This window comes from Shewanella sp. 125m-7, from assembly GCF_052977045.1.
In genome coordinates, this window is the sequence record NZ_JBRILQ010000011.1 from 1 (window position 1) to 115,343 (window position 115,343).

General features: G+C 44.0%; 107 protein-coding genes and 2 pseudogenes. 54 read left to right on the forward strand and 55 right to left on the reverse strand.

All coding sequences use genetic code 11. The annotated features are described in order from the left end of the window. Positions 1-378 (forward strand): annotated as a pseudogene (locus ACVBIL_RS07135) (IS4 family transposase); the annotation flags it as partial. Positions 379-463: 85 nt separating this feature from the next. Here the strand turns inward: ACVBIL_RS07135 and rpiA are convergent. After that, complete coding sequence (gene rpiA / locus ACVBIL_RS07140) at positions 464-1,123, reverse strand: ribose-5-phosphate isomerase RpiA (protein ID WP_447166290.1); 660 nt, start codon at positions 1,121-1,123, stop codon at positions 464-466. 282 nt (positions 1,124-1,405) lie between these two features. Here rpiA and ACVBIL_RS07145 point away from each other — a divergent pair, with 282 nt between their 5' ends. After that, complete coding sequence (locus tag ACVBIL_RS07145; protein ID WP_447166291.1) at positions 1,406-2,350, forward strand: DUF808 domain-containing protein; 945 nt, start codon at positions 1,406-1,408, stop codon at positions 2,348-2,350. Between the two features lie 68 nt (positions 2,351-2,418). Beyond that, a complete protein-coding gene (locus ACVBIL_RS07150; protein ID WP_447166292.1) occupies positions 2,419-3,540 on the forward strand; it encodes an endonuclease/exonuclease/phosphatase family protein in 1,122 nt (373 codons plus the stop codon). A gap of 306 nt (positions 3,541-3,846) precedes the next feature. Here ACVBIL_RS07150 and ACVBIL_RS07155 read toward each other — a convergent pair whose 3' ends face one another. Both ACVBIL_RS07155 and ACVBIL_RS07160 read right to left on the reverse strand, forming a co-directional pair. After that, positions 3,847-4,206: a toxin-antitoxin system YwqK family antitoxin gene (locus ACVBIL_RS07155; protein ID WP_447166385.1), complete on the reverse strand. Its 360-nt coding sequence runs from the start codon at positions 4,204-4,206 to the stop codon at positions 3,847-3,849. Then, a complete protein-coding gene (locus ACVBIL_RS07160; protein ID WP_447166293.1) occupies positions 4,200-4,346 on the reverse strand; it encodes a hypothetical protein in 147 nt (48 codons plus the stop codon). The genes ACVBIL_RS07155 and ACVBIL_RS07160 overlap by 7 nt, the downstream gene beginning before the upstream one ends. A gap of 208 nt (positions 4,347-4,554) precedes the next feature. On the opposite strand from ACVBIL_RS07160, the gene ACVBIL_RS07165 reads away from it, so the two are divergent. Beyond that, positions 4,555-6,321, forward strand: coding sequence for an alkaline phosphatase D family protein (locus ACVBIL_RS07165; RefSeq protein ID WP_447166294.1), 1,767 nt, complete (start codon positions 4,555-4,557; stop codon positions 6,319-6,321). A gap of 489 nt (positions 6,322-6,810) precedes the next feature. After that, the gene (locus ACVBIL_RS07170) at positions 6,811-7,371 is read left to right on the forward strand and encodes a phosphoribosyltransferase (protein WP_447166295.1); all 561 of its coding nucleotides are present in this window, start codon (positions 6,811-6,813) and stop codon (positions 7,369-7,371) included. A gap of 535 nt (positions 7,372-7,906) precedes the next feature. Here ACVBIL_RS07170 and ACVBIL_RS07175 read toward each other — a convergent pair. The 5 genes from ACVBIL_RS07175 to ACVBIL_RS07195 form a co-directional block, all read right to left on the reverse strand. Then, complete coding sequence (locus ACVBIL_RS07175; protein ID WP_447166296.1) at positions 7,907-8,119, reverse strand: hypothetical protein; 213 nt, start codon at positions 8,117-8,119, stop codon at positions 7,907-7,909. Between the two features lie 167 nt (positions 8,120-8,286). Continuing rightward, complete coding sequence (gene pepN / locus ACVBIL_RS07180; RefSeq protein WP_447166297.1) at positions 8,287-10,929, reverse strand: aminopeptidase N; 2,643 nt, start codon at positions 10,927-10,929, stop codon at positions 8,287-8,289. Between the two features lie 212 nt (positions 10,930-11,141). After that, complete coding sequence (lpoB, locus tag ACVBIL_RS07185; protein WP_174208590.1) at positions 11,142-11,735, reverse strand: penicillin-binding protein activator LpoB; 594 nt, start codon at positions 11,733-11,735, stop codon at positions 11,142-11,144. Between the two features lie 23 nt (positions 11,736-11,758). Continuing rightward, positions 11,759-13,126, reverse strand: coding sequence for a COG3014 family protein (locus tag ACVBIL_RS07190; protein WP_447166298.1), 1,368 nt, complete (start codon positions 13,124-13,126; stop codon positions 11,759-11,761). Between the two features lie 294 nt (positions 13,127-13,420). Further along, a complete protein-coding gene (locus ACVBIL_RS07195) occupies positions 13,421-13,633 on the reverse strand; it encodes a SlyX family protein (protein WP_447166299.1) in 213 nt (70 codons plus the stop codon). Between the two features lie 465 nt (positions 13,634-14,098). Here ACVBIL_RS07195 and fkpA point away from each other — a divergent pair, with 465 nt between their 5' ends. Together fkpA and ACVBIL_RS07205 are read left to right on the forward strand one after the other, a co-directional pair. Beyond that, positions 14,099-14,866 (forward strand): FKBP-type peptidyl-prolyl cis-trans isomerase, encoded by a 768-nt coding sequence (gene fkpA, locus ACVBIL_RS07200; RefSeq protein WP_447166300.1) that lies wholly within the window; start codon positions 14,099-14,101, stop codon positions 14,864-14,866. A gap of 241 nt (positions 14,867-15,107) precedes the next feature. Further along, a complete protein-coding gene (locus tag ACVBIL_RS07205; RefSeq protein WP_447166301.1) occupies positions 15,108-15,479 on the forward strand; it encodes a YacL family protein in 372 nt (123 codons plus the stop codon). 86 nt (positions 15,480-15,565) lie between these two features. On the opposite strand, the gene ACVBIL_RS07210 is transcribed toward ACVBIL_RS07205, so the two are convergent. Together ACVBIL_RS07210 and narQ are read right to left on the reverse strand one after the other, a co-directional pair. Beyond that, positions 15,566-16,195 carry a response regulator gene (locus ACVBIL_RS07210; protein WP_447166302.1) on the reverse strand — a complete coding sequence of 210 codons (630 nt, stop codon included), beginning with the start codon at positions 16,193-16,195 and terminating at the stop codon, positions 15,566-15,568. Positions 16,196-16,291: 96 nt separating this feature from the next. After that, a complete protein-coding gene (gene narQ / locus ACVBIL_RS07215; RefSeq protein WP_447166303.1) occupies positions 16,292-18,004 on the reverse strand; it encodes a nitrate/nitrite two-component system sensor histidine kinase NarQ in 1,713 nt (570 codons plus the stop codon). Between the two features lie 240 nt (positions 18,005-18,244). On the opposite strand from narQ, the gene nrfA reads away from it, so the two are divergent. Further along, complete coding sequence (gene nrfA, locus ACVBIL_RS07220; RefSeq protein ID WP_447166304.1) at positions 18,245-19,648, forward strand: ammonia-forming nitrite reductase cytochrome c552 subunit; 1,404 nt, start codon at positions 18,245-18,247, stop codon at positions 19,646-19,648. 133 nt (positions 19,649-19,781) lie between these two features. On the opposite strand, the gene ACVBIL_RS07225 is transcribed toward nrfA, so the two are convergent. Further along, positions 19,782-20,324, reverse strand: coding sequence for an isochorismatase family protein (locus tag ACVBIL_RS07225; RefSeq protein ID WP_447166305.1), 543 nt, complete (start codon positions 20,322-20,324; stop codon positions 19,782-19,784). Between the two features lie 264 nt (positions 20,325-20,588). Between ACVBIL_RS07225 and ACVBIL_RS07230 the strand changes: the two genes are divergently transcribed. From ACVBIL_RS07230 to aroG, 5 genes are all read left to right on the forward strand, one after another. Continuing rightward, positions 20,589-20,927, forward strand: coding sequence for a P-II family nitrogen regulator (locus ACVBIL_RS07230; protein WP_447166306.1), 339 nt, complete (start codon positions 20,589-20,591; stop codon positions 20,925-20,927). 12 nt (positions 20,928-20,939) lie between these two features. Beyond that, positions 20,940-22,190: an ammonium transporter gene (locus ACVBIL_RS07235; RefSeq protein ID WP_447166307.1), complete on the forward strand. Its 1,251-nt coding sequence runs from the start codon at positions 20,940-20,942 to the stop codon at positions 22,188-22,190. A gap of 243 nt (positions 22,191-22,433) precedes the next feature. After that, entirely contained in the window at positions 22,434-22,748 is a 315-nt protein-coding gene (locus tag ACVBIL_RS07240; RefSeq protein WP_447166308.1) for a hypothetical protein, read from the forward strand. A gap of 183 nt (positions 22,749-22,931) precedes the next feature. Then, a complete protein-coding gene (locus tag ACVBIL_RS07245) occupies positions 22,932-23,279 on the forward strand; it encodes a hypothetical protein (RefSeq protein WP_447166309.1) in 348 nt (115 codons plus the stop codon). A gap of 763 nt (positions 23,280-24,042) precedes the next feature. Continuing rightward, positions 24,043-25,098: a 3-deoxy-7-phosphoheptulonate synthase AroG gene (gene aroG / locus ACVBIL_RS07250; protein ID WP_447166310.1), complete on the forward strand. Its 1,056-nt coding sequence runs from the start codon at positions 24,043-24,045 to the stop codon at positions 25,096-25,098. 83 nt (positions 25,099-25,181) lie between these two features. On the opposite strand, the gene ACVBIL_RS07255 is transcribed toward aroG, so the two are convergent. Beyond that, the gene (locus ACVBIL_RS07255; RefSeq protein WP_447166390.1) at positions 25,182-25,472 is read right to left on the reverse strand and encodes a hypothetical protein; all 291 of its coding nucleotides are present in this window, start codon (positions 25,470-25,472) and stop codon (positions 25,182-25,184) included. Positions 25,473-25,684: 212 nt separating this feature from the next. Here ACVBIL_RS07255 and ACVBIL_RS07260 point away from each other — a divergent pair, with 212 nt between their 5' ends. Beyond that, entirely contained in the window at positions 25,685-27,475 is a 1,791-nt protein-coding gene (locus tag ACVBIL_RS07260) for an ABCB family ABC transporter ATP-binding protein/permease (protein WP_447166311.1), read from the forward strand. A 128-nt stretch (positions 27,476-27,603) separates the two neighbouring features. Then, on the forward strand, positions 27,604-27,867 hold the full coding sequence (locus ACVBIL_RS07265; protein WP_447166312.1) for a hypothetical protein: 264 nt from the start codon (positions 27,604-27,606) through the stop codon (positions 27,865-27,867). Positions 27,868-28,457: 590 nt separating this feature from the next. Here the strand turns inward: ACVBIL_RS07265 and ACVBIL_RS07270 are convergent. Next, the gene (locus ACVBIL_RS07270) at positions 28,458-29,033 is read right to left on the reverse strand and encodes a histidine phosphatase family protein (RefSeq protein WP_447166313.1); all 576 of its coding nucleotides are present in this window, start codon (positions 29,031-29,033) and stop codon (positions 28,458-28,460) included. A gap of 160 nt (positions 29,034-29,193) precedes the next feature. Between ACVBIL_RS07270 and ACVBIL_RS07275 the strand changes: the two genes are divergently transcribed. From ACVBIL_RS07275 to ACVBIL_RS07300, 6 genes are all read left to right on the forward strand, one after another. After that, positions 29,194-29,943, forward strand: coding sequence for a ferredoxin--NADP reductase (locus ACVBIL_RS07275; RefSeq protein ID WP_447166314.1), 750 nt, complete (start codon positions 29,194-29,196; stop codon positions 29,941-29,943). A 17-nt stretch (positions 29,944-29,960) separates the two neighbouring features. Next, a complete protein-coding gene (locus tag ACVBIL_RS07280; protein ID WP_447166315.1) occupies positions 29,961-30,560 on the forward strand; it encodes a glutathione S-transferase N-terminal domain-containing protein in 600 nt (199 codons plus the stop codon). A 193-nt stretch (positions 30,561-30,753) separates the two neighbouring features. Continuing rightward, positions 30,754-31,761: a Fe(3+) ABC transporter substrate-binding protein gene (locus ACVBIL_RS07285; RefSeq protein WP_447166316.1), complete on the forward strand. Its 1,008-nt coding sequence runs from the start codon at positions 30,754-30,756 to the stop codon at positions 31,759-31,761. Positions 31,762-31,949: 188 nt separating this feature from the next. Next, positions 31,950-33,581, forward strand: coding sequence for an ABC transporter permease (locus tag ACVBIL_RS07290; protein ID WP_447166317.1), 1,632 nt, complete (start codon positions 31,950-31,952; stop codon positions 33,579-33,581). A gap of 1 nt (position 33,582) precedes the next feature. Further along, positions 33,583-34,611, forward strand: a complete 1,029-nt coding sequence (locus ACVBIL_RS07295; RefSeq protein WP_447166318.1) for an ABC transporter ATP-binding protein — start codon at positions 33,583-33,585, stop codon at positions 34,609-34,611. 215 nt (positions 34,612-34,826) lie between these two features. Further along, complete coding sequence (locus ACVBIL_RS07300; RefSeq protein WP_447166319.1) at positions 34,827-35,759, forward strand: Dyp-type peroxidase; 933 nt, start codon at positions 34,827-34,829, stop codon at positions 35,757-35,759. Positions 35,760-35,829: 70 nt separating this feature from the next. Here ACVBIL_RS07300 and ACVBIL_RS07305 read toward each other — a convergent pair whose 3' ends face one another. Both ACVBIL_RS07305 and argR read right to left on the reverse strand, forming a co-directional pair. Further along, positions 35,830-36,300, reverse strand: coding sequence for a cupin domain-containing protein (locus ACVBIL_RS07305; protein ID WP_447166320.1), 471 nt, complete (start codon positions 36,298-36,300; stop codon positions 35,830-35,832). 258 nt (positions 36,301-36,558) lie between these two features. Next, the gene (gene argR, locus ACVBIL_RS07310; protein WP_447166321.1) at positions 36,559-37,029 is read right to left on the reverse strand and encodes a transcriptional regulator ArgR; all 471 of its coding nucleotides are present in this window, start codon (positions 37,027-37,029) and stop codon (positions 36,559-36,561) included. Between the two features lie 350 nt (positions 37,030-37,379). On the opposite strand from argR, the gene mdh reads away from it, so the two are divergent. Then, positions 37,380-38,315 carry a malate dehydrogenase gene (gene mdh / locus ACVBIL_RS07315; protein WP_447166322.1) on the forward strand — a complete coding sequence of 312 codons (936 nt, stop codon included), beginning with the start codon at positions 37,380-37,382 and terminating at the stop codon, positions 38,313-38,315. Positions 38,316-38,410: 95 nt separating this feature from the next. Here mdh and ispB read toward each other — a convergent pair whose 3' ends face one another. Then, entirely contained in the window at positions 38,411-39,382 is a 972-nt protein-coding gene (ispB, locus tag ACVBIL_RS07320) for an octaprenyl diphosphate synthase (RefSeq protein ID WP_447166323.1), read from the reverse strand. A gap of 283 nt (positions 39,383-39,665) precedes the next feature. Here ispB and rplU point away from each other — a divergent pair, with 283 nt between their 5' ends. The 7 genes from rplU to ACVBIL_RS07355 all read left to right on the forward strand — a co-directional run bounded on the left by rplU (position 39,666) and on the right by ACVBIL_RS07355 (position 43,874). Then, on the forward strand, positions 39,666-39,977 hold the full coding sequence (gene rplU / locus ACVBIL_RS07325; protein WP_012154113.1) for a 50S ribosomal protein L21: 312 nt from the start codon (positions 39,666-39,668) through the stop codon (positions 39,975-39,977). Between the two features lie 15 nt (positions 39,978-39,992). Beyond that, positions 39,993-40,247, forward strand: a complete 255-nt coding sequence (gene rpmA / locus ACVBIL_RS07330; protein ID WP_012154114.1) for a 50S ribosomal protein L27 — start codon at positions 39,993-39,995, stop codon at positions 40,245-40,247. Positions 40,248-40,384: 137 nt separating this feature from the next. Beyond that, positions 40,385-41,554: an Obg family GTPase CgtA gene (cgtA, locus tag ACVBIL_RS07335; RefSeq protein ID WP_447166324.1), complete on the forward strand. Its 1,170-nt coding sequence runs from the start codon at positions 40,385-40,387 to the stop codon at positions 41,552-41,554. A gap of 29 nt (positions 41,555-41,583) precedes the next feature. Further along, positions 41,584-42,345: a threonine/serine exporter family protein gene (locus ACVBIL_RS07340; RefSeq protein WP_447166325.1), complete on the forward strand. Its 762-nt coding sequence runs from the start codon at positions 41,584-41,586 to the stop codon at positions 42,343-42,345. Beyond that, complete coding sequence (locus tag ACVBIL_RS07345) at positions 42,342-42,815, forward strand: threonine/serine exporter family protein (RefSeq protein ID WP_447166326.1); 474 nt, start codon at positions 42,342-42,344, stop codon at positions 42,813-42,815. Before ACVBIL_RS07340 ends, ACVBIL_RS07345 begins: the two co-directional genes overlap by 4 nt. A 78-nt stretch (positions 42,816-42,893) precedes the next feature. Next, positions 42,894-43,376: a type 3 dihydrofolate reductase gene (gene folA / locus ACVBIL_RS07350; protein ID WP_447166327.1), complete on the forward strand. Its 483-nt coding sequence runs from the start codon at positions 42,894-42,896 to the stop codon at positions 43,374-43,376. Between the two features lie 102 nt (positions 43,377-43,478). Further along, positions 43,479-43,874, forward strand: coding sequence for a DUF3718 domain-containing protein (locus ACVBIL_RS07355; RefSeq protein WP_447166328.1), 396 nt, complete (start codon positions 43,479-43,481; stop codon positions 43,872-43,874). A gap of 173 nt (positions 43,875-44,047) precedes the next feature. Here ACVBIL_RS07355 and ACVBIL_RS07360 read toward each other — a convergent pair whose 3' ends face one another. From ACVBIL_RS07360 to lptD, 7 genes are all read right to left on the reverse strand, one after another. Beyond that, positions 44,048-46,069, reverse strand: coding sequence for a methyl-accepting chemotaxis protein (locus ACVBIL_RS07360; protein ID WP_447166329.1), 2,022 nt, complete (start codon positions 46,067-46,069; stop codon positions 44,048-44,050). A 100-nt stretch (positions 46,070-46,169) separates the two neighbouring features. Then, positions 46,170-47,003 (reverse strand): symmetrical bis(5'-nucleosyl)-tetraphosphatase, encoded by an 834-nt coding sequence (locus ACVBIL_RS07365; protein WP_447166330.1) that lies wholly within the window; start codon positions 47,001-47,003, stop codon positions 46,170-46,172. Positions 47,004-47,045: 42 nt separating this feature from the next. Further along, entirely contained in the window at positions 47,046-47,426 is a 381-nt protein-coding gene (apaG, locus tag ACVBIL_RS07370) for a Co2+/Mg2+ efflux protein ApaG (RefSeq protein ID WP_447166331.1), read from the reverse strand. Positions 47,427-47,587: 161 nt separating this feature from the next. Then, positions 47,588-48,391, reverse strand: coding sequence for a 16S rRNA (adenine(1518)-N(6)/adenine(1519)-N(6))-dimethyltransferase RsmA (gene rsmA / locus ACVBIL_RS07375; RefSeq protein WP_447166332.1), 804 nt, complete (start codon positions 48,389-48,391; stop codon positions 47,588-47,590). A gap of 16 nt (positions 48,392-48,407) precedes the next feature. Beyond that, entirely contained in the window at positions 48,408-49,391 is a 984-nt protein-coding gene (gene pdxA, locus ACVBIL_RS07380; protein ID WP_447166333.1) for a 4-hydroxythreonine-4-phosphate dehydrogenase PdxA, read from the reverse strand. A gap of 4 nt (positions 49,392-49,395) precedes the next feature. Then, positions 49,396-50,700: a peptidylprolyl isomerase SurA gene (gene surA, locus ACVBIL_RS07385; protein ID WP_447166334.1), complete on the reverse strand. Its 1,305-nt coding sequence runs from the start codon at positions 50,698-50,700 to the stop codon at positions 49,396-49,398. Positions 50,701-50,825: 125 nt separating this feature from the next. Beyond that, the gene (gene lptD / locus ACVBIL_RS07390; protein ID WP_447166386.1) at positions 50,826-53,144 is read right to left on the reverse strand and encodes an LPS assembly protein LptD; all 2,319 of its coding nucleotides are present in this window, start codon (positions 53,142-53,144) and stop codon (positions 50,826-50,828) included. Positions 53,145-53,297: 153 nt separating this feature from the next. Here lptD and ACVBIL_RS07395 point away from each other — a divergent pair, with 153 nt between their 5' ends. From ACVBIL_RS07395 to ACVBIL_RS07415, 5 genes are all read left to right on the forward strand, one after another. Continuing rightward, complete coding sequence (locus ACVBIL_RS07395) at positions 53,298-54,299, forward strand: aminoglycoside phosphotransferase family protein (protein WP_447166335.1); 1,002 nt, start codon at positions 53,298-53,300, stop codon at positions 54,297-54,299. A 25-nt stretch (positions 54,300-54,324) separates the two neighbouring features. Continuing rightward, entirely contained in the window at positions 54,325-54,993 is a 669-nt protein-coding gene (gene murU / locus ACVBIL_RS07400) for an N-acetylmuramate alpha-1-phosphate uridylyltransferase MurU (RefSeq protein WP_447166336.1), read from the forward strand. After that, entirely contained in the window at positions 54,993-55,772 is a 780-nt protein-coding gene (gene djlA / locus ACVBIL_RS07405; protein ID WP_447166337.1) for a co-chaperone DjlA, read from the forward strand. Before murU ends, djlA begins: the two co-directional genes overlap by 1 nt. Before the next feature lie 33 nt (positions 55,773-55,805). Next, a complete protein-coding gene (locus ACVBIL_RS07410; protein WP_447166338.1) occupies positions 55,806-56,417 on the forward strand; it encodes an outer membrane protein in 612 nt (203 codons plus the stop codon). Between the two features lie 109 nt (positions 56,418-56,526). After that, entirely contained in the window at positions 56,527-57,480 is a 954-nt protein-coding gene (locus tag ACVBIL_RS07415) for a D-2-hydroxyacid dehydrogenase (RefSeq protein ID WP_447166339.1), read from the forward strand. 147 nt (positions 57,481-57,627) lie between these two features. Here ACVBIL_RS07415 and ACVBIL_RS07420 read toward each other — a convergent pair whose 3' ends face one another. Together ACVBIL_RS07420 and ACVBIL_RS07425 are read right to left on the reverse strand one after the other, a co-directional pair. Beyond that, a complete protein-coding gene (locus ACVBIL_RS07420; protein WP_447166340.1) occupies positions 57,628-57,840 on the reverse strand; it encodes a hypothetical protein in 213 nt (70 codons plus the stop codon). Further along, positions 57,800-57,919, reverse strand: a pseudogene (locus tag ACVBIL_RS07425) (phosphoribosylglycinamide formyltransferase 2); the annotation flags it as partial. The gene ACVBIL_RS07420 and the pseudogene ACVBIL_RS07425, both read right to left, overlap by 41 nt. Positions 57,920-58,229: 310 nt before the next feature. Between ACVBIL_RS07425 and ACVBIL_RS07430 the strand changes: the two are divergent. From ACVBIL_RS07430 to ACVBIL_RS07440, 3 genes are all read left to right on the forward strand, one after another. Continuing rightward, positions 58,230-58,664, forward strand: a complete 435-nt coding sequence (locus tag ACVBIL_RS07430) for a DUF3302 domain-containing protein (protein WP_447166341.1) — start codon at positions 58,230-58,232, stop codon at positions 58,662-58,664. Position 58,665: 1 nt separating this feature from the next. Further along, a complete protein-coding gene (locus ACVBIL_RS07435) occupies positions 58,666-59,802 on the forward strand; it encodes an HlyD family secretion protein (protein ID WP_447166342.1) in 1,137 nt (378 codons plus the stop codon). Positions 59,803-59,955: 153 nt separating this feature from the next. Then, positions 59,956-61,425, forward strand: coding sequence for an AAA family ATPase (locus ACVBIL_RS07440; protein ID WP_447166343.1), 1,470 nt, complete (start codon positions 59,956-59,958; stop codon positions 61,423-61,425). A 50-nt stretch (positions 61,426-61,475) separates the two neighbouring features. On the opposite strand, the gene ACVBIL_RS07445 is transcribed toward ACVBIL_RS07440, so the two are convergent. After that, a complete protein-coding gene (locus ACVBIL_RS07445) occupies positions 61,476-62,030 on the reverse strand; it encodes a DUF4136 domain-containing protein (RefSeq protein ID WP_447166344.1) in 555 nt (184 codons plus the stop codon). Positions 62,031-62,205: 175 nt separating this feature from the next. On the opposite strand from ACVBIL_RS07445, the gene ACVBIL_RS07450 reads away from it, so the two are divergent. Further along, positions 62,206-62,496, forward strand: coding sequence for a DUF1289 domain-containing protein (locus tag ACVBIL_RS07450; protein WP_447166345.1), 291 nt, complete (start codon positions 62,206-62,208; stop codon positions 62,494-62,496). A gap of 10 nt (positions 62,497-62,506) precedes the next feature. Here ACVBIL_RS07450 and ACVBIL_RS07455 read toward each other — a convergent pair whose 3' ends face one another. Genes ACVBIL_RS07455 through ACVBIL_RS07470 form a run of 4 tightly spaced genes read right to left on the reverse strand, consistent with a single transcriptional unit; the run spans position 62,507 to position 65,810 of the window. Further along, the gene (locus ACVBIL_RS07455) at positions 62,507-63,778 is read right to left on the reverse strand and encodes an ATP-binding protein (protein WP_447166346.1); all 1,272 of its coding nucleotides are present in this window, start codon (positions 63,776-63,778) and stop codon (positions 62,507-62,509) included. Positions 63,779-63,796: 18 nt separating this feature from the next. Beyond that, entirely contained in the window at positions 63,797-64,510 is a 714-nt protein-coding gene (locus ACVBIL_RS07460) for a response regulator (RefSeq protein WP_447166347.1), read from the reverse strand. After that, complete coding sequence (locus ACVBIL_RS07465) at positions 64,510-64,875, reverse strand: DUF3019 domain-containing protein (RefSeq protein WP_447166348.1); 366 nt, start codon at positions 64,873-64,875, stop codon at positions 64,510-64,512. The genes ACVBIL_RS07460 and ACVBIL_RS07465 overlap by 1 nt, the downstream gene beginning before the upstream one ends. A 56-nt stretch (positions 64,876-64,931) precedes the next feature. After that, complete coding sequence (locus ACVBIL_RS07470; protein ID WP_447166349.1) at positions 64,932-65,810, reverse strand: MipA/OmpV family protein; 879 nt, start codon at positions 65,808-65,810, stop codon at positions 64,932-64,934. 249 nt (positions 65,811-66,059) lie between these two features. Here ACVBIL_RS07470 and ACVBIL_RS07475 point away from each other — a divergent pair, with 249 nt between their 5' ends. Continuing rightward, positions 66,060-66,596: a GNAT family N-acetyltransferase gene (locus ACVBIL_RS07475; RefSeq protein WP_447166350.1), complete on the forward strand. Its 537-nt coding sequence runs from the start codon at positions 66,060-66,062 to the stop codon at positions 66,594-66,596. A gap of 22 nt (positions 66,597-66,618) precedes the next feature. Here the strand turns inward: ACVBIL_RS07475 and ACVBIL_RS07480 are convergent, their stop codons facing one another. Further along, complete coding sequence (locus ACVBIL_RS07480; protein ID WP_447166351.1) at positions 66,619-67,116, reverse strand: YcxB family protein; 498 nt, start codon at positions 67,114-67,116, stop codon at positions 66,619-66,621. Between the two features lie 136 nt (positions 67,117-67,252). Between ACVBIL_RS07480 and ACVBIL_RS07485 the strand changes: the two genes are divergently transcribed. Continuing rightward, complete coding sequence (locus ACVBIL_RS07485; RefSeq protein WP_447166352.1) at positions 67,253-67,588, forward strand: DUF1971 domain-containing protein; 336 nt, start codon at positions 67,253-67,255, stop codon at positions 67,586-67,588. A 13-nt stretch (positions 67,589-67,601) separates the two neighbouring features. Here the strand turns inward: ACVBIL_RS07485 and ACVBIL_RS07490 are convergent, their stop codons facing one another. Next, complete coding sequence (locus ACVBIL_RS07490) at positions 67,602-68,486, reverse strand: universal stress protein (RefSeq protein WP_447166353.1); 885 nt, start codon at positions 68,484-68,486, stop codon at positions 67,602-67,604. Between the two features lie 634 nt (positions 68,487-69,120). Here ACVBIL_RS07490 and ACVBIL_RS07495 point away from each other — a divergent pair. Together ACVBIL_RS07495 and ACVBIL_RS07500 are read left to right on the forward strand one after the other, a co-directional pair. After that, complete coding sequence (locus ACVBIL_RS07495; RefSeq protein ID WP_447166354.1) at positions 69,121-69,366, forward strand: hypothetical protein; 246 nt, start codon at positions 69,121-69,123, stop codon at positions 69,364-69,366. 120 nt (positions 69,367-69,486) lie between these two features. After that, positions 69,487-70,239: an SDR family oxidoreductase gene (locus ACVBIL_RS07500; protein WP_447166387.1), complete on the forward strand. Its 753-nt coding sequence runs from the start codon at positions 69,487-69,489 to the stop codon at positions 70,237-70,239. A gap of 89 nt (positions 70,240-70,328) precedes the next feature. Here ACVBIL_RS07500 and ACVBIL_RS07505 read toward each other — a convergent pair whose 3' ends face one another. Beyond that, a complete protein-coding gene (locus ACVBIL_RS07505; protein ID WP_447166355.1) occupies positions 70,329-70,748 on the reverse strand; it encodes a VOC family protein in 420 nt (139 codons plus the stop codon). Positions 70,749-70,787: 39 nt separating this feature from the next. After that, on the reverse strand, positions 70,788-71,396 hold the full coding sequence (locus ACVBIL_RS07510; protein WP_447166356.1) for an NADPH-dependent FMN reductase: 609 nt from the start codon (positions 71,394-71,396) through the stop codon (positions 70,788-70,790). A 160-nt stretch (positions 71,397-71,556) separates the two neighbouring features. Between ACVBIL_RS07510 and ACVBIL_RS07515 the strand changes: the two genes are divergently transcribed. The 3 genes from ACVBIL_RS07515 to ACVBIL_RS07525 all read left to right on the forward strand — a co-directional run bounded on the left by ACVBIL_RS07515 (position 71,557) and on the right by ACVBIL_RS07525 (position 74,075). Continuing rightward, positions 71,557-72,186, forward strand: a complete 630-nt coding sequence (locus ACVBIL_RS07515) for a helix-turn-helix transcriptional regulator (RefSeq protein ID WP_447166357.1) — start codon at positions 71,557-71,559, stop codon at positions 72,184-72,186. A gap of 6 nt (positions 72,187-72,192) precedes the next feature. Then, positions 72,193-72,897 (forward strand): pseudouridine synthase, encoded by a 705-nt coding sequence (locus ACVBIL_RS07520; protein ID WP_447166358.1) that lies wholly within the window; start codon positions 72,193-72,195, stop codon positions 72,895-72,897. A 575-nt stretch (positions 72,898-73,472) separates the two neighbouring features. Continuing rightward, positions 73,473-74,075 (forward strand): acetate uptake transporter, encoded by a 603-nt coding sequence (locus tag ACVBIL_RS07525; protein ID WP_447160285.1) that lies wholly within the window; start codon positions 73,473-73,475, stop codon positions 74,073-74,075. A 115-nt stretch (positions 74,076-74,190) separates the two neighbouring features. Here the strand turns inward: ACVBIL_RS07525 and ACVBIL_RS07530 are convergent, their stop codons facing one another. From ACVBIL_RS07530 to ACVBIL_RS07540, 3 genes are all read right to left on the reverse strand, one after another. Further along, positions 74,191-75,723 (reverse strand): MFS transporter, encoded by a 1,533-nt coding sequence (locus ACVBIL_RS07530; protein ID WP_447160286.1) that lies wholly within the window; start codon positions 75,721-75,723, stop codon positions 74,191-74,193. A gap of 507 nt (positions 75,724-76,230) precedes the next feature. Then, entirely contained in the window at positions 76,231-76,920 is a 690-nt protein-coding gene (locus tag ACVBIL_RS07535; RefSeq protein ID WP_447166359.1) for an LrgB family protein, read from the reverse strand. After that, positions 76,917-77,414, reverse strand: coding sequence for a CidA/LrgA family protein (locus ACVBIL_RS07540; protein ID WP_447166360.1), 498 nt, complete (start codon positions 77,412-77,414; stop codon positions 76,917-76,919). Before ACVBIL_RS07540 ends, ACVBIL_RS07535 begins: the two co-directional genes overlap by 4 nt. A 107-nt stretch (positions 77,415-77,521) precedes the next feature. On the opposite strand from ACVBIL_RS07540, the gene ACVBIL_RS07545 reads away from it, so the two are divergent. Next, complete coding sequence (locus ACVBIL_RS07545; protein WP_447166361.1) at positions 77,522-78,424, forward strand: LysR substrate-binding domain-containing protein; 903 nt, start codon at positions 77,522-77,524, stop codon at positions 78,422-78,424. Between the two features lie 216 nt (positions 78,425-78,640). Here the strand turns inward: ACVBIL_RS07545 and ACVBIL_RS07550 are convergent, their stop codons facing one another. The 4 genes from ACVBIL_RS07550 to amrB all read right to left on the reverse strand — a co-directional run bounded on the left by ACVBIL_RS07550 (position 78,641) and on the right by amrB (position 80,768). After that, the gene (locus ACVBIL_RS07550) at positions 78,641-78,808 is read right to left on the reverse strand and encodes a YqaE/Pmp3 family membrane protein (protein WP_447160290.1); all 168 of its coding nucleotides are present in this window, start codon (positions 78,806-78,808) and stop codon (positions 78,641-78,643) included. Positions 78,809-79,068: 260 nt separating this feature from the next. Further along, entirely contained in the window at positions 79,069-79,215 is a 147-nt protein-coding gene (locus ACVBIL_RS07555) for a hypothetical protein (protein WP_447166388.1), read from the reverse strand. 151 nt (positions 79,216-79,366) lie between these two features. Further along, on the reverse strand, positions 79,367-79,954 hold the full coding sequence (gene amrA, locus ACVBIL_RS07560) for an AmmeMemoRadiSam system protein A (protein ID WP_447166362.1): 588 nt from the start codon (positions 79,952-79,954) through the stop codon (positions 79,367-79,369). Beyond that, positions 79,932-80,768, reverse strand: a complete 837-nt coding sequence (gene amrB, locus ACVBIL_RS07565) for an AmmeMemoRadiSam system protein B (protein WP_447166363.1) — start codon at positions 80,766-80,768, stop codon at positions 79,932-79,934. The genes amrA and amrB overlap by 23 nt, the downstream gene beginning before the upstream one ends. 73 nt (positions 80,769-80,841) lie before the next feature. On the opposite strand from amrB, the gene amrS reads away from it, so the two are divergent. After that, on the forward strand, positions 80,842-81,951 hold the full coding sequence (gene amrS / locus ACVBIL_RS07570) for an AmmeMemoRadiSam system radical SAM enzyme (protein WP_447166364.1): 1,110 nt from the start codon (positions 80,842-80,844) through the stop codon (positions 81,949-81,951). Positions 81,952-82,170: 219 nt separating this feature from the next. Here amrS and ACVBIL_RS07575 read toward each other — a convergent pair whose 3' ends face one another. Further along, positions 82,171-85,131: an ImpA family metalloprotease gene (locus ACVBIL_RS07575; protein WP_447166365.1), complete on the reverse strand. Its 2,961-nt coding sequence runs from the start codon at positions 85,129-85,131 to the stop codon at positions 82,171-82,173. A 373-nt stretch (positions 85,132-85,504) separates the two neighbouring features. On the opposite strand from ACVBIL_RS07575, the gene ACVBIL_RS07580 reads away from it, so the two are divergent. Continuing rightward, positions 85,505-87,226, forward strand: coding sequence for a methyl-accepting chemotaxis protein (locus tag ACVBIL_RS07580; protein WP_447166366.1), 1,722 nt, complete (start codon positions 85,505-85,507; stop codon positions 87,224-87,226). Positions 87,227-87,314: 88 nt separating this feature from the next. Here ACVBIL_RS07580 and ACVBIL_RS07585 read toward each other — a convergent pair whose 3' ends face one another. Continuing rightward, positions 87,315-90,230 (reverse strand): valine--tRNA ligase, encoded by a 2,916-nt coding sequence (locus tag ACVBIL_RS07585; RefSeq protein WP_447166367.1) that lies wholly within the window; start codon positions 90,228-90,230, stop codon positions 87,315-87,317. A gap of 19 nt (positions 90,231-90,249) precedes the next feature. Next, positions 90,250-90,741 carry a DNA polymerase III subunit chi gene (locus ACVBIL_RS07590; RefSeq protein WP_447166368.1) on the reverse strand — a complete coding sequence of 164 codons (492 nt, stop codon included), beginning with the start codon at positions 90,739-90,741 and terminating at the stop codon, positions 90,250-90,252. Positions 90,742-90,994: 253 nt separating this feature from the next. Here ACVBIL_RS07590 and ACVBIL_RS07595 point away from each other — a divergent pair, with 253 nt between their 5' ends. After that, positions 90,995-92,239 (forward strand): DEAD/DEAH box helicase, encoded by a 1,245-nt coding sequence (locus tag ACVBIL_RS07595; protein WP_447166369.1) that lies wholly within the window; start codon positions 90,995-90,997, stop codon positions 92,237-92,239. 83 nt (positions 92,240-92,322) lie between these two features. On the opposite strand, the gene ACVBIL_RS07600 is transcribed toward ACVBIL_RS07595, so the two are convergent. Further along, a complete protein-coding gene (locus ACVBIL_RS07600) occupies positions 92,323-92,574 on the reverse strand; it encodes a hypothetical protein (RefSeq protein WP_447160295.1) in 252 nt (83 codons plus the stop codon). A gap of 388 nt (positions 92,575-92,962) precedes the next feature. Here ACVBIL_RS07600 and ACVBIL_RS07605 point away from each other — a divergent pair, with 388 nt between their 5' ends. Next, complete coding sequence (locus ACVBIL_RS07605; RefSeq protein ID WP_447166370.1) at positions 92,963-94,282, forward strand: hemolysin family protein; 1,320 nt, start codon at positions 92,963-92,965, stop codon at positions 94,280-94,282. A gap of 214 nt (positions 94,283-94,496) precedes the next feature. Here the strand turns inward: ACVBIL_RS07605 and ACVBIL_RS07610 are convergent, their stop codons facing one another. From ACVBIL_RS07610 to pepA, 3 genes are all read right to left on the reverse strand, one after another. Next, complete coding sequence (locus tag ACVBIL_RS07610) at positions 94,497-95,708, reverse strand: EAL domain-containing response regulator (RefSeq protein ID WP_447166371.1); 1,212 nt, start codon at positions 95,706-95,708, stop codon at positions 94,497-94,499. Next, positions 95,705-99,682: an ATP-binding protein gene (locus ACVBIL_RS07615; RefSeq protein WP_447166372.1), complete on the reverse strand. Its 3,978-nt coding sequence runs from the start codon at positions 99,680-99,682 to the stop codon at positions 95,705-95,707. Before ACVBIL_RS07615 ends, ACVBIL_RS07610 begins: the two co-directional genes overlap by 4 nt. A 386-nt stretch (positions 99,683-100,068) precedes the next feature. Further along, the gene (gene pepA / locus ACVBIL_RS07620) at positions 100,069-101,577 is read right to left on the reverse strand and encodes a leucyl aminopeptidase (RefSeq protein ID WP_447166373.1); all 1,509 of its coding nucleotides are present in this window, start codon (positions 101,575-101,577) and stop codon (positions 100,069-100,071) included. A gap of 224 nt (positions 101,578-101,801) precedes the next feature. Here pepA and lptF point away from each other — a divergent pair, with 224 nt between their 5' ends. Continuing rightward, the gene (gene lptF, locus ACVBIL_RS07625) at positions 101,802-102,917 is read left to right on the forward strand and encodes an LPS export ABC transporter permease LptF (RefSeq protein ID WP_447166374.1); all 1,116 of its coding nucleotides are present in this window, start codon (positions 101,802-101,804) and stop codon (positions 102,915-102,917) included. Beyond that, entirely contained in the window at positions 102,914-103,972 is a 1,059-nt protein-coding gene (gene lptG, locus ACVBIL_RS07630; RefSeq protein WP_447166375.1) for an LPS export ABC transporter permease LptG, read from the forward strand. The genes lptF and lptG overlap by 4 nt, the downstream gene beginning before the upstream one ends. Before the next feature lie 264 nt (positions 103,973-104,236). Here lptG and ACVBIL_RS07635 read toward each other — a convergent pair whose 3' ends face one another. The 4 genes from ACVBIL_RS07635 to ACVBIL_RS07650 form a co-directional block, all read right to left on the reverse strand. After that, entirely contained in the window at positions 104,237-104,746 is a 510-nt protein-coding gene (locus ACVBIL_RS07635) for an RDD family protein (protein ID WP_447166389.1), read from the reverse strand. A gap of 68 nt (positions 104,747-104,814) precedes the next feature. Beyond that, positions 104,815-105,069 carry a DUF2960 domain-containing protein gene (locus ACVBIL_RS07640; protein WP_447166376.1) on the reverse strand — a complete coding sequence of 85 codons (255 nt, stop codon included), beginning with the start codon at positions 105,067-105,069 and terminating at the stop codon, positions 104,815-104,817. Between the two features lie 45 nt (positions 105,070-105,114). Continuing rightward, complete coding sequence (locus ACVBIL_RS07645; RefSeq protein WP_447166377.1) at positions 105,115-105,594, reverse strand: GNAT family N-acetyltransferase; 480 nt, start codon at positions 105,592-105,594, stop codon at positions 105,115-105,117. 94 nt (positions 105,595-105,688) lie between these two features. Further along, entirely contained in the window at positions 105,689-107,173 is a 1,485-nt protein-coding gene (locus ACVBIL_RS07650; protein WP_447166378.1) for a carboxypeptidase M32, read from the reverse strand. A 598-nt stretch (positions 107,174-107,771) separates the two neighbouring features. On the opposite strand from ACVBIL_RS07650, the gene ACVBIL_RS07655 reads away from it, so the two are divergent. Then, positions 107,772-109,598 (forward strand): S8 family serine peptidase, encoded by a 1,827-nt coding sequence (locus ACVBIL_RS07655; RefSeq protein ID WP_447166379.1) that lies wholly within the window; start codon positions 107,772-107,774, stop codon positions 109,596-109,598. A gap of 68 nt (positions 109,599-109,666) precedes the next feature. On the opposite strand, the gene ACVBIL_RS07660 is transcribed toward ACVBIL_RS07655, so the two are convergent. The 3 genes from ACVBIL_RS07660 to ACVBIL_RS07670 all read right to left on the reverse strand — a co-directional run bounded on the left by ACVBIL_RS07660 (position 109,667) and on the right by ACVBIL_RS07670 (position 113,754). Beyond that, entirely contained in the window at positions 109,667-110,305 is a 639-nt protein-coding gene (locus ACVBIL_RS07660) for a DUF2913 family protein (RefSeq protein ID WP_447166380.1), read from the reverse strand. A 166-nt stretch (positions 110,306-110,471) separates the two neighbouring features. Further along, complete coding sequence (locus ACVBIL_RS07665; protein WP_447166381.1) at positions 110,472-111,770, reverse strand: DEAD/DEAH box helicase; 1,299 nt, start codon at positions 111,768-111,770, stop codon at positions 110,472-110,474. A 196-nt stretch (positions 111,771-111,966) separates the two neighbouring features. Further along, positions 111,967-113,754 (reverse strand): aminopeptidase P family protein, encoded by a 1,788-nt coding sequence (locus tag ACVBIL_RS07670; RefSeq protein WP_447166382.1) that lies wholly within the window; start codon positions 113,752-113,754, stop codon positions 111,967-111,969. Between the two features lie 267 nt (positions 113,755-114,021). On the opposite strand from ACVBIL_RS07670, the gene ACVBIL_RS07675 reads away from it, so the two are divergent. Next, positions 114,022-115,209 carry an MFS transporter gene (locus ACVBIL_RS07675; protein WP_447166383.1) on the forward strand — a complete coding sequence of 396 codons (1,188 nt, stop codon included), beginning with the start codon at positions 114,022-114,024 and terminating at the stop codon, positions 115,207-115,209. Positions 115,210-115,343 lie beyond the last annotated feature (134 nt).

Sequence of the window (115,343 nt, forward strand, 5' to 3'; positions counted from 1 at the left end):
ATAGAAGAGGGATACGGCGAACTTAAGCAAACTCAATTGCAAAGTAAGGTGACGTTACGAAGCAGGTTTGCAGAAGGGGTTAAGCAAGAACTGTGGGGCGTGCTTATCGCTTATAATCTAATTCGTTTAGAAATGGTGGCTATAGCAAAAGAAGCAAAAGTTGCGCCCACCCGTATTAGCTTTACCGCAGCGATAAGCTTGATAGACACTCAATTGAGGTGGTTGGCTTTATCACCAGATGGAAAGTTACCCGCTAAGCTGAAGCAAATGCGAGCCGATATAAAACACTTTATCCTTCCAGATAAAAGAAAGCACCGAACGTATCCACGTTCAGTGCTCTATATACCCAGCCGCTACCCACTTAAATATAAACAGTAGTGCTTATCCGAATAGCATTAACTCAATGAGTGGCTTTTAGCTATTTTGGCTAAGTTGTTATCGCCGTACTAATGCTCCAAAGGCATTAAAAAGTAACGGTTTTAACGCCTTCAGGAGTACCAACAAGTAATACGTCTGCAGCGCGCTTAGCGAATAGACCATTGGTGACAACACCAACAATCCCGTCAATCTGCTGTTCTAGCTCTTCAGGCTTCATAATCTTCATGTTGTACACGTCTAAGATGATGTTGCCGTTATCGGTAACGCAACCTTCACGGTAAACTGGGTCGCCGCCTAGTTTGACAATTTGGCGAGCCACGTATGAACGTGCCATTGGGATCACTTCGATTGGCAGTGGAAACTCACCTAAGATGTCTACTTGCTTAGTGTTATCAACGATACAGATAAACTTCTCAGCTACTGCAGCAACAATTTTTTCGCGAGTCAGTGCAGCGCCACCGCCTTTGATCATGTGCATTTGGCTGTTGATCTCGTCGGCACCATCAACGTATACAGATAACTCATTAACGCTATTAAGATCAAAAACCTCAATACCTAAGGCTTTCATTTTCTCTGTTGATGCTTCAGAGCTTGATACCGCGCCTTGGATATCGTACTTCATTGTGGCAAGGGCATCGATAAAGTGGTTAACCGTTGAGCCAGTACCTACACCAACAATGCTGTTTTCTTCTACGTACTGCAGAGCAGCCCATCCGGCAGCTTTTTTCATTTCATCTTGAGTCATCATGAAATCCTTTATTGAAGATAATGTTAAAGACAAGGTTAAATATATTGGCGACAGTATACGCGCTTAAAGTGGCTAGTGCGGCTGAAATTTGCTTTAAAAGTGACACATATTGATTATCAGATTTATCGTGCGCTAGATAAAGCCGCAGTTTTGGATGTAGCTAACAGTTTATTGTCATTAGCTTATTCACAATAGCCGCTATAGTATGAGTGTGGTTCAGATTGAGATAAGACGGAATTTCCGCGTGGCAACGCGCAGCTAAGCGATGAAGGAGTCGATATGGCAGGGGCAAGCTTATTAACCTTGTTAGATGATATCGCGACGATTTTAGATGATGTCGCCGCAATGAGTAAAATAGCCGCCCGTAAAACGGCTGGGGTGCTTGGAGATGACCTCGCCCTCAATGCACAGCAGGTGACGGGCGTGAGCGCCGACAGAGAGTTACCGGTTGTTTGGGCCGTAGCGGTTGGCTCATTTAAAAACAAGTGTATCTTAGTGCCAGCGGCGATGCTGATCAGTGCTTTTATTCCGTGGGCGGTAACGCCGTTGCTAATGTTTGGTGGCCTGTACCTTTGCTATGAAGGCTTCGAGAAGATTTATCACAGCTACCATGCTAAAAAGCACCATCAAATAGATGAGTCTCAGGCAACCGAAGCGGAGATTGTCGACCTCAAGGAATATGAGGCCAATAAGGTTAAGGGCGCGATACGCACTGACTTTGTGTTATCAGCCGAAATTATTGCGATTACCCTAGGTATTGTGGCTGACAAGAGTCTAACTACGCAGTTTTTCACTTTAAGTTTTATCGCTATTGTAATGACCATTGGTGTGTACGGTTTAGTGGCGGGCATTGTTAAACTTGATGACGCGGGGCTTTATTTGAGTCAGCGTCCAGGCGAGGGATTGTGGGTGCGCTTTAAGCGTCGCTTTGGTTTGATGTTATTAAATTCAGCCCCTTACTTAATGAAAACTTTGTCGGTTGTTGGCACCATTGCCATGTTTATGGTGGGCGGCGGGATCTTAACCCATGGCTGGCACTGGGTTGGCGATAAAATTACCATCGCGGCGCAGTGGATTGGCGCGTTTGAATTTGTTGGCCCGGTAGTCTCCTTTATCACGCCAAGTATTTTAAACGCGATTTTTGGTGTCATCGCTGGCGCGTTAGCGGTATTGCTGATGCAACTGTTTATGAAGCTAAAAGGCGATAAAAAAAACGTTAAATAGAGGATATCATAGATAAATAACGTAATTTTTAGGTACAAAACCCAATGTCAAAGAGTAGGTCAAGTAATATGAGTAACAGGCTCAAACTCGCCAGCTTTAACCTGTTTAATTATATTGAGCCACCTCTGGCTTATTACGATTTTGAGAATATCTATAGCAAAGAACAATGGCATAAAAAGCAGGGCTGGTTAGCTGAGTTTTTAGCGCAGCATCAGCCCGATATTATTGGCTTGCAAGAGGTGTTTTCGGCTCAAGCCTTGGCTGAGCAGATGCGAACTGCGGGTTATGCGCATTTTGCCACTGTGGGCGAACCAACCGTGATTGACGATTATATTTGCCGCGATCCGGTTGTCGCTCTTGCCTCAAAGTTTCCTTTCACTGAAGTGACCGCGATTGAAGCTGAGCCTGAGTATATTCATGCGTTGGGGCTAAACCCTAACTTTGCATTTAGCCGTAAACCCCTTCGCGCGACAGTGCAGTTGCCGCAAATTGGTCTTTGCGATATTTACGTGGTGCACTTTAAATCTAAGCGCCCGCACCTGGATGAATTGCCCCAGCCTAAGTTTTCAGAACCAAAGCTTTCACTGCAGAAGGCTGGCTCTAGCGCACCTTTGGTTAACTTTGGTGAGTTATTAGGGCGTAACAGTCTAGGTCAGTGGGCATCGAGCATTCAGCGCGGCAGTGAAGCGGCGTTACTGTTGCATGCCATGCTACAAAGACGGATTGAGACCAATCAGCCAATGGTGTTAATGGGCGATTTTAATGAAGAGCTCACAAGCTCGGTATTATCGCCATTAACTAACCGCGAGCTACGTTTTGAAAAAGTGGGGCTGGGCGAGCTAGCGAATTTCCCGCTGACGGATGCTTACAAACTGTTTCAACAAGGTTTGCAGGATCTATTTGGCGTGGAGACGGCAGATAAAAACCTTGATGATGTCGCTGTAGAGGAAGAGTTCATGCTGGCTAAAGCGCGGGCATCGAGAGCGCCGACTCATTACTACGGTGCCAGCGGTAATGTGCTGGATTACATATTATTGTCGGCAGACTTTGACCCAAGCTTTGATAATAGTGTTGCCGAGGTTTGTGACTATCACACCGAAGACAGGCACTTAGTGAACCCAAGCTTTGAGCGTGATAGCCAAAGTAGCGACCACGCGCCGGTTATTTGCACCTTACGCATTAGGCGCTAACGTTAAAGCTGGCTTTGTAGAGATGTTATACCAATCAGTATAAGAAGTTGATCTACTCAGAGCGGTTTTTGGCAAACTAATTCAAGGCGAATAGCTGTAAGAATGGCTATTCCCTTGTAAAGCTGTTCAACGCTGAAGTAGGCAGCCAAAAACGCTCCAGAATGGCGAGTTTTAGCGGCTCAGCTGCAGCGACTCTTAATGAACAAGAGGGAGCTAAACCCTAGTTCAACTATGCTCTTCACTCGTTGCCTTGCATCAGAACCGCTAAATTCTCGCTGAGCGACCAAATCTTTATACTGATTGGTATTATTCTATCCACTGACCGTCTTTATAGACTCGTGTTTCTTTGATCGTTCCATCTTCATTAAAATATGTCCACTGTCCAGTAGGTCGGTCATTTTTGTGAAAAGATTCACGAGCTAAGGCGCCACTTTCATAATAAAGCAGCCATTTCCCGACAGCTTCGCCCGCCTCAAATTGGCCTTGCTCTTCTACTGTGCCATCTTCATAAAACTTGGTTAGGATCCCATGGGGTTTGCCATCTTTAAAGTGTTCGGTTCTTGTTACTCTGGCATAGATGTCATAGCTTATGACTTCTCCCTGGAGTAGACCGTCGATAAGGTAACCTTTAGCGCTAACTCTTTGCTGGCTGTCCTTATCTAAAATATTCCAGTATAGAGAGCGTCTTGATAGTAGATAACACCACCTCTTTGTTCTAACTCGTCAAAGATCACGCCTTGCTCTGTGCTGCTACAGCCGCTAAGTAAGGTAATTAAAACTGCCAATACTGAAATAGCCCTACACATTATCCTTTGTTCCTTTTAGGTGAAATACCACTAGATTTTTTTGATGTTTTGCTGACAGCAATAACCTGTCGATTAAACTAATTGATATTTAACAATCGGTTTACATCTTTGTCTTCTTCGTGTCATGGTGGTGCTTTAGCATTCCATCTGATTAGACCTCGTACCACATAAGTAAAACTAGAACGCCAATATTAAAGGAATAATAACAATGAAACGACCTGTTACTCGTAGAGATTTTTTAGCCATGTCTGCTAAAGGTGTGGGCGCTGCAGTTGTATCTTATGGCCTGATGGGCTGTAGCAGCGATGATGATGACAATGGCATTTCTGCTGAATTCTTACATGGCTTAGCAAGTGGCGACCCTAGCCATGACGCGGTGATACTTTGGACCCGCGTAACACCAAAAAGTGATGGCGACATTAAGGTGTCGTGGGAGGTGGCGACCGATGCCGCCTTTAGCCAGTTAGTGAGTAATGGCGAAACCATCACTAACAGCGATAGAGACTATACGGTTAAGGTTGACGCCATGGGGCTCGAGGCTGGTACCCCGTACTTTTACCGCTTTAAGGCAGGCAATAAAACCTCGCAGCCGGCAATGACTAAAACCTTGCCACAGGGCGCTATCGATAGTGCTAAGTTTGCCGTGGTGTCCTGCGCTAATTTCCCTGCTGGTTATTTTAATGTCTATGAGATGGCATCAAGAATGGATGATCTTGATGCGGTGATTCATTTGGGTGATTACATCTACGAGTATGCCCGCGGCGAATACGCCAGTGAGCGTGCAGCTGAATTAGGACGTGAGGTGTTACCGGAAGGCGAGCTCATGAGTCTGTCTGACTATCGCACTCGTTATGGGCAATACCGTAGTGATATTAGCTTGCAGAAACTCCATGGTAAAACGGCGTTTATTACGGTATGGGATGACCATGAAGTGGCGAATGACAGCTGGCGCGATGGTGCTGAAAATCACAATGATGGCGAAGGGGATTTCGATGCGCGCAAAGAGGCGGCATTGCAAGCCTATTTCGAGTGGCTACCTATTCGTCCGTGGCGAGAAGGCAATCATGAAGAGATCTACCGCTCATTCCAGTTTGGCGACTTAGTCGATTTACATATGCTAGATACGCGCCTGATAGGTCGTGATAAACCGCTCGATTACGTTGAATATATGAATGGTGCTGGTGGCTTAGATAGCGCACGCTTTATGGCAGATATCACAGATACAAATCGAACTATGCTAGGCCAAGAACAGCAGGCTTGGTTGCAAACGGCGCTACTGACGTCGACGGCCACTTGGCAGGTCCTGGGGCAACAGGTATTGATGGGGCAGATGATGCTACCTGCAGCCATTGCGACTCAGCAGTTATCTATTCCTGAGTTTGGTCAGTTAGCGGCATTAGCGCAGTTTGCCGCACGAAAAGCGGCGGGCGATCCAACGTTGAGTGCAGATGAGCTGAAGTACTTAGCGTTTTATGGGCATAAGTTAACACCTGAAGCGATGGCATTGCTGCAGTTGCCATCAATCCCTTACAACCTTGATTCATGGGACGGTTATGCCTATGAGCGTGAAGTTATTTTGGCGACCGCGAAGTCACAGGCTAAGAACTTAGTGGTGATTGCTGGCGATACCCATAACGCATGGGCTAATGAGCTTAAAGATGCCGCTGGTGACTCGGTGGGGGTCGAGTTTGCCACTAGCTCAGTATCTTCACCAGGACTTGAGTATTACCTTGGTATTGACGCTAAAGATATTCCAGCGACTGAAGCGGCGATTATCGATTTAGTTGATAACCTTGCTTATGCGAATCTAATGAATCGAGGCTTAATGACCCTGACCTTTACTCATGAAGAGGTGCGTAGCGATTGGCGTTATGTGGATACGATTTATACTCGCGACTTTACAGAAGACTCCGAGCGTAACTTCTCTATGGTAACGAAAGCCGGTAGCCATACACTTGAAATGGCCAAAGCTTAAAACAGCTATGCTTAAGCGTTATCTTTAGTTTTCATTTACAGATGGTTTCGATTTAACTGTATTTGATGAACAAAGCTGATGAACAAAATAAAGCCGCCTTTTAAGGTGGCTTTATTTTTTAGTGATAACGACATAAGTTTTTCGGCTTTTTTGCAGCAATACTTGTTAATTTAGTATAAAATTCGCCTCCAAAATCCGGTGGGTGCTTAGACTTTGAGCGGTTAATTCGTTTTGACGATTAACAGGCCCCATTCCAGATCTTGGAATAGACGTCATCACCTGCCTTTTTATACTAATCAGTTAAACTATTTTTGATCTATTCTTATTGGATAAAAGTGGGTTAGATAAATGCTCTGTATTAGCTAACTTATTGTTTTTATATTCCAATTGGTCATACTTCTCGTCAGAGTATTACCACAAATAGAGCAATCGATGTTGTGATTGGATAAGACCTAATTTAGATATTAATAACAAGATGGGGACGGTCAGATGTCAGAGAAATGCTTTATTACCGCACAAGAGTTGCTAGAAGATTCTTTTCGTTTAGCCGCGCAAGTTTACGAGAGTGGTTTCCGTCCACAGTTTATCGTGGGTATTTGGCGTGGTGGTGCTCCAATTGGTATCGCGGTGCAAGAGTTTTTCGATTTCAAGGAAGTTGAAACTGACCATATTGCTGTACGTACTTCGTCTTATTATGGCATTAATAAGCAAAGCAAACAGATCAAGGTTCATGGCCTACATTACATTGTAGAAAACGCTAATGCCGGTGATGGTCTATTGATTGTTGATGACGTGTTTGACTCGGGGCGTAGTATCCATGCATTAATGGAAAACTTGAGTGACCTTATGCGCCTGAATATGCCAAAAGATGTGCGTATTGCTTGCCCATATTACAAGCCACAAAACACAGCGGTACCGCTAAAGCCTGACTACTTTATCCATGAATCGGATGAGTGGTTGGTATTCCCGCATGAAGTTTCTGGCCTATCGCCAGAAGAGATTGCTGAAGGCAAGGGCGACTTGAAGAACATTAAACACCTATTCGTTTAAGCTTATTTCAGTGCAAGTTCACTAGAGCTTGAGCAGGACTGAACAGCATTAGCTTGAATAAGTATTTAAAAGCCACCGACAGGTGGCTTTGTTATTTTAAAAGAAGGGCCTAGATCCTAGGGCGCTTCGCTGCGAGGACGGGCTTCGCCCTGCTAGGTACAGCAAAAGCCAAGCTGTTATCTTTTGCTTTGCCGTTTTTCCCATTTTTTCCTTTCCTAGCACCTAGCACCTAGCACCTAGCACGCTTCGCGTTGAGAGTGGACTTCGTCCTGCGATAAAATCAAAAGAGGCTATTGTGTTTTTTAATGTAGGTTGGGCTTTAGCCCATCAAAGATGACGGCATAAATGCCGAGCTACATTATAAAAAAGGCCCTAGGAAAGCAGGTTCTAGGAGTAAAGAAGGGCAAAAGTGTTACTCGCTGAGCTGGATAGATGTTTTTTTGTTTTTCCTGCTTATCCCGTCTTTGTCTTTCGGCCTTTGCCGTCTTAGCATTTTCCTAGTACCTAGTACCTGATTCTCCTGCTTTTCCTAAACCTAAAGCTTATCTATCTCATCTTTAAGTTGATAAGACTTATCAGTGACAATTTGCTCTAGGGTGGCGACTCGCTCTCTGAGTTTTTCTAGCTCGTCCTTAACACTCACCAATTCGTCGAGTTCGACTCGCACTTTATTTTTGTTGTATTCCTTAAATGCGGCGAAAGAAAAAACACCTATAATAGCTAGCGCGGCAACCGTGAAGGGCCCCATATATCGCTCCTTGATGAGAAATAGTACTACTCAATTATAGTGCTAAAAGAGGACTTAGGAAGATTAGGGCCTAGAGAAAAGCAGGGCCTAGGTAGAGCAGCCATCAGTGTTACATCTTAGGCTTAGATTTCGTTCCGGCTTTTATTGTCTTAGCTTTTCCTAGAACGTTATTTCCCGTCCTGCAGCATCTTAGTTTTGATCTTTAAACAGATTTGCTCTTGCGAAATAGCTTCTTTTAATGCTCGCACCGTGAGCGCTGATAGTGAGGGTGTCGACTCGATAAGCTGCTTTAATTCGACAACGTTGCCGTAACTACATTGTTGTGGGATCAGTGCATGACTATAGCTGCGCATAAACACGGGGCCTTTGCTGCTATCTAATTGGGCAAGCGTGGCAAATCGTTGCTTTGCGGTGGTCTCGCTGAGATATTGTTGTTCACTCGGATAAAGGTTATTCATTACCGTACGCACCTTGGTAAACGCTAGATTAGTCGGTTGCTGGATACGGTTTAACCACAGGTGCTTTTTCGTGGCTGAAGGTTGAATCACCTCGGCGGCGAGCGCCGACTTTTGGCCGTGGTCTGATTTGTCGCTAATACGCTCTTTATTAAGCCAAAAGTGAGCATTGCGATGATCATAACGCTTGAGGTGAATAATCATTTTCCAGCGCAAGTCTTGGTCTATTTGTAAACCGTCGATGCTGGCCGTTTTATTTAGCAAGGTATCGATATGATTTAAGGCGTCTTTACTGCGGGAAAACTCAATATAGCTATCAAACCAGCGGCGTTGAATGTCGCGATTGCCTTTATTAACCATCACCTTTCTCAGGCTCATTTGCTCAATCGCTCTGGTTACCGTCTTGGCGTAGTGTAGGTTGCTTGGCGCCATTTTATCTAGGTATACCCGAGTATCAGACAGGCTCGCTAACACCTGATTTAAGATAATCAGATCACGCTCGCCGGGTAAATTGATTAACACAGTGCCAATATAAGAGTTGAGCGGTAAAGTGCCATTTTCAACGCCGTCCCATAGGCTTTGCCACAACATAGAACGCAGTAGTGGGTCACTCACTCGCGCTAAGTTAGTTTGTGTGGTTTTAAATGACAGCGGATCAAGATTAACTTTGACGAAGCCCCAGTCTTGATAATTGGGGTAAACCAAATCTGGGCAATGTAGACCGACAAGCTGCTTGACCCGTGTTGTCTTTCCGCTATAGCTGACAGGTATACTAATGTTGTGGTGTAGCTGATTGCGACCTTGAGTAAACAGGCCCACGAGTACCTTCTGCTCCCTTAAGGTAGAATGTTCGCTAGACGCACTTTGCTTGAGGGTAAACGCGCTGATTCGTCCATTACTGCAGCTAAATTCGGCTTCGATTGTGTTAACGCCCGCGCGGTAGAGCCAGTCTTGACTCCACTGTTTTAAATCTCGCCTTGAGGCTTGTTCAAGGCTTTTGATAAAGTCCTTTAGTTCGGCATTTTGATAGCTGTATTGAGTTAAGTAGTTTTGCACCCCTTTTTGAAAGATCTTTTCCCCTAACAGGTAGTTAAGCTGCTTAAGAGTCGATGCTCCCTTGGAGTAGGTGATAGCGTCGATATTATCGAAGGCGTTTTGACTCGATGCCACTGGCACTTCAATGGGATGAGTGCTGGCCGAGCTATCAAGGTGGTAAGCACTTTGTTTATTATTGGCATAAAAGCTTCGCCAAGCTGCAAACTCGGTGGTTTTGCTGGTGGCCAAGGTACCCATAAATGACGCGAAGCTTTCATTTAGCCATAAGCCGTTCCACCACTTCATGGTGACTAGGTTACCAAACCACTGATGTGCCATTTCGTGCATGATAACGCTGGCTAAACGCTGTCTCTGAGCGCTGGTCATATCAGCATGAGTCAGAAAGCGGCTTTCACTAAAGGTGATAGCTGCGGCGTTTTCCATCGCTCCATAGATAAAGTCTGGTACTAAAACTTGGTCGTACTTTTTAAATGGATACGGGATGCCAAAATAGTCATCAAAGAAGCTGAGTCCTTGCTGGGTATAGGTAAACCAGTCTTTTTCATCAACTTGTTTTGCTACAGACTGTCGCGCAAATAAGCGCAGCGGGTACTTGCCTGAGTTGTCCTGCCACTCATGATAAGGGCCAGCATGCATAGAGAAGTTATAAGGGCTAAGCTTAGGAGACTTAGGGAATATCCAGCGACGCTGCTCTCCTAGCTCGCTTATTGAGGTTTCTCTCATGGCGCTAATCACCGTCCACTCTTTAGGGGCGGTTACCGTTAAGCTGAAGCTGGCTTTGAGATCTGGCTGGTCGAACACGGCAAACATCTGCTGGGCTGCCGCGGGTTCAAAATGCGAATAGAGGTAGACCTTGCCATCGATAGGGTCGACAAAGCGGTGCAGGCCTTCGCCATTGTTGCTGTAGTCTCGAGTGAATGCGACTTCAATGGTATTGCTACCGCTGTTGAGTAAACGCGGATTTAGGCTGATGTAGCTGTTGTTATAATTAGGATAGACCTTAGTACCATTAATAATGAAGCTGCGAATATTTGCTTGGTTGAGATCTAAACTCAGCGGTTGTTTGGTGTTGTCGAGCTCAAAGCTGACCTTACTAATGGCGCTAAAGCTTTGCTGATCGGTTAAGCTAAAATCGAGATCATAATGCACATCAGATATGTTAGCTGAGCGCTGCGCAGCAACCTCTTGGCTTATATAGGGCGTATTATCTCGTTGGCGACTCGCCTCTTTAGTGCTGGCATTTCCGGCTATCACAAAACAACTTAAAGCAGCAGTAAAACCTATATGCAGCAACTTCAAAACAGCATCCTTAATATCAAACGAATGAGCCTTAGCTCTTATTTTTTCTCTAAAGTGGCGACTCTACTAGCGAGGCCCTTGCTTCTCCCAGCATCAGGGCGATAAGTTACCTTATTTCTCGTTAGCGAAGAAGTATTAACGGCCGCTAATTTTAGGAAACAAAAAAGCCAGCGCTAGGCTGGCTTCGTTACTAGGATAAATTCGTTATAGAATTATAGGCCCAAGAAAGACTTAGACTTAACCTTACGAATTTCTTTTTCGTCAGACCATTCGATTAGACCGGTTTCTAAGTCCATTAAACGCATTGTCATTTTGTAGTAAACATCTTTAGTGCTGCCATCTTGCTTAACGATGCTAGATAGGTTGCCATAAAGCATGTACTGAGCACCAATTTGACGACCGAAGTTAATCGCAGTTGATGGGTCAACCATACCTGAATTGTTTTGGTAGTCTAACTGCTTACGTACTGAGTCCACTTTTGTCATGTCGATAAAGCGGAATTTACCAGAGCGCAGTAGCTTATTGCTGATTGAATCGGTAACCGACTCGGTATCGATATGCTCAGAGGTTTTGTTCTTGATTTTATCAACGAAGATGATTGGACGGTCGTTGGCTGTCATCGCAACAACAGGCGGGAAGGTCAGCATGCTATCGACCATTTTAGCGGCAATAGCCTGAAGGTCTGTTGAGCCGAAGTTCTCGTTAACGGTTTCCACTTCCGTGGCATCACCGTATTCAACTTTTGATTGGCAAGCAGATAATCCTATTACTGCTGCAAGAATAAAAACGACTTTTAAATGTTTCATATTAAGTTCCATACAAGTGATTACTAAATGATTATTGAATAAAAACGGGTGTAATTACCAGTGTCAATTATCCACACTAAGGTTGTACGTCCGCTTTTAACTTCAATGGGGTCGGCTGGATCGTTGTCGAGCATTAATGAATAACGGCCAGGTTTTACGTATGCTCGCGCAATTTGCGCCTGTTCAGGCAAGGTTAGCCAGCTGCGTCTATCAGCTTGTTCGCTGACTACGTTAAAAATTTGCATGGCGATAGAGGCGTAATCAATATCATTGTTGCGCTTTTTAGATTGGCTCTCAACACTTTGTGCCATCTCTGATTTGGCATAAATTCTTGCAGCTTGTCTGACGAGAGCGGCTGGTAGTTGCTCTTTTAGCGCGGTTATCGCTAAGGCATCGATATTGGCGATGGGTGCGGTTTTGAGTACTGTGCCTAAGCCTTGAATTTGCCCTTGCCTGACTGGTTGCCTATTGGGGTAGTAGGTTGCTAACGATGCCGTTTGCCAATTACCGTGAATAGTAAAAGGTACGGTGAAGCTTTGTTTTTCAGGGACAAAGCCACGCTCGAGCATGATGATGACTTGGCCTTCACCCTTTTTAGGCTCTACGGCATCACCCCAACGTTTTTTAAATTCATCGTATTGCGGCATCGACAGCTGCTTAGCCAGTCTGACTAAGTCTTTTTGTAAATATGGGTTATTGGGCGAGATCTGCGCCGCTTTACGGTAATCAATGTAAGCATCATTCGGCTCACCTAAAATTTCATGCAACATACCCGTGGTGTAATAACTATACGCATTAAGGAATGAACTGGTTGTTGTGCCTGCCGCCTTACTGAGTGTGTTCATTTCGGCGTCTATGGTGCCATTTGCCATAGCTTGCACGGATTTATTCGACTTTTGATAGCGCTGTTGCTCTGAGCTTTGCAGCTCATTACTGCGGCGAACTTCTACTAATGCGCCTTGGGGATCGCCAGCAAATAGGTAATTGAGGGCTTGATATTGGTGCAGCATGATGCGCTCGTAGCCTGGGCCACGATAGGGGATGACGTTATCATTTACAAATAAGCTACTTGCCGTGGCACCAGCATCACTAAGGCTTAGCTTGGCTTTATCATCGAAGGCTTGATAAGCTGCGACGGCTTGTTGGTAGTATTTTTTGCTGGCATCAAAGTTACCCGCTATTTGCGCGCTACGTCCAGCCTCTTGGGCATACAGCAGGCCATCGGCACCATCAATTTTAGGCTTGACGATTTGCGCTGCGTTTTGTGGTGTTGGTGAGTTGAGCTGAGCCTTTACTGGGGCGATTTGAGAAGGGTAATTAATAAAGATGCTGTTAAACGCGCAGCCACTCAGGCTGAACACAATCGTTGCCAGCAGAAGTAAACTTCTCATTTGCAGAACTCTTTAATTTGCGTTAGTTGCATCGCCTTCCTTGATTACTAACAGAGTTAGATTAACGGGCTAAAAGCTATTTTGAGTCTCTTGAGTATATGCAATTAATTATAAATGATAAAAGCTCAGCCAAGAGTACATCTATCAAAACTTACCGTGTTTCATGGTGATATCAAAGACTTTTATAGCGTTAAGCTGAACATAAGATGAATGCCTTAAGTCAGTGCTTGAATAGTACCCAATAGCGTGCACTATCTTTACTCGACTTAAGTTAGTCATCTTATGGTGAGGTCATTAATAGTGAGGCGGTGGTGTCTCGTCCGCTGGACTTGCCATGTTACTTGGCTCAACGGCCTGTAATTTGCCGATTAAGATCCGTAGTTGTTCTTGTTGTGAGGCAAGTGCTAGGTTTAGTTTGATAACCTGCTGATCGAGCTCTTCAATAGTGCCATCTTGAAACGCAATCTTCATTTCTAACTCTTCGACACGACTTTCTAAATTATCCAAATTAACCTCTGATGGATAGGGCGTCTCATAGTTTGAGTACACCATTTACTGGAAACTTCAGGATCGGTTTGGGATCCTATTTATGGTGTGAGTATACAACGCCTGCCTATGTTTATGGAAACTCGCTATTGAAAACAGCTTGATTCCGCTTTCTAACACCTTAGCCGAATGCTGAAAAAATAGATAAAAGCGCCTTGCGTCTCAGTTGTGAATGAACTTGGGGCCATTTCTGCTGTCTGTTAGATGACTAAAGAGGTAATCATTGCTAAGTTAGTAGGTCAAAACCATATCGGCGGTTCTCTGACAATACATAATTGATTAATATGTATTGAAAAATGAGTAGATAACAGTCAATACGCTTTTCGCTATTCTGATTGGAATAACCTATTTAACTAGTATAGAGTGGTTCGCCTAAATAAAAGTATTAGGTTAGTGTAACCACGTGTAAATGCTGAGGAAGCTTTAATGAAATCGATTTATAAATATTCACTAGTGGCTTTGGCCGTAGTTGGTCTAACAGCTTGTAATCAAGAGCAAACAGCTGTAGCGGCTCCTGTAGAATTGAAAACTGAAGCGCAAAAAGAAGCCTACAGCGTTGGCGCGTCTATTGGTACTTACATGGCTGGCCATATTAAAGAGCAAGAAGAACTTGGTCTAAGTGTTGATAGAAACCTAATTGTGACAGGTTTTAGCGAAGGTCTAAACGACGAGCTGAAACTGACTCAAGAAGAGATGCAAACTATTTTGCAAACTCTTGATGAAAAGCTAAATGAAAAGCGTGAAGCACAAGCATTAGTATTGGCTGAGAAGAGCCTAGCCGACAGCCAAGCTTTTTTAGATACGAACAAGGCTAAAGAAGGCGTTGTGACAACAGATTCTGGTCTACAGTACGAAGTGATCACTGAAGGCACGGGTGATAAGCCAGTGGCTGAAGATACAGTTAAAGTACACTATGTTGGCACATTAACTGATGGTACTGAGTTTGATAGCTCTGTTGCCCGTGGCGAGCCAGCGACTTTCCCACTTAATCGCGTTATCCCTGGTTGGACTGAAGGCGTTCAGTTGATGTCTGTGGGTTCTAAGTACAAGTTTGTTATCCCTGCAGATCTAGCTTATGGCGATCGTGATACCGGTACTATCCCTGCAAATTCAACACTGGTATTTGAAGTTGAATTGCTAGATATCGAAAAGGCGGCTCCAGCTGCTGAAGCAAGTGCTGAGCACGCACACTAATCTGCTGAATTATTGCAGTAATAGAAAAGGACGCATATCGCGTCCTTTTTTGTTTTCAGTACTAAGCTTCATGATCGTATTTTGGCCAATATAAACGTCCCTTTGGTATAAATTTAAACGAGTAGCAGATTTGTAACACAGCTTCAGCTAGATAGAACTTTATCTTCTGTTAATCGGCGCAAGCTTGCCGTTATTGCGTTAAAATGAAATTTGAGAGTGATTTTTAATTTTGAGCCTGGTTATGGAATACGATTTTTTACGCAACACGATTACCGATACTGTATTTGCGCGTTTTAGCATGGATCATGAAGCCGTGGGCTTCTGGTTGTCCGAAGAGCTTGCCGATAATAGCGAACTGTATGTTGAGATTTGTCAGCAAATAGAGCGTTTACAAAGTGGTCAGGGCACTGAATGGCGCTTACTCGGTAAGGCGCTGTCTCTTGAGCTTGATACTGAACAGGCAAGAATATTTGCTAACGATATCGAAGATAACGAAGATCAAGAGCTTGATGAGTCGATGTCTTTTTATGACGGTGAGTCGGAAGCGTTTTGTGGCTTAGAAGATTTTTATGACGTCATCGTGAATTGGCGTCGTTTTTTAGACGAAAATTGATTGCCGATCTTCAGATTTATTAGTGAGCAAAAAAGGCAGCGTTTCGCTGCCTTTTTGATCTAAATAGCTTATCTACTCGCTCAGTATTACTGATTTAGGTAACGTACCGCCATTTCAGTACGTGACTTAGCATTGGCTTTGCGCAGTAAATTTTTCACATGCACTTTTACCGTACCTTCACTAATGTGTAGTTGCTCTGCGACGATACGGTTGCTTTGTCCTTCAGCTAAATGCTGCAAGATCTCCAGCTCTCTAGGCGTTAAATTGTCTATCCATTCCTGTTCATTGACCGAAGTATTTAACTCCGACAGATAGTCTTGAACATTATCGCTGATAACGCGGTGACCCAACATGGCATTTTTGAGCATCTCAAGTAAGAGATCTGGCTCAGTATCTTTTAACAAATAACCATCTGCCCCAGCACGTACTAAGCGAATAACGTCTTGTTTGGCGTCGGATACGGTTAAAATAACGATACGTGAAGTGACGCCCTCTTGCCTTAAAGCATTCAGCGTATCTAAGCCTGTCATGCCCTTCATATTAAGATCGAGCAATATGATATCGGGCTCATTATCACTCACGGCCGACAGTGCATCTAGGCCACTTCCCGCTTCACCAAATAAAGTAAAGTCTGAGTCAGAGGTGACAAGCTGACAGATCCCACGTCGTAGTAGTGGGTGATCATCAATGACTAAAACTGAATAGGGCTTTCCCATTTTAAGGCCTCCTGCTGAGGTAGATACATCTATAGTAAGTATGCTAAAAAATTCATTGTGTTGTCCCTTCTGGGATGCGGAGTCGATGGTATATTTCTATTCCGCTGGCTCCTGTTGGGGAGAAAAGGTTAGGGTGACTGTTGCCCCACCTTTTTTATTTTGGTCAAATTCTACCACACCAGATAGCTTACTGGCGCGCTCATGCATAATTCCTAAGCCAAAATGTTGGTCTCTTTCTTTTAACTCTTCAATACCAATACCGTCGTCACTAATACTAATAACCACTTTCTGCTCTGATATTTTTTGGCAACTAATGTGAATATGCTTCGCGTTAGCATGTTTTATGGCATTTAACGTCGCTTCACGAGTGAGCTGTAAAATATGAATATGCTGATGCGCACCGAGTAGCTGTGCAGGTAATTTATAATCCAAGGTAATGGTCGCGTTAGACTGACCACGTAACTGCTCTATCATGGCTTCTATTGCATGGCCTAAGTTAGGATCTTTAATGGTTAAACGGAACGTCGATAATAGCTCTCGCAGTTGCACGTAAGCCGTATTGACACCTTCATTTATCTCTTGTAGCTGTTCTGCAGCTTTAGGGCTCTTAGAGGTTTTATCTAACTCTTTTGAGAGTAAGTTAACTTGAATTTTTAAGAAAGATAGCAATTGGCCTAAAGAGTCATGTAGCTCTCTGGCAATCACACCACGCTCTTCCATCAATGCAAGTTGTTGGCGCTGTTCACCCGCGTTGTAGATCACCATTGAGCGAGCAAGCATGATGGCAAAGTTATTAAACAGGGGAAAAGAGAAGGCGTTAGCAGAAACGACTTCAAGGTAACCTAGGTTGTTGTTTTCAAATTTAACCGGAAACTGTCTGCTGTTCTCGCTATGCAGTGGCCAATCAGATGTGCTTTGTGCAGTAATAATATCCATAACTTCAGCGTCTTGAACTAAAACTAAGCGTAAGCGTATGTCTTTTTCATGAGCCTGAAGTTGATTGAGTGCTTGGGTCAAGGTGTGGCTGTCTAGTTTACTCGAATGCAGCATCACTAACGTGTCATAAAGTAATGTCAGTTCATTGTTTGCACGGGTGAGAGCAATGGTTTTCTCTTGGACTTGCTCTTCGAGTCCTTGGTATACGCAGGCTAATTTTTTTACGGTTGAATCTAGTGCGTTACTCAATGCACTTAGTTCTAGGTACTCTGTTTTAGGCATTTCTACATTAAAATCGCCTTGAGAAATGGTATTGGCTGCCTGCATTAATTGTTGCAGTGGTTTAACAACTTTGCGCTTGGCAATTCTAACGGTAAAAAAGGCAATCAGTAACATTAAGCCTAATCCACCTATCTGGCTGATGGCCAAAATTTTGAGTTTTAACGCTGCGTATTGCTCAGTTTCGAGCACAAATAAATCGATCGTATCGACAAAGTCTTTAAGCGATGCAGCATATAAACGTGAATTCTCAGATTCTATGTAGTAGCGCATCACTTGCCACTTATCGATAACGGCGAGATATTTGTTTTTTAGGTCTTGGGGAGTATACCAAGTTAGAGAACGTTTAAGTGCTTGAGAGTTTAGCGTGTTTTCAAACTCAACAATTTTTTCACTAGCGGCTTCGCTACCCGAGTTGGCATAGAACATTAAACGGTAACTCTGCATTCGTAGTGAGCCTGAAGCATTAATTGCCCTAGCGTCCCCTAAGCTATACGAGAGATTGATAATCGCAAAAATTGCCAGCCCACTCGACAGCAAAATTAGCGTTAACATAAAGCCCCAAATCGCCGACGTGAGTCTGCCTTTTTTCATTTATAAAATCTCATCATTACCGTTTTTGAGTTGCTTATTGGTAGCGTTTTACATTAGTGGTTACTTGAACACATTAACAAAAATACAAAAGTGTGAGCAACAACACGTTCACAAGTTGATCTAACGCAAGTTTCAAACTGGATACCTCATTAGGGGTATGTTTTTGTTAATTGTAAGTGATAAATTCAACCTTGAATTAGGTGGGACTATAAAAAATTATAAAAGTAACATGGAGATGAGATGGTGAAAACATTAACTAAAAAGACTTTTGCGCTGAGTGCAATCGTAGCAGCAAGCTTAATGGCTGGTAGCGCATTCGCAAGTGATAAAACAGAACCTCGTAACGAAGTTTATAAAGATAAATTTTCAAAGCAGTATAACAGCTGGCACGACACATCTGAAAGTGTAGAAATCATTGATGCACTTGAGCAAGATCCAAACCTAGTTATTTTATGGGCAGGTTATGGTTTTGCTAAAGATTATAACAAGGCTCGTGGTCACATCTATGCAGTGACAGATTTACGTAACACACTACGTTCAGGCGCACCTAAGACTGCTGAAGACGGTCCAATGCCAATGGCATGTTGGTCTTGTAAGAGCCCTGATGTACCTCGCATGATCGAAGAGCAAGGTGAAGACGGTTACTTTACAGGTAAGTGGTCTAAAGGCGGTCCTGAAATCGTTAACTCTATCGGCTGTTCTGACTGTCACGAAAAAGGTAAGTCTAAGTTACGTATCTCTCGTCCATTCGCAGAGCGCGGCATGGAAGCGATTGGCACACCATTCGATGAAGCTTCTCGTAAAGATAAGCAATCTATGGTTTGTGGTCAGTGTCACGTAGAGTACTACTTCGAAAAGACTGCTGATAAGAAAGGCTTTGTTAAGTTCCCATGGGACAAGGGCACAACTGTTGAAGATATGGAAGCATACTATGATGGTATCGACTTCTCAGATTGGACACACGCTATTTCTAAGACGCCAATGCTAAAAGCACAGCACCCAGGTTATGAAACTTGGCAGCTAGGTATGCACGGTAAGAACAACGTAAGTTGTACTGACTGTCACATGCCTAAAGTTAAGAATGCTGAAGGCCGTAAGTTTACCGATCACAAAGTGGGTAACCCATTCGATCGTTTCGAAGAAACATGCGGTACTTGTCATGACCAAAGCAAAGAGTTCATGGTTAACCTAGATAACGAGCGTAAAGCTAAGGTTAAGCAGATCCAACTTCAAGCTGAAGACCAGCTAGTTAAAGCTCACTTCGAAGCTGGTGCAGCTTGGGAAGCTGGCGCAACAGAAGCTGAAATGGCTCCAATCTTATTGGATATCCGTCATGGTCAATGGCGTTGGGATTATGCAATCGCTTCTCACGGTGTTGCATCACACGCTCCTGATGAAGCGCTACGTGTACTAGGTACAGCGCTAAACAAGGCTGCTGATGCTCGCGTTAAGCTAGCTCAACTGCTTGCTAAGAAAGGCGTACCACAGCCTATCGCTCTTCCAGATATCTCTACTAAAGCTAAGGCGCAAGCGGCTCTAGGTATGGATATGGATAAGATGAATGCTGATAAAGCTGAATTCAAGAAGACTGTTCTACCTAAGTGGGATGCAGAAGCTGAAAAGCGCGAAGCAACTTACAAGTAAGCTAATCACACTACATAGTGTTTAGCACTAAAGCCCTCTTCGGAGGGCTTTTTGTTGCCTGTGTGAAGGCCTTTCCACTGTAAATAGATTTTTATGGACAGACTTATTATGGACAGACTGATGAAGTACCCGGTTATTTGATCAGTTTTAATAGGGCTTTAAACCTCTCGCCTGTTGCTTGCTGTTGTAACTCAAACAGCAGCGATTCCACATTAGTGGGTATTGCGCCATGAGCTAGCATCATCTCTATTCCGCTAATTTTGTTAATCTCTTCTCTTGAGCTCATGGCGTCAGTGACTAAGTGAGTTTGATAGCCGTTATCTAACAAGTCTCGGCAAGTCTGGTAAACACACACGTGAGTTTCTATGCCAGCCAAGATAATCTGCTTCTGCTCCATCGTACTCAGTCTTTCTCTGAATGTGTCCGCTTGCCAGCCACTAAAATGATGCTTGGCAATAGGTTCTGTCGTTTTTGCTAGCTCTAACGCTAAGCTCTTAGTGGTAGAACCTAGTTTTTCTGGTATTTGTTCGAGCCATAAGATTGGAATATCAAATGCTTGTGCCCCCTTAATTAATACCTCTAGTTTGTGATGTAGCCGCTCAGTTTGATGCATAACCTGTGCGAGTTGCCCTTGAACATCCACCACAACCAGTACACATTCTTCCGTTTTTAGCATCTTAGTCTTCTCTATTTACAGGGGAGGAGAGCTGTCAGTAGAGCCTATCTGCTTACCTAAGCCAATTAGTAATAGGTCTAAGGTGCAGCATTGTCTGTGCTTTAAATGTGTGCAGACAGTGAATAACTGCACTTTGCTGGTGCATTTATATGCAAGATCGAAAATTAAAGTGAGTTTATCTTATTGAATATTAATGGTTAATAACTTTGGCCTAATGCTTGAATTGTATTTAAGCAAATAGGGAATGTAATTGGGGAGATAACCATGAAATTGGTAAGCGCGATAATTAAGCCATTTAAATTAGACGATGTGCGAGAAGCGATAGCTGACGTTGGCATTGAGGGGATGACAGTGACAGAAGTAAAAGGTTTTGGTCGTCAAAAAGGCCATACCGAACTTTATCGTGGCGCAGAGTACCAAGTGGACTTTCTACCAAAGGTGAAACTGGAGATTGCAATCAAGGCTGACAGGGTAGAACTGTTACTCGAGGCTATTACCGGCGCGGCCAGAACGGGAAAAATAGGCGATGGCAAAATTTTCGTCACGGATCTTGAGCAGGCTATCCGTATTAGAACCGGCGAACTCGATAACGAAGCACTTTAAGGGGATAGGCTAATGGATGATTTAACCAAGTTGGGACTGACGGTAACAGAGTTACGCTTTGCCCTAGATACGTTTTACTTTTTGATTTCAGGTGCGCTAGTCATGTGGATGGCTGCGGGTTTTGCCATGTTAGAAGCTGGGCTGGTTCGATCTAAAAATACCACCGAAATTTTGACTAAAAATGTGTGTTTATATTCTATCGCTTGTGTGATGTACCTGATTGTGGGTTACAACATCATGTATGTTGATAATGCCGAAGGGGGTTGGTTACCTTCTTTTGGCTCGCTGATCGGTTCTCAAGGTGAAGGGGCTGATCATGCGTTAGAATCAGACTTCTTTTTCCAAGTCGTGTTTGTGGCTACAGCTATGTCTATAGTATCTGGCGCGGTTGCTGAGCGCATGAAATTATGGGCTTTTTTATGTTTCTCTGTGTTTATGACTGCGGTGATTTATCCTGTTGAAGGCTATTGGACATGGGGTGGAGGTTTCTTATCGGCCGCGGGTTTTGTTGATTTTGCCGGTAGTGGCATTGTACATATGGCGGGGGCGGCAGCCGCGCTTTCTGGTGTACTGCTACTCGGTGCACGTAAAGGGAAATACGGTGCGAATGGCCAAGTGAACCCGATTCCTGGCTCAAACTTACCTATGGCGACACTGGGGATGTTTATTTTGTGGATGGGCTGGTTTGGCTTTAATGGTGGCTCGCAGCTTTTGATATCGGATGCTGAAAATGCCAGCGCGGTGGCTAAAATTTTTGTTAACACCAATTCGGCTGCGGCATTTGGCGCCATTGCTGCGCTAATTGTATGTCGACTGATTTGGGGTAAGGCTGATTTGACCATGATCTTAAATGGTGCGTTAGCAGGGCTAGTTGCGGTTACCGCGGATCCATTGTCTCCATCACTGATTATGGCGGGCGTTATCGGTATTGTTGCAGGTGGCTTAGTGGTATTTTCAATTGTCGCTTTCGATAGAATTAAAATTGATGATCCTGTTGGCGCTATTTCAGTGCACGGCGTGGCGGGATTACTTGGACTCGTACTTGTTCCCGTATCAAATGCCGATGCGTCACTCATGACTCAGTTATACGGCGCGGCAGTGATTTTTGGCTGGGTATTCTTAGTCTCGACTTTGGTTTGGCTAATGCTGAAGGTGACCATGGGGATCCGTGTCACTGAGGAAGAGGAATACAAGGGGATGGATGCATCAGATTGCGGTATTGATGCTTATCCTGAGTTTGTATCAGTTAAGAGTGGCAGCTAGGGGCCAATGGTGTAGGCGTCAATAGCTTGGTTTCCAATAGCTTGGTTTCCAATAGCTTGGATTTCAATCGCTAGGCATGCACGAGTTAGTCGCTCGATAGCTAGTTTTAATCAATGATATAAATATAGGGCCTATACCGATTGGAATCGGCCCTTTTATTTCATGTGTGCTTATGTGACTTGTGTTTAATGGCCGAGAAATCTAGGCTAAAGTAGCTATACCGTAACCCTTAATGGACCCTTTATGAAGGTATTGAAACGACTAAGTTCTATATTACTTATTATGCTGGCAACAAATGCGAGTGCGGGTCAAGTTGTGGTGCGAAAATCCAGTGAGCCGTTTGATGCGTTCGCTGTAAGAGATGAGGTGCAAAGGCTACATGAGTGGCGTGAAGTGCTGCGCTATCAGCAGCAGATCCAAATATTGCAAAGTTTGCCTTTTGCTTGTGTGCCTTTTACAGTGCCTTATCGATACTTTTCCTGCCAAGGTTTATTTTACAGGCCTTATAGCTATCAAAATCAGCCGCTTTTTATTCAAATCGATCCCCCCAAACAATGAAACGAGAAAAGTCACTATTGACTAACTTTTGATTAGAACCTTGGCTCGCCCTTGAATTGAGCCTAAGTTAGCTCTCTAAACCGTGAGTGGCTTAGTGTCTATCGATTGAGTTATCGATCATGTCTTATGCTTAATGCTTAATGCTTAATGCTTAATGCAGATAGCCCTTGCGTTGAGCATGTGATGAAACTACCTATTCAGCTTTTAGTTATTGCGCTAACAAACATGCTGAGTGCTTGTGCAAATCAAGCTACCGCTCCTTCTGCCAAGCTGAATGCTTATTTTCACGATGAGTATTTTACTCCTGCAACAGAACGTCTTGGTGCCGAGGAATTATTTGATTTACCCGATGAGGCCGTCATTACCCTTAAGCGGTTACTTAAATTGGCATTAGATGAACAGAGCCATTTTCTCTCCACGTTGAATACGCTCGCCGTACTTTATCGCTACAAAGGACTAGATCAAGAGGCTGAGGCGCTTTATCAATATACATCAAGCATCAAGCATCAAGCATCAAGCATCAACCCATGAAGACATGAAGACATGAACGCGTTAAATAATTACGCCATCATGCTATCGGCGCAAGAGAGGTTTGATGAATGGAGGGGCGTGCATAGAGCATTAAAGCTAACACGTATACACAATCCTTATTATTACGATGACATGGCACAGCAAGCCTATTTTGAAAAATATTTTCAAAATGCTTTAATTTGGTATTAGCGGGCAATAGCTAAAGCTGATTATCGCCATGAGTTTTATTTCGGATTATCTCGCACTTACTGGGTCTCTGGAGATAAAAAACGAGCTCAGCAAAGCCAGTAAAAAGCCTTGTCATTGACCCAAGATAACCATAACAAGCGTCGATATCAGGCAAAGCTAGATGCAATGAGAAGTCACGGGGGCTCGTTAGATAAATTGATACAATATATTGGCTTAATCAATATCGAATATCGCTTCATCATGGCAAGGTTGCAGTCTTGCAAGCCTCCCTTTGCTGCAGAGGGTCTGTGCAATCAATCTTAAATAAAGCGTGTTTAATGTGACACAGTAAACTTTGGTCGCTTATTGGTTATATCTGAATTAAAAATAAATGTTTTATTGTTGAAATTGGTAATTTATAGCAGGTGTTTTGCAGACGTTTTAAAAAATTAATTGTATTTTAAACATATGGTTAAAAATATTTATATGAATTTATCATAACTTGATTGCAATCGCGCTTTATACTGGATAGATTGAATGCAGTATCGCAATTGAGAGATCTGTATTCATAGGCTAGACGGAGCTAAGTATTACCATGTATTACCAAAATGATGATGTTCGAATTAATAAGATTAAAGAGTTATTACCTCCAATTGCCATTTTGGAGCGATTTCCTGCAACAGAGAACGCATCAGCGACCGTATTTAATGCCCGTGAAAGCATTCACAATATTTTAGCTAAGACAGATGACCGCTTATTAGTCGTGATAGGTCCATGTTCTATTCATGATCCTGTCGCAGCGCTTGAGTACGGTAAACGTTTAGCCGAGCTCAGAGAGTGCTATAAAGGCCAATTAGAAATAGTGATGCGAGTTTATTTTGAAAAACCGCGCACGACAGTTGGTTGGAAGGGGCTTATCAATGATCCCTATATGGATAATAGCTTCAAGTTAAACGATGGTTTGCGAACCGCTAGAAAGTTACTGTTAGATCTAAACGATATAGGCCTGCCTACAGCGGGTGAGTTCTTAGATATGATTACCCCTCAGTATGTTGCAGACTTAATGTGTTGGGGCGCAATTGGTGCTCGTACTACAGAGTCTCAAGTGCATCGCGAATTGGCATCGGGTTTATCAAGTCCAGTTGGTTTTAAAAACGGTACCGATGGCACGATTAAAGTGGCCATTGATGCAATTGGCGCAGCGAGTGCCCCCCATCACTTCTTATCGGTGACGAAGTTTGGTCATTCGGCGATTGTTGAAACTAAGGGTAATCCGGATTGTCATATCATCCTTCGTGGTGGTAAAGAGCCTAACTATAGCGCCGAACATGTTGCAGCGATTAACCTACAACTAGATAAGGCAGGGCTTGATCGAAACATCATGATTGATTTTAGCCATGCAAATAGTAGTAAACAGTTCGAGCGTCAGATGTTGGTTTGTGATGATGTTGGCGTGCAGATGGCGAATGGTGATACGTCAATCTTTGGTGTAATGGTCGAAAGTAATTTGATTGAAGGCCGACAAGATCATATTGAAGGGCAGTCTTTATGTTATGGCCAAAGTGTGACCGATGCATGTATCGGCTGGCAAGATACAGAGAAGCTACTAGAAACACTAAATGATAGTGTTGTTAAACGCAGAAACGTTTAATTTATAAATACAAAAAGGAGGCATAAGCCTCCTTTTTTGATCAAGCTTTCATAAGCTATCGAATTATTTAACCTGGGCTCTGGTTATTTATCTTGCTCAAGTAAATACTCGTTGGCCTTAGCTAAGCTGCCAAATGAAGCAATTAAGTTGCTTTGTCCCTTTTCCTGAATTTCAGGATTTCCAGATTGGGTCATCATCCATATCCATGTTTGGATGAGTGGTAAGGGGGGGGATTTCGGCTTGGATGAGTCAAGCATATTTGTACCTTTTGTCGTTACTTGAAAAGGGCCGCTGAGGCTCTCTAACTTGTTCACTTTTAATCTTGTCGAGCAGAGAATAGCAAATTCTTTTCTTTTGGTTAACAGAATCTGCATTGTTTAGTACTAAATTGTCAAAAAACGGACAAACTAACTCGATTCGGCAAGTTTTTAGCGTCAGCATTCGGTCTAAAGTAGTACGATAACACAGAGTTGACACTTGTTTATTAACTTTTTGGTTACATCGCGGTTGGGCATCTTCATCAATCGACTTTTATGCTTAATGTCAAAATGACCTCGTCGTTAAATTAAATTATTTTGGAATCAAAATGCGCCCCTCTTTATATTTCGATGGACCAGTAGGTAAGTTAAATTGGCATGTGCTGCGGATGCTATGGCCTTATTTGCTCGAGTTTAAACAAAGAGTTGGGCTTGCATTACTTTGCTTAGTGGTTGCTAAAATTGCCAGCGTTGGCCTGCCCTTTATCCTCAAAGCCTTAGTTGATGGGCTGTCGGGCGCATCAACTGCCGAGCTGATTTCAGTTCCTATCTCTCTGGTTATTGCTTACGGTTGTATTCGATTACTCAACACTATTATCTCAGAAGTAAGAGATACCTTGTTTGGGCGAGTGACTGAACGAGCTATTAGGCGACTCGGTATGGCGGTATTTGAGCATTTGCACCGCTTAGATATGGCCTTCCACTTAGAACGCAGAACCGGTGGCTTATCACGCGATATTGAGCGTGGTACTAGCGGTATGAGCTTTTTGATGCGTTTTATGGTGTTCAATATCGTGCCGACAATTCTTGAAATTATACTGGTTGTAGGCATTTTATTTTATAACTACGGTTATGCCTTTGCTGGGGTAACCCTGTTAGCTGTTATTGCTTATGGTGCTTATTCTATAGTCGCTACTGAGTGGCGCACTGAGTATGTGCGAGATGCTGCTAAAGCTGACTCAGTTTCTAGTACAAGGGCTATAGATAGCTTGCTCAATTATGAAACTGTTAAGTATTTCAATAATGAACAGTATGAAGCCAAGCAATATGATGTGGCTTTGGCGCAATGGGAAGAAGCTAAGCGCAAAAACCGCCTATCACTGTTTGTCTTAAATGCCGGGCAAGCTTGCATTATCTCGATAGCAATGACGCTAATGCTTGGCATGGCGGCTTTCGATGTTGCCAAAGGGGTGATGACAATCGGTGACTTTGTGTTGATCAATGCCTTTATGATGCAACTGTTTATCCCGTTAAACTTTTTAGGCTTTGTGTATCGTGAGATCCGTGGTGCCTTTGCCAATATTGAGCGAATGTTTGACCTGCTCGATAAAGCCCCTTTAATAAATGATGCTAATAATGCCTACAACGAAGCATTAACTCAGGGGCGGGTTGCATTTGAGCATGTTGGCTTTAGTTATGACTCTCGCGTTATTTTGGATGATATTAGCTTTACGATTGAGGCGGGGCAAAAGGTGGCCATCGTCGGTGATAGTGGGGCTGGAAAATCGACTCTAGTTAAGTTGCTCTTTCGCTTTTATGATGTGGTAAATGGGCGGATAACGATTGACGGCCGTGATATTCGTAGTGTTACTCAAGATGCCTTAAGGCAAGCGATTGCCATTGTTCCCCAGGATACGGTGTTATTTAACGATACCTTAATAGAAAATATCCGTTATGGCCGCCCTGAAGCGACTGATGATGAAATACAAACAGCAATTAGAATGGCCCACTTGAGCCAGTTTATTGCAAGCTTACCTGAAGGTGGCGACACCAAAGTCGGCGAACGTGGTTTAAAGCTATCTGGTGGGGAGAAGCAGCGAGTTGCTATTGCTCGGGCTATCTTGAAAAAGTCGCCAATTTTAGTGTTTGATGAGGCAACGTCTTCGTTAGATAGTCACTCCGAACAAGCGATTCTAACGGCATTAAAAGAGGTCGCAAAAGGACATACTAGTCTGGTTATTGCTCATCGCCTTTCTACCGTTATTGATGCAGATAGAATCATTGTACTTAGCCAAGGCAAAGTCGTTGAAACTGGCAGCCATAGTGACTTACTCGTTGCTAATGCTTTTTATGCAAAACTTTGGCGAGTGCAACAAGAATCACGAGATATAACGGATTAATTGTACAAGGTATTGATATGAATTCGTGCAAGATTAAGGAAAGCCTGTCTAAGGTTCAGCATTGGTTCAGTTTCGTGTGTCTATAATTGACCATAATTTAACGGGAAGCTAATGTAGAGAAGGTCACAATGAAAAATATACCTATACTCGTCCACATTGAAGGGCAAGGCAGCAAAGTCAGTACTGACTGGCTGGCAATTATGGCGACGCTAAAAAAACGTGGTCTAGAAAATGATGAACTTGAAGTGGTGTATTTTGAATTATGCGCCGGTATGCGCGTAACAACACGCGGCTTGAGTCTCGCTAAGGCAACTCCCGTAGCTCCGTTACCGGGATTATTGCATGAGCCAAAGTTCTCGGCTCGAGATTATGCCGGTATGTTGAGCGCCTAAAAGATTAGCTTACCAATTTTCCAACCATCACAAACAAGTTTAGGTTTTGGAGAGGGGGCTGTGATCCGGGTTAAACCTGTGATTTTACCCTCTCTAAAGCAGATATATTCCCCTTCAATTACTGTCATACGTCCACAACTGTTACAGCTAGATGAAAACGCTGTACTGTTTGGCAGTGTATTTAAATTGCCCATCATGTGTCTCCAGTAAGCCGCAGGCTCTCAAGGGCTTTAGCTCATATGGTATTAAGCTAAAGTAGTATTTTGTCATTCTTGCTAGTCGAAAATATTGATTGAAACAGATGGTTAAGTTTGGCCTTGTCTATCTTTTGGGTCGTACTTTTAGCGCTTACTTTTCCAGATTGTCACTAGGTTTATGCATAAACGTTTTACATAAGACATTGTTTTTTGTGACTGATGCTGTATTTTTGCGTGCTTTTGTGACGAGCGTATTAAATCATTTAAATGCAAATAGTCCAAGCCTAATTTGCTGGATTTTATTTTCTCTTTATTTTGTCTTTATTATGTCTTCATTTCATCTTTATCCTGTCTTTATTTGTACCGTTTTTTAACTATTGGTAAGTTAATCCCTTAATCGATAGAAGGTCGGCCAAAATGGGTTTTTATTAGACTCACCTTCCCGGTTTTGGAGATGCTTAATCGGTATAGCTCATCATAGCTATCTTCATTTATCAGCTCTAAGCGGCCACCTAACGCGTTAATGATTAGCGGAACTGTATTGGAATGACCGGCTATAAGGCTATTACCTGGCTCTTGATTAACTAAAGCCACTATGGCGGCAATATGTGGCTTTATTCCTGATTTGGTCTGTACGATTTCGATATCTAAGCCTCTTTGTAACGCTATAGGAGCTAAGGTGAGTTGGGTTCTTTGGTAATTTGAGGCGATGAGTTGTGTCAAGTCTAACTCCGCTAATGCCTCTGTTAGCACCTTAGCTCGGACACTCCCTTGTTGACTTAGTGCTGGATCGCGAGAGCCATCATTACGTTTTTCTGCATGCCTAACCAATATGATGGTTTTTACCTGATTGCCTTCTTTAGATTCAAGTTTCTTGGCAGCACTTGCTAAGCCATAGCTACCGAGACTTGTTGCGACTATCGTTAATGTGACTAAGGTTATAGCAAGAATTTTGTGTACTGATGTCATCTGTTTCCTACTGAATTGAAAAGCCTGAGAGGCTCTGAACTGTTCACACCTTTAAGTGCGATGGGTATTGGTTGTATGAAATAACAACAGCATTTAGATTAATCTTTCTGCAGCCGGAATAAAAGTTTATGCTAAATTAAACGAAACGAGGGAGTGTCTTATGTGGATTGAAGGGCAAGTCATTGAGAGACGAGACTGGAGCGATAAGTTATTTTCTCTCAGAATTAAAGTGGATATTGGCGACTTTATTGCGGGGCAGTTTATAAAACTGAGCCGAGTGGTTGATGATAAACGCATTGGTAGAGCTTACTCCTTGGTTAACCCTCCCGGTAGTGATTATATCGAAGTGTTAGCTGTTGCCGTCGATGAGGGCTTGTTGTCTCCTAACTTACAGGCGCTGAAAGTGGGAGACGTGATTGATGTTGCCACTAAAGCCGCCGGTTTTATGACTTTAGATGAATTACCTAAGAATGAGCATAAGGGCAAACATTTATGGCTTTTAGCGACAGGCACTGCTGTTGGACCATTTATTTCGATGATGGATATGAGCCAGCCTTGGCAAGAGTATGACCGGCTAGTGCTGGTATATGGCGTGCGAGAGAGCCAAGATTTAGCATATATTGATCACCTAAGGCAATATGAACAACAGTATCCTGAGCAGTTTAAACTGGTACTTTCTGTTACTCGTGAGCCGCTTACTGGTGCGTTAACAATGCGGATCCCTGATGCGATAATTTCTGGTGAACTTGAAGCAAAAGTAGGCTTAGGCTTGAATGCCGTAGACTCTCAGGTGATGATTTGTGGTAACCCTGGCATGATCACCGAGGCTCAAGAAGCACTTAAGGCTAAGGGGTTAGTGAAAAACTTACGCCGTGCTCCAGGACAAATAACCGTTGAAAAATACTGGTAATAACACAGCGAATTATAATGAAACTCTTCTACTCTGATGCTTCTCCTTATGCTCGCTGTGTTCGCGTCTGTATTCAATATTATCAGATCACCGAGATTGAAGAGGTGATAGTTAATCCATTTGAAAACCATGATGAATTACTGAAATGTAATCCGCTCGCTAAAGTCCCTTGTTTAGCCCTTAACGATGGCTCATCTCTGTATGACAGCGAAATCATCATGAAGTATATAGACGCAGAATGTGGCACAAACGCACTCTTTGGCGGCCAGCATGATAACTGGGCAGAGCAATGTCACTTTTCATTGTTGAAAGGGATATTAGATAGTGCTGTATCGCTTAGGGTTGAGCAGCTGCGCGAAGCTGAGGGGCTGCGTTCTAACTTTTGGACCGGGAGATATGAACAGGCGCTGCTTCGAGGCTTAAAGCAAGTTGTGGTGCTGGGCATCACTCATTATGAAAAGTTAACTGCGCAGCAGGTTATGTTGGTCTGTATTTTAGATTACCTAGATTTTCGTCATCCGCAGCTATCTTGGCGTGACCTTGCTCCAACGCTTGGGCAGTGGCTAGCAAGTGCAGGGGACGCTCCAGCATTTTTGGCGTCTCGGCCACATGGATAGTTTATTAAGCATTTACCACTTTAAATGTATGTAACTTAAGCGTTTGATGATGTTTGTCGATTTGAATTTTGTTTGTTCAAATCGCTCTCAATGACTTGCTGTTTTCCATTAATTTGATTACCCTTAACGCAATTGAGAATTGTTATCACTATCGGTTAGTGGTGGCGGGGTTGCACTTTAAGGGAGATAAGTAATGAAAATGGTAAAGAGTCTAGCTGTGATGGGACTTGCTTGTTTTGCATCAATAGCCAATGCGGCAGACAACTTAACTGTATATTCTTATCGACAAGCTTTTCTTATTGAACCTATTTTGGCTGACTTTACTAAAGAGACTGGCGTTAAGGTCGATGTTGTTTTTTCCAAGAAGGGTATTGCCGAGCGTATGGTGCGTGAAGGACGCTTATCTAAAGCTGATATCGTACTGACTTCTGACTTTTACCGTTTGATGGAATTGGTTGAAAAAGATCTTGTTGTTCCGGCTAAAAGTGACATCTTAAAACAGAACATTCCAGCAAAGTATCGTTCCCCAGATGATGAATGGTACGCGCTAACAATGCGCGTGCGTAATATTTATTCCTCAAAAGATAGACTGGGTAAACTGGATATTAATTACCAAGATTTAGCGGATCCTAAATATAAAGGTAAAATTTGCACTCGTAGTGGCAAGCATCCGTATAACGTGTCTTTGGTGGCTGCTATGATTGCCCATCACGGTGAGCAAGAAACCAAAACGTGGCTGCAAGGGTGGAAAGCAAACCTAGCGAGAAAGCCACAGGGAAATGATCGCGCACAAGTTAAAGCGGTAAGTGAAGGGCTTTGTGAGCTTGCTATCGGTAACAGTTATTACTTAGGCAAAATGTTGCAAGATCCAAAACAAAAGCCGTGGGCTGAAGCGATAGAGATTAACTTCCCCGACCAAGATAATTATGGCTCCCATATAAACGTATCGGGTATGGCGCTAGCTAAACATTCTAAAAATAAAGCAACCGCACTTAAATTGATGGAGTTTTTATCTGGCGATAAGGCGCAACATACTTATGCTGAAGTGAATTTTGAATACCCAGTTAAAGCAGATGTCGCTCCCTCTAAGTTAGTCGCTTCTTGGGGAACCTTTAAAGCCGATGACTTGCCTATTTATAAGCTCGCTGAGTATCATGGTGCTGCAATTAAGTTACTCGATGAAGTGAAGTTTGATCTGTAAGTTGTTACAGAGTCTATTTAAGGTTGGACTAACATATTCGGCGTAAACTAAGCCATACAGGCTTTGAGCTTGCAACTTGTTCGCGCCAATGAAACGTCAATGAACCTATCTTATGCTGATTGCGATAAGATAGGTTTTGTTATTTTTAGCTAACAACCGTCACGATTTTTATTTAGGTAGTTAAGATTATGGTTTTAGGCTTAGCTAAGGGCTGGTCTGTCGCAAGTTATACTTTGGCATTCTTTATCATCATGCCGCTTATTGCACTGATTGGTCAGTCTTTAATGCCCGATGAGTCAATATTTTCCCATCTATTTAATACGGTTTTACCCACATATATCAGTAACAGTTTATGGTTAATGCTATGGGTGGTTGTGGGCTCTCTCATCATCGCTATTCCAGCGGCTTGGCTGGTGGCAAAATGTCATTTTCCTGGAAGGCGTATATTTCAGTGGGCACTATTGTTACCCCTCGCCATGCCAGCTTATGTAGTGGCTTATGTCTATACGGACCTATTTGATTACGCTGGCCCTGTACAGAGGGGGCTACGTGCTTTTTTCGGTTGGCAAACGCCTCAAGATTATTATTTTCCCGAAGTCCGTTCACTAGGCGGGGCTGCGATAATGTTGGCGCTAGTGTTGTTTCCGTATATTTACTTATTAGCGCGCACCGCTTTTATGGAGCAATCAGCGAGTTTGAGCCAAGCAACAAGAGTGATGGGCTGCGGTCCTTGGAAGAGTTTTTGGCGATTGAGCTTACCTATGGCGCGGCCTGCACTGGCTGTCGGTGCCGCCTTGGTCGCCATGGAAACCGCGGCAGACTTTGCAACGGTTAGTTACTTTGCCGTACCGACATTAACGACGGCTGTTTATGATACTTGGTTTGAATATGGCAGTTTGGCGGCTGCGGCAAAGCTGTCAACTATCATGTTATTGGTGATTTTTGCCATGGTGGGATTTGAGCGTTTTGCTCGGCGAAAACAAAAGTTGTTTCAGAAGCAATCGACACCAGGCGAGCTCGATATATATCCACTCACGGGCGTGAAGGCCCTTGCTGCAATGAGTTATTGCGGTGCCTTACTCACTTTTGCTTTTTTACTGCCCTTTATCATATTGGTGCAATATGCCTATGGTTATTTTGCCGAAAGCTGGAATCAAGACTTCTTCGAATACAGCTTTAATAGCTTATGGATCTCAGTGGTTGTGAGCTGCATCTGTGTCGCGATTGGTATTGTATTGATGTTTATTCGTCGTATTAGCCCAAGGCGCGCGGATATCCTTCCATCAAGATTAGCATCAACGGGTTATGCTCTACCCGGTACCGTGCTCGCTATCGGTATCTTAGTTCCTTTTACTAAGCTCGACTTTGCGCTCAATGATATGGCCGAGTACTTTGGCTTTGAGGGCCCAGGCCTTATCTTAACCGGTAGCAGTTTCATTATCGTGTGTGCGTTTTGCATACGCTTTGCCGCAATTGCTATCGGTAGCATAGAGAATAGTTATAAACGGATCTCTCCATCACTGGATATGGCGGGAATTACTATGGGTCTAAAGCCTTTTGGGCTTTTACGCTTAGTGCATATTCCGCTACTGAGAAAAGGTATTTTTGCTGGGTTATTGCTAGTGTTCATCGAATGTATGAAGGAGCTTCCTGCCGCTTTGTTGTTAAGGCCAATAGGATTTGAAAATTTGGCAACCTATGTTTTTCAGTTCGTATCAGATGAGCAGTTAGAGCACGGCGCGTTGGCCGCTATTGTTATTGTACTCGTTGGACTTATCCCACTTATCTACCTAAACCGTTCCTTGGAGCACGATAATTAATATGGCGACACTACAAGTACAACAAGTCGTTAGCGACTACCAAGGTCAAGTCGTTTTAAAGGGCTTAGATTTAACCGTTGAAAAAGGTGAGATAGTTGCACTATTGGGCCCGAGTGGCTGCGGTAAAACGACACTGTTACGTGCGATTGCCGGGCTTCAGGCGATAAGTCGCGGCAAGATAACCATTAATAACAAGGTTGTTGCTTCGGATGAATCATTTACCCCGAGTGAGCAACGCGGCGTAGGCATGATTTTTCAAGACTATGCCTTATTCCCACATCTAACGGTGGCTGAAAATATTCTTTTCGGCGTACGAACTCGTAATAAAAAGACTCGCCAAACACGCCTAGAAGAGATGTTAACTTTAGTTAAACTTGAAGGGCTAGCTAAGCGTTATCCCCATGAGCTATCGGGCGGTCAGCAGCAAAGAGTCTCAATAGCAAGGGCGCTTGCCTATGAGCCTGAGGTCCTGTTATTAGATGAGCCTTTTTCCAACATCGATGCCAAGGTGCGCCGCGAGATGATGTTAGAAATAAGACAGATCCTTAAAAAACATCATGTCAGCGCGGTATTCGTCACCCACAGTAAAGATGAAGCGTTTGTGTTTGCTGACACATTGGCACTGTTTAATGAGGGGCGCATCGTGCAATATGGCGATGCAGAGAAGTTGTATTGTGCACCTTCTGATAAGTATGTCGCAGACTTTTTAGGGGCTGGTAACTACTTAAAGGCTGTAGTGGTTGATAGTCACCGTATCGTCACCTCAATTGGTGAAATCTGTAGTGAAAACGTCCTTGAACTACTCCCTGGAGTGGAGAAGCAAGTACTGCTAAGACCGCAGCATTTACTATTAAGCGTGGATCCTGCGGGAGTGGGGGAAGTGACTGAACGTCGCTTTTTAGGGAATACCTGTCAATATCAAGTTCAAGTAGCAGACAATATTTTAGATATTCATAGTTCACAAGCTGATTTACGTGTTGGGCAGCGTGTGGCGATAACATGTCAGGCGCATAGGCTAGTACTTTTTTAGTCTTGCAAAGGTCACGAACGAGCGTTGTTGTGTGTTACAGGTATTTTTTTGATTCTATATAGTGACCAATGTTTGATTTTTATTTTGCTAAAATATCTGTCAACCCTAGGAATTTACTAATAAATTTGGTTATTGTGCGTCAGTTAATGATATTAATAACTAAAGTTGTACATAATGTTGCCGAAAATTAATTAAGCTAAGGGTTACTTATTATAATGGATAGTCAGGTTATGCCTCGTGAACAGCTGGGAGTATGTGCAGAAGGGAACTTGCACAGTGCCTACTTAATGTTTAATGCTAATGAAAATGTCGAGTCAGATATGCGCCCTTGTTTGGCGAATGTGGCTCAGTATATTTATGAATTAGCAGATCAATATTCTGATAGTGCATTTAATGGTTTTGTTGCTATTGGCGCTAATTATTGGGACACGCTATACCCGTATGCTCGACCAGAACAGCTAAAACCTTTCCCTGCAATGAATCGAGATAATCGAGATGCGCCAGCAATCGAATATGATCTATTTGTACATGTCCGTTGTGACCGTTTTGATATTTTGCACTTGGTGGCTAACGAAGTTAACCAAATGTTTGAAGGCTTAGTTGAGCTTGTTGATGAGGAGCGTGGCTTTAGATTTTTAGATGCGCGAGATTTAACCGGTTTTGTCGACGGCACTGAAAACCCGAAAGGGCGTAGCAGACAAGCAGTCGCACTCATCGGCGAGGAAGATAGTCGATTTATAGGCGGTAGTTATATTCATGTGCAAAAGTTTGCGCATAACTTAAGTAAGTGGAACCGCCTACCCGTTAAGAAGCAAGAAGATGTTGTCGGTCGCACTAAAGCGGACAATATTGAGTATGCATCGGCTGACAAACCGCTCACCAGCCACATTAAGCGTGTTAATTTGAAAGACAGTGAAGGTAAGTCTATGGAGATCCTAAGACAAAGCATGCCTTACGGTTCTGTTAAAGAACAAGGTTTGATGTTTATCTCTACTTGCCGTAACTCGGTTAATTTTGAAAAGATGCTCGAGAGTATGGTGCATGGTGATAGCGAGGGGAACCACGACCATTTACTGCATTTTACTCAAGCATTAACGGGTTCATCATTCTTTGCGCCATCATTAGACTTTATGATCGCTGCTGACTAACCGGCACATTATGCTCAGTATTAAAAAACGCACTGTGAAGTGCGTTTTTTATTGGGTGTGAAAAAGTGATTTACTGGCTATTAACTTCGTCTTTATCCCAATAATTGGTGGGGCGTCTGGCATAAACTTCGTTGACAGACTTTACCAGTACCTTGTTGTTTTCTGGGTACACAACTACGTCATGTATGTCGCGGTTACCGACGACAAGAAAAACAAACTCTTGCTCACTATGATTGACGAGTTTATGAGAAATACCCGTGTCAGCGTTAAAGCAGATATATTCTCCCTGAGTAAAGGGGTGAGGCTCACCATCAATGTACAGCGTCGCTTCGCCATGCATAGCGTAGATATGCTCTTCTTCTTTTGTATGGTAATGGGCCACAGCTGAAGACTTACCTGGCGCTAAGCGTTCCATGGTGACGCCAATTTTTTCCCCTCCGGCAGTATCACCTATGTGCTTTTGCTCGCTGGCATACTGATCTTTATGCTGCCAAGATTCCCAGCATATATCGTTGATATTTATTATTTTACTTTTGTTCATCACTTACCCTCGACTCAGAATACTGTCAATTGGGATTATAACGATTATTACTCAAGAGAGAAGGTACTATTGAATATATTGTATAAAACATCTTGTTTCATTCTACGAACAAGGTAAAAAACGGGTATAAAAGTGAATGCGTATTGGCGTGTGTTTTAGAGGGAATTGACTTCAGTAATACCTGTCGTGTAACGGAAATGAAAATGCCGCAGTCCATGGGGTGCGGCATTCTTGCGCTATGCCCAAGCGGGCACATGATTAATCAGCGTAATTAAACAGTGACTTAACTGTCTCTAGCGTGTCTTCAATGCTATGGATACTCGATGGACAAATAAAAATTGTATCATCACCTGCAATTGTCCCTAAAATACCTTCAGGTTTGCCTATTGAGTCGAGTAGGCGAGCAATTAGCTGCGCTGCACCAGGGCTTGTTCTGACGACAATCATAGCTTGGTTATGATCGACATCCAGCACTAAGTTTTTAAGTGGACTTCCTGCTGTTGGAACACCGAGTTCTGCGGGCAAGCAATAAACCATCTCTTGCTTCGCGTTACGGGTTCTTACCGCGCCAAACTTACTTAGCATACGAGATACTTTAGATTGATTGATATTGCTAAAGCCCTCTGCCTGCAAGGCGATAACGATTTCACTTTGAGAGCCGAATCGTTCCTCTTTCAAAATAGATTTGAAGGTCTTAACTAAATCATCTTGGTTTCTACTAGCTTGCATATATTATTATTCTTTATTCAATAAGATCTGCTTTATGATGCTGATTTTCGCTTTTTTTGTCAATTAATATTCGTTTTTTTGAATAAAAATTCATTGAAAAGACTGGCAATTTATTGATCGCTAGTTAAGTTAGAATGATTATTCTAATTTTTATTATGCTAATCTATCGCACTAAATTGCCTGAAAGCGTGATTCTCACTCTCTTTGCTCGTTGATAGCTTTATATTAGTGTTCTAGATTATATTGAACGCGACTAAGGGATAATTGAATTTTATTTGTGAATCCAGTACTGTTGCCGCATTAGGAAAACGGATCTAAATCACAAAATCCGAGAATTAACGGAGATAATTATGAAAGTTGCTGTACTTGGTGCTGCTGGCGGTATTGGCCAGGCTCTCGCTTTACTATTAAAAACTCAATTGCCTGCGGGTTCAAAGTTATCGCTTTATGATATCGCTCCAGTAACACCTGGCGTTGCGGTTGACTTAAGCCACATCCCAACCGCTGTTGAAGTGAAAGGTTTTGCCGGTGAAGATCCAACTGCAGCGCTAGAAGGTGCTGACGTTGTCCTTATCTCTGCGGGCGTTGCTCGTAAGCCGGGTATGGATCGTTCTGATCTATTCAACATCAATGCCGGTATCGTACGTAATCTAGTTGAAAAATGTGCCGCGACTTGCCCTACGGCATTAATCGGTATTATTACAAATCCTGTGAATACAACCGTTGCGATTGCCGCTGAAGTATTGAAGAAAGCCGGTGTTTATGACAAGAACCGTTTATTCGGTGTCACAACATTAGATGTTATTCGTTCTGAAACGTTTGTTGCTGAAGCAAAAGGCTTAAACGTAGCAGACGTTAAGGTCAATGTTATTGGTGGTCACAGTGGTGTGACTATTTTACCGCTACTATCACAAATCGAAGGCGTAAGCTTTACTGATGAAGAGGTTGCAGCATTAACGACACGTATCCAGAATGCGGGTACGGAAGTGGTTGAAGCTAAAGCGGGTGGCGGTAGTGCAACGCTTTCTATGGGGCAAGCTGCATGTCGTTTTGGCTTATCACTTGTTCGCGGATTACAAGGTGAAGCAAACGTTATTGAGTGTGCCTATGTTGATGGTGGTAGTGAGCACACTGAATTCTTCGCGCAACCTGTTGTGCTAGGTAAAAACGGCGTAGAGCAAGTTCTTGCTTATGGCGATGTAAGTGCATTTGAAGCTAATGCTCGCGATGCAATGCTAGATACTTTGAAGGCTGATATTCAGCTTGGTATCGAATTCGTTAAGTAATCGATACAGGCCTTTTGTGGGTCACAACAAAAAAGGAGCCTTAGGCTCCTTTTTTATTTTTCAGTCTAAGCGACTACATTAAGTACTCAGTAGTATTAGTGACTACGTTGAGCCGCAATCTTTGCCAGTGAGATTAGCGCCGTTTTATAATCGGAATCCGGAATAATCGCCAATGCCGCGATGGCTTTTTCAGACTCTTCAATAGCGCGCGCTTCTGTGTACTCTAGTGCTCCACAGTTTTTGAGCGCGGCAAGAATAACCTCGATATGCTCAGTGCCGTCACCTTTCTCGATAGCCTCACGAATAAGAGCTTTCTCTGTGTCGTTACCGTTTGCCATAGCAAAAATAAGTGGCAGTGTTGGCTTGCCCTCAGCTAAGTCGTCACCGATGTTCTTACCTAGCTCTTCGGTTTCCGCAGTGTAATCGAGAAGATCGTCAGTTAACTGGAATGCCGTTCCTAAATATTTACCGTATTCCGCCAGAGCCGTTTGCACTTCGATAGGGCTATCAGCCAACAAGCCTGCAAGACGTGTAGCCGCTTCAAATAGCTTGGCTGTCTTACAATAGATAACACGCATATAGCTGTCTTCAGTGGTCTTAGGGTCGTTACAATTCATTAATTGTAGGACTTCACCCTCGGCGAGCACATTAGTTGCGTCAGCAAGGATCTCTAACACCTCTAAACACTTAAGTTCAGTCATCATCTGGAATGAACGGGTATATAAGAAGTCACCCACTAATACACTGGCACTATTGCCAAATAGTGCATTTGCGGTTTTCCTGCCTCGGCGCAACATTGATTCATCAACGACATCATCATGTAAAAGTGACGCGGTATGAATGAATTCGATAATTGCTGCTAATTTAAGGTGAGATTCACCTTTATAGTCAATGGCGCGAGCTGCTAGAATAGATAGCAGAGGTCGCAAGCGTTTACCGCCACCGTTAATAATGTAGAACCCAAGTTGATTAATTAGGGCAACATCTGACTCTAGTTGTTTATAGATCAGTTGATTGACAGCTTGCATATCGCTATCAGTCAATTGACGAATGGCGTTCAAATCCATAAGTAGGCTCTAGTTCTTGTTGGCTGCTGATTAACATTGCAGCTCATATAAAGGCTTAAATGTTATAATAATCGGATTCTACCTAAATTTACGGTACAAGACAGTAGTTGTAGATAAATGTGAGAGTTATTTGGGTCTTTTTTTATTCTAAGTGAATTAAGACTTGTCAGCTACGAGTTCTTAGCGTAAACTCCGCGACCATTGTCATTAAAGCTTTTATAGCACCTCTGCACCAAACATATATGTTTTGGGCGGCGTGTTAGAATATCGGAGTAAAATAGCTATGTACGCTGTTTTTCAAAGTGGCGGCAAGCAACATCGCGTTGAAGCCGGCCATACAGTTCGTTTAGAGAAATTAGAAGTCGCTACAGGCGAAACTATCGAATTTGACCAAGTTCTTTTGGTTGCAGATGGTGAAACTGTACACGTAGGTGCACCTTTAGTTGAAGGTGGCAAGGTTGTTGCTGAAGTTATCAGCCACGGCCGTGCAGACAAGGTAACTATTGTTAAGTTCCGTCGTCGTAAGCACCACGATAAGAAGATGGGCCATCGTCAATGGTTCACCGAAGTTAAAATTACAGCTATCAACGCTTAATTAGGAGAATTACTCATGGCACATAAAAAAGCTGGCGGTTCTACTCGTAACGGCCGCGATTCAGAAAGTAAACGTCTTGGTGTAAAGCGCTTCGGCGGTGAATCAGTTCTAGCTGGTAACATCATCGTTCGTCAACGTGGTACTAAATTCCACGCTGGTGTTAATGTTGGTATCGGTCGTGACCACACTTTATTCGCTCTTACCGATGGTAAAGTGAAGTTTGAAGTTAAAGGTCCACAGAACCGTAAGTTCATCAGCATCGAAGATTAATTTTTAGCTAAGCTAATAATTAATAAGAAGCCCCGCCATTGGTGGGGCTTTGTTTTTTCAAAATTAAGTAAATTGTGTTTTGGCGACTAGAATCGTTAAGAGTATAATTCTTTCATTCTGTGGTGCCAGGAGTTGGTATGAAGTTTGTCGATGAAGCTATTATCCGTGTTGAAGCCGGTAATGGTGGCAGTGGTTGCGTTAGCTTTAGACGCGAAAAATATGTTCCTGATGGTGGTCCTGACGGTGGTGACGGTGGTGACGGCGGTAGTGTTTATCTGCAAGCTGATGAAAACCTCAATACACTGATCACTTTTCAGTTCGAACGCTTCCATATCGCCGAGCGCGGTAAGAATGGTCGCGGACGTGATTGTACTGGTCACGGCGGTGCTGACCTGATCCTTAAAGTGCCTGTTGGTACTCGCGCTATCGATAACGATACCGAAGAGTCACTTGGTGACTTAACTACTCACGGGCAGAAATTGCTTGTGGCTAAAGGTGGTTTCCATGGCATGGGTAATACTCGTTTTAAGACCAGTACTAACCGCGCGCCAAGACAAAAAACCTTAGGTACAGATGGTGAAGTTCGTAGCTTAAAGCTTGAGCTATTGTTGCTTGCTGATGTTGGCCTACTGGGTATGCCTAACGCGGGTAAGTCTACTTTCATCCGTTCTGTCTCTAAAGCTAAGCCAAAGGTTGCAGACTATCCGTTTACAACATTGGTACCTAACTTGGGTGTTGTAAACCCAAGACCAGGTCAAAGCTTTGTGATTGCCGATATTCCAGGTCTAATTGAAGGCGCTGCTGACGGTGCGGGTCTGGGTGTTCAATTCTTAAAGCACTTAGAGCGTTGCCGCGTTTTGCTACACATTTTAGATGTGGAACCAATTGATGGTAGCGATCCAGTCGAGTCTGCACGTGCAATCGTTGCTGAGCTTGAGAAGCATTCTCCTAAGCTTGCGGGTAAGCCACGCTGGTTAGTGATTAATAAATCTGACTTGATGCTGCCTGAAGAGCTACAAGAGCGTATAGAACGCATTGTCAAAGAGTTAGAGTGGGAAGGTGATGTTTACACTGTTTCTGCTTATAACCGTGAAGGTACTGCGGAGTTGGCCCTCAAATTACTAGACTTTATTGACGCACTTCCTCCAGAAGAAGAAGTAGACGCTGATGCTGAAGTCGAGTTTAAGTGGGATAACTACCATCAAGACGTTAATGAATCAGTTAATGAAAACTTTGATGATAAAGACGATTTTGATGATGACTTTGACGAAGATGACTACGATGTAGAAATTATCTACCAAAGATAATTATTTGCATAAAAGGAAGTTGAGAAAAGGTGTACGCTACAACGCAAAATGACATTACTCGTCAAGTCGTTAGGGTTGCTCAACTTCTTTTAGCTTATGGCGCTGAATCTGAACTCATTGAAGAGATCACTCAGCGCTTAGGCCACGCCTTAGGATTAGAGAGTGTCGAAATCTCGATCTCTTCCAACTCATTAGTGTTAACCAGCCTTTCAGTCGGTCGTTGTATTACTACCACCCGGCGCATCCGTGAACATGGTATTAATATGACTGTGGTTTGCGAACTTCAACGCATCTGTTTACTGGCCGAAAAAGGCATCTACGGCCTAACTGAAGTGCGTAAACGTGTGGCGCGTATTCAGCCAAAAACCTACCCAGCCAAATATGTTGTGCCAATGATCGGCCTATCGTGTGCGAGTTTTTGTCATCTGTTTGGTGGTGACTTAATGGCGTGTTTGATTACTTTTTTAGCGTCTGCAGTAGGCATGTTTGTCAGGTTATCTATTGCGAAACGTCATTATAATTTACTGCTTAATTTTAGTGTTACCGCATTTGTAACGACCCTAATTGCGCAAACGGGTTATCAATTTGAGTTAACTGATACGCCTAAATTGCCGATGGCAGCCAGTGTGCTGATGTTAGTGCCGGGCTTCCCTATGATTAATGCAATATCAGATATGGTCAAAGGCCATCTAAGTGTGGGGATATCGCGTTGGGGCCAGGCGACCTTGCTTACGGTCGCATCAGTTATTGGCATCACTATCGCCATGCAGATAGGAGGCTTATTTTTATGATGTCACTTATCTTAACGATGCTTAACGATGCCATTTTCTCTGCCATTCCTGCGATTGGTTTTGCGATGGTGTTTAACGTACCGCGTCGCTTCTTACCCTATTGTGCCATAGCGGCGGCAATGGGGCATGGTAGTCGCACTATGTGGTTGAGCTTTGGTTTGCCAATCGAATGGGCCACATTCTTGGCCGCAGCCCTAGTGGGAATCGTGACTATCGCGTTTGCTAGAAAGCATTTGGCACCACCATTAATGTATGCGGTAGCGGCCATTATTCCAATGATCCCTGGTACTTATGCATTTAACACCGTGATAGGTCTTGTACAGTTAACCGCAGAAGCTGAAATGAGCCCCGAGCTTATTTATCAAGTTGTTAGTAATGGCTTAAAAACCGTATTTATTTTAGGCGCGCTCTCTGTGGGACTTGCGATGCCGAGTCTACTGTATTTCCGCTCTCGTCCAGTCATTAAATAACACTCGATTACCAATTCTCAGTTTAGGGAAACCTAAATGCCTACTATTCTTACATTGTAAAAAATAAAGGGAAGTCCGATGAAAATAGCTATGATAGCGGCGATGGCAAATAACCGAGTTATCGGTAAAGATAACCAAATGCCATGGCATCTTCCTGAAGATTTACGCCATTTTAAAGCCATGACATTGGGCAAACCTGTTGTTATGGGCCGTAAGACTTATGAGTCAATAGGGCGTCCACTACCGGGACGTCATAACATCGTGATTAGCCGTCAAGCAGATCTTTTTATCGAAGGGGTTACAACTGTCACCAGCTTCGAGGAGGCTAAACTTGCCGCTGCAGAGTGTGACGAGTTGGTTGTGATGGGGGGAGGGCAACTCTATGAAATGTTACTACCACAAGCCGATATTTTGTATCTCACACAAATCGCATTAACAGTTGATGGTGATACCTACTTCCCTGAATGGGATGATGGTAGCTGGCTAGAAGTTTCTCGAGATGTAGCAAAAAATGATAAACAGGTTGAATATACCTTTATCAGGTTGGTAAAAAAATGTTAAATTCAAAGGGTTGTTTAGTACCCTGTATAACGATAAAGAAAGCCTACTAGATAGTGCTACTTTTCTAATAATAAATAAAAACTAAAAAATAAGGAGTGACAGATGCGCTTGTTGCCTTTGAGCATCGCTGCAGTAATTGTGGCATCTTCAATTTCTGTTTCATCAACTGCATTTGCTAACCAAGATCAATTGGCGGCAAATATCTGTAATTACGTTCAGGCTGATGATAAGAACCGCTTACGTAAAAAACTTAAAGAGAGCCGTGTAAAGCTGCGTAATATTTACAGTGGTGTTTCTTGTGGCGGTGACAGCTTGTTGAGGACGGCGTTAAAAAGCGGTTCTAATAAAGTAGGTACTTTTGTGGCTAAACGTCTTCCAGCATCAGATTTAGGTTCTACTGAAGCAGATGGAAATACCATTGTCGCTTGGGCCGAAAGTAATGGTCATGGTGGCAGCGAAATAACGGTAGCAATCAAAGATCGTATTGCTGGCGGTTAGACTAATAGCGATAAGGTTATGTTAAAAAATACTGGGGAAACCCCAGTGTTTTTTTATCTATTAACATCGTAAATAAAAAAGAGGCGCTAAATCTAGCGCCTCTTTTATCTCTAAAATTTGAATACTACTGATTAAATTTAAATACTACTGATGGTTGTTATTGGTATAAATTATCAGACTCTAAACTCTTTAACCGATGCTTGTAGCTCTTCTGCTAACTGAGCCACCTGATGACTAGACTGGGCCGTTTGGTCTGCCCCTGTAGATGTTTCTTCCGAAATAGCGGCAATATGTTCGAGTTTCTCTGAGACTTGCTGACTCACTAAGTTTTGCTCTTGTGCTGCATGAGCAATATGTGTTCCTGAGTCGTGAGCGCGATGTACTGCATCGCTAATGCTTTCAAGTGCATTATTAGCCTGCTCAGTTTTATCAACGCAAGAGTTAGCCTGAGAGCGTCCCAAGTCCATTACAGCAACAGCTTCTTGTGTTCCTTGCTGCAGTACTTCAATCATCTGCTGGATCTCTTGTGTCGAGTCTTGTGTTCTAGATGCTAGGCTACGTACCTCGTCAGCGACGACCGCAAAGCCACGACCTTGCTCACCAGCGCGGGCAGCCTCAATGGCAGCGTTAAGTGCAAGTAAGTTTGTTTGCTCTGCAATGCCCCGAATGACATCGAGTATTGAGCCAATCGATGCGCTATCGGCATGCACTTTATTGATGACGACACTGGCTTTAGACACTTCATCTGCAAGGGCTAAAATGGTGCGTTTGTTTTCTTCAGCGATGAGACGCATGTGTTGGCTTTCATCATCGGCGGCTTTGATTTGAACCAACGCCTCATCGGCACTGGCAGTAACTTGCTGAGCGCTTGAACTTAGTTGAGTTGTAGCCGTTGCAACTTGATCGACTTGGCTCTTCTGTTCTTGGATGCCGACAGTTGTCTGCGCGGTAATTGCTGAGGTTTCCTCGGCCGCGGCAGCAAGCTGTTCTGAGCGCTCTAAGATGCCTTGGATAAGGTCTCTTAGGCTATCGATGAGTCTATTGCAGTTGGCTGATAATATAGCGAATTCATCATGACCTGAATCATCTAATTTGTGGGTCAAATCACCCGATGCGAGTACGTTGAAGGCATGATTTACTTTTTCTAGTGAGCGCGTTAATGGGCGAACAACTGCAATGCTGACAACGACTGCAACGATAATGGCTACTAACATCAATAAAACGGTACGCATACTCGCGCTATCGATATTAGCAATGGCATCGTGACTGATCTTGGAAGAGATAGTTTCGATGTTAGTCGTTAACATTTTCATCTGCTTATTGACGCTAGCTGCCGCTTGTTCAACATCGGCTAGTAAACTACCTGCAAGGCGGTTAAGCTCAAGTTCTTGTTGCTTTAGGGCTGCGAGAGAGTTATTGCCTTTAACCATACTGAATACCTTGCTGGCTTCAGTATTAAGCTCATCAATGAGGCTTGCGTCAACAACACCGTCCCAGTGGTTCGTGACATAATCCACCTTGCTCTTGGTGTCACTAACAATATAATCGAGTTCTTTTGAAATGGTGTCGAACTTTGCTTTTTCAGTGCTAGCCATCAAGTCAAAACTTGTGCTGGCGATGCTGCTAAAGCTCAGTTCTAGTGTACTAGCAGTGGCTGCGATCTCTTGGTCAACAACATCTTCACTCATCTCTAGATCAATTAAATCGAGTAATAAAGAGGCACTATCATCCACCGCTATCTCAATATTATCGTATTTACTGCTAATGTGCTTTGTAGTGGTTAAAGCGGTTTCATGAGTCGTGATCATTTCTTGACTGATGTTATTGAATTTAGCGTAGTGATTATCAAGATTTCGAATGACTGAATTCAATTCAGAGTTGTTGCTGACTAGAGCCGTTAGGTTTTTTAGCTCACGTTCAAAGGTCTGGCTAGCCGTTTTAAATTGAGCGTTAATTGTAGGGATAGTTGCCGCACTTTGGCTGTGGTAGGCCATCAAAACTTGTTTTTCTTGTTGCGAAAGAGTTTGAGAAAGTTGATTGCTCGTTTTTAATGCTGGAAGGCTTAGTTCCTGTAAGACTTGAGTACTGGTCTTTAGTTGATTATTGGTGAACCAAGAAGCTGCGCCAAGTACGATTAGCAGTAGTGTCACTACCGTAAATCCACCTATCACCCTGGTGGCTACATTTAACTTCATATGAGCTCCATTATTATTATTTTTATTTAAGTCACAGCATCTGGCTGATAGCTATTTCGTATATTATATCGGCCAAATGTTGCGATAGTTTAACTCTTTTTTAACTTCTTTTAACGTCTTTTAATTTTTGTTGAGTGATTTTTTGGTTTGACTCCATATGCCAAAGTGTCATGTACTCCCCCCAACAGCAACCCGTGTCTAGCGCAAGCCTATTTTCTCGGTGCGTTTGTCCCATAATGGCAGCCCAATGACCAAACACGACTTTGTAATTATTGGGTAATTGGCTCGGTTGGTTGAACCAAGGGACCAATAAATCATGATTGCAATCTTGTAACGGTGACTTACAGTCAAAATCTAAGCGGCCACCAGCTTTTAAGTAGCGCATACGGGTAAGGGCATTAATGCAATAGATCTGCTTTTCAAGTGATGTTAAATTTGAATTAAACTCATCGACTGAATTGGTATACATTTCACTGATCAAGTCGTTCAAATAGTTAGGTGATTGCAATGCTAGGCTAACCAGATCTGCTTGGGTGCGTAAAGTATGCAGATCCCAATTAGGTGGTACACCCGCATGAGTCATAATAAGGTTCTTTTCTGGCCAGTCTTGATAAAGAGGCTGCAGCCTCAGCCAATCGATAATATTGTTTATGTCATCGGCAGCGAGTAGAGCGGTTAAATGATCTTTTGGATTAGCGCGTTTTAATTTTCCGTTGATAGCTAATAGATGCAGATCATGATTACCTAGCACTATTTTAGTAGAACCAGACAAGGACTTAAAAAAACGCAGTGTCTCAAGGGAGCCTGGCCCTCTTGCGACAAGATCACCAACGGTCCATAAACAGTCCTTTGATGGGTTAAAGGCAACTTTATCGAGTAATAGAATTAACTCATCAAAGCAGCCTTGGATATCACCTACAAAATAGTTGGCCATGTTACCTAATTTCTACCTATGTATTGTTATTTACGTTTGTTATTAATGAAGTAAACCTGGGACCGATAAACGAAAGGCTAAGATGGGGGCTTTGAATTCATCTCCATGGCTGTCGACCATGGTGTAGCTTCCTTCCATGACCCCAAGTGGGGTTTCTAATACAGTACCGCTGGTATATTCATATGAGCTATTGGGTTTGATTGTTGGGGTCTGGCCTACCACACCTGCGCCGTGAACTTCGCTTTTTCGCCCATTTGAGTCAGTAATACACCAATGCCGACTTTTAAGTGTGACCTCATCAGAGCTGAGGTTGTGGATAGTAATGGTGTAGCTAAAAAGATACTTATCTTCATCAGGCGAGGACTGGATTTCAATATATTCTGTAGTTACATCGACTCTAACAGATGGGGGCAATTGACTCATATGGGCCTCTAAAGATGAAGTTTATCTGATATTTTACGCTAAATGTACACTTGCATATTAATTGGTCTCTTATAGAATTAGTAGCCAATTATGTTCAACAGCATATAAAAAAAGGGCAGTTAATGCCCTTTAGTTAGTTTATTGATTATTTAAGAAAAACGTTATTTCTTGTCAAAAACATGGTTCGCCATAGCGACGTATTGCTCAACGCGGATCTGCTCAGGTCTTAACGTAGGGTCAATACCTAATTCGGCAAAATCATCGTCAGATAATAGCTGCTTAAGGTTATTTCTTAACGTCTTACGGCGCATATTAAATGCCGTTGTGGTTAAGTTTCTAAGCAAGTCTACATCTTTACATGGCCAAGGTTTATGTTTGTATGGCACTAATCGCACCACGGCTGAATCAACCTTTGGTGCAGGTGTAAAGCTTTCTGGCGGTACTTCAAGTACTGGCATGACTTGGCAGTGGTACTGTGCCATGACCGTTAGACGGCCGTAAGCCTTAGTACCTGGTGATGCAGAAAGTCTTAATACCACTTCTTTTTGCAACATAAAGTGCATGTTCTCAATATGCTGAGCGAACTCAAACAGATGGAACATAAGTGGCGTTGAGATGTTGTATGGTAAGTTACCAAACACCTTCATCTGCTTGTCTTCACGCACTAGCTGGTTAAAATCAAACTTAAGTGCATCACCTTGATGAATTTCAAGTTTGTCTTTTAACACAGGGTGCGTTTTTAGACGTTCTACCAAGTCTTTATCGAGTTCGACAACGATAAGTTTGTCGATGCCACTTGCAACGGGTTCCGTTAATGCGGCTAGACCGGGACCAATTTCAACCATCACATGATCGTTATCAGGTGAAATCGCACCAACAATGCGGTTAATCACATTCTCGTCAGTTAAGAAGTTTTGTCCAAAACGTTTTCTGGCCGTGTGGCCTAAATGTACTTTATTGCTCATGAGGTAACTTATATCACTAATTCTTTGCAGCCAAATCAATGGCTTTATTTAATGCGCAGACGAAACTGCCAATATCAGCAGTGCCCGTGCCGGCAAGCTCTAGGGCCGTACCATGGTCGACCGACGTTCTTATATAGGGTAATCCTAGAGTGATGTTGACCGAACTGCCAAATCCTCTAGATTTTAGTACTGGAAGCCCCTGATCGTGGTACATAGCGAGTACGACGTCAGCATCTTCTAGGTATTTAGGTTGAAATAGGGTATCAGCTGGCAATGGGCCAACGATATCCATGTTGAGCTCTCTTAACTCATTTAGTGCAGGGATGATGGTATCGATCTCTTCTCTGCCTAAGTGACCGTCTTCGCCTGCATGAGGGTTTAGACCACAGACGTAGATCCGTGGTGACTCAATAGCAAATTTTTCGACTAAGTCAGTGTGTAATATTTTAACAATTTGATGCAAGCGATCACGGGTAATGGCTTTAGACACATAAGCTAATGGAATATGGGTCGTAACGAGCGCGACTTGTAAACCTGGGGCTGCCAGCATCATCACTACATCTTGGCAGTTAGCCTGATTTGCAAAAAATTCAGTATGGCCACTAAACGGAATACCCGAGTCGTTAATAATACCTTTATGAACCGGTCCCGTCACTACAGCGTCGAACTCGCCAATCATATTTTTCTCGCCAGCGAATCGAAGTGTCTCTACCACGTAGGCGCTATTGAGTTCATTTAACTTGCCGCAAACCGCTTCGGTTTCAAGTTTAAAAGGTACTATGGTCAGAGTGCCAGCCTCTTGCGGCTTGGGCGCTTGATTGGGTTGGTAAGGACGTAGCTGAATTGGAAGTCCCAGTTTTTTAGCGCGAGACTGTAGTAAGTCGGGATCAGCACAAACAACTAGCTCAGCAGGCCAAGCCTGCTGAGCTAGTTGTATCACTAAATCGGGACCAATACCCGCCGGTTCACCCGGCGTGATGGCTATTCGTTTAGTCGACAATAGATTAACCTCGGTTCGTTTCTGGCTCAAAAATATCGATAAATGCCTCAGCACGCATTTCATCTAGCCAGTTTTGTAACTCTTCATTAAATTTACGACGATAGATCAGCTGATGAGCTCGATTCGTATTAAATTTATCGGTCGCGTCTGTTGTACGTTTCTCTTCAAGTTGAACAATATGCCAGCCGTGAGTCGAGCGGAATGGCTCACTGTACTCGCCAATTTCGAGACTGTTAAGTTCCTGAGAAAATGCAGGTACGTAGATATTCGGATCTGCCCAGCCTAATTCGCCGCCTTTTGCTGCAGAGCCTGGATCTTCAGAATATTGACGTGCTAAGTCTTCAAACTTAGCTTCACCCGATTTAACTTGAGCTAGGAATCTGTCCATCATGCTTTTAGCTCGCTCGTCTGAAAGAATTGGAGAGGGCTTAAGTAGAATGTGACGAGATTTAACTTCTTTAACTTCTTTAGTTTGTAGACCGCGAGCATCCATCACCTTGATGATATGGAAGCCTGATGCACTCTTAATTGGGCCTATGATATCACCAGTCTTGGCATCAGTAACGACTTCAGCAAATAAGGTTGGCATCTCGTTGATATTCATGTAATCCCAAATACCACCTTCTAGTGCTTTAGGACCAGAAGAAGCGGCAATAGCGATACTTCTAAAGTCATCACCATCTTTTAACCGCTTCATTACGACTGCGGCGCGCTTACTTGCAGCTTCTAGCTGCTGGCTGTTGGCATCGCTTGGTACATCAATAAGGATGTGACCAATTTGGAACTCAACTTCTTTAAGACCTTGCTCATTGATAAGCTTTACAAGGTTATTGATCTCTTGGGTCGAGACTTGAATACGACGCTGTACTTGAATACGTTGAATTTCACCTAAGGTTACCTCTTCACGGAGTTGCTCACGGTATTGAGCAAACGTTGTGCCTTCGCTCTCAATTTGCGCTTTCATTTGCGCAACGGTCATCTTCTGCTCTTTAGCGATATTCTCGATAGTTTGGTCTAATTGTAAGTCACCAATGTGTAGACCAATTCTATCTGCCATCTGTAACTGAAGACGCGTTAGGATTAAACGTTCGATAACCTGAGTACGCAGTGCTGTGTCTGAGGGGAGTGTTTGACTCGCATTGGCAGCATTTGCCTTGATAGTCTTTACCATGCCGGTCACTTCACTTTCTAAAATGATCCCTTCATTTATTTGCACTGTTACGCGATCAAGTGGCGTTGGCGCAGCGTGAATTGTCTGGCTCATTGCCAATGTTATAAGAGCAAAAATCAATTGGTTACAGCGTTTCATCCACTAAAATCCTTGGCATTTATTGAGTGTCATTTACAGTGATTACTCACCGTAAATGATTCTTTAGTCCTGCTTTGACTGCATGTCATCAGCTAGGTTCAGCATTTATTTACGTTATTTAGTTGCTAATTTTTCAAATAGAGCGGTTTACGATAGTTAAATAGGCCGTCATCTAACATATCTGACACCCCTAATGGGCCAGAGCCACCGAGTCCTTTAATGACAAAGTTTAGGTAGATCCCGCTTTCAAATAGCTCTCGAGTATCCTGTACCGGATTATCTTCGTCAATATAATTGGTCTTGATACGGTAATGATAACTCAAACGTACAGCCCAGCAACATGATTCATATTGAAAACCTGTGTAGGTCTCTACCGCTCGGCTTTCGTTCAGATCGTAATACCAGTTACCCACTAAATATAAGTTGTCATTAATCGGCCAAGCCCCGCGGAAACCCATTTGCTTAATATCAACCGATTCATTGGTATTGCTGTTAAGCAGATCGGGTACGTAGCGATAGCTAGCTTGCAGTAGTTTATTGGTGCCAGGGCGGTAGTCAACGGTGACTTCACTCTTCTTATTTTCGCTCTCTTTGGCATCATATTGAATCGAGCCACTAAGGAACCAATCGGCATACAGCTGAGTACTTAATTCTGCTGCAATAGCTGAGTTAGAAGTGTTCTCTTGTACAAAGGTATCGTTGCTGCCTGTGACTTCATTAATACCAACACGACTATCTTCGAGGTAAAAAATTTGCCCCAAGCTGAACTTAAAAACTTCGCGATTTTGTTCATCAAAAAGCTTAGTGCTTAAACCCAGTGTAAACTGGTTAGCATCGGCTATTCGGTCTAAACCCGAGAAACGACGATCCCTAAAGAGTCCGTTGTAATCCTCTTGTAACGGGGCTGTATCGTAAATACCAATATCTGATTGGTCTTGATAGCCCACATAAAGATATTGGAACTGTGGCTCAAGAGTTTGACGATAGTTAGTGTCAAAGTAATCAGTAAATCGTTCAAAGTTAACCTGACCATGAATACGCACTTGTGGCAACGTGCGGTTAACGCGGTCGCGAAGTGCAGGGTCAGCTAAGTCATCTCTGTCATCTTGCCAGTAGTTAGTCTGTAGCAGCTTGACTTCGCTGGTTAGCGAGCCAGCAGGACCATGGATTGGATAAGAGATACTGGGTTCAAGATGTACCCGAGTCGCTGCCGAATATTCGCTATCTTGATGTTCAAAATTGGTCGCTTCACTATAGAGGTTAAAATCTAAGCCGTGCCAATAGCTTGGAGCGCGATAGTTAAAAGTAAACTGTGGCATGACTTGGTAGGGCTTCACCTCCTCACCAAGTACTTTAATATCTTGTACTCGCGCAGTTAAATCCCAGTTTTGTTCGAAATAGGCTATTTCACCAATTCGGTTTAATTGATTATCTGTCGCGCGCTGAACATCTGAGCTTAGGTCATTAAAATAGTTGTTATCAGACACATCTGTATAGTTAGCATGCACGCGCCAGTTTTCATTAAATGCACCACTGTGCTCCCAGTGATACAGGTATCTATCTGGGCTGTTCACCAGTTTGTCATCGTCGGCTAAGTATTCGAAATTCAACTGGCCTTGCTGCTTCTCGCCAGCTAAATATCTAAATTCTGTTTTGGTAAATAGTCCACGAGCAGACATGTAGTTTGGGGTAAAGGTTAAGTCGTATTCTGGTGCTATATTCCAGTAATAAGGCGTGGCCACTTCAACACCATTAGTCGTACTGGTGCTAAATGTTGGGAATAAGAAGCCTGATTTTCGCTTATCTGATACTGGGATGGTCATGTAAGGCACATACATGACGGGCACGCCGGCAATCTTAATTTTTGCGTCCCAAATTTCGCCCCACTCTTCGGTGCTATCAATTTTGATGCGCTTAGCTTCAAGTAACCAGGCAGGATCTTTATCTGGACAAGTCGTGAAGGTCGTGCCAGACAGTAGCAGGTTGTTGTCTTTGGTGATTTCAAGCTGATTAGCATCACCATGGATCTGTTGACCATGCAGCCAATATTGTGCGCCATTTAAAATTGCACTATTGCTCTGCATCTTAGCCACGAGAGAATCGGCAGTAACTGTAAACATAGAATCTTGAAAAACTAAGTTGCCATTCGCTTGAAGCTCTTCAGTTTGTTGGTTCAATATCGCTTCGTCGGCAGAGATGTTTCGTCCACCTTGGCTGAAGTTGACATCGCCTGTGAAAGTCGCTTGTTTACCCATCTGTGCTGATGAACGGTCAGAACTAATATAAATTCTGGCTAAATCAGCGGGGCTATTGGTCTCGTAAAGCTGAACATAAGGCTTTACTGGAGGCACTACTACACATTGTGACGCCGGTGTGGTCACAGTTTCGTCTGCTAAGACTAATTGGGGAAGCAGGCTCAAGGCCAGAAAATAACGGATCTGCATCTTGGTCAATTAATTATGATTTCTTAGTCTGGACGGTGAAAGAGGTGAAAAGTTGCCCCTTCTTGGGCAACGCAGCCAAATATTTTTTTTCAATTGCTTAGCTGTTTCCATTTTGTCGTTATAATAAAGCAATTTCTTCTTAAGAGCCATGAGGTGCCCTTGTCAGATCCTAGATTTCTTCAGTTAAATGCATGGCTAAACCAGTATTTTAATGGAAAAGTTTCGCCAACGTTGATATCTGGCGATGCAAGCTTTAGGCGTTACTTCAGAGTTATCGTCGATAACCTGTCTTATATTGTAGTCGATTCCCCACCTAACCTTATCCAGATTGCGCCCTTTATTCAATTGGCTAACAGTTACTCGCATCAAGGTATTGCCGTACCTAAGGTGATTGCCTGTGATAACGAACAGGGCATCATGTTGCTCAGTGATCTCGGTGATGTGCAATTATTGTCGGTGCTTGATAGTGATACCTTGCAGCAATATTATTCTCAAGCATTAGCGCTACTTAACGATATCGCAAAAGTCATCAGTACCGAGTCTGGGCCTTTACCGCAATATGATGCTGGATTTGTTATACGCGAACTGGAGATTTTTATTGAGTGGCTAGCGCTGCACCATTTGGGGTTAGATATTGATGAGGTGACAACCCACACTCAGGATGCCTTTAAGCTTTTAGTCGATAATGCACTGGCCCAACCGCAAGTTGGCATGCACCGAGACTATCATAGCCGTAATCTCATGTTGCAAGATGGCGAGTTAAAAGTTATTGATTTCCAAGATGCCGTCATCGGGCCTGTGACCTATGATGCGGTTTCGCTATTACGAGACTGCTACATTCGTTGGCCAGATATCGAGGTTGAATCATTAATGCAGCAGCATTATCAGCAGTGTGTCAGCACTGGACTCATTGATGCTGAAGTATCGTTTGAGCAATATCGACGCTGGTTTGATTTGATGGGAATTCAAAGACACGTTAAGGCCGCCGGCATTTTTGCGAGGCTTAATTATCGTGACGACAAACCCGCTTATATGGCTGACATCCCACTCACTCTTGAGTATATTCGTGACATTGCGGGGCGTTATGTTGAGCTGCAACCATTTGCTCAATGGATTAGTGAAGTCATCATCCCAACATTCAATGCTCATAAATAATGATTCCTATAAAAAAGGCTGATCAATGAAAGCAATGATCCTCGCGGCGGGGCGTGGAGAACGACTGCGTCCATTAACCGATTCCGTACCTAAGCCTCTTGTTGAGGTGGCGGGCAAGCCGCTAATTGTGTATCACATCGAAAAACTCGCTGCGGCAGGGGTTTCTGAAATCGTGATTAATCATGCTTGGCTTGGCTATAAGCTAGTCGAGGCGTTAGGCGATGGCAGCCAGTGGCAAGTGAAGATTCATTATAGCGAAGAAACCTCGGCTCTGGAGACAGGTGGAGGCATCAAACAAGCGTTAGGGCTGTTAGGTGACGAGCCATTTTTCGTGATAAACGGTGATATTTTTATTGATGAATTACCGGATATCAATGCGCTCGATGTTGGCGTGTTAGCGCATTTGTGGTTAGTCGATAACCCTGAACAACACCCTCAAGGTGATTTTGCTTTGCAAGAGGGCAAGGTGAGTAATGCTGGCGCCGATAAACTAACCTTCTCTGGCATGGGGATTTACCATCCGGACTTATTTACTAATACACCTGAAGGCGCATTTGCACTGGCCCCATTACTGCGTGAAACTATGGGGAATAATCAGGTGAGTGGTTACCATTTTAACAAGTATTGGTGTGATGTTGGCACGATTGAGCGACTCGCACAGATAGAAAAACGTGAAATAAAAAAGGTTAGATAATGCGTATTTGGGGTAAGGTTTTCGGTTTCATTATTGGTTATATGGCGGGTCGCCTGGGTGGCGCTATTTTTGGCCTTTGGCTAGGGCATATGTACGATCGCAGGCAAAGCCAAAAAGCCGGTCTAGGTGGTACAGGCAAACGTCAGGCGCTGTTTTTTAATACTACCTTTTCGGTGATGGGGCATGTGGCCAAAGCATCGGGGCAAGTGACTGAAAACGATATTCGCATGGCGAATTCGTTAATGGATCAGCTTAACTTAAGTGGCCAAGCGAGAGTCGATGCTCAGGCGGCATTTAGAGAAGGTAAAGAGGCTGATTTTGACCTCAATGCTTGTCTAAAAACCTTTAGGCTTATCTCTATGGGCCGTAAAGAAGTATTGCAGATGTTTTTGGAAATCCAAATTCAGACGGCACTTATCGATGCCCAGCTCGATCAAAAAGAGTTATTAATTTTATCCGTAGTCGCCAAAGAGCTCGGCTTTAGCCAAAAACAACTCGATGACTTATTAGCGCGTTGGCAGGCTGAATTTAATTTTCACCGCAGTGGCGGGGCAGGACATCAAGCATCGGTTGAGGATGCTTATAGTATCCTAGGTGTTACAGAGTCTATGTCTGATCAAGAGATCAAAAGAGCCTATAGAAAGTTAATGAATGAACATCACCCCGATAAATTAGTCGCTAAAGGCTTGCCAGCAGAGATGATGGAGCTTGCCAAAACAAAAGCCCAAGATATTCAAGCTGCTTATGATAGAGTCAAGGGTGATAGAGGCATGCGCTAAAAACTAATAACTATAAAATAATAGGGATATATGATGAAAAGAAGTTTAGCAATATTACTCGGTTCTTTGTGTGCGTTTCCTGCCGTCTCTGAAGTTTATGTCGCCCCTTTTGGCGGCTATAGTTTCGGTGCTAGCGAATTTGATATTGCCAGCACAGAATCGGATGAAGCGGGTAAGGTAAAAATAGCCGAAGCGCAAAACTATGGTGTGATGCTGGGCTTCACCACCAAAGATCCTGGTAATGTCTATCTTCTTTACAGCCATCAATCTACCGATTTAAAAACCAGCGATAACTTTAGTCCTAATGTGATTACCTCTATGGATGTCGATTACTTCCATGTGGGTGGCAGTCTTTATTTCCCAATGAAAAGCGTTAAGCCCTATGTCACTACCAGTCTTGGTTTAACTCATATGCGGCCTGGCGGTGCTTTCTCAAATGAGACTCGCTTTTCTATGGCGCTAGGTGGCGGTATTGAATATCAGGCCACTGAAGCTTTTTCATTATTTGCTGAAGTTAAAGGTTACGCGACCTTTATCAATGCCGATAATGCTTTGTTTTGTGGCAATGATGGCTGTATTTGGAATATCCAGTCAGACATCATGTGGCAAGGGCAGGCTAATATTGGTGCCAGTTTTAAGTTCTAATTTGTCGTTCGAAGAAGGGCTTTTATAGAAGAGGCGATATAGAAAGAATTTTATAGAAGGATTTTTATAAAAGCCACTTGATGTTGATTTATAGCAAGGACTGTTTTAGATGAAAGTTGTTGTACTGGACGGATATACGCTAAATCCAGGTGATCTCAGTTGGCAAGCTTTAGCGCAGCTTGGCGAGCTAAGTTGTTATGATCGCAGTGCGCCGAGCGACGTAATAGCACGAAGTCAGGACGCAGAAATCATCCTGACTAATAAAACCGTGCTCGATGAAGCGACACTAAAGCAGCTACCAAAGCTTAAATATATCGGTATTCTCGCAACCGGCACTAATGTTGTTGATCTTGCTGCTGCCAAGGCGCTTGGCGTTGTGGTCACTAATGTGCCGGGTTACGGTCCTGATGCGGTAGCACAAATGGTGTTCGCCCATATTCTTCATGCAACCCAGCAAGTTAGTCTGCACTCCGATGCGGTTAAGCGCGGTATGTGGACAGAGTCTCAAGATTTCTGTTTTACCCTTATGCCACTGCAATCTCTTAAAGGCAAGTCGCTTGGCTTAGTGGGGTTTGGTGATATAGGTAAAGCCGTTGCTCAGATTGCGTTGGCTTTTGGCATGAAGGTGCTGGTGAATACTCGTAACCCACAAATATCCCTGCCTGACAATTGTGTATGGGTCGAGCAAGCGCGTTTATTTAGGCAAGCGGATATTGTGTCATTGCACTGTCCACTAACACTAGCAACAGACAAAATGATTAACGTCGAGCTTCTCAGTACAATGAAATCTAACGGTATATTGATTAATACTGCGCGCGGCGGTTTAGTCGATGAATCTGCGTTAGCGGTAGCACTCAATCAAGGGCTAATCGCTTATGCAGGCGTTGATGTGTTGTCTACAGAGCCGCCAAAGGCCGACAACCCATTGCTTAGCGCTAAGAATATTAGTATCTCGCCACATAATGCTTGGGCAACATTAGAAGCCCGGCAGAATCTGCTTAATATCGCGATTGAAAACCTAGCAAGCTTTAGCGCAGGTAAAGCCCGTAATAAAGTTAACTAGTTCATTCAATCTAGCGCATTAAAAATAAAATTAATGAACAAGCCTCAACCTTATTATCAAGGTTGAGGCTTGTTTGTCATTTGAAACGTGTCTATCTGTAATGACAGAGGTGGTGTTACAGAACAAGCTTAATCTTGCCCGCGGCTGTTAAGGCTTTTCAACCGTTTTACTGGTCTCAGTATCTTTAGCCAATCCCCCGCCTAAATGTCTCTTGCCGTCAATTTCAGGTTTAGTAAATAAACGCATTTGAGTATCAGGCTCGGTTAATGCGTCAGCTACACCAGCAAACTGAATGTTGTTTGCGGTACCTTCAGCAAGGATCAACGTCAATGACTTCAATACCGTAACGCAATAACGCAATGACGACTTCTTTACCGAGTTCACCACAGCCGAGCAACATGGCGGGCTTAGCATTCGCGGATAAAGCTATACCTATCATTTGGGTTGCCTTTGAGATTGTAGGGCGTCGTTATTGGTTGCAGAGCTGATAATGCAATCAAGTTAGTAACGCATTTAGCGGCATCGAGTAGCGCATTTTTTATTTGTGATTAGTGTAGCGTGGAGCAAATTTGTCTAGGGTAGATTTAGTGGTAAATGTGCGGAAGAAGACTTCGACAGCCAAAATTCGGGTTCGATAAAGTGCAGATTTTAGTCGAAAAAAAACGATTGTAGGGGTAGTATTGCTAAAATGTTACTGTGATGTTTTCTGTGTCTATCGTTGTAACCAAAAGTTTCACAAGGAGAGCGATGTGTTTTTAGATTATTTTGCGTTAGGAATTATTTTTTTCGTTGCGATTTTTATTTTCTATGGGGTCATTGCCATTCATGATATCCCCTATGAGATAGCCAAGAAGCGCAATCATCCACAGCAAGATGCCCTGCATATTGCGGGGTGGGTGAGCCTATTTACCTTACATGCTATTTGGCCATTCTTATGGATTTGGGCAACCCTTTATCGTGAAGACCGTGGTTGGGGATTTAAAGAGGTCGTCGAGAAAGAACAACTGCTAGAGAGTGAAGTGCAAGGCTTGACTGAAACAGTGAGAAAATTAGAACAAAGAATCACTGAGATGGAATCATCAAAACAGCAGCCTAAACAAGTAAGAGGCTCTGGTAATCATCAGCCTAGCACTAAAGTTGATCCTCAAGTCGACGATAGTTCAACAGACAGAGCAGAGGTGTAATATGGATTTACTACTTGTACTGACTTACACCGCAATCTGTATTGCCATTTTTAAAATATTTAAGATCCCATTAACTAAGTGGACCGTTCCAACGGCGATATTAGGCGGCATATTTATCGTTGGTGCCTTGATCTTATTGATGAACTATAACCATCCGTACACACCTTATGCTAAAGAGTATTTTGTAACAACGCCCATCAACCCTGCGGTTAGGGGGATGGTTGTGTCTGTCGAGGTGGAGCCCAATACGCCGATTAAGAAAGGTGATGTATTATTTAAAATCGATCCCACTCCTTTTCAGGCTATTGTAAAGCAAAAACGTGCTGCATTAGTGGCCGCAGAGCTCGAAGTACCACAATTAGAAGCGGCATGGGAAGCGACAAAAGCTGCAGTGACGCGGGCAACAGCTGATAGAGATAGAACTAAGTCTGCGTTCGACCGTTATGAGAAAGGCCGTAAGCGTGGCGGGGTTAACTCCCCCTTTACAGAGCTCGAACTTGATAATAGGCGTCAGCTTTATTTTGCATCAGAAGCGCTATTAACCGCTGCTAATGCTGAGGAGTTAAGAGTACGTTTAGCCTATGAGTCAAACGTTGATGGAGTGAATACCAAGGTAGCAGGGATCCAGGGCGAACTTGAAAAGGCGCAGTTCGATCTTGACCAAACCGTAGTAAAAGCGCCTGCCGATGGCATGGTGACTCAGATGGCACTACGCCCAGGTATTATTGCAGTCCCTATGCCGTTAAGGCCTTTAATTAGCTTTATTCCAAATGAAGACCGTATGTTTGTCGGCGCCTTTTGGCAAAACTCATTGCTCAGATTAAAAGAGGGTGATGAAGCAGAAATCATTCTAGATGCTGCACCGGGCCAAGTATTTAAAGGTAAAGTGGCTAAAGTCTTACCTGCCATGGCTGAAGGTGAAGTCCAGTCTTCGGGGTCATTGATATCATCTCAGCGAGTGCTGAGTCGCGGCCGTGCATTAGTACTGATTAAGCTTGAAGATCATGAGGCGAAAACCGAGTTCCCAGCGGGAGTCTCTGGTCATGCTGCTATTTATACCGAGCATTTTGCTCATGTATCGATTATGCGAAAGGTGTTATTGAGAATGCAAGGTTGGCTTAACTATGTATTCCATTAGTGTTTAGTTAACCATTAGCTTGGCTAAATAAACGCCTGCAATTAGGTTTAATTGCAGGCTCTATAAATATTAATCACCTTACAATAGATATTAAGGGACCTTAGCGTCCCTTTTCTTTTTGGGATCCTCAGTCGTATTTGTTCAAGGATTAACATGCAAGATATTCAAGATCTCACCGCAGTACTGCGTTCTAATACCCCTATTGTTGTGATTGAAACCTATGAAGAGCAACGGGTGATAGAGTTACTCAGGAAAGTGTCTAACGTCCTGTATCAACCGTTATTTAGCTGGAGTATTACTCAGGGGTTGATGCGTGTTGATAGTGGACTTGGGCGGCAGAAGTTTAATTGTGAACCTGAGGACATTCTTGGGCAGATAAAATCAACGACACAGCAGGGCATTTACATTCTCTGTGACTTTCATCCATTTGTGGAAGATGCGCCGAAGAATGTGCGTCTACTGAAAGAGATTGCACTAGAATATGATGCGCTAAAGCATACGGTTGTTTTGGTTAGTCACGCGTTCACTATTCCTTCTGAAATCAAACATTATTGTGCTCACTTTAGGTTGTCGCTGCCCAATAGCACCCAGTTATTGAACCTTATTTATGAGCAAGTCGATAAGGTGCGCAGTGAGGGGGTTGTGCTAGATGTTGACGATAGTGCCGTCGCCAAGCTTGCAGAAAACCTACGTGGCGTGACCTTTGATGATGCAAGGCGCCTTGCTCATAAGGCTATCATCGATGATGGTGCTATTAGCCACTCAGATGTGGACAGCATTAACCGAGGTAAGTTTGAGCTGCTCGATATGCAGGGCGTATTGCAATTTGAATATGATACCAGTGACTTCTCTCAAGTTGCAGGGCTGCATAACCTTAAGCAATGGCTTAGTCATCGTATGCCGTCATCACAGACGCAGATGCTTGAGGATAAGCCTAAAGGCATATTGTTACTTGGAGTACAAGGAAGCGGTAAGAGCTTAGCGGCTAAAGCCGTTGCTGGCATGTGGCAAAGGCCGTTACTAAAGATGGATATGGCTGCGCTGTATAACAAATATATCGGCGAGTCAGAGAAGAATCTGCGTAAAGCGTTAGAGCTTGCAGACTTGATGTCTCCTTGTGTCTTGTGGATTGATGAAATAGAGAAGGGCTTAAGCAGTGGTAGTAGTGACGATGGTACTTCGAAGCGAATTCTGGGCACTATTTTAACTTGGATGGCCGAGCGAAAATCAGATGTGTTCTTAGTGGCGACTGCCAACGATATTAGTGCACTGCCACCCGAGTTAATGCGAAAGGGGCGTATGGATGAAATCTTTTTTGTCGACTTACCGGACGATACGATTCGCCAAGCTATTTTCCTTATTCACCTTCAACGCCGCCAGCTAGCGCCAACTCAATTTAATTTAAGTCAACTTGCTAAGGTGAGCCAGGGATTCTCAGGAGCTGAAATTGAACAAGCGGTGATATCGGCAATCTATACCGCAAACGCATCACAGGTGGATGTGGGTCAAGACGTGCTGATTAGAGAGTTGATGAAGACGCGTCCATTATCGGTGGTCATGCGGGAAAAATTACAATCCTTACGGCAATGGGCTGAAGGGCGTACGGTTAACGCCCACCAATAACGTTTAAGGGTAATGAACCAACCCCGAAAAAGAGTGGTTCATTACTGGTTTTATTGCGCTTTTTTAGGCGGAAACTGCGCTAGAATTTTAGCAACGGTAGCATTGGTTTCTTGTGCTTTTGCTTCGCCGCCCTCATCGAAAGTAAACTTATCTGTGCCGCGCCAAATCAACTGGTTGGTGTTGGGGTCGATAATATCAATCTGTATCGTTTGAATTTTGGCTGTATCACTGCCCACAGGTACATCAACACTGGTGCCGATACTTGCTCCACCAGAGCTGCCCCAAGTGCCCGTTCCTAGGCCGATAGAAAAGCCTGAATCCTTAGGTTTATCATCAATTCTAAAGCCATAACCCACATAAAAGTCAGCTGCTTGGGCGTCGGGAACAAAGCCCTGACTCGTAAGCGAGTTGCTTATGGCTTGTTTAATTCGATTAGCACTCAGTGGGTCGCTATTTTCTGGTGCCGGGAGCTGAGAAAAGCGCTTTAAGCTAGCAAAATTATAATTGAGGTCATAGTCATTCTTAGGTGTAGAGCTGCATGCCGCAAGCATTAGTAGTGGCATAGTAAGTAGTGCGACAAGTAGGTTTCGTTGCTGTTTTTTCATATTATTATCACCTTTATATCCATAAGCGAGCGGCGTTACTTAACCCGAGTTCAGGTTGCTTACTGGTTACTTAATAGTGCCGATGCGACAGTAATAATCAAGTCGCTAGTCGAACCAAAACTAAGCGCTGTATTTATTTTAGCCTTTCACTGTCCAGATAGTATATGTTTAAGGTATGGAGCAGTTAGAGTTTTTTGAAATCCCAAGCCCCTGTATTGGTGTGTGTCAGAGTGATGCTAAAGGCTATTGCATGGGATGTTTACGTAATAGAAATGAGCGCTTTAATTGGCTTGAGTTTTCTGATGCGCAAAAATATGATGTGATCCGTTTATGTAAGCAGCGTAAACGTAGGCGTCAGCTTGCATTATTAAAAGCGAGGAAAGCGCAAATACTCGATGAAAGGGCGAAAATGAATACTCGTCTAGACTTTGGCTTCGATGGCACTCAAGATGAGCCTAATGATTAAGTAGACGTTATTATTGAGTTGGTGTGTTTGAAGGCCAAGTTAGGGTAAAACGAGTGCAACCTGGTTGACTTTCTAAGCTGACTTCTCCGTGATGCCTCTCCATTATTCTCTTGATAATCGCTAAGCCTAACCCATGGCCTTTATTACCATTTTTACTGCACGCGCTACGATAGAAAGGTTCAAAAATTTTAGCTTGATCTTCCGCTAAGATCCCTTCGCCATCGTCAGTCACAGATAAGCTTATCCCCAGGCTATTTTGAGATATTGAAACCTGGATACCTTTGATAGAGAATCGCTGAGCATTGGTAATGAGATTTTGCAATGCGCGCTCAACTAATGATGGTTCAGCCACTAAATAAACGGTTTCTTCAGGGGCATCAAGCGTAATAGATGCAGGATGATGGGTCTTTAAGCGTCTAATTGTTTGCGCAACTAAGCTATTTAAATCACAGCGTTCAAAGTTGAGTGATTCTCGCTGCGTTTCTAAACTTGCATAAGTGAGTAGTTCTTGTAGCAGGTTTTCCATCTCTTTGATATCAAGCTGCATTTCATCAAGAAAGTGTTGGCGTTTGGCTGGATCTGATTCAGGCCTGCAGTATTGTGGCAACAGCGCTAGAGCGAACTTAAGCCGAGCAAGTGGGGTTCTTATTTCGTGAGAAACGGCATTAGATAGGTGCTTTTGGTTTTCAATCAGCGCGCTGATATGGGCGGCCATATCGTTAAACGTATTGGCTAACGGCATTACCTGTGAGCTTTTAGTTAGTTTAATCCGTGTATTCCATTTAGCTTGTCCAAACTCCTTCGTTGCCTTACGTAAGGTTTTTAAGTCTTTTGATAGCGGCCACACCCAAATGAGAGCAACAAAAGCTAATAGGAAATAGAAGACTATATTATAGAGGTTTCTTAGTCTGGCAGCGGGATCTATCTCAATGGGGCCGGCCATTAACACTTGTTGACCTACTGCGACAAATTGTAGCTCATGGTTAAGGTCGTAAGGAGTAGCAATGATTTTGTCTGGTTGGACTAATTGATCACTAGAAAAAGCGACTTGATCGGCATCGAGCAGTGTGAGCGGGAGGCTAGGATCAACTTTGATGCTATCAAGCATAGCTTGACGTTCTACTTGAGGTAGCTTAGCTAATATTTGTGCCAAAGCGACTAAAGGCGCATCGAGTGCACCTTGTTCGTCAACATTGTTTTGCCATAAATTATCCAGTGCCCAGCCTATGCCTAAAAAGCCGATGCTGAGCAACAGATAAAGACTAATAAAAAGACGCTTCATCTTAATAAATTAGCAGACTTAGTTATTCCATGCTTCAGGCGCAAATAAGTAACCTTGGCCCCACACCGTTTTAATTCTAAATGGTGTCTCAATATTATCGCCAAGCTTCTTTCTTAGGCGTGATATACGCACATCAATTTTTCTGTCTTTACCGTCAAAATCAATATTAAGTAGGTATTGATAGATATATTGACGGCTCATCACTTGACCAGCTTGTGAAGCTAGCAACCACAACAACTCAAATTCATGGCTGGTTAGATCAACTTCAGTTTCGCCGAGGCGGATTGCTTGAGTATGTGGGTCGATGCTTAATTTGCCAAAACTTAGGCAGTGAGATTCAACTTGCGGTGGTTTAGCTTGGCGACGCAGTAAATTATTAATGCGTGCAACCAGTAGCGCAGGATCGACTGGCTTTACAACATAATCATCAGCGCCGAGTTCTAGCCCCTTAATTTGATCTTCATTTGAGCCTAAGGCGCTCATCAGTAAGATCGGACCGGCAAAGTAGTCTGGCAGCTTTTCACATAAGGTGAGGCCATCCATGCCTGGTAGCATGATATCCAGTAAAATGATGTCTGGTTTATAGTTAATTAGGCGGGTAAGTACGGTATCGCCTCTGCGCTCTACTTCGACATGCATGCCATGTGACTTTAGGAAATCGACAATCAAGTTGGCTAAACGAATATCATCTTCGACTAATAATACTCTATGCGTAGATTGAGAGCTGGTCATTAGAATAAACTCCATGGGTTTCGATATCGTCGCCTAACTTGAGGCGAAGAAGCGGGTGTAACTTTCAATTTTACACCTGCAAGTGTTTCGTGGGTATCTTTGTCTATCATCACGAACTGAATATCACGGTCAGCACTGATATTGATGCTCAAAGAGTGAATGGCAGGTGAAGGGTTGCACCATTTCTTTAGTTCTTTGTAGTCTGAAATGATGCAAACTGTTCTGTTTTTTAACATCTTCCATTCTAGCGTGACCTCAATATTGCAGGTTTCTTCATTGGCTGAAGTGATACAAAGCTCTGGCGATAGGCTGAGATTCGTCATTGGCTCTTGGGCGCTATTTTTTGCGACGGCAACAGAGCTCATTAGCGAGCTTATAAACACACAAAAATATATTAGTTTCAATTTTGAAAGCACGTTAATTAAAACCTGTACGCCGCGCCAACAAAATAGGTGGTGGAGTAATCTTTAACTAAAAGGGGGCTATCGACAATCTCATCAGCGATATCGGTATAGCGCGCAACTAAGAGTAAATTCCAATTTTCAGTTAATACATATTGCCCTGTAAATTCGATACTCTTATTCAATGCAGACTCCGCTTGATACTCTTGGTTCCAGTAGAGGCTTTCACTCGGTCTAACGCCGTAGTAATAATCAACCACCTCTTTACTTTTCCAGTCTAATACAGCAGCAAATTCAACATTCCACCTGTCTAAGGGAATATTGTAAAACCACCTTAATTTAGACTCTAGGCCACCATGGACATCTAGTATGTCATGAGCGACGGTGGCATGCACTATACCAAATCGGGTGTAAATAAAAGCCTCTGCTCCGCCAAGATATGTAAAGTTTCGCTTTTCTAGATCGCCAATTACCGGTTCTGGTGTCTGCCGCGTATTTAAAGCTGAAACCATTGATGAGGCTGAACCTTGACTAGCACTTCCACTTGAGAGTAAGAAAATATTAGAAGGATCCCAACGGTGGAAATAAGCACTGTCGTTACTAAAAGTGGTGATCAAATTGACGGTGTAGTTTTCACCTTCAGTTACGGTATAGCCAATATTACCATTGTCGAAGAACCAGCTATCACCATAGTAGGCAATCGTAGGAACGACATAGAGTGGAATGTCTTTATAGTCTTTAAGTGGATTAGATTTATTACCATAGCCTAAGGCAAAACCCAGATCCCAGCGACCGACTTCGATGCAGTCGGTATTGTTATCGCAGCTTGTTGGAGCTGATGCGAAAGTGGCTCCCGAATACAAGCTTAAAGTAAGCAGAAGTGCTAATAAGTATGGCATCTAAAATATTGACTCTTGATTACAAAATTAACAAATGAAGCTATAGGGTATCATCTATTCCAAGATGCAGCATGGAGGATAAGATATTTGTTGCAAACTGATACAGGTTTAAAATTAAGCAGTTGTTATGGGGTGTGGTGGTGCACTTATGAATAAAGTAATGAGACGGTTTGCGCTTAGGTGTTGACATGTAAGCGGTTTTGACGAAAGTTAGTCTTGCTGACGTAGTTTTATAAAATGGAGATAGGCATGACTGGTGAACGGGTCCCGTTAGAAAGGGCGAAAACAATTTTGACAGATATTGATATTCGTCACAGCCTTGATGCTGATATTGATGGTATCAGCCAACTCTACAGCCAACCAAGTTGCTATGCTGGCACGCTACAGCATCCTTTTCCATCGCTACATAAGTGGCAAAAACGTTTGATGGAGCTTCCGGATAACTGTACTAGCTTAGTGGCCAGCAGAAACGGAGATATTGTTGGTCAAATTGGTATGGAGGTATTTAGTAACCCAAGGCGTAAGCATGTTGCTAATATCGGTATGGCGGTAGATGAAGCTTATCGAGGTATTGGAGTTGGCTCTGCGTTATTGGAAGCTATGACATCACTTGCGCAAAACTGGCTAGCGGTAAGGCGAATAGAGCTTGAAGTCTATACTGACAATCATTTAGCCATCGGCCTCTATAAAAAGCATGGCTTTGTGATAGAGGGGGAAATGCGTGAATATGCTTTTCGCAATGGAGAGTACATAGACGCATTTCTGATGGCGAATATTAGAGATTAGCCGCGACTTTAGTATATTGCTGTTAAGAGGGGTGCTGAAGGCCCTTTTTTGCTCCCTGACTCATAACAAATTGCGTAGCCTGTTCATCTAGGCTGCGCTTTGAAAGGTAGCTAACTCCCTTAGAGTGCTTTAGTAAAAAGCCCTGTGTAGTTTCGGTGATATTGGCTACGTCCTGCCACAAAATAGTGCCCTGAACATAGAAAGAATCATTAGTAACACCAGATTCATCGATTGTTAAGGTCACTTCATTGTTAGCCGCTTTACTCATCATTTGGCGCATTAACCACCAAGGTTTTCTAAACCGCACACTTAAGGCTTCTAGCGCGCCTAAGGCAATAAGAAACCATGAGGCGTAACCATTGATATTGGTTAACATTAGGGCGGTACCCACTAGAGCAAAGATAATTGCCTTGCGATAGGCACGCACTGAGGTGTCGACGACAACGGATTCATCGTAGCATTCGCTAAAGTGGCTTTTATCTAGCGTATATTGTGTGGTGTAGTTGTATTCTTGGTTCATCGATTCTCATCATTGCAGCAAGTGCTTTTTATTTACTATAGATATATAGCGGGTCATTATAGGTATTAGTTTGCCTATAGTCGCTTAACTTGAGCTTAAACTGTATTAATTTTGCTTTAACAAATTAGGATGAATTATGACTAAGATCCCTGCTGATTACGTTAACTATAAATCAACTCCGATATTTGCGCGCGATACCGTGCCGAAGATGTTTCTTCATCTACATAACACTAAGGCTGGGGTTTATGGTCAAATCCATGTGTTAGGTGGTGAGCTTAAGTTTTATGGCTTTACCGATAGACGCGGAGAGGTTGAGCGAGAACTCCTATTAAAAGAAGGGGATATAGGCATATCTCCGCCTCAGTACTGGCATAAAGTCGAGTTTCTTAGCGATGAGACACGCTTTCGAGTCGATTTTTGGGCACAAAAAGATTCCGATATAGTGGCTCAAAATCTATCTGAACGGGATTGAATATCTAATGTAATCAGTGTATTTGTGGCTTGATAGCCAAAAGATCGCATTTTAACTGATCGACGATGACGGATGAGGTGTGACCTTTAAGCTCGCTGATTAAACCATGATGCTCGCCAGCGCCAATGACTAATAGATTAACGTTACATTGGTGGGCTACGGCGGGGATAATATGATCGGCCAACCCTTGCTCTAGGTGAAGCTGATCCTTAGTGAGATGATAGTTTTTTGCATTACTGAGTAAGCGCGCCCAGTGCTGTTTTTTTTGCTCGTCTTCTGTTAACTGGTGTTTTTTCTTCGCAACTGACATGTTCCAGTTTTCGTTTTGATAGCAGTTGAGTATGTGGATGTCGCTATCTAAAAGTGATGCGAGTTGCTGGGTTACATCGAGTAAACACTGATTTAAATTGCTGTGTTCAATATCAGAGTTTGCCGTTTCTAGTGCGGTGAGAATATGACCATTTTTCTGCCATATTTTATTACCCACTATCATGACCGCCTGTTCGCAATCTCTTAATAGATGATCTTCACAACTGGGAATGAACTCGCTGGTAATCGGGTTATGGTGTTTGTTATTGACCACGATTAAATCGTAATGACCGATTTGTGCTTCGTTTAATATTGCGACATGGTCTTTGAGATTCTTAATGCCTTTTATCTCAACGTCAACGCCGAGTCGTTGATATTTAGTCAATAGTTTTTTGACAAATAGCATAGGGTCGAGTGCGCTCTTCGGGATGAGTCCTAGGCGACTCAGTATATTGTTATAAGGTCTTTCTATTTTTAGTACTGTGACTTTTGCTTGGGTTTTTTTAGCCAGTTGTAATGCCTTATTTAGTGCACATTGTGCCAGTGAATCATTATCTATTACCGTTAGTGTGTGGTGGTACGCAATCATGGGCAAGTACTCCATTAGCCTTACATTCCCTTGCTGTCAAACGCTTATCCATAATCTTGTAAATTTAGCTCATAACCCCGTAAACACTAGGGTTTGCTAATACTAAATCACGCTTAAAGCGGCGTTTGTAAGTGCATTCCGGTCTACAGAATTTTAAGCCGTTGATTTAGCTATTTTCGTGGGGTTGCGTTTTTCATATGTTAATAAAATTTACGAACAGAAAGTGCTTATGATTCTTATTAACAATCCTTAACCTGACATTAACTTGCTTCGGTATTAAGGTTTTGTTGCCTACAAGGAAGGCGTATAGCTGGATATATACCCAAGCTACTTCAAGATGCTCGTTTCAGCGAGAATTTATTGGCTGCTAATCAAGGCGCAGATTTGTAAGCATAGTCGCTCTACGTTAAAAATCGGCAACGCAGAGTAGAAGCCAATAAAACTCGCCCTTCGGGAGTGACTCAGCGTATCTACTTCTGTGTCAAATAAGTTTAAAAGGGAATGCCATTCCAGCACTCATTTTCCTTGAATTAAACACGCTGAGATCACTCTGAATCCTGCACCTTGAGGTAACTTGGGTATAACAGGGTTAAACATAACAAAACGCTTACCAACTATTGCTAAGAAGAGCAAAATGTTTGCACTAGCCGCTGAAGTACTATTTTGGGTTGTTTGGGACTTTGTCCTGTCTTTTGTGTTCTATTTCACCGGAGCGTTAGTACTCTACTTGTTCAGCTGTGGAAGAATTAACTATCCGCTTTCTCCGGCAAGATTTCTATCTCGGCCAAAAATAACCGGTGGCTCAGAAACGGATAAACCTTTTCTGGTGGGATTCGCTTTTTATATCGGAGTATTGGCACTCGCTATCTGGGTGGCTTGAGTTATTGAAGCTGTCACTTTAGCCCTGTCGTTACCATCTAAGTTTACATTCATGGCGCTGAGCAGTAGCTTAGGTTAGAGATTGGCTTTGTATATTGGCTATGGATGGTAACAAATCATGATGACAAAACGTCAAACGATATTAATCACAGGTGCCAGTTCTGGGCTGGGGCGAGGCATGGCAATTGAGTTTGCCAAGATGGGTCGAGACTTGGCTTTATGTGCACGTCGAGTTGATCGCTTAGAAACCCTAAAACAGGAGCTATTGCAGATAAATCCGAGCATTAAGGTTTCGATTAAAGCGCTTGATGTTAATCAGCATCAAGATGTATTTGAGGTGTTCAATCAATTTAAGTCAGAGTTTGGCCTGCTAGACAGAATCATCCTCAATGCAGGTATGGGGAAGGGCGCTGCAATTGGTACCGGGTACTTCGACGCTAATAAGCAAACGGCAGAAACAAACTTTGTGGCTTTACTTGCCCAAGCTGAAGCGGCCATGGGCATCTTTCGTCAACAAAATGCGGGTCACCTAGTTACCATCTCTTCGGTTAGCGCTGTGCGTGGTTTTAGGCGAGCGATGACGGTTTATGCGGCGACAAAAGCTGCTGTCACGTCGTTAACTGAGGGGATTCGGATCGATGTGATGCATACGCCAATTAAGGTCAGTTGTATTCATCCAGGCTTTATCCGCAGTGAAATAAATGAGCACGTCGAAAACGTCCCTTTTATTGTCGATACTCACGTTGGTTGCAAAGCAATGGTCAGTGCTATCGAGGCTGAAAAGCCTAATAGCTTTGTACCAAGCTGGCCTTGGGCGTTGCTGCACTGGTTACTGCGGATTATTCCAAGTCGCTGGATAAGAAAAATGAGTTGATCAGGCTCATCGACTTACAGTTTGTGGTCATAGGTAAAGTGCTTTAGGTATCACAGCCTTTATCCATAGCGGCTAATTCCCTGCCGATATTATTCATAACGATTACGCAGTGTCGGAATGTCAGTGAGATATTCAACAAACTCCACTTCATAGCCATCAGGGTCGATAAAGTACACATTACGTCGATAGAGATCATCGGCTCCAGATTTATCGACCGGATGCCCAATCGCTTTGAGGCGTTCAATCACTCCATCGAGATCGTCAGTAACATATGCAAAGTGGGCCAAGCCAACTTGATGTCCGCTTAAGTTGCGGTTGTCTTCATTACCATCATCGTTAAAGGTTAGGTATTGATAGTCGTCCCCAAAGTGCACCCAGTTGCGCTCTACGCTATGCCAGCTCGACTTTCCGCCGCCCCGCACTTGCCAGTGTGGAAATATAGCTTGGTAAAACTCCAATGTCTTTGGGATATCTCTGACCACTAAATTTAAGTGCTCTAAACGCATCATAATTGACTCCTTGTGTTGATATTTTATATTGGCTTTTAGTTACATGCCGTAACTGTATTCTTGTTGCTTAGGGTAAGGTGCGTTGCAATGATTTAAACGCACCGCTTTCAAGGCTTCGCTGTATTGAGTAAGCATATGCAAACTGTAGTCGATACGTTCGCGTAAATGTAATTCTCGCTCATTATCTGGAGTGGTGCTATTGAGTACATCTTCTACATTACGAATGATTAAATGATCAGGCGTTGCCACCAGTTTGTTGTTCTTCAACGCATTCATTCTTAACTCCGCAATTGGGTAGGCACCGCTTATTCCGCTGACAACGGCAACCAGTAATGCTGGTTTATGCGCCGTGTCTTGGTTGTCACACATCAACAAAAAGTTCTTCATCAAAGGTGAAGCCATGCCGCCCCACTCTGGGGTGATTAACACTAAGGCATCGGCTTTCTTTACTTGCTGAGAAATTAAAGGCCAGCGACTGCCAGCGGCGAACTTTGTATCGACAGCGCCATCCCAAAAAGGTAACTGATATTGGCAAAGCTCTATGTGATTGACTCGGCTAAATTCCCCCGCTTGCTGACTAAGGTAGCGGGCAACTTTTGCACTTTGTGACGGCGTTCTCTGGCTGGCACTAACAATGACTAATTCCATTTAAGTAAACCTTTTTGTTTATTTAAGTTTTAAGTAAAGTAATCGCTTTACAAAATAAAGTAAACAAAAAAGTTTACTTAACTTTCTATTCAGTAATAATGGCAGCTAGTAACGGCTCGGTAGCAATCGTTAGTCATTGAGCTTCGCAGTAGGGGATAGAATGAAAACCAGCGATAAAATTCTGCAGATGTTGAAAACCCAGGGGCAATTGACCGCGAAGGTGATCGCCACTGAACTTGGGCTCACGACGATGGGCGTGCGTCAGCATTTACAGGCTCTTGAAGAGAACCGAGACGTTGTTTTTGAAGATAGAAAAGCGACTCGTGGCAGACCTACGCGTTATTGGGCATTAACCCCTAAGAGCAATAGCCACTTTTCCGATAGACATGAAGAACTCACGGTGCAGCTAATAGATTCAGTGAAAACTATCTTTGGCGATCAAGGCTTAGAGCAATTGATCGCCCATCGAGAGCAAATGTCGCTGGCACTGTATCAAACAACACTCGCTGCGAGTTCAGATTTAGAGTCAAAATTGCAGGCCTTAGCTAAATTAAGAACCGACGAAGGTTATATGGCGACCCTTGAGCATAGTGACGGCTGTTATTGGCTGCTTGAGAATCACTGCCCCATTTGCGCTGCGGCATCGGCCTGTCTTAATTTTTGTCGCTCTGAATTGCAGCTATTTCAGACCTTACTGCACGATGACGCCATAGTGAGTAGAGAAGAGCACATCATTGAGGGCGCACGTCGCTGCGCCTATAAAGTGGTGCCAGCCACCGCTGTTAAGTAGGGCTTTATGGAATCGAAACGCGCACGGCTAGATAGGTTTATTAGCGTCAAAACAGGAATTAATAAAAAACATGTTAGGTTGCTGCTGGCTAAAGGCCAAGTGCTGGTAGATGGTCAGGTGGCACGAGATATCGATTTGATTATCGATGAGTTCTCACATGTGTGTCTTGATGGTCAGGTACTGCAGGCAAGTCAGCCAAGTTATGTCATGCTATATAAGCCTGTAGGTGTGGTCAGCGCGACTGTTGATGATAAGCATAAAACGGTGATTGATCTGCTGGACAGAGAAGATAAACACAGCTTGCACATTGTTGGCCGCTTAGATCTCAATACCTCTGGTTTACTGCTGCTGACTAATGATGGCCGCTGGTCTAAAAAGCTGATGTCACCTGAACATAAGGTTGGCAAACTGTACCGAGTGACCCTGCAAAATCCTATCGATGAATCTTATATCGCTGGCTTCGCGAATGGGATGTACTTTGAATTTGAAGGTATCACCACTCAACCGGCTAAGCTTGAGATAGTCGATGAGCATACTGCATTAGTAACTCTGGTTGAGGGGCGTTATCATCAAATTAAACGTATGTTTGGTCGTTTTCGAAACCCCGTTATCGGTTTGCATCGACTATCTGTTGGCGCCATCGTGCTTGACTCGCAATTAGCAGCAGGTGAAAGCAGAGACCTATCAATTACCGAAATTCAGATCGCTTAATAAGCCCTGTACAACAGCTATTCACAGCAGTCATTCACGGCTTTGAGCTTAAGCATTTTTATGCTCAATGTATTACTGGAGCAGTGCTCTGAATACTGTCACTTATACCGTTGAGGCAACGGTATAAGGCTAATGAAAGGTCGAGCGGCTGGGCACATTTAGCTAAAATGTGCCAAACATCCTAACCCAAGGGCCCTTTTTGTCAAAAAGAAGGCCATTTTTTTAGTTTGTGAGCTGGTGCAATTTTTCAGCACTTTTCCTCTATGAATTTCATCAGTTGCTAATGTGCTAAAGTCGAATAAGTGGGTTTGACGTCTAATTTGAGGTGTTTTTCGTGATCAATGTCTCGCTCTTGTTTTGCCCCCACGCTAACGCGCTTATTCTGTTGCTAACATATTGATTAATTACAAATATGCTTTGTTTATTTCTATTCCCTTGGTTTCCCCTACCTCAGTGAGCCGATTTGCTCGTCCCTATCGCTTCGACTAGAATGCGCGCGCTCAAATTAACTTAATTTCATATTCGCATTTAGCGATGCGCATATATTTATTGACTACTTCCTGTAGGGGAACTTAATGTCGACACAACTAGCTAACCCAGCTCCACTAGGCCTAATGGGCTTTGGTATGACTACTGTTTTACTGAACATCCATAACGCAGGCTTCTTCCCAATAGATTCAATGATCCTCGCGATGGGGATCTTCTATGGCGGTATCGCTCAAGTTATCGTTGGTATCATGTGCTTTAAGCGTGGTGATACTTTCGGTACAACAGCATTTACATCATATGGTCTATTTTGGTTAACTTTGGTTGGCTTAATCGTTATGCCTAAAATGGGCCTAGCAGAAGCAAGCCCAGCTAGCTTTATGGGTTGGTACTTAGGCCTATGGGGTCTGTTCACGGCAGCACTTTTTGTGGGCTCACTACGTTACCCACGTGCTAAGCAAGTTGTTTTTGCATCATTAACGATTTTGTTCTTCCTACTAGCGGCACGCGATTTCACGGGTAGTGAGTTAATCGGCACTATCGCTGGCTACGAAGGTATCTTCTGTGGTTTAAGCGCGATTTACTTTGCTATGGCACAAGTATTAAATGCTGAGTTTGGCCGCGTTATTTTACCTGTTGGTCCAGTTGCAGTTGCTGCATATGAGCCTGCTGCAGAAAAGCAAGCCGCTTAAGTTACCCATTATCATCTATCTCCGATAATGTGAAATTTAAAGCGAAAAAAAAGCTGACCGAAGTCAGCTTTTTTTGTCTCTGCTTTTTATTTCATACTTAGTAACAGTACATTGCTTAACGCTGCTGAAGCTTAAACAACCACTTACCGTAAAGGTAAATACCAATCGCTGAGATGCTACCGATTGCGGCAATGATATACCAAGCCATACCTATATCATGGGTGTTATATAAAAGCGTTGTCAGTGCTTGTGCACTCTCGCCGGTGTAGCTAACCAAAGTTGTAAAAGCTTCACCCTGTGGGATCGCGCTAATATCTGCAGCGCTCATGCCACGTTCGGCCAATAGTTCGCGGGAAAAAACCTCCTTCGATGCATACATCTCGTAGAGCTTAGGACCAAAGTAACCTTCAAGCGTCCAGCCAATACCCTGCGGTAACATAACAAAGCCTAAGTACATGGCTTTTTTACCTTCCGGTGCAATGTTACCCATAAACTCGTTTTTCTTTGGGCTGATCATCATTTCACCGAATGAGAACATCGCAATCGCAAGCACAATCATCCATGCCGCGTTGGTAGCGCCAATCAATACGAACGCCAAAATACTCAACAAGCAGCCAGCGAGCATAGCTGTAGTGATACGGTATTTAGCGGTTAAAGCAGCGACCAAGAAACAGCTGGTCATGATCATGCCGGCATTTAGGTTTAGCATGCCCTCTGGCATCACCTTAGTTCCGGTATTATCAAGCCCTAGCCAGAATTGGAAGAAGCCATTAGAGGTCCCTTCTGGACCAAATAGCGAGGTCACAATTACACTGGTATCGACCCACTCAGAAATGTGAATAGGTAGAACATCGAACAGTGAGTTAAACAGGAACCAGAAACCCGCAAATACCAACATATAGTAGATAACGATAGGCTTTTTTAGCTCGTGTAAAGCATCGCGCCAGAGCGCTTCTTGCTTAATCTCACCCGATTTAATTTTACGGTTACGTTCTAAACGCTCTTCTTTTCCGGGCTCTTTATAAGCAAATAAGAACAGGAAGTTAAACGAGATGATTGCAGCGCAGGCATAAAATACGTTATCCCAAGATAGCTGACGCATATGCACAGCAACCAGTGGGCCGAGGAAGCCACCAATATTAACGACCTGATAGAATATACCCCATGCCATCGAGGTGTTTTGTCTACCCGTGGATAAGACTAATGTGCCTTGGATCCCAGGCTTAAATATACCAGTACCGGCAGCAAGCAAGATGGCACCAAATAAGAAACCATAAAAGCTTGGGAAAAACGCCATGACTAAGTAGCCAGCAATTTTGATGAGGGTGGAAGCAAAAATCGTTTCTTTATAGCCGACACGGTCCGAAATCCCGCCAGTAAAGACAGGTACAAAGGTCTGCATAAATGCCCACAGAGCAATAATGACACCATAATCACTGAGGCTAATGCCTAAGCCACCTTCTGATACTGGGGCTTTGGCGTAGAGGCCAGCACTGGCTTTAACGCCGTAATAGGCGATTCGCTCAACGAGCTCCATGCCGCCGACAATCCAGAAAATGTAACTTAAGCTGGCAATAGAGGCCCACATACCCAGCTGCTTAACTTCCCTTAGGTCGTTATCTGCATAAGCATCGTTCGAATCACTCATAGCTATCCCTTCAAATGTTTTAATTATTTAATCGTTATTATGTATATATTCTTAATTGTGTTGGTTTTGGGTTTGTAGAGCGTGTGAATCTTTGCCAAAACGCTGCGAGCTTGTAATTGCATGCGACACTTTACCTAATTTGGTTGCAAACACCAATGCGTTATTGTTGTGAGGCGTAACTGATGTTTTAAACACTAGTGCGTTTTTGTGAGGGAAACACACTCGTATGGGAGTAATGCTGGTAAGTTAAGCCCAAACCAGATTCAAAACAAAAAACATAGAACCCAGCACAAACTGGGCTCTATGCGTTAAAAGCGATAAACCACGAAGCGCTCACTTCGTTTGCGACACAGAGGACACGAAGAAAAGAAAAATATCGGGGTGGCTTTTTTGCGTGCTCTTTGTGTCCTTCGTGGTCAATTCTTATCTTTCGAAGTCATCAAATTTTCTTTGAGTCACTTCCTTAAGTGATCAGCATTACTCCTAAGGGGGCATAAATATTAATTGTTAGCTGAGTAATCGGGCAAAGAGTGGGGCGCTTAATACCATCGCAATCCCTGTAAATATCATGGTCAGGCTTGCAATAACCCCTTCTTGACGGCCTAATTCACTGGCCTTAGCGGCGCCGGCTCCGTGGGCGGAAGCACCTAATGCGACGCCTTTAGCAACCGAGCTGCGAATGTTAGCGACTTTAAATAAAGGCTCACAAATGAGCATGCCCATGATGCCTGTCAGTAGCACTAGCATAGCGGTGAGTTCAGGCACACCACCAAAGGCACCAGTGGCTTCGATAGCAAAGGGGGTTGAGACTGAGCGTACCATTAGACTATGAGATAACTCGGCTGGCATGTTAGTTAAGCGAGCGACTAGCCAGGAGGACCCCAAGCCTAATAATAAACCGGTCACAACACCTAAACTTAAGGTCAGTGGATACTGCTTAATTAACTGACGTTCGCGGTAAATAGGTAGTGCAAAGGCGATAGTTGCAGGAGCAAGCAGCGCCGCTAACCAGTGGGTATAGCTGAAGTAATCGTTAACACTAATGTTTAAACTTATTACCACCAACAAAATAACGATAGGGGCGATAATAATGGGCGCACACCAGACTTTACGTTGACGGCGGTAGAGGGCTTTACTGGCGTAATAACCCGCCAATGTTAAGACCAAGCAAAATACTCCTATAGCAGAATGATTCACGCAGCCTTCCTTTTCTCATGGGGTAAATCGACAGGGTGTAGCGGTATGACTTGCGCTTTTGAAGAGGCTAAGTGTTTTTTTAAGTGCTGTTTGCGCTCAAATTTAAATAATCTATCGACGGTAAATGCGGTGCCCAAAAGCACGCAAGTGCTGGCGACTAGCATTGAGCTAATAAGCACTAAGCCATAATGTTCAAGCAAAGCTTCATACTTAATAACAGCAACTACCGGGGGAATGAAAAACAGCAGCAGGTCGCCTATAAGCCACGAGGCTCCCATGTTGACACTTTTTTCTGGCACCAGCTTACTGGCCAGTAGCAGCAATAAAATACCTAAACCAATTACGCTGCCGGGAATAGGGGAGTTAATTTTCTGTGCTAATACTTGGCAGGCCCAGGCCAATAAACACAAAGCAACGATTTGTGCGATCATCTGTGAGGCGCCTAAAGCGATATGCTTAACATTTTTATGACGGGGCTTGGCAAAAGTTGCCATGGTGAATTCCAAACTAGGGCTTTGAGGATTGATGCTTAGTTTACGCTTGCTTAATTGATAGAAAAAATGAATATTAAGAATGGAATCTATCAATTTAGGTTATCTAAATGGATCTTAAAACCCTGCACTATTTTACGCAAGTCGTCGATTCTGGTGGGTTTGCGAAAGCAAGCCGTACTGCATTTTTGACTCAACCCGCACTTTCAAAGGCAATAAGAGTGCTTGAGGAAGAGCTGGATATGGTGCTGTTAGAGCGTGGTAAGCGGGGCACACAAATTAAGCTAACCGCGGCAGGTGAAGTCGTTTATCGGCATGCGCAGCTATTACTCGCTGGTCGGCAATCGTTGCTCAGTGAGCTTGATTCGCTACGTAATTTAACGGGTGGTAGTTTGAAGCTCGGTCTAGCTCCGCTGGGGAGTGCTGAACTATTTGCCCCCGTTATCGCAAAATTTAGGCTGCAATATCCTAAAGTCGATATGCAGTTACTGGTGCGAGGTGGTATAGAGCAAACACTAGCACTTCAAAAAGGTGAAATTGAGCTGGCAACCGGGATCATTGAATTTGACGGCGAGTTTGATGGACTAAGGATCCGTAACGATCCTATGGTTGTTGTCATCCCGAAAACCCATGCGTTAGCGGATAAACAACAACTGCAGCTAAAAGATTTACAGTCTCTGGCACAAGTGATGTTTGAACCTGAATATGCACTTTATGAATTGATTTTAAATGCTTGTGATAAATCTGGTTTTGTACCAGCCGAGATCACTCGTGTCAGCCATGCTGACTTTGGTATTGCGTTGGTGGCGGCGGGAACCGGAATTATGCTGCTACCGCAAATTATTGCAGAGCGCTATCGGGTCGACGCGGTAGTGAATGTCCCGCTAGCGGCTCAAGATCTAAGGTGGGAGTTATCACTTTTTTGGCGTAAGCAGCAAAACTTGTCTTTTGCTGCGAAGGCGATGATAGAACTGGTTAAGCAGCAGCTAGAGCAGACGGCGATGTTGAAATAACTATTTGCAGAATAAGTAGAATGTAGCAAATATCGGTACTAACCCCGTTCGAACCCGCCAATGTTTGCACTGGAAAACAAAAAGCCTAGTTCATTAGAGACTAGGCTTTGCGCGTTTATAGGCGAGTCAGTAGCCGAGGTTACTTAGCAAGCATATAGCGAGTGACAGTCTTTCTAAAAATAAGCGACTAATACCAGGCTGCTAATACTCGCTAGATCACGACTTAGTGACGACCCACAGAGCGTGTAATAAACCAGGAACGAAGAAAAGCAGGCAGAGAATAATGTTGATTAATAAGTCTTTACCCGCACCGTTTTTTAAAAATACTGCCAATGGCGGCAATAAAATCGCGATAATGATGAGTAACAGCTTGTTGGTATCCATGATGTCATTCCCTTATTTGAGTATCAATTCTTTACTTTTCGGCATGTTGCAAGGCGAACTATTGCGTTCTTAGTAAAGGTATAGCTTAAACTTAATATAGTTTTCAGCTGAAGTAAAATGCTCGAGCATTGTCTATGTCGTGCTTGTTTATTAGTTGAAAATGATTCAAGTTTTTGAGCATGAAAATGACTCAGTCTTAGGGGGAAGTAAAGTTTAGGTTAGCCATATTCTTGCTCTAACAACTTAGTACAATGGCAGCTTTACAGCTGCTGCTCACTAAAGTGAGTCACGCTAAAGACCTCTACTTTCATCTCTGCTGACCAATAGTCTCTACTCCAACCGCCTTTTACTTTTAGCGCCTCAATAAATTCTTTTGGGGTGGATAATTGCTGCCAAACTTGAGGCAGCTTTACAGCTGCTGCTCACTAAAGTGAGTCACGCTAAAGACCTCTACTTTCATCTCTGCTGACCAATAGTCTCTACTCCAACCGCCTTTTACTTTTAGCGCCTCAATAAATTCTTTGGGAGTGGGTTATTGCAGCCAAACTTGAGGCAGCTTTACAGCTGCTGCTCACTAAAGTGAGTCACGCTAAAGACCTCTACTTTCATATCTGCTGACCAATAGTCTCTACTCCAACCGCCTTTTACTTTTAGCGCCTCAATAAATTCTTTTGGGGTGGATAATTGCTGCCAAACTTGAGGCAGAAATACCGCACTTCTCTCTGCTTCACTCAGTACTAATCCCAACGGCTCATCTTTAAGGTAACTCTGCAGTTGCTTTTGGTCACCGACCTTAATCTGTTTCATCTCTGATAGCAGTGATATTTCGATGCAAAGAGCGGCTAGTTGCGACTTAGCTAGAGGGGGAAAGCGGTGATCATTAAAAGCACTACTCTTAGTCATCGCGGGAATAAGCTCTGCAAGTGGGCGGTCTGGGACGATACAGCCAATGCATCCTTTGAGCTCACCATCTAAGGTCAGCGTTACGAAGCAACCTAACTTAAGTTGGTTAATTGAATCACTGAGCTGTGCTGGTTTCATCTTGGCATTTGGGGCTATAAATGCCTGATTTAGGGTGTCACGGGCTACAGCTAACAGCTCGCGCTTGTGGGCTAGGGTCAGCTTAATCTGTGGCAAAGCTGGCATAGCCGACTACTCGATTTTTGTCTCCAGCTGTATCGCCAGAGTTTTGGTAACTTAGCTGAGTTAAGCATAGCTGGTGACGCATAAGTTGTGGGAACATAGCGTTAAGACTTGAGTAGCCACAGGCTTGCTCGGGTAAAATCATTTCCTGCCCTTTTAAGATGTTCTGGCAAGTCATCTTATCGAGGCGAACCGCTTCATCATATTGATGAAAGTGGCTTAAATCGCTGCTAACGACGACTAAGGTTTCCTCGCCTCCCCATAAATGCTCTAACACTTCAGTCATACGCTGGGGGTCGCATTCGCCGATTAACATAGGGATCAATTCAAATTGATTAAGGCAATGCTGCAAAAAGGGCAGTTGTACTTCTAGGCTGTGCTCTCGAAGGTGGGGAAGATCTGAAACGCTAATGAGTTGATGCTCTGCCAACATCTCTACACTGTCGCGATCAATCGCTATTTTGCCTAGTGGGGTTTCAAAATAGTGGTTTTGTGGCAGTGCGCCTCCCTGTAGGTACACAGTATGGGCGGGTCCAATTAACACCACCTTTTTTATGAAAGCAGCCATCGACTGAATTAAGGCATAGGCATGGGCTGCAACTAGACCTGAATAGATATAGCCCGCATGAGGCACTATGATAACCTTTGGCGACACTTGAGCACTGCCGAGCATATGCTTGCTAAAATGTTGAGCCACTAGGCTTGATTTTGCATGGGCTAAGTAGCTATTAAGTATCTCTCTTAGCTCAGTGGCTGAGGCTGGGTAAAATAGGCCTGCTACCGCAGCTGGGCGAATCGAATCGAATGAGTCGAACATAGTTGGGTTAGCTCAAGATTTTAAACTAGGCTTTAAGTATAGAACACTGACATTACGCCTTGTGGACCTATTTATGGCTAAAAATCACAGCGTCCTTTCAACGGATATAAACGATATTTACACGGTAGAGACTCAGTACTGGCACAGGCTTGATGACGGGCGGGTGCAGTGTGACCTCTGTCCTCGTCATTGCCAGCTTAGAGAGGGCAAGCGTGGAGTCTGTTTTATCCGGCAAAACATAGATAACCAGATCAAGCTCACCAGTTATGGCCGCTCCAGTGGTTTTTGTATCGACCCGATTGAGAAAAAGCCGCTAAATCATTTTTATCCCGGCAGCTCGGTACTTTCATTTGGCACCGCTGGTTGCAACCTTAGTTGTAAATTTTGCCAGAATTGGGATATCAGTAAATCGAGAGAGTTCGATACCTTAGGCGCAAAAGCCATGCCCGTAGACTTGGCAACGACGGCCAAGCGCATGGGCTGCAAGAGTATTGCATTTACTTACAATGACCCGGTGATCTTTCATGAATATGCCATTGATGTTGCAAAGGCTTGCCATGAGCTTGGGATCAATGCCGTTGCTGTTACTGCGGGTTATATCTGCCCACAACCCAGAGTCGAGTTTTTTAACTATATGGATGCAGCGAATGTCGATCTTAAAGGTTTTACTGAGGGCTTTTATCATAAGATCTGCGGTGGTCACTTAAGTGATGTACTCGACACCTTGCTTTATTTGCGGCATGAGACTCAGGTTTGGTTTGAGCTCACGACTTTATTGATCCCTGATGAAAATGACTCCAGCAAAGAGTTAGAGCGCCAGTGTCGATGGATAAGTGATAACTTAGGCTCAGATGTACCGCTGCATTTCAGCGCCTTTCACCCCGACTTTCATATGCGGGATAAACCGGCAACACCCGCCTCCAGCTTGCTACGGGCGCGAGAGATAGCGCTTAATCAAGGGTTAAAGTTTGTCTATACCGGTAATATTCACGACCCTAGTGGCGGCAGTAGTTACTGTCCTAACTGTAAGAAATTGCTGATTGCTAGAGACTGGTATGAACTTGGAGAGTACCACTTAGATAATCGTGGTCAGTGTGACTATTGTGGCTACCAAATCCCAGGGCACTTCGATGGTCCACCAGAGCATTTCGGCCGACGTAGGATCCCTATTTCGATTGATTGAGTTTTTGGGGAACGTTAAATTTTACTGACAAGCTAAGAGTGAAGCTCACATCCTAAAATAGAGCAATCATCAGATCATCCACGATAAAAAAGCCACCTTGGAATAAGATGGCTTATGGCTTGAAATTGATTGACGATTGAATGACTGCTTTTTCGATCGCTACTTACTCAATCGTGACTTACTCAATCGCTACTGACTCAATAGACTGGATTACAGGGCTTAAAGTGGCCAAGGTTGTTTGCCATCAACGGCTACGGCTTGAAGATCTAAGCTTAGGCAGTAATCCCCCGGGTTATAGACATATACATTCCTGTCGATAACACTAAAGTTAAATCCAGCGACCTGATCTTTGGCCGCTTGTGTCGTCGCCAGCCCCCACATTTGATAAAGCTCACGATAATCTAGCTGAGTGGAGTAGCTCATCGCCACCATCAAAAAGTCATTATTTGAGATGTTTTGTGCGGCACCTTGGCCATATTGGCTGAACCCTAGCTGGCCGCGCTTTTGTTGCCATAGCTCTTCAGAGCCTTTAGCACGTTCAAATTCACGCAATAAAATGTGTAGTCTTGCGAGCAGATGCCAGCCATTTTCCAGCGCACCGTGTTTTTGCGCAGCAACCATCATCTGCAGCATGGTTGCCATGCCATTTGACCAGCTTGTTAGCTTAGCCTCTTGCATATAAGCGAATGGGTCTGCTTGATTCATGCTTTGTTGTAATACTGCAAACTCATCATCAATGTTGAGACCTTGGCAAGAAGGCAACTTACCTAGCTCGGTATAGGCGCGTGACTTGGTGTAATAGGAGTAAGGATTGGTGGTTGAATGGCTATCATGACCATCAAAACGTAAACGTCCTTTTTCAAGCCCATGCCCTAGCTCATGGATATCGCCGTGACCAGTTGGGCTAAATGACCAGCTCGCATCATAAGGGTTGCCAGAGCAGCCCGCCCCGCAGGTGGCTTGGTCGGCATTCATATGTTTTACAGTATCAATAGTATCGACTTGCCAGCCCTGGCTGGTGGCAAACTCACTGATCTCTGCAACCTCGTCGATAAACGGCCCTTTGAATCCCGCTAACAAGTGAGGGTAGTTATGGACCTGGGTCATGATGGCGGTTGCCATTTTTTCTGGGGTATTCCACAGAGGCTCGTGGCTTAGGGTATTTTGCATCTTATCGAGTTTGGAATGCACCTCAAAATGCTCTGTTGCCAGCTCACTCCAATCATATTGATTTGCCGCTAAATCTTGCATGAACTTGTTGCCGTCCATGCCTGTGCGCCAGTATGGATGAAGGCCTACTTGCTTAAAGCTAAATTCAGTGGCTAAGTCAGTTTGGTCAAAACGCACCTGCATCGGTCCGCCATAAGGACTGGTAAACTTAATGGTTTCACCGGCCTTAACTTCAATATGGGTCGATTGCAATAATTTAGGGCGGTTGTAGCCGTTGCTGGCAAACTCATGGGTTGAACCTGAGCGCAGAGTATTAATAAATACCCAGGTGCGGACTTGACTGTTATCACTTCGCGTCACGCTTACCGTTTGGCCCGGTAGGGCGTAAACGCCAGCAGAGCGGAAACCTTTTTTACTGCTTAAACTCACATGCTGATCTACAGCGCTGATTTGGCTAAAGTCGGTGCGACTAAAGTTGCCTAAGTCCTTTGGTACAGCATTAATATCGCGGAAGTTATAAACGCTATGATCGGCGTAATAGGCTTTAAGGTAATTCAAGCTATCGGTCGTCGTCACATCCATCGGGTATTGAATCGCTTGGCGATAGTTATCACCAAGTAAGATAAGCAGCTTGTAGAGAGAGTAGTCAGGCTGATTGAAAATATCACGTTTACTGGTTTCTATCGCTTGGATATTACTGCGAATAGTACCGAGCGCTGGCCGATAATGATCGTTAAATCTGGCATCGCAACTCGTTGCACAATTGGCAAGGTTAAAATCGACTTGTTGGCTATCAAATAGGCTTAACCATAATTGTTCTTTATCTAGCGCGCTGAAGCTGTCGAGCATCGCGGTGGCAGATGACCAGTCGGCTTTATCTTGAGCAAAATAGTTACCAGGCCCGCCAGAACCTTGCATGCTAAAGCCCATAGGGTTCAGTACGGTTTGGGTTAAGGGAACACTATTCCAGCTATGTAGGTGCACATAGAGCAGTGGTTGTGTCGCCTGTTGAATTTGAGCAATCAGTGGCTCAACAGTTTTGATTGGAAATAGCTCTGAAGAGCCGGTTATCACCAACTGCGCCTCGGCTAAGCAACTGCTAAGCGTGGTTTCATCGCTACAGGTTTGTACCTGCCAATTAGGGTAGTGTTCGCTAATCCAGCTATTGATGCGGCTGACCGTATTGCCGCTCATGAGAAACAGACGTACTTGTTGTGGCTCTAGCAGTGCAGTTTCATCTTGCTTGAGCATCCAGCCTAATAAGCGCTTAAAGCTAGGTTCAAAACTAGCGTTATGACCTTGCTGCATGCTCGAAATAATATCGGTGCCGAATGCAGCATTACGTTGACCAGACTTGTCATTGGTGGCTGCGAAGGTCAGGCCTTTATTACCCGTAACAATGGCATAAGCCTTATTTTGCGGATAGGCATGTTCTGCACCTGCAAGCTGGATCATTTGTGAGTGACGGCCTTGATCGTATTGAAGGCTATCATTTTGGTAGATGCTTTTTAGCAGTGTATCGCCGTCTAAGCGGTACTGCTGAATGTGACTCAGGGCGCGCTTGATTATTTGTGGTGACATTGCGTCGGCAATACTGGCATCGCCGCTTTTCATCGCCGCGCTGATTTTATCATTGAGCTGAATCGTTATCTGCTCGCTAGCACTTTGGTTACTGCTATCTGTAACCGTAAGGCTGAGGGTAATGCTGCTATCTTGTATTAGTTCTTTGGCATTAATAGTTACGCCTTCGAGTGTCGCGTTTTGTAATGTGACTTCGGGTCCTGATACTTGCTGCCAGCTAAATGTATTAGCGCCAGTGGCATAAATATTGACATCAGCGGTGAGGTTTATCAGCGAATCATTCCATGCCGTTACGGTATCGCCGAGCTCAATAGCGGGAGCTTGAGCTAAGGGTGGTATTACGCCGCCATTATCACTGGTTGAATCATCTGATCCGCCACAGGCCGATAAGCCTAATAATAAACAACTCGATACAAGTAAATGCTTCATTTTATTTACACTCTATGCAATTTGTTTACATCTTGAATTTGTTTCATGTTTAAAGCAATGGTTATTTTTTAAATAGGTATATAAAACAATGTGTAAGGCGGTTTTTTGGCGTTGTCATCAAATTGACATTAGTCACTGAGTTAGTATTGGCTAAATAAGTGTTTTGCATTATTAGCTTTATCGCCAATTCTACGACTCGCTTGGGCTGTGACCCACGTCAACTATTTATACAATCGATTGATTTTCAGGTATTAAATTGTCGCTTTTACTCTATGCTGCTTGCCGACTCGATATTGTTAGATGCAATGAGTCGGTAGTTAAATCGAGCATTTTTTATATTTCAGTAAGGCAACCCCGGAGACTAGGGAACTGTATGTCTGTATTAATCGAACAGCTAGACCGAGAAGACCTTCGCCAATCGAATCACTCGCAGGCGAATGTTGTTTCAGCATTTAAATCAGTACGTTTTCAACTAAAACTGATTGTATTTTTGACCGTGATTTCTTTCCTATTCCTAGGGTATAAGGGGATTTCTGGTATGCAAGATGCAGGCGATTCGATAGAAAAGCTGTATGCCGAAGGTATGCAGCATAGTATTCACGCTGGACAGGTGCTTAATGAACTTGCTACTGCTCGAAGTGAGCTTTTATTGGCATTTCAACATGATCCAAGTAGTAAATTTTCAGAAATGCACAATCACGCACTGACGTTACACATTAGCCAGGCACAAGCGGCTATCGAGCAGCTGCACAATATTATCGATAATGAGATCTTAAGTGCGACATTAGATAATGAAGAGCGCCAGCAAGCTATCCGATTAAAGGCTCTGCTTGATAAAGTGGTTGTGCAGGGGTTTAACCCAACAATAGATGCCTTAGAACTAGGCGAGTATGAAGCCGCCAATAGGGTGTTGCTGACACAGATTAACCCACTGTTTAAGAACATCACCGCAGAGGCGCAGTCTTTCTTAGACATGCAGGTTGTTGAGGGGCAGCAGAGTTTCAATCGCTTTAATGAAGATATGCGTATTTATCTCTTGCTGGTGGCTGTTTTCTCGACGGTTTGTATCTTGGTTATAACGATTAGCTCATCACTTATTGTTCGTCGTATGGGCAAGGCGATGACGGAGCTGGAAACAACGGCTATCGATATTGCCAATGGTGATTTAACCAAGCGTATTGAGATAGGTGGCGAGGATGAGTTTGCGCATATTGCTGCTTATGTGAATCAAATTGCCGCACGATTTCAGCATGCGGTACAAAATACCCATGAGTCGACAGCTCGCTTAGCCAGTGCAGCCGAAGAAAACTCTGTGGTATCGACTCAGACTCAGCGCAATGTGATTGACCAGCAGCAGCAAACTCAGCAAATCGCTGCCGCGATTCATCAGTTCTCTGCAACGGTGCGAGAAGTTGCACAAAGCGCCGAGGCTGCAGCTATGACGTCAACAGAAGCCAATAGCGCTGCTCATCATGGCCAGCAAGTCGTGGCGGAGAGCATCGCAGTGATTGAAACCCTATCAACAGAGATGGATGGGGCGACAGAAGCGATGAAGCTATTGTCTAAGTCGTCTGATGAAATTGGCTCTGTTGTAGATGTTATTCAAGGGATCTCGCAGCAAACCAACTTACTGGCCTTAAATGCGGCAATTGAGGCGGCTAGGGCTGGAGAGCAGGGGCGAGGTTTTGCCGTTGTAGCAGATGAAGTACGTTCGCTGGCTAAACGCACTCAAGACTCGACAGAGGAAATTCAAAAGATGATCCAACATCTACAACAGGGCGCCCGTGACTCGATGTTGATGATGGAGCGCGGTACAGAGCAAGCTAAGCTGAGCGTGGATAAGTCCCAACAAGCAGGTGATGCGCTTCAACAAATTATGACGAGTATTGAGCAAATTAATGGCTTAAATACTCAGATAGCGACCGCGTCTGAAGAGCAGAGCTTAGTGACCGAAGAGATCAGTCGCAATATTATTAATATTAGCGATATCTCAGACCAAACAGCAGCAGGTGCAGAGCAAACGCAGGCCGCGACCCATGAGCTTGCCCAGCTTGCTGAATCTATGCAGCAAGAGATTGCTTACTACCGAGTGTGATTTTGTTGAAGTATTAGATTTTAGCTAACAAAAAGGGCTGTCGATGACAGCCCTTTTTCTATTTTAACGCTATTTGTAGCTTTTCGAATTAGCCTTCTAGCTTAGCCAGTTCAGCTTTCTGTTCAGTAAGCTTGTCCATATCGCGTTGATATTCAGCTTGCTTAGCACGCTCTTTTTCAATCACGGCAGCAGGCGCTTTGGCCACGAAACCTTGGTTAGATAACTTACCTTCGATACGCGCAAATTCAGCGGCTGCTTTCTCAAGTAACTTGTCGATACGCGCGACTTCTTTCGCCACATCGATTAAGCCTGCCATTGGGATCAATAGCTCCATATCGCCAATCAGCTGAGTGGTGGACATCGGCGCAACATCATCTTCAGACATAATAGTGATAGTCTCAAGTCTTGCCAGTGTAGTGAAGAATATCTGGTTCGCTTCAAGACGCGCTCTGTCTTTGTTGCTCACGCCACGTAGCAATGCATTAAGTGGTTTAGATGGCGCGATGTTAAGCTCAGCGCGGATGTTACGTACCGCAGTGATCACTTGCTTAACCCACTCTAAATCTTCCATCGCTGCAGCATCTACTTTGTCAGCTTGATACTCAGGGAAGGCAGCCAACATCAATGTGTCACCCTCAACACCCGCTAATGGCTGAACACGCTTCCAAATAGTCTCAGTTAAGTAAGGCATGATTGGGTGCATCAGACGCTGCATTTGCTCAAGTACGTTAACCAACGTATGGCGTGTGCCACGAAGCTGAGCCTCAGTACCACTTTGCATAACAGGTTTAGTTAACTCTAAGTACCAGTCACAGAACTGGTTCCAAGTGAACTCGTAAATGGTGTTAGCGGCAAGATCGAAACGATAGTTTGCCATGTGCTCGTCGTAGGCTTTAACGGTTTCATTGAACAGACCGATAATCCAGCGATCGGCAATCGATAGCTCCATTGCGCCTGGCTTGCCATCAACCAGAATTTGACCGCAATCTAGCGCTTCGCCAACAGCATCATCGCTCGCGCCTTCAGCTTGCACTTCGGTGTTCATTAACACGTAGCGTGATGCGTTCCAGATCTTGTTACAGAAGCTGCGGTAACCGTCTAGGCGCTTCATGTCCCAGTTAATGTCACGGCCAGTCGATGCCATAGACGCTAGTGTAAAGCGCAGTGCGTCAGTACCATGCGGCTCGATACCTTCGCTAAACTCTTTACGCGTGCTCTTTTCAATCTTAGCGGCAAGCTGTGGCTGCATCATGTTGCCAGTACGCTTAGTCACTAATGACTCAAGGTCGATACCGTCAATCATGTCTAATGGGTCAAGTACGTTACCCTTAGATTTTGACATCTTGTTACCGGCTTCATCACGGATAAGGCCTGTCACATATACTGTTTTGAACGGAACCTGTGGTTTGCCGTTTTCATCTTTGATGAAATGCATGGTCATCATGATCATACGAGCAACCCAGAAGAAAATGATGTCAAAGCCAGTAACCAATACATCAGTTGGGTGGAAAGCTTTTAGCTCGGCAGTATCTTTTGGCCAGCCTAGTGTAGAGAACGTCCATAGTGCTGAACTGAACCAAGTATCCAGTACATCGTTATCTTGGCGAAGTACTACTGAGTCATCAAGGCTGTGCTTAGCACGGACTTCTGCTTCATCGCGGCCAACATACACTTTGCCTGCTTCGTCGTACCAAGCTGGGATACGGTGACCCCACCAAAGCTGACGTGAAATACACCAGTCTTGAATGTCGCGCATCCAAGAGTTGTACATGTTTTCGTATTGCTGTGGTACAAACTTGATGTCGCCATTTTCAACGGCTTCCATCGCAGTTTTAGCCATAGGAGCAACAGCAACGTACCATTGATCTGTTAGTAATGGCTCGATTACCACACCAGAGCGGTCACCGTATGGCACTTTCAATCCGTGAGGATTAATTTTGCCCAGTAGACCAAGCGTTTCAAACTCTTCAACAATGGCAGTACGTGCTTTAAAACGGTCAAGACCTGCATAGCGCTCTGGCAAGCTGTTGTCTAAATCGGTGTTAGCGGTACCATCGGTGTTAACCACTTCAGCGCTTGAACGAATAGCGGCATCAAAGGTCAAGATGTTATACATCGGCAATTCATGACGCTTACCGACTTCATAATCGTTAAAGTCGTGCGCAGGAGTGATTTTTACACAACCTGTACCAAATTCAATATCGACGTAATCATCAGCAACAATTGGGATAAGACGGTTGACGATTGGCAGTAAAATGAATTTGCCAATTAGCGATTGATAACGCTCATCGTCTGGATGAACCGCAACTGCACTATCACCCAGCATGGTTTCAGGGCGAGTCGTTGCTACTTCTAGGTAGTCTTTACCATCGCTAGTCAAGGCGCCATCAGCTAGCGGGTAGCGGAAGTGCCACATGCTGCCTTGCTTTTCTTTGTTCTCAACTTCTAAGTCAGAGATAGCGGTGTGCAGGGCTGGATCCCAGTTCACTAGGCGCTTACCGCGGTAGATTAGGTCATCTTCGTAAAGGCGTACAAATACTTCTTGTACCGCTTCAGACATGCCTTCGTCCATAGTAAAACGTTCACGGTCCCAATCAACAGATGCGCCAAGGCGACGTAGCTGCTTAGTGATGGTGCCACCTGATTGCTCTTTCCAATCCCAGATACGATCGATAAAGTTTTCACGACCTAGGTCATGACGGTTCAAGCCTTCTTCGGCTGCAACTTTACGCTCAACTAACATTTGAGTGGCAATACCGGCGTGGTCTGTACCGACCTGCCAAAGGGTGTTCTTACCCTTCATACGCTGGTAACGGGTTAACGTATCCATGATGGTATCTTGGAAGGCGTGACCCATATGCAAACTACCCGTCACGTTTGGTGGCGGGATCATGATGCAATAGTTGCCTTGAGACTCGTCGCCGTGTGGCTTGAAGTAACCTTTCTCTTCCCAGTTTTGGTAAAGAGACTGTTCGATAGACTGCGGGTTATATGTTTTTTCCATGAGGCGTGTTTATCTCAAACTAAAAATTAATTGGTTGTGCTGCTAGATCTTGGGTCGTTAATGCTATCCCAAGAGCGCGATACTGCCGATAGCGATCGCGAGCAATCGCTTTGTGGCTATCGTCATTGGCAACGAAATCGATAATCTGTCCAAAGTTTACCGCAAATTGCGGCACTTGGTCTGCAAGATTAAGCAGAAGATGACGTTTTTTGTTGGCACCAAGCCTATCAAAGCCGATTTCTACCGGAGCGCCGCCGATTGGGCCTTCACCTTTTAGGTTATGGGGCACAAATGATTGCGGCTCAAATTGCCAAAGCAGCTCGTCAATAGCATAAGCTTGCTGTTGATCTTGGCAATGGATATAAACCAACTCTTGAGTAGCAAAAGCCCGCTCTGCCAATTGGCAAGCGAGTAAGTACACTTGCTCCTGCGCAGATTTAGGCGCATTAGATGCAGGTTTTGCGTCCTTTGGCATCATGTAAAACAGGGCTTGCGACTGACTAAAAGGCATAGTGGGTTATCGGCATAGTGGGTTATTGGCGCTATTGTCTTAGCTTTTTGGCTGACGAAAGAGAGGATTTTACACTAAAAGTCGCTCAGAGATCAGCCTCTAATCACTGATTTATTTATGCACTATTTGACTGAGGATTAAATCTTTGGCTTAAGTTGGTTACAAGCGGTGCGTTTCAGCTTTGCATTGCTTATTTTACTAATGCTTTAGCTAGGGGTAAACTTCGCCTCAATCTCCCTACTAGCCGTAAATCATGAATTTTACCGACCTTAAACTATCTGCCGCGATTGTTAACCACTTACCTGACAATTTGACTGTGGCAACTGAAATCCAAAGGCTAGCTATCCCTGAAATATTAGCGGGGAAAGACCTATTAGCATTGGCACAAACGGGCAGCGGTAAAACCTATGCCTTTGGTCTGCCCCTGTTGCAAACTCTGCTCAATGATAATAGCCATTTGGGCGAGGCAAAGGCGCTAGTGTTAGTGCCAACTCGAGAGTTGGCGTTGCAAGTCGGTGAGGCGCTTAATTTGGTATCTGCCAGTATTGATATAACCGTACTGTGTGGTGGCGTAGATAAGGCGGAGCAGATTAAAGCGCTGCAGCAGATTCAATTACAGGGAAAATCTCAAATTGTGGTGGCAACACCGGGCAGATTATTAGACTTGTTACGTGAGCAACATATCTCTTTAAGCTCAGTAAAACAGTTAGTGCTCGATGAAGCTGATAGGCTGATGGAGATGGGGTTTTGGCCGGATATTGAGCGCATCCTTACAATGATGCCAGCTAAGAGGCAAACCTTGTTGTTTTCTGCCACGTTAGCGCCAGAGTTGAACGACAAAGCGCTGGGGTTATTGTACGCACCGATTAAGATTGAAGCCCATGCGCTAAATAGCGTGGTGGCAGAGATCACAGAGTCTTTATATCTGGTTAATAAGGGCGACAAGGTGCGAGCGTTAACCGCACTCATAGAGAAACATCAATGGCCGCAGGTCTTAGTGTTCATCAATGGCCGTGTCGATGCCGATAAACTGGCTAAGAAACTGATAAAAGCCGGGGTCAATGCTGCTGCATTGCATGGTGATAAAGAGCAAACAGAAAGGCTGCAATGCTTAGCCGATTTTAAGGCGCTAAAATTACAGGTGTTAATTACCACAGATCTCTTGTCTCGTGGCATTCATGTTGACGCACTGCCGGTAGTGATTAATGCCGAGCTACCAACAAGCGCCCCTGTATATGTGCACCGTATTGGCCGCACGGCTAGAGCGGGCGATAACGGCGTGGCAATTTCATTGGTATGCCATGGCGAGGCTGATAACCTAACGGCCATTAGAGAACTGACTGGCAGAGCTTATCCGTTAGCACCTCTTGATGGTTTTGAAGTGACTGATAAGCCGCCATCGGGCGACAGTAAACGCCCGCCCCGAGATAAGAAAGCCAATCGACGCAGCCAGAATAAGCGCAGCGCCAAAGACTTTGTCGCTAAAAAGAAAAAATAACCTATACCCCTTTACGTGTGGGGCTGCCTACTCTTATTGACATGCCTAGCGGCTTATTTAGCAGACTCGGTTATTTCGGCTTGTTATTTTTTAGGGCGATCTCGTGCCCCTGCAAGGCGACCGAAAAATAATGATAAGCCGACAGTTTTACGTACATGCTCAGCCCAAAAAGCGCCAATAAGAAAGCCTATCGCAGCCCACAGTGCCAGCATATAAGCATTAAGTTGACCTGATTGCAGGCTGATAGCGATGCCAATAAAAGTGCCAAGCAATGTAGGGGATAGCGCCACTGCTAACCATTGTAAAGAATGTACTAGCCATCCAATAAACTTCATTGATTATCCTTAATCTTTATAAATGCAGTTTGAGTCTCGCACTTTACTCAGCTTTGTGACAAACAGCCACTCATCCCCGTGTTGCTTGAGAAATTATATCGGCAGCGTTAGACCATATAGTTAGTTACAAGTGTGCGGTTATTTTTTGTACAAACATAGGCTTAAGTTAAGCCAATATTTTTTGTTTCAGTGATAAAAAAATAGACGTTCACATTGTCTAATTTATTAGCTGGTGAGTTGTCTGTATTGCGGATATACTCCGCGATCGCGCCAATAGTGGTTGGTCATTATACAAAGATCTACTTGGAGAAAGATAAATACTGCCAAGAAGAAATAATGATATGCAGTAAAGGGATAAGTCTGTTTTTAGTTTTGATAAAGGTGCTAAATGAGCTTCTTTGATAATGCTGTAATTATATTGCTCCTAATTGGGGTGAGTTGTTTTTTTTCTATGTCGGAAATAGCCTTGGCGGCAGGGCGTAAAATTCGTCTGCGTCAGCTTGCGGCTGAAGGCGATATCCGAGCTGGTAAAGTTCTGTTGCTGCAAGAGCAGCCTGGTAATTTCTTTACTGTGGTGCAGATAGGTTTAAATGCTGTGGCCATTATGGGTGGTATCGTGGGCGAGTCTGCGTTTACGCCTCATATTCATGCATTTCTATCGTCTTGGTTGACTGGACCTTGGTTAGATAAAATGAGTTTTCTACTGTCATTTGTGATTGTGACCAGCTTATTTATTTTAATTGCCGATCTTATCCCTAAGCGCTTAGCGATGGCGTTTCCTGAAAAAGTGGCCATGACCTTTGTTAGCCCTATGATGGTCTGCATCGTGGTGCTTAAACCGCTGGTGTGGTTCTTTAACGGCTCTGCTAACTTGGTTTTTCGGGTGTTCCAAGTGCAAACGGCGCGTAACGATGCGGTGACTTCTGATGATATCTATGCGGTGATGGATGCGGGTGCAGAAGCTGGGGTGCTAGATAAAGGCGACCAGCTGATGATGGAGAAAGTGTTTGAAATGCAAACTATTCCCGTCACGGCAGCGATGACGGCGCGTGAAAGCTTAGCCTATTTCTTACTGCAAGATAGCGAAGATGAAATTAAGCACAAGATAGCACTGCAGCCTCATTCTAACTTCCTTGTTTGTAATGAGCAGTTAGACACTGTGGTTGGCATCGTTAATGCGAAAAAGTTACTTATCTGCTTGATTAATGGCGAGCAAATTAGCCTTAAAGATAAGAGTCTTGTGAGTAATTGCTTTATTATTCCTGATACTTTGAGTCTATCAGAATCGATGGATTACTTTAAGAATAGCCGAGCAGACTTTGCGGTAGTGATGAATGAATACTCCTTAGTTGTGGGCGTAGTCACTGCGAAGGATCTGCAAGATGCAGTGATGGGTGCATGGTCTTTACCTGAGTGTGAAGAGCAGATAATTGCTCGCGATGAGCGTTCTTGGTTGATGGATGGCGTGACACCGATTACCGATGTGATGCGAGCGCTAGATATTGAAGAGTTCCCTCAAAATCATAACTACGAGACTATCGCGGGTTTTATGATGTTTATGCTGCGCAAAATTCCAAAGTGCACCGACTCGGTTAATCATGCAGGCTTTAAGTTTGAAGTGGTTGATGTTGATAGCTATAAGGTCGACCAGCTCTTGGTTACGAGAATTGAAGAAGAGACCACTGAGATTCTAGAGGTTAACGCTTAAACATAAGCAATCAGCGTAAATCTATTTGCATTGGTCTATTCGCATTGGTCTATTCGCATTGAATCATATAAAAAACGGCTGAGTCTATTTAGACTCAGCCGTTTTTTTTGGGCTGGCGACTTCTGCGTTGAATGACGTCACTAGGGAACAGGCATCATTCGCCTTGAATTAATCTGCCCAAAAACGCTAAGTCGCTCACTTTCTTGGACTGATATTAAGCTTTGCTGGAAATGCTTTTTGCTTTGATTTGCCAGCTCTCATGCCAGTCGTGTAATTGTTCTACAGGCATTGGCATAGCGATATAATAACCTTGGGCTAAGGTGCAACCTAATGATTGCAAGCGCTGCCACAGAGGCAATGTTTCCACCCCCTCGGCAACAGATTCTAGCGATAAGCGGCGGCTTAACAATAGACAGGCTTCTACAATCGCTGCGGCGGTATTACTCGTTTCCATCGCTCGAATAAAGCTCATGTCTATTTTAAGTGAGTCAAATGGTAGGGTATCTAACAGTGATAATGATGAGTAGCCCGTGCCGAAGTCATCGATTGATAAACTAAAGCCGTGCATGGCTAAGCGTGAAGCCGATTCTAGTGCTCTGCCCGTATTTTCTAAGGCGTCAGTTTCAGTGATCTCAAAATAGAGTTGTTTGCAAAGGTTAGGTTGCTGTTCTGCTAAAGAGAGCAATTGGTCAACAAAATGATTATGCGTCAAAGTGGTAGGTGTAATATTAACTGCAACGGGGCGTTCGCCGAGCTCATGTTGATGCTGTAGCACATAGTTGATGCTTAATAGGGCCAATTGCGCATCTTTTTGCATTTTGCTCAATAAGGGTAAAAAACATGCTGGCGGTAATACCCCTAAGATAGGGTGTACAAAACGGATCAGCGCTTCACTACTTCGCCATTCACCAGTATCTAATGTGACCAGAGGTTGAAAATAGGGCTTAATCCAACCCTGCTCTAATGCATGTTCGAGTTCATGTTCAGTAAACACCTTGTTTAATAGCGATGAGCTATGAGTAGGCGTCATTGAGCTGCTAAGCCGCTCAACATTGGCTAAGTCGAGTAGCTCTCTTAGTGTATTCATCTTCACTGGCTTACTGATGGCACCAATCACTTTGAGATGATAGCTCATACACATTTTTTTTACGGTATCGAGTACGATCTGGTTACTGGCGCTGGTGATAATAATGCTGCCAGTAAAAGACAGCTCGCTGATATGACTTAAAAAAGTGATACCGTCCATTTCTGGCATCTTTAAGTCACACAGTAAGATATCGGGCTTAAAACTTGCCATTATTTGTAATGCTTCAACACCTGAAGCGGCGGTTTTAATCTGCGCAATGTGAGGCGTATTAATCAGCTCTAGCTGCATTAGCATAGCTTCACGCTGAAACTGGTGATCTTCAATCAGTAGGATTTTCATTTTAATCGCTTTACCTGAGTCGAGATCTGGCTCATTAGCTGTTTCAATTGTGCAAGTTGTCGTTGCACCGTGTCGATATCTTGTGTCGAGGCAGCGTTTTCGATTTCACTGCAACTTGTGGCTAAACGTTCACACTCAATGACACCCGCTGCGCCTTTTAGCTTGTGGGCGTGATGTGCGGTAGCGATAAAATCTCGGCTTATAACAGCCTGGTTGAGTGCTGCAATATCTTGAACACTGGTGGTGACAAACTTATTGAGTAAGCTGATACATATCCCTAAGTCGCCGAAATTAGCTTCAAGTGCATCAATATCGATAATCAGTTGGACATTTTCCTCTGTCGCTACGCAAGGCTGATAACTGGCATTATCAACGTTCTCGGCATTCTCAAGATGAGCTACATTGGCTTTAGCGGCTTTAATGTGGCTGCTCAGTACCGTTTGTAGCTGTTGTAATGTGACCGGCTTAATTAAATAGTCATCGAAACCAAGCTGATGGCAACGGTTTCTTTCACTGGACATGGCATTAGCAGTGAGAGCGATTACGGGTAGACGAGGCAACTGTTTTTGCCTTTCATTGTCGCGGATAGCGCTTACTAAGCCATAGCCATCGAGTTCAGGCATATGGCAATCGGTAAGCAATAGCATGTATTTTGTTTGCTGGTAAGCTGTTAATGCCTGCTGGCCATCATCAAAGATATCGGCAAAGTAACCCAGTTTACTGAGTTGCATCCTAATGACATCTTGATTGATTGGATGATCTTCTGCGACCAGAATGAGCTTATTTTGTACAATGGCTTGTTCACGGGTCAGGGCTAACTTTATGTCTTCCTTTATACCGATATATTGGTTTTTAAAGAACTCAGGCTTAGTCATAAGGTGCAGTAAGTGTAAAGGGATCAGAGGGTTGACTGATAGTACCCAACCAAGCGTTGCCGGTGTTGGCGACAGCATACTCTTGTTTTTAAGTAAGATGACTTGTACGCCGGGCATATTGTGGTTTATCCAGCTAGAGGTCATCAATTGCTGTTCACACCATGCTTCGCATAGCAGTAATACTTCGAGCTTTTTCGTGGCGACATAGCTTGCCAGCACCGCTTTATTATCTGTGCCTAATAGATTAAAAGTGGTGCAATGCCAATTGATTAAGTATTCACTAAATAGATTGTAGTTACTTTCATCAGTGACAATGATACCGCAACGCTTGTTGACGATAGTGGGGATTTCAACTGCCACGGTTGGCAAGGTCAGATTAAAACGGAAAGTACTGCCTTGGCCATTGGTGCTGGTTACCGATATTTCTCCACCCATGAGTTTAATCAGTTGCTCGCAGATAGATAAGCCTAAACCTGTCCCATTAAAGCGTCGCTCACTGCTGAGGTCAACTTGCTCAAATGGCAAAAATAGCTTGCTAATATCTTCCTCTCGGATCCCTATGCCGCTATCTGTTACAGCGAAAGTGATGGTTTGCTCTTTGTCGGTTGCGCTCAACAGGTCGACGGACAACCAGATCTCACCTTCTGTGGTAAATTTCGATGCGTTATTGAGCAGGTTGTTCAATACCTGTTTAAGACGCAAATTATCAAGAGTTAACGAATATGCCAGTTTTGGATCAAGCCAGAGCTTGAATTTAAGGCCTTTCCGCTCAATATGAGCAATATGTGGCTGAACTAACTCACCGATAAAACTGCTTAACTGACATACATCTGGGCTTAGTTCTAATTTACCAGCCTCGATTTTCGAAAAATCTAAAACGTCATTAACAATATTGAGCAAGTTGCTACCCGAATGGGTGAGGTTTTTATGGATCCCATAAAGTTCGTTGCTGTTTAGATGCGGAGCCATGAGCTCTAATAGGCTCAAAATACCACTGATTGGTGTACGAATTTCATGGCTCATCATGGCCAGAAAGCGTGATTTAGCCACAGTTGCAGACTCAGCAATCAATCGAGCTTCGTCCAGTTCAGCCTGCTTCTCTTTAATGACCGTGATATCGACTAAGGTGTAGGTCCAATGCTTATTTCTGTCCTCTTTTGTACAGGTGCCCGTGAGCTGAAACCAAGAGATCTTACCGTCAATATTAAGCTTCATTGTTGTATAAAGTGAATCCCGGAATCGGGACTCTTCTATATCCGTTAAGAACCCATGCTCGTCTGCGTGCGTGGCTAAAAATTCCATAAGCAGATGCGGTGCTTGGTAGAGTTGATTAGGGGTCAGACCAAGATATTTTTCGATATTACCACTGATATAACTCCAAGATATGTCGTCAATATCATCGCCGTAGCGTATTAATTGTGCAACGATGCCACCAAAGTTGTTATTCACCAGGCGTAGCTCTTTTTCGATACTCTGTCTCTGAGCTATTTCAGCTTTTAACTTTCTGTTTGAATAGGCTATGACTAAAAAAAGCGTAAAAATGCCACCCAGTACTAGCAATAGCCAGTTGGGTATTTTTTCAAAAGAGAAGTCACTGTCGATACTGACACTATTCCATTTATGAGTAATAGCCTGTAACTCATCCTTATCAATAGCGTGTTTTGTCTTATTAAGTACAGATAATAAAACGGGATGCGCTTTATTCACTGCAAAGCTGATAGGCCGGCTCTGCTGCTCTATCGGGGTCGTTAGGATTTGAATTTTCCCTAAGTAACGCGTGCTAATGACTCTGCTCGCCTTCGATAGCGGCAAAATACCGACCTGAACTTTACCGTTAATAACGGCATTAAGCAGGTGTTTAGTGGCGTTAAACCTGGTTACATTGGCATAGGGGAAATCTTTTTTAGTGTCAATTTGCTGCTCATGCCTGCTTAAAATTCCCAGCCTTTTAGTCGTTTCTAGCTGACCCGTAGCTAGGTTCGTTGCGGCAACCGCAATCCAAGGGTCTTGTATATAAGCAGATGTGCACTGTGTAAATGGATGTTTTCCTTGCACGCAGGTAAAGGCTGGAATGAGTTCAAACTCATTTTCAGCAAGGTACTTTTCAATGTTTTGACCATTGAATTCAGTGGCTTCAATTTTTAGATTTAGTTTGTTGGATATCGCTTTTAAGATATCGGCGCCCATACCATCCATTTCACCTGCATCATTGGTGAAGGAAAATGGGTAACTGTCAGCAAAGTAAAGTACCTTAATGGCCTTTTTCTCTCTGATAGTATTGAGTTCTGATTCGGTAAGATTTAGGCCTTGGCGCTGATAAATATACTTAACCTGTGAGCTGGTCAGCCAGGCTTCATAGAGCTTGTCGAAGGTCTCAGTAGGGATCTGTTTTAAGCCTTCATTTAATCTTTCTATCAATATGTTATTTTCGATGAGTCCCGCGAAGTGCAAACTTTCAAGAGGCATATCGTTAAGCAGGCGAATATTTAATTTTTTCGGTGCATATTGGTGGGTTAGTAAGTAATCAAGAGTGATCGCATTACTTATGTAGGCATCTGAACTACCGTTGAGCACCGCTTTATAAGCAGATAGGCTATCGGTATAGTTGATGACCTTGACACTCTTAGCGCCATTTCTGAGTTGCTCATTAATCGCAAAGCCTTTCTCGGTCGCGATGCGCATGTCCTTTAATTCTAAAAGGCTATTGGTATTTTCTTGATAAGTGATCCCTGCAATCGGTACCAACATAAGCGGCGAGCTAAAACTTAGCCAAGTCATTCTCTCGGGAGTCTTTGACGCCCCCATAATGATATCAATCTCACGATCACGCAGTGCTTGAGTCACTTGTTGGTAGTTAGGATAAGTCACGACCTCTGTGCGGTAGCCGGTGTTATTAGTGATCTCTTGTAAAATTGACGGCAGCAAACCGATCGCATTTCCATCTTTACCTATGTAAGTAAATGGCTGCCAGTCAGCTACAGGGTAGCCGACTCTGATCACTTGGCCTTCATTGGACGCTTGTGCGTTATTTTTTGCCTGATCTGCTATTGCAGATAAAGACAGAGAAAATAGAATAAATACCAGTAATGCTTGACGCATATTGCAGCCTATATCGGGTTACTACATTAATGAGTGTGAGATGTTTTTTGCACAGGCTGCTGGTACTCGCGATTATAGCAGCTGAGAATGCTGTAATCGTATGAGGAGGTGCGCTGCTGATGTCAGTGTTTCGAACTAGATGGAGGCGTTGAAAACTGAAGCTGTGAAATTTTCGCGTATTGTAAACTTTAAATTTTCACTGTCGATAAATAGCTGAAAATATAGTGTCAGCCAGATCTCATTTTTGAAGTTTTTTTCAACAAAGTGGTGATTAAATCAGCCATGGTGGGAGTTTGGCGTTTTTATTATTCTTTAAATGGGCCCTTTGGCAATAAAAAAGCTAAACCATCAGGTTTAGCTTTCTTAATAATGGCGTCTCTACTTTGCTATTCGCCTTGCGCAACACCAGCTCGGTTAATCAAAAACTGAGTGAGCAAAGGTACAGGACGACCTGTTGAGCCTTTGTTTGCACCGCTGTTCCAAGCCGTACCAGCCACATCTAGATGCGCCCAGTTATACTTCTTGGTAAAGCGAGACAGGAAGCATGCTGCGGTGATCGATCCCGCTGCACGGCCGCCTAAGTTGGTCATATCGGCAAATGGGCTTTCCAAGTGCTCTTGATACTCATCCCATAACGGCATGCGCCATGCGCGGTCGCCACTTTGCTCACCAGCGTTGAGTAGCTCATGTGCAAGCGGGTTGTGACCAGAGAACAAGCCTGATGCGTGTTTACCTAGTGCGATAACGCAAGCGCCAGTCAGGGTTGCTGTATCAACGACAAGCTCAGGATCGAAGCGCTCAACATAGGTCAGAACGTCACACAATACTAGGCGGCCTTCGGCATCAGTGTTTAGCACTTCAACGGTTTGACCTGACATAGTGGTGAGGATGTCACCTGGACGATAAGCATTGCTCGATGGCATGTTTTCACAGCCAGCTAAAATACCAATAACATTGATAGGCAGTTGCATATCACACAAGGCTTTCATTGCACCAATAACGCCAGCCGCGCCGCCCATGTCATACTTCATCTCATCCATGGCTTCGCCAGGTTTAAGTGAGATACCACCTGAGTCGAAAGTTAAGCCCTTACCGATTAAAACGATAGGCTTTTCAGTATTATCGACAGCGCCCTTGTATTCCATAATGGTCATTACTGACTCATTATCGCTACCACGGCCAACGGCTAGGTATGAATTCATGCCTAGCGCTTCCATCTGCTCTTCGCCAAGAGTCGTCACCGTCAGGTTTTCGGTGTTTTCTGCCATTTGGCGAGCTTGTGAGGCTAAATATGCTGGGTTACAGATGTTTGGTGGCATGTTTGCCACGTCGCGGCATAGGTGCATACCTGCTGAAACGGCCATACCGTGTTCAATTGCGCGCTCACCGACAGTTAGCTCTCGGCGAGTCGGTACGTTGAACACCAATTTACGCAGTGGACGACGGGTTTCATCTTTACGTGTTTTTAGCGCGTCGAAACTGTATAGACTGTTTTGTGTGGTTTCAACGGCTTCACGTACTTTCCAGTAGGTATCGCGCCCTTTTACATGTAACTCGGTAAGGAAACAGACGGCTTCCATAGAACCTGTTTCATTCAAGGTGTTGATGGTTTTGGTGATTATTTGCTTATATTGACGTTCATCAAGCTCGCGCTCTTTGCCGCAGCCAACGAGTAAAACACGTTCACTGAGTACGTTAGGCACATGATGAAGTAACAGCATTTGTCCCGGCTTTCCTTCCAAGTCGCCACGACGAAGCAAATTACTGATATAGCCTTCACTAATTTTATCTAACTGTTCGGCAATACCGGACAAGCGTCTTGGTTCGTATACACCTACGACGATACAAGCTGAGCGTTGTTTCTCTGGACTACCGCTCTTTACGCTAAACTCCATGAGCTCTCCTAGATTCTTAAAGACAAATTTTATTATTTATTAGATAATGTCTGCTTGTGCCCAAAAAGGGCTTAAATATGGCTCACTCAAGAATAATTCTTTTCGAGTGTTTTCCCTGGCCATGTTATTTAATTGTTGGTTACAAAACTACTAAAAGTAGTCAGTCTACATGAAAGTTGTATTGATACCAGCATAAATGAAAGTTTGGAGACCGGATCCTCACTGTGATTGTATTTAGATATCTGATTCGAGAAGTTTTTAAAGCGCAAATAGCGGTACTTTTGGTGTTGTTAGCTATTTTTATTAGCCAACATTTTGTACGCGTGCTTGCTGATGCCTCTGACGGCGAATTTCCCGCCTCGCTAGTTATGACCTTACTGGGTCTTAACATGCCGTTTCTTACCGTTTTGGTTTTACCGCTGAGTCTATTTTTGGGTATTTTATTAGCCCACGGACGTATGTACGCCGAAAATGAGATGGTTATTTTTCATGGCGTTGGCATTAGTGAGTGGTATATCACCCGCGTCACTTTATTGCTTGCCGTGGCGAATATGGTGTTTACCGCATTCCTGTCTATTTATGTTGCGCCTTGGGCTGAGGAGCGACAAAACCAAGTGCTTGAGCACGCACAATCGGAAGCGGGGCTCGCTGCTCTGACTCAAGGTCGGTTCCAGACTAGTCCGAATGGGCGCGCGGTGCTGTTTGTTGAACGCATTGGTCGTGATAACAAATTAGATAAAGTGTTTGTGGCTCAGTTGCCAGATCCCGATGATGAAACGGGGGTTGCTAATGTCGTGGTGGCGCGCACGGGTAAAGTCGTTGAGGACGAGACGGGCGGTCAACGTTTGCAGTTAGAAGATGGGGTGCAATATCAAGGCAACCCTAAGCGTGTTGATTACCAAGTTGTCGAGTTTGGTGGCTACCAAATGCAGATTAAAGAGCAGGAGGTCGGTGAGCGTCGCCGTAAATTATCAGCCATGCCTATCGGTCAGCTTATGGATATCGATAGCCCTGAAGCGACTGCTGAATTCCACTGGCGTTTAGCGATGCCGCTGGCTATTCCATTAATGACTTTAATTGCAGTGCCTATGGCACGGGTGAATAACCGTCAAGGCAAGTTTGCCAAGATGTTTCCTGCGATATTGTTATACCTAGGCTATTTTGGCCTTATGGTTGCAGGACGTAAGTCACTAGAGGATGGCGTTATCCCACAATATTTAGGTATGTGGTGGATCCATGCCTCCGCCCTCGCAATCGGGATATTGCTCTTGGGTAAAGAGCGCCCGTTAGGGGCAAAAGTCTCAGGCTTATTTAAGCGAAATAAGGCAGCTAAAGCATGAGAATTCTAGATATCTATATCGCCAGAGTGCTGATTAGCACCTCTTCATTGGCGTTATTAGTGTTAACCGGCTTGTCTGGCATGATTAAGTGGGTCGATCAACTTCGTCTTGTTGGTCGCGGTACATACACCATGATGGATGCTGGTGTTTATGTCTTATTTTTGATCCCAAGAGATATTGAGTTATTTTTCCCTATGGCTGTTTTGCTCGGCGCCTTGATAGGTATGGGCATGTTAGCGTCAAACTCAGAGCTTGTGGTGATGCAGTCTTCAGGCTTGTCGCGCCTACAAATAACCATGTCGGCGATGAAAACCGCTATTCCACTGATGATCATCGTTATGATGCTTACTGAGTGGGTGGCTCCGGTTGCGGAGTTACGTGCTAAAGAGATTAAGCGAACCAATATTTCTGGCGGTAGTTTAATTGACTCTAATCGTGGTGTTTGGGCAAAAGATGGCGACCTGTTTGTCAACATCGGGGGGGTTGTCGATAGCGATAGTTTACGTAATATCACCTTATATGAATTTGACGATACCACTAACTTAACCAGTACCGTGCACGCTGATTCTGCCGAATACAAAGATAAATATTGGCAGCTATATGATGTAAGAAGAACCACGCTTAACAATGAGCGGGTGGTGCTAACTAATCTTGAAGAAGATAAGTGGTTCTCGTCACTGACACCAGAAAAACTGAGCGTGGTCTCGGTTAAGCCTGAGTCATTGTCGATTGAAGGTCTGCTCGATTACTTGGACTATCTAAAGAGTAATAATCAGGCGTCGGAGCGATATGAACTGGCATTATGGCGTAAGCTACTGCAGCCCGTAACCGTCGCAGTGATGATGCTGGTTGCACTATCATTTGTATTCGGGCCACTGCGAACGGTCACTATGGGCGCTCGAGTATTGCTCGGGGTGGTCGCCGGATTTAGCTTCTATATCTGTAGCGAGATTTTCGGCCCCTTGAGTATTGTTTACGGCCTGCCTGCGTTTGTCAGTGCCGGGATGCCCGCGCTACTCTTTAGTATTGGGGCGCTCTATTTTATTCGGAAATAATGTTCTTTATCGCGCATCGCCTACAGTGCGTTGCTCAACGAAATAGTCATTAAAAAGCCATAAAAAAAGCCAATCTACACCGATTTAACGGGTATAGATTGGCTTTTTTGTTAGATGTCTTGCAAGGTATGTCTGCTAGCTAACGTTATTCCCGCTGCATCAGAAGCGCTAAAGATCTCTGAGTCGATCACCTTCTTATATCGACTGCTATAAGAGCGCATTGCACTCTTTATAATAAGACGGTTATAAGTTATAAATAGCGAATTAAACACCGCGCCAGTTACGCATTTGATTCGCTTCTTTTGATAACTCGACAACTTCTGAACGGGTCATCATATCTTGCAGTGCTAGCTTGTCACCATTAATCAAAATCCATAAATTGCCAATTCCCAACAATGACCAAACCAATCTTGCTGCTGCAGTGACCATACTAAGATTTTGACCATTTGGATGTTGGATCTTTAGGCGCCAAGCACGCATACCCAGTGTTTGACCACCATAGCTCCAAAAGCTGATATAAAATAGGCCGACACATAAGGCTATCCAGAATTGATAAATACCTTTATAGAGCGGGGTATTGTTTAGGAGGTCAGAGACATGCTCAAACCCTCCCGTATCAATTAAACCAGTGGATGTTAAACCGATAAAAACAGCAAAACCAATTGCACCTGCAACCATGTACACGGCTACGGCAAGTAAAAGGTCATAAACTATCGCCCCACAGCGCTTAAAAAAGCCAGCACGTGGAAAGTTAGCATGTTCGTTATTAGACAAATATGAAGTCGTCATTAATATCACTTTTTATTAGGTTTATTGGATGGTGATAACTACTGGCTTACGCTTTATGACTTTTTCGGTTCATCTTTATGGTAGTAGATGTCACTAAAGCCAAAGCGAGCAAACTCTTTAGCGCGAAAGTCTTTAACAGCAGAAGAGCCTTTTGAGGTCATCGCGACTTGCTGTTCCATCATCAGGTATTGAGTTAAATCAACACCTTCAGCCGCAGCAACGGCTTCGTAGATATCGTGGAACTTATCGTAAGCAAAGTTAATCTCTCTTGCTTGGTTCTTAAATTTATAGGTGATTCTGGTTGCCATTTTTAGCTTCTCTAATGAAATTGCCGTTATGATACCAAATCTCGGCTATAAGGTATAAATCATATAGCGAGCATCTTCAGGATAACATGACAGATCTTTATCTATCATTTTAGCCTCAAAGCCTTGCTTAGCCCAGTAATGGTGTGCGCCCTGAACCGCAACCAAAGAGATTGTCGGATATTGCTGTTGCTTCGCAAAGTCGACAAGGGTTGTTAGCGCGAGCCGACCCGCCCCTTTACCTTGCGCCTTAGATGAAAGCGCAATATCGTGTAAATATAAGGTATTTGCTTGTTTTACTTCTGACAGTACTTGATCTAAAGAGGGCGGAGTATCAAGCGTCCAAGGATGCGCTAAGCAGTAGCCAAATACTTGTGATTGCGACTCGATGATAAAGCAACTCTCAGGGGAGGCATGCCACTTACTTTGTAGCACTTCGAGTGACTCGGGTTCGATTTGCGGATAGCACTCAAGTTGAATGGCTAAAATACTATCCCAATCTAGCGGTTGGATCTGACGTAACTTCATAGCGTGTCCTCGTGGTGATATCTTTCACTCCCAGCGTGATGAGTAAAGTGCTCAATACGGTGTAGGGAGTGTGACAATAGCCGGTATGGTTTTTTTAAAGATAGCGTTGTTCAAGGTGCGATCTAAAGTGTTCAGGGTTGAGTGTTTCACCGCTAGCTTGACGCATCAGGTTATCGATATCTAACAGGCTACCTTGTGACCAAACATTATCATTAAGCCAGCCCATAACATCGGTGAGTTTACCAGTATCAATCAAGTTTTCTACGCTACCAATTTTCATTTGCATCGCATTCTTAAATTGCGCGGCATACATAGCGCCTAAGGTGTAACTAGGGAAATAACCTAGCTCGCCCACGGCCCAATGAATGTCTTGCATGCAGCCGTTCTTATAATCGCCATCGGTATTAATGCCTAATAGTGACTGCATTTGTTGTGACCAGAAGTCGGGTAAGTCCGCGACCGCTAGCTCGCCAGTGACTAACGCTTTTTCTGCTTCAAAGCGCAGTAATATATGGCAAGGGTAAGTGACTTCATCTGCGTCGACTCGGATTAAACCTGGAGTGACTCGTGAATATATATTGGTAAGCTGATCGTGGCTTAACTCGCAGCCTAATAGTGTTTTTAAGTGTGGCTGAATAAGCTTAAGAAACGCCGGGCCACGACCGATTTGCATCTCACAGAATAGACTCTGGCTTTCATGCAGTGCCATTGAGCGGGCAAGTCCAGCAGGTTGGCCGCGCCATGCTAGCGGCAAGCCTTGCTCATACTTAGCGTGGCCTGTTTCATGAACGATACCCATCAGACCGCTGGTAAAATCGGCTTCATCGTAACGAGTCGTTAGGCGCACGTCACTAGCAACCCCGCCGCAGAAAGGGTGGCTACTAATATCGAGACGGCCATGATTAAAATCAAAGCCGAGAATATTCATCACTTCTCTGCCGAGCTTAGCTTGGTTAGCAGCACTTGCTGTTGGGATGGCAAAGCTTGGCTGGGACTTTTGCTTTTCTTGCACCGTTTGGATTAGGCCTGGTAACCAGGTCTTTAGTTGACCAAAGATCTGTTCAAGACTCGCGGTGGTCATTCCCGGTTCAAACTTATCGAGTAGTGCATCGTACGGGCTAACATTTTGCGCATCGGCGCGGATATTGGCTTCCTCTTTAACTAATTCCATAAGACTTTCAAGATTAGGTTTAAAGCCTTGCCAGTCGTTATTACGACGTTGCTCACGCCAGGCTTGCTCGCAGTGATAAGCGGCCTTAGTTTTAGCTTCAACTAAGCCGCCTGGGACCACATTAGCTTGCATGTACTGATAATGCATTTCGCGTAAGTTAGCTTGCTGCTGCGCTGTGAGTGGTAACTGCTCAGCGTCCTCAATGGTATGAGCTAACATTGGCGCGGTTTTTAGTGAGTGAATATGCTTTGCAAGTTCAGCCATCGCCGCACCACGTGCTTCACCGCCCCCCATTGGCATCATGGCAGCTTGATCCCAATCTCCTAGCGCACTTAGGTGCTCAAAGTGACTAATGCTTTGAAAGTGTTGGGCCAAGGTTTCATAGTGCGGATTTGTGTTGCTGCTCATAATGTTATATTTCGGTCGAGAGAATTAACGTTATGCTAGCACGTAATTTTACGGCGATTAAGCGCTAAAAAACCAAGATGTTCTGTCATTTCTGTCATTTCTGTCATTGAGGTTATCCGTCTACTCGGGAGTCTGTCGTGTCATGAGTAAAAACCGCTATGGACTAGAGTAACAAGCTAATGTAACAAGCTAAGCGAGTCATATCTAAAGCTATTGAGGAGAGGATGAACGCTTACTTCATTCTTGGCTCAGATTTTCTAGATTGATAAGAAATTTATTTTGCATGAATAAGCGTTTATTGTGATTTTATATTTGGCAGTAAGGCTTGTTGTCATTGCTTTTGTGCCAATTCAGCAAGTGAATTGCAGTGAACTCTCGACTTCATATCTCCACCTCATACTTTTGAACTATTATTCAGTCTTACCTTAAGTTATCACTATAGCGCTTGTTAATGAATTGTTATCGACGCGGGCGTGTGCTAGGTTTTATTTTGTGATTTAGTTGTTTTCACCAAAAAGAAATAATAAAAAAGTTTATAAAACTAAAAACAGAGTGGGTCGCAGTGCTCGGTCTAATGTTTGAATTTTGGAGCAAAAATATGAAATTAACAAAAGTAGCTACGGCGTTAATCGCGTTATCTCTTGGCATGTCGGCAGGTGCTATGGCAAGTGAGAGATATGTTATTCAGGTCGATAATGATAACAAGGGCGTGATTAAAGCTTTAGCTAAGAAAGTCGGGGGGGAGCTAAACCTAGAGGGCAATGGCTTTATTGCGGCAACATTTTCAGGCAAAGATTTAGCGCAGGTTAAAGGCCTATTAAATAACCCGCATGTTAGATTAATCGAAGTGGATCAGCCCCGTTTTCTAATGTCATTTAGTGATGATGCTGGTAACCCTATGACGCAGCAAGTCACCCCATACGCCGTTAAGCAATCGAATGTGAATGAGATTAGTTTTAATGCTAGTGCAGGTATGAAGGTCTGCGTTATTGACTCAGGCTTAGATAGAAGTAACCTTGATTTTGTTTGGAATAATATTGATGGTGATAACGATAGCGGCACGGGTAGCTGGGACCAAAATGGTGGGCCACATGGTACTCATGTAGCCGGTACGATTGGTGCTGCAGATAACAATATTGGCGTAGTGGGTATGGCACCGGGTGTCGATATGCACATCATTAAAGTGTTTAACGCCGATGGCTGGGGGTATTCATCTGATCTTGCCCATGCAGCAAATCTATGTAGCCAAGCCGGCGCTAACATTATAAGTATGAGTTTAGGTGGTGGAGGCTCCAACTCTACCGAGTCTAATGCATTCCAATCATTCAGTGATGCAGGCGGTCTAGTGGTTGCTGCAGCGGGTAACGATGGTAACAGTGTTCGTTCTTATCCTGCGGGCTATCCTTCAGTCATGATGGTGGGCGCAAATGATGCGGCCGACGCGATAGCTGATTTTTCACAATATCCTGGTTGTACGACAGGCCGAGGTAAGAAGCAGCGCACAGATACCAGTATCTGCGTTGAGATTGCAGCAGGTGGTGTCGATACCCTCTCGACGTACCCCGCGGGCATGGCGACGGCTTCAAATATGAGTGTTGATGGTAATCCGCTAGCCAGCTCAGCAATGGAGAATGCGGGTTCTATAAATGGCAGTACTTACTTCATGGGCACTGCCGAAGCAATCGATTCAGGTGCGAATGGTAAAGTATGTGTTATCGATCGCGGCGTTATCTCATTCCATGACAAGGTACTCAATTGTGAAACCTCTGGTGGCGTCGGTGCAATTATCATCAACAATGAGCCTGGCATGCTTTACGGCACGTTAGGTGATGCAAACGCTACGTCAATTCCTGCTGTTGGTGCAACATTTGAGGACCGTGCATCGATCGTTGCAGCAAGCAGTGCAGAGCTTGCAATTGGGACTTCTGATTATGGCTTTATGAGTGGTACTTCTATGGCGACTCCTGCTGTATCGGGTATTGCCGCACGCGTTTGGTCTAACCACAATCAGTGTACAGGTGAAGAGATCCGCGCCGCGCTAAATGCAAGTGCTCGAGATTCGGGAGCCTCGGGTCATGATGTCTATTTCGGCCATGGTATTATTGATGCACAAGCTGCAGATACATACCTAACGGCAAATGGGTGTGCTGGTGATGATAATGGTGGCGAACCGGGTACGGGCGATGGTCTAACGGTTACGACTAATCACTATAAGCAAAGAGGTGTGAAGACGGTTGAGTTGAGCTTTAGTGGTGCAGCCGGTAGCGAAGTCGATGTTTATCGTGATGGCACGCTAGTTGGAATATCTTCAAGTTCGGCGACTTATATCGATACTATTAGCAGTAAAGGCGGTGGAACCTACACCTATAAGGCGTGTGATACCCAAGCTACGACGTGTAGCGCCGATGTGACGGTATCATTCTAAAGTAAGATTTTAAAAATAAAATGGCCTGCATTAGCAGGCCATTTTTATATCTTGTATTAAACGTTAGCCTAAAGTGGCAACAGTATCGTTAATGCCGGCTGTCGATTTTTAGGCCAAATCTGATAAGCCTTATGATGCTTAATCAAAGAGGCCTTTTTATTCCCTGGGCTTAATAGCAAATTATGCTTATATGCCATCTTGGCGAAGGTCATTTCATCTGCACGGACATAAACCGTAATCGGTTTAATGAGCTCGTCATTGACGATGCGCTGGCTAAATTGATCATCAGAGATAATTAAGCTATTGCAGCCATCGCTATCAAGCTTGAGCTTCTTAGTCACTTCTTGATCTGTGATAATTAACCACTCTTGACTTGCTAGCTCTGCAATCATGGCATTAATAGACAAACCTAAACCGTTTTGTTGGTCGTTAATATGGCTATATTGCGCCTTAATCTTTTGCAATAAGACTTTTAATTCCGCACCTGCGCCCATGCTGCGCGCTTGACGGATCCATAAGGTTAAGTCATCGGCGACAAGCTTTGAAAAAGTACGTTGCTTTAATGCGGTGACCATCCAGCTGCAAAGAAAGTGACTCTCAGCCGCAGGTGTTCTTACGCTGCTACTATTAGCGCTTGCTTCTGAAAGTGCTTCTAGGCCCGCAGTCGCGAACGCTAAAACAGCTTGGTTATAGGTGATATCTGACATGGATTCTCCGCCGTAGTGATGTGATAAATGAGACGGCTAGGGGATTATACCTAATGGCGATATAAGTATGAAATTAACTTGCTCGCTAAAGGTATTTTACCGATTAAAAAAGGCACCAATCAGGTGCCCTTTCTGTTCATAAAATAATTCGGTGTCCGTACAGCGATTATTTAATCTTCTTTATTTTTGCCGGTGATGCATTTTTAACTTTTACACGGCGGCCTTGCATGTTTTTCTCTGCAATAACCTGTGCGCCAACATTATCGACGCGCTGTTGTTTCTTAGCAAAGCTGCGACGTGTCTGAAGCTGCTTGATCAATAGCTCGCGGCTACCGACTTCATAACCTGGAATGCTAATGCGGCGCAGTTGTTGACCAATTAGCTTTTCGATATCGGCAAGGGTGCGCTCTTCTTCGCGGCTAACAAAAGAGATAGCCACACCAGACTTACCTGCACGGCCAGTACGGCCAATACGGTGAACATAATCTTCAGCCAAGAAAGGCAAATCGAAGTTAACAACGTACTCTAAACCTTGAATGTCAAGGCCGCGAGCAGCGACTTCTGTTGCAACTAACACGCGCATCTTGCCTTCTTTAAACTCACGTAATGCACGGCGACGGCTACCCTGTGCTTTTTCGCCGTGAACCACTGCAGTTGGAATACCATCAAGGTTAAGCTCTTTTTCAAGCTTATCGGCAGCATCGCGAGTGGCCGTAAATACCAGTACTTGTTGCCAGTTTTTCTTACCGATTAGCTCAGACAATAGCTCGCGCTTACGGCGCTGCTCTACAGGGTAAACAACTTGGCTTACTGTAATCGCAGTGGTGTTTTGCTTGTCGGCAGCAATCACGTTTGGTTTAACCATCATCGTGTTTGCTAGCTGTTTAACTGCGGTAGAGAAAGTGGCAGAAAATAATAAATTTTGACGTTTCTTATTCACCGCTTGCAGAATTTTTTGGATATCGGCGCTAAAGCCCATATCTAGCATACGGTCGGCTTCGTCTAGGACTAAAGACTCGATGTTAGATAGGCTTAAGTTACAAGAAACGAGATGCTCAAGTAGACGGCCTGGTGTTGCGATAATGATATCGGCGCCACGCTTTAACTTAGTTGCCTGACTATCCATTTTGACACCACCATAAATGGTAACAATCTTCATATCTAGGTATTTGGCGTAGTCATTGATGTTATCGGCAATTTGCGCTGCTAGTTCACGAGTCGGGGTTAAGATCAACGCGCGTGCATTCGAGCGCCCCGTAACGCTTGGGTTATCTAGCATCTTTTGTAAGATAGGCAATGCAAAAGCGGCTGTTTTACCGGTACCTGTTTGCGCACTCGCAAGTACATCTTGGCCACGACGAACGGCTGGGATCGCTTGCTGCTGAATTGGTGTCATTTTTTCATAACCACATTCAGAGATTGCACGCAAAATCTCAGGAGCAAAACTAAAAGATTCAAATCTCATGATTGAGGAGTCCTATGTTCAACAATTCAATTGCTAACAGGTAACGTTAGCGTCTATCTATACCATTAAAATGGCGGTGGCGGAGTATAGCAAACTTTTAGGTTAAAACCTGCACTTTTTCAATGGCTATTTTGGGACAAAGGCAATAAAAAGCAGTGCTTGAGCACTGCTTTTGTTAAATAGGTTGGCTGCAAGGTTAAATTGCAGCGGTGACCTTGTTCAGCCAAGTTAAATCATCACCTTGCATAAATGGCGAGAGTTTATCATTAACTTGTTGATGATATTGGTTAAACCAATTAACTTCAGCCTCAGTTAAATAGCGCTTGTCGATTAAACGTGAGTCCATCGGGATAAAGGTCATTGCTTCAAACTCAAGCATTTCACGTTCGCTATTGGCCAGTGTTTGGCATGGACGCACCGCGATTAAGTTCTCTAATCGGATACCGAATTCATCGGCGCGGTAGTAACCTGGCTCATTAGAAAGCACCATGCCCTCAAGTAGCGCGACGTTTGAGCGACCTTTTGCAATCCCCTGCGGACCTTCATGAACGCTCAAGTAGTGACCTACGCCGTGACCGGTACCGTGGTCAAAGTCAAAGCCATGCTGCCATAAATATTGACGGGCAAAAGAATCGAGTTGCATACCGCTAGTGCCTTTAGGGAACTTAGCTTGATCGATTGCAATGTGGCCTTTTAATACTAAGGTCACCATTTTTCTCTGCTCATCCGTGACATCACCAATCGCAATGGTTCGAGTCACATCTGTGGTGCCATCTAGATATTGTGCCCCAGAGTCGACAAGGTAGATGCTGTTCATCATCATCTGTGCAGGGGTGCCATTGTTATGATTGTAATGGCACATTGCAGCATTTGCGCCGGTGGCTGATATGGTATCGAAGCTAGGCTCTTGATATTGAGGGTCCGCTAAGCGGAAGCTTTCCAGTTTATCTGCAAGATACGCTTCATCATATAAACGGTTAGCCGCGACTTCATGGTCTAACCAAGCCAGAAAACGGCTTACCGCCACACCGTCACGAATATGGCAGGCCTTCATGCCTGCAAGTTCAGCCTCGTTCTTCTGCGCTTTAGGTAAGGCAACGGGATCGTGGCCGGCGATGAGCAGTGCACCCGCAGACTGAGCGGTAAGTTGTAGCCAAGCATTGCAGCTCTCTGGACTTGCCAGAACTTTAGTGCCGCTTAATGTGGCAAGCGCTGCAGCCAGTTCAGATTCATTGTTAAAGCTGACGCCTTCACCGACGTGATCAAGGATGTTTTTTGGCAGCTTGTTGATGTCGGTAAATAGCTGCATATCGCCATTGGCGTGCAGCAGCGCAGTGCCCAGTACTACGGGGAGGCATGGAATGTCTTTACCACGAATATTGAGTAACCAGCAGAAAGAATCTAACGCCGAGATAATTGCGACATCGGCGCCTTGTTTTTTGATCTCTAAGCCAATGCAGGTGCGTTTTTCTAGGCTAGTTCGCCCCGCGCTTTGCTCGCTAAATAGCATGATAGGGTTACTTGCCGGAGACGGTCTGTCAGTCCAATGCAGGTCAATGGGATTTTGCTCGACTTGGATTAACTGGATTTGCGCATTAGTCAGTTCGCTATGGGTTTGGTTAAACCATGCTAGCGTATGCAGACGAGCATCGAAACCGACCTTAGCGTTTGCGCCAAGCTGTTCAATTAGCCACTGCGCCTGAGGCGTGTCGTGTAGACTTAAATACTCAAATAAATTGCCATCAACTTGTTGGCGAACTTGCACCGTATAACGGCCATCGACAAAGATTGCAGCGCGGTCTTTGAGTACGATAATCATGCCCGCAGAACCGGTAAATCCACTGGCCCACAGCATGCGCTCATTATGCTCTGGTACATATTCACCTAAGTATTCATCGGCGCGGGGAATAATAAAAGCGTCCAGGTGAGATTTTGCCATTTCACTACGAATGGCACTAAGGCGGGCTGCAATTGTATTTGACATTCAAACTCCGTTATCAGCGCTAAAGCTCGTTTCTACTGAGCTGTAGTCTGTTTATTTTTGTACGAATTTAGCGCGGAGATTACCATAAAGCGCTTTATCTTGGGAGGTTAGCGGTACAAATTAATCTGTCGCTTTTAATGCGAGTGTTAAACAAATTGAACGGAATGTTTATAAAGCTGAGGGTTCATGCCACTATAGTTTGCTATTAAGCCTCAACATGAACATTCAACTTCTGCAGCAATATTGCATTAAGGAAACGCTGATTTTATGCCATTTAACGTTTGGGTGTTAATGCTAGCGCAAGCATTTGCTATGAGTGCTACGCCTATGATGATGTTGCTCGGAGGCTTAATTGGCGCCGAAATTGCGCCCTCCTCAGAACTGGCGACTCTGCCGATTGCCTCTATGGTCATAGGGCTTGCGCTATCAGTACTCCCCGTTTCTAAGTTGATGCAGCGCTTTGGGCGAAAACCTGTATTTATCGGTGGAGCGTTACTCGGGGCTAGCTCTGGGCTTATTGCTGCGCTGGCGACATCGCAACAGAGTTTTACTTTATTCTGTTTTAGTGGCGTAATGCTGGGCTCAGCAGGGGCTGTGGTGCAGCAATATCGTTTTGCTGCCATGGAGTCTGTCAACGAGGCGTTGGTTGCCAAGGCTGCCTCAAGAGTACTGCTCGGCGGGCTTGCCGCGGCTATCATCGGCCCTGAATTAGCCGTTTGGGGGAGCAGTCTATTACAGCAGACCTATGTCGGTGCATTTTTGTGTCTAACATTTGTCAGCCTTATCGCCGCCATAGTGTTAAGTTTTTATCGTGAACCTGAGCTTGAAAAACGGGTTAACCGCCAGCAATCTCAAGCTAGTGCTAGACCACTAGGCAAGATTTTAACTCAGTCGCAGCTTTGGGTTGCCATTGCGGGGGCGACCTTAGGTTATGCCATGATGAGTTTTGTGATGACCGCGACGCCGCTGCATATGCATCATGTCGAGCATCACTCACTGGCTGACACTAAATGGGTGATACAAAGTCATATTATTGCCATGTATTTACCCTCTTTATTTAGTGGTGTCCTTGTGGCGCGCCTCGGCGTTTCCAAGATGATGCTACTAGGTCTGTTGGCTTACCTTATTACCATTATCACTGCCGTTATGGGGCGAGATCTACTTAACTATTGGGCCGCTTTAGTATTGCTTGGCATTGGTTGGAATTTTTTGTTTGTTGCCGGTACCGCCTTGTTACCTCGCTGCTATGACAAGAGTGAGCGTTATAGAGTGCAGTCCTTTAATGACACCTTCATCTTTGGCGCACAAGCGATAGCATCACTCAGCGCTGGCTGGGTTATTCACCAATTGGGGTGGAGTATATTGTTGGTGAGTTGCTTACCTTTGATTGCGGCTCTGCTACTGCTTATTTCATGGTGGCAATGGAGTAAGAACAAGGCGATATCTAGCCTGTAATTAATCCTAACTTAGGTGGCGCCTTAGGCGTGTTTAGCCGTTAGTTCACCGGAGGCGGAGATGAGTTCGAGTGCAACTCATATTGAGGTTTCATCGACAATTATTTGCATTTAGCCCGGTTTGTTACTGACGTT

Bases quoted from the DNA above. Each gene is read 5' to 3' on its own strand.
- ACVBIL_RS07435 (WP_447166342.1), top strand. From the start codon at position 58,666: ATGGATTTACTACTTGTACTGACTTACACCGCAATCTGTATTGCCATT.
- ACVBIL_RS07470 (WP_447166349.1), bottom strand. From the start codon at position 65,810: ATGCCATACTTATTAGCACTTCTGCTTACTTTAAGCTTGTATTCGGGA.
- ACVBIL_RS07415 (WP_447166339.1), top strand. From the start codon at position 56,527: ATGAAAGTTGTTGTACTGGACGGATATACGCTAAATCCAGGTGATCTC.
- ACVBIL_RS07235 (WP_447166307.1), top strand. From the start codon at position 20,940: ATGGATGATTTAACCAAGTTGGGACTGACGGTAACAGAGTTACGCTTT.
- ACVBIL_RS07255 (WP_447166390.1), bottom strand. From the start codon at position 25,472: ATGCAGATTCTGTTAACCAAAAGAAAAGAATTTGCTATTCTCTGCTCG.
- fkpA (WP_447166300.1), top strand. From the start codon at position 14,099: ATGAAATCGATTTATAAATATTCACTAGTGGCTTTGGCCGTAGTTGGT.
- ACVBIL_RS07345 (WP_447166326.1), top strand. From the start codon at position 42,342: ATGATGTCACTTATCTTAACGATGCTTAACGATGCCATTTTCTCTGCC.
- ACVBIL_RS07275 (WP_447166314.1), top strand. From the start codon at position 29,194: ATGTGGATTGAAGGGCAAGTCATTGAGAGACGAGACTGGAGCGATAAG.
- ACVBIL_RS07230 (WP_447166306.1), top strand. From the start codon at position 20,589: ATGAAATTGGTAAGCGCGATAATTAAGCCATTTAAATTAGACGATGTG.
- ACVBIL_RS07245 (WP_447166309.1), top strand. From the start codon at position 22,932: ATGAAACTACCTATTCAGCTTTTAGTTATTGCGCTAACAAACATGCTG.
- ACVBIL_RS07145 (WP_447166291.1), top strand. From the start codon at position 1,406: ATGGCAGGGGCAAGCTTATTAACCTTGTTAGATGATATCGCGACGATT.
- ACVBIL_RS07465 (WP_447166348.1), bottom strand. From the start codon at position 64,875: ATGAGCTCTGTTGCCGTCGCAAAAAATAGCGCCCAAGAGCCAATGACG.
- djlA (WP_447166337.1), top strand. From the start codon at position 54,993: ATGCGTATTTGGGGTAAGGTTTTCGGTTTCATTATTGGTTATATGGCG.
- ACVBIL_RS07205 (WP_447166301.1), top strand. From the start codon at position 15,108: ATGGAATACGATTTTTTACGCAACACGATTACCGATACTGTATTTGCG.
- ACVBIL_RS07460 (WP_447166347.1), bottom strand. From the start codon at position 64,510: ATGACCAGCTCTCAATCTACGCATAGAGTATTATTAGTCGAAGATGAT.
- ACVBIL_RS07485 (WP_447166352.1), top strand. From the start codon at position 67,253: ATGACTAAGATCCCTGCTGATTACGTTAACTATAAATCAACTCCGATA.
- ACVBIL_RS07545 (WP_447166361.1), top strand. From the start codon at position 77,522: ATGGATCTTAAAACCCTGCACTATTTTACGCAAGTCGTCGATTCTGGT.
- ACVBIL_RS07175 (WP_447166296.1), bottom strand. From the start codon at position 8,119: ATGGGGCCCTTCACGGTTGCCGCGCTAGCTATTATAGGTGTTTTTTCT.
- ACVBIL_RS07360 (WP_447166329.1), bottom strand. From the start codon at position 46,069: ATGAAGTTAAATGTAGCCACCAGGGTGATAGGTGGATTTACGGTAGTG.
- rsmA (WP_447166332.1), bottom strand. From the start codon at position 48,391: ATGAGCAATAAAGTACATTTAGGCCACACGGCCAGAAAACGTTTTGGA.
- ACVBIL_RS07210 (WP_447166302.1), bottom strand. From the start codon at position 16,195: ATGGGAAAGCCCTATTCAGTTTTAGTCATTGATGATCACCCACTACTA.
- apaG (WP_447166331.1), bottom strand. From the start codon at position 47,426: ATGAGTCAATTGCCCCCATCTGTTAGAGTCGATGTAACTACAGAATAT.
- ACVBIL_RS07530 (WP_447160286.1), bottom strand. From the start codon at position 75,723: ATGAGTGATTCGAACGATGCTTATGCAGATAACGACCTAAGGGAAGTT.
- murU (WP_447166336.1), top strand. From the start codon at position 54,325: ATGAAAGCAATGATCCTCGCGGCGGGGCGTGGAGAACGACTGCGTCCA.
- ACVBIL_RS07595 (WP_447166369.1), top strand. From the start codon at position 90,995: ATGAATTTTACCGACCTTAAACTATCTGCCGCGATTGTTAACCACTTA.
- ACVBIL_RS07270 (WP_447166313.1), bottom strand. From the start codon at position 29,033: ATGACATCAGTACACAAAATTCTTGCTATAACCTTAGTCACATTAACG.
- ACVBIL_RS07675 (WP_447166383.1), top strand. From the start codon at position 114,022: ATGCCATTTAACGTTTGGGTGTTAATGCTAGCGCAAGCATTTGCTATG.
- ACVBIL_RS07300 (WP_447166319.1), top strand. From the start codon at position 34,827: ATGGATAGTCAGGTTATGCCTCGTGAACAGCTGGGAGTATGTGCAGAA.
- cgtA (WP_447166324.1), top strand. From the start codon at position 40,385: ATGAAGTTTGTCGATGAAGCTATTATCCGTGTTGAAGCCGGTAATGGT.
- ACVBIL_RS07240 (WP_447166308.1), top strand. From the start codon at position 22,434: ATGAAGGTATTGAAACGACTAAGTTCTATATTACTTATTATGCTGGCA.
- ACVBIL_RS07645 (WP_447166377.1), bottom strand. From the start codon at position 105,594: ATGAAGTTACGTCAGATCCAACCGCTAGATTGGGATAGTATTTTAGCC.
- ACVBIL_RS07170 (WP_447166295.1), top strand. From the start codon at position 6,811: ATGTCAGAGAAATGCTTTATTACCGCACAAGAGTTGCTAGAAGATTCT.
- ACVBIL_RS07540 (WP_447166360.1), bottom strand. From the start codon at position 77,414: ATGGCAACTTTTGCCAAGCCCCGTCATAAAAATGTTAAGCATATCGCT.
- amrA (WP_447166362.1), bottom strand. From the start codon at position 79,954: ATGCCAGCTTTGCCACAGATTAAGCTGACCCTAGCCCACAAGCGCGAG.
- rpmA (WP_012154114.1), top strand. From the start codon at position 39,993: ATGGCACATAAAAAAGCTGGCGGTTCTACTCGTAACGGCCGCGATTCA.
- ACVBIL_RS07165 (WP_447166294.1), top strand. From the start codon at position 4,555: ATGAAACGACCTGTTACTCGTAGAGATTTTTTAGCCATGTCTGCTAAA.
- ACVBIL_RS07295 (WP_447166318.1), top strand. From the start codon at position 33,583: ATGGCGACACTACAAGTACAACAAGTCGTTAGCGACTACCAAGGTCAA.
- ACVBIL_RS07280 (WP_447166315.1), top strand. From the start codon at position 29,961: ATGAAACTCTTCTACTCTGATGCTTCTCCTTATGCTCGCTGTGTTCGC.
- ACVBIL_RS07605 (WP_447166370.1), top strand. From the start codon at position 92,963: ATGAGCTTCTTTGATAATGCTGTAATTATATTGCTCCTAATTGGGGTG.
- ACVBIL_RS07355 (WP_447166328.1), top strand. From the start codon at position 43,479: ATGCGCTTGTTGCCTTTGAGCATCGCTGCAGTAATTGTGGCATCTTCA.
- ACVBIL_RS07190 (WP_447166298.1), bottom strand. From the start codon at position 13,126: ATGAGAAGTTTACTTCTGCTGGCAACGATTGTGTTCAGCCTGAGTGGC.
- narQ (WP_447166303.1), bottom strand. From the start codon at position 18,004: ATGAAAAAAGGCAGACTCACGTCGGCGATTTGGGGCTTTATGTTAACG.
- ACVBIL_RS07585 (WP_447166367.1), bottom strand. From the start codon at position 90,230: ATGGAAAAAACATATAACCCGCAGTCTATCGAACAGTCTCTTTACCAA.
- ACVBIL_RS07525 (WP_447160285.1), top strand. From the start codon at position 73,473: ATGTCGACACAACTAGCTAACCCAGCTCCACTAGGCCTAATGGGCTTT.
- amrB (WP_447166363.1), bottom strand. From the start codon at position 80,768: ATGTTCGACTCATTCGATTCGATTCGCCCAGCTGCGGTAGCAGGCCTA.
- aroG (WP_447166310.1), top strand. From the start codon at position 24,043: ATGTATTACCAAAATGATGATGTTCGAATTAATAAGATTAAAGAGTTA.
- ACVBIL_RS07590 (WP_447166368.1), bottom strand. From the start codon at position 90,741: ATGCCTTTTAGTCAGTCGCAAGCCCTGTTTTACATGATGCCAAAGGAC.
- mdh (WP_447166322.1), top strand. From the start codon at position 37,380: ATGAAAGTTGCTGTACTTGGTGCTGCTGGCGGTATTGGCCAGGCTCTC.
- ACVBIL_RS07520 (WP_447166358.1), top strand. From the start codon at position 72,193: ATGGAATCGAAACGCGCACGGCTAGATAGGTTTATTAGCGTCAAAACA.
- ACVBIL_RS07515 (WP_447166357.1), top strand. From the start codon at position 71,557: ATGAAAACCAGCGATAAAATTCTGCAGATGTTGAAAACCCAGGGGCAA.
- ACVBIL_RS07445 (WP_447166344.1), bottom strand. From the start codon at position 62,030: ATGAAAAAACAGCAACGAAACCTACTTGTCGCACTACTTACTATGCCA.
- ACVBIL_RS07290 (WP_447166317.1), top strand. From the start codon at position 31,950: ATGGTTTTAGGCTTAGCTAAGGGCTGGTCTGTCGCAAGTTATACTTTG.
- lptD (WP_447166386.1), bottom strand. From the start codon at position 53,144: ATGCAGATCCGTTATTTTCTGGCCTTGAGCCTGCTTCCCCAATTAGTC.
- ACVBIL_RS07490 (WP_447166353.1), bottom strand. From the start codon at position 68,486: ATGATTGCGTACCACCACACACTAACGGTAATAGATAATGATTCACTG.
- ACVBIL_RS07265 (WP_447166312.1), top strand. From the start codon at position 27,604: ATGAAAAATATACCTATACTCGTCCACATTGAAGGGCAAGGCAGCAAA.
- ACVBIL_RS07580 (WP_447166366.1), top strand. From the start codon at position 85,505: ATGTCTGTATTAATCGAACAGCTAGACCGAGAAGACCTTCGCCAATCG.
- ACVBIL_RS07610 (WP_447166371.1), bottom strand. From the start codon at position 95,708: ATGAAAATCCTACTGATTGAAGATCACCAGTTTCAGCGTGAAGCTATG.
- ACVBIL_RS07260 (WP_447166311.1), top strand. From the start codon at position 25,685: ATGCGCCCCTCTTTATATTTCGATGGACCAGTAGGTAAGTTAAATTGG.
- ACVBIL_RS07550 (WP_447160290.1), bottom strand. From the start codon at position 78,808: ATGGATACCAACAAGCTGTTACTCATCATTATCGCGATTTTATTGCCG.
- amrS (WP_447166364.1), top strand. From the start codon at position 80,842: ATGGCTAAAAATCACAGCGTCCTTTCAACGGATATAAACGATATTTAC.
- folA (WP_447166327.1), top strand. From the start codon at position 42,894: ATGAAAATAGCTATGATAGCGGCGATGGCAAATAACCGAGTTATCGGT.
- ACVBIL_RS07410 (WP_447166338.1), top strand. From the start codon at position 55,806: ATGAAAAGAAGTTTAGCAATATTACTCGGTTCTTTGTGTGCGTTTCCT.
- ACVBIL_RS07495 (WP_447166354.1), top strand. From the start codon at position 69,121: ATGTTTGCACTAGCCGCTGAAGTACTATTTTGGGTTGTTTGGGACTTT.
- lptG (WP_447166375.1), top strand. From the start codon at position 102,914: ATGAGAATTCTAGATATCTATATCGCCAGAGTGCTGATTAGCACCTCT.
- ACVBIL_RS07615 (WP_447166372.1), bottom strand. From the start codon at position 99,682: ATGCGTCAAGCATTACTGGTATTTATTCTATTTTCTCTGTCTTTATCT.
- nrfA (WP_447166304.1), top strand. From the start codon at position 18,245: ATGGTGAAAACATTAACTAAAAAGACTTTTGCGCTGAGTGCAATCGTA.
- ACVBIL_RS07505 (WP_447166355.1), bottom strand. From the start codon at position 70,748: ATGATGCGTTTAGAGCACTTAAATTTAGTGGTCAGAGATATCCCAAAG.
- lpoB (WP_174208590.1), bottom strand. From the start codon at position 11,735: ATGAAACATTTAAAAGTCGTTTTTATTCTTGCAGCAGTAATAGGATTA.
- ACVBIL_RS07480 (WP_447166351.1), bottom strand. From the start codon at position 67,116: ATGAACCAAGAATACAACTACACCACACAATATACGCTAGATAAAAGC.
- ACVBIL_RS07160 (WP_447166293.1), bottom strand. From the start codon at position 4,346: ATGTGTAGGGCTATTTCAGTATTGGCAGTTTTAATTACCTTACTTAGC.
- ACVBIL_RS07475 (WP_447166350.1), top strand. From the start codon at position 66,060: ATGACTGGTGAACGGGTCCCGTTAGAAAGGGCGAAAACAATTTTGACA.
- ACVBIL_RS07225 (WP_447166305.1), bottom strand. From the start codon at position 20,324: ATGCTAAAAACGGAAGAATGTGTACTGGTTGTGGTGGATGTTCAAGGG.
- ACVBIL_RS07575 (WP_447166365.1), bottom strand. From the start codon at position 85,131: ATGAAGCATTTACTTGTATCGAGTTGTTTATTATTAGGCTTATCGGCC.
- ACVBIL_RS07660 (WP_447166380.1), bottom strand. From the start codon at position 110,305: ATGTCAGATATCACCTATAACCAAGCTGTTTTAGCGTTCGCGACTGCG.
- ACVBIL_RS07655 (WP_447166379.1), top strand. From the start codon at position 107,772: ATGAAATTAACAAAAGTAGCTACGGCGTTAATCGCGTTATCTCTTGGC.
- ACVBIL_RS07600 (WP_447160295.1), bottom strand. From the start codon at position 92,574: ATGAAGTTTATTGGATGGCTAGTACATTCTTTACAATGGTTAGCAGTG.
- rplU (WP_012154113.1), top strand. From the start codon at position 39,666: ATGTACGCTGTTTTTCAAAGTGGCGGCAAGCAACATCGCGTTGAAGCC.
- surA (WP_447166334.1), bottom strand. From the start codon at position 50,700: ATGAAACGCTGTAACCAATTGATTTTTGCTCTTATAACATTGGCAATG.
- ACVBIL_RS07650 (WP_447166378.1), bottom strand. From the start codon at position 107,173: ATGAGCAGCAACACAAATCCGCACTATGAAACCTTGGCCCAACACTTT.
- rpiA (WP_447166290.1), bottom strand. From the start codon at position 1,123: ATGACTCAAGATGAAATGAAAAAAGCTGCCGGATGGGCTGCTCTGCAG.
- argR (WP_447166321.1), bottom strand. From the start codon at position 37,029: ATGCAAGCTAGTAGAAACCAAGATGATTTAGTTAAGACCTTCAAATCT.
- ispB (WP_447166323.1), bottom strand. From the start codon at position 39,382: ATGGATTTGAACGCCATTCGTCAATTGACTGATAGCGATATGCAAGCT.
- ACVBIL_RS07670 (WP_447166382.1), bottom strand. From the start codon at position 113,754: ATGTCAAATACAATTGCAGCCCGCCTTAGTGCCATTCGTAGTGAAATG.
- ACVBIL_RS07305 (WP_447166320.1), bottom strand. From the start codon at position 36,300: ATGAACAAAAGTAAAATAATAAATATCAACGATATATGCTGGGAATCT.
- ACVBIL_RS07150 (WP_447166292.1), top strand. From the start codon at position 2,419: ATGAGTAACAGGCTCAAACTCGCCAGCTTTAACCTGTTTAATTATATT.
- ACVBIL_RS07665 (WP_447166381.1), bottom strand. From the start codon at position 111,770: ATGAGATTTGAATCTTTTAGTTTTGCTCCTGAGATTTTGCGTGCAATC.
- ACVBIL_RS07500 (WP_447166387.1), top strand. From the start codon at position 69,487: ATGACAAAACGTCAAACGATATTAATCACAGGTGCCAGTTCTGGGCTG.
- ACVBIL_RS07510 (WP_447166356.1), bottom strand. From the start codon at position 71,396: ATGGAATTAGTCATTGTTAGTGCCAGCCAGAGAACGCCGTCACAAAGT.
- ACVBIL_RS07365 (WP_447166330.1), bottom strand. From the start codon at position 47,003: ATGGCCAACTATTTTGTAGGTGATATCCAAGGCTGCTTTGATGAGTTA.
- ACVBIL_RS07285 (WP_447166316.1), top strand. From the start codon at position 30,754: ATGAAAATGGTAAAGAGTCTAGCTGTGATGGGACTTGCTTGTTTTGCA.
- ACVBIL_RS07640 (WP_447166376.1), bottom strand. From the start codon at position 105,069: ATGGCAACCAGAATCACCTATAAATTTAAGAACCAAGCAAGAGAGATT.
- ACVBIL_RS07440 (WP_447166343.1), top strand. From the start codon at position 59,956: ATGCAAGATATTCAAGATCTCACCGCAGTACTGCGTTCTAATACCCCT.
- ACVBIL_RS07450 (WP_447166345.1), top strand. From the start codon at position 62,206: ATGGAGCAGTTAGAGTTTTTTGAAATCCCAAGCCCCTGTATTGGTGTG.
- pepA (WP_447166373.1), bottom strand. From the start codon at position 101,577: ATGGAGTTTAGCGTAAAGAGCGGTAGTCCAGAGAAACAACGCTCAGCT.
- ACVBIL_RS07455 (WP_447166346.1), bottom strand. From the start codon at position 63,778: ATGAAGCGTCTTTTTATTAGTCTTTATCTGTTGCTCAGCATCGGCTTT.